We start from the raw sequence: 115343 nt of genomic DNA on the forward strand, positions 1-115343 counted from the left end.
CCATTTTGGGTGTATATACGCTGCTGAGCAGCGTGTTTTTACAAATATAATGATTTGTCTCACATTTTGTCCGCTTTATTTTATTATAAATTCCCGCAGGGTTTCGAGCTGGATTTCCAGTTTAGGGATGGTTGCCTCTTTCTCGGCTGGCTGCCCTTTTAGTGCTGTTGCGTATCACTTTTTATGTGTTTGATGGTAAGCGGCAACACGCAGTAATTATATTAGTACTTCCTGCATATTTTAAATGCTGTCTGCGCTGGGAACTTCAGCCATAGGCCTTTTAACTCACCTGAAAGAAGGCTGGCCAAGATAGTTATAAACATGATGCGTGAGGGATAGGAATAAGCTGCCAACGCAGCATGGATAGCCCGACAGCATAAAGGAAAGGGGCCGAATCACCGCTGCGATGATTTGGCCCCTTTTCTTTATGGTGGCACGCCCTGATGATTTTGAAAATGATTACTTCACTTCGAAAACATTGTTGCCTTGTTTAACGTCGGCCATTAATCCGCTTGGATCGATGGTGATTTTCCTGATTGCACTTTTGGGTTTTGAAATGCTAAACTCATATGCTGGAAATGCCCAAGCCCAGTCGCTGAGAACGGTTCTGGTGATGGCAGGTGTGGGATTTGGTTTTTCGAAACTCATCATACGCAATGGGATGTAGAACGTTTCTCTGCTGCCATCTGTATATTCTACCAGAAGGTCTATAGGCATTGGCATACGGCCGATTCTCTCCAGGGTTACGGATGTTTTATCTGCATTTTCCTTAACGTCTTTGATTCCGTAATCGATCGTATTCAGGGTCTGGGTCCAATCTACCAGATACCAATCCAGATTGGCTCCCGAAACGCGCTCGGCTGTTCTCTTGATATCATTTGGCGACGGATGCTTGAATTTGAAATCCTGGTAATATTTTTTTACCGTTTTGTCCAGATTGTCCTGCCCGATTACATAAATGAGCTGTGACAGGAAAATGCTTCCTTTTACATAAGAAGAAATACTATAGGGACGGTTTTCGTCATAACGGTCTCCATGAGTGGTCTGTGGCTGTTCCTTGCCGGATTCAACCAGCTTGTAATAAGCAGTATAATTCCCTTTGAATGGGTTGTCTTCTTTTTTGTCTTTTAGCTCATTCAGCGCCAAATCTTCTATATAGGTAGTAAATCCTTCGTCCATCCAAGGGTGCTTGGACTCATTGGATGCTAAAATATGCTGAAACCAGGAGTGTCCCAGTTCGTGCGCAGCCGTACCTAGAATTCCATCGGGAGTTCCGTTACCCAGCATAAGCGTACACATGGCATACTCCATACCGCCATCGCCTCCCTGAATAAAGGAATATTGCTTGTAAGGATAACTGCCCACCTTTTTGTTATAATAATCCATTACTTTTACCAATAATGGCTCTACTTTTTGCCAGTTCTCTACTACTGAGGGCGTGTTTTTGAAAAGGAAATGCAGATCAACATTATTAGGTCCTTTTACAATATCGTGCTGGTAATTCTTATCGGCTGCCCAGGCAAAATCATGAACCATTGGTGCAATAAAATGCCAGGTCAGCGTTTTTGCCTTTTTAGGATAAACTGTATTTACACCTGCATCCTGGTAGCCATGGCCTATTTCGTTCGGGTTTTGCAAGTATCCTGAACCTCCAATAGTGTACTCTTTGTCAATAGTGATTTTTACATCAAAATTGCCCCATACACCGTGAAATTCCCTGGCAATATAAGGATCGGCATGCCAGCCTTCAAAATCAAATTCGGCCATTTTGGGGTACCATTGTGCCATTGACAATTCAATGCCTTCTGCATTGTTTCGGCCCGAACGGCGGATCTGCACCGGAACCTGACCATCAAAATCTAAGGTAAAAACTGTTTTTGAATTGGGTAAAATAGCCTTCGCCAAAGTTACTTCGAGAATCGTTCCTGCTTCTTTGGCAACAGCCGAAACACCATCCTGCCTGAAGTTTGAAATTTTCAAATATCCAATTTCATTGGGCTTGAGGTTTTTGATACGGCTTTCTTTTACCTCTTTGCCATCCACTTTCGTTTTTATGGCCATACGGGGATCGGGATCTCTTATTGCCTGGATTCTGGCATCCATTTCGCTTCCTGGCTGAAAAGCATTATTGTACAAATGATAATAGACTTTTTTTAATGTATCCGATGAATTATTAGTGTAAACCAGTTCTTGTTTTCCTTTGTACTGGTAAGTTTTGACATCCATCGTGACATCCATTTTATAATCGGCCTGCTGTTGCCAGTATCCCTGTTTTTGAGCAGATAGATCGCTGCAACTTGCCAGAATGCATACGAATAAAAAGAGTTTGCGCATTGTTTTAAAAATAAAAATGGAAGAGCAGTACAGCTCTTCCATTGGATTAATAAACTTTGAAATTATTTTTTAGACATTTTTTCGGCCAATAATAATGCGTTGTAAGCATTGACCATTTTGCCCGATTTTGAAGATTTATCAGACTTAGCTTTTACATCCTGCTTTTCGCCCAAAGTCACATCTGCTGGCAGTGGCGTACCAGATTCTATCAAGATCTGTTTTACCTGCTTGGCAGATAGTTTTGGGTAGTATGAACGGATCAATACAGCAACCCCAGCTGCATTTGGCGAAGCCATAGATGTCCCTTGCAGGTATTTGTATTTATTATTTGGAATGGTAGCATAGATTTCGTCGCCAGGAGCAAAAACATCTACATTAAAAGTACCATAATTAGAAAACGGCGCGATTACATTTTCTCCGTATTGATTATTCAAAGCACCAACGGTCAATACATTCGAAGCAAATTCTTTGGTATTATCGGCGGCATCATTTGGATAATTTGCATTTTCTGGCAAATCAATATCCTGGCCGTCATTTCCAGCTGCATGAACAAATAATACGTCTTTCTTTTCAGCATATTTTATGGCATCAAAAACCCATTGTTTTTGAGGAGAGTAGCTTTTTCCAAAACTTCCATTAATTACTTTGGCACCATTATCTGCCGCATAACGAATGGCCAGCGCAATATCTTTGTCGTACTCATCGCCATCTGGCACAGCTCTGATAGCCATAATCTCTACATTATCGGCCACTCCGTCACCGCCAATACCGTTTCCTCTTACCTGTGCAATAATTCCGGCTACGTGGGTTCCATGAAGTGCCTCTTCCTTGTCTGGGCCGTACACGATATTATTACCATATTTAGTATTTTTTATATCCTCTGGATTGTCGCCAACGATTTTGCGTCCATCCAATTCCTTGTTTAGATTGTATTTGAGCTGACCATCAACATAATCACTATATTCCTTGATTTCGTCTCTAAACGCCGGCCCGGCATTAGTCAAGATGCGTGACATGATCATTTTGCTTTTGGTCAGATCTGGATCTGAAGTAACAATTGCATTTACCTCTTCAAGGGTATAATTTTCTTTGCCTAAATGTTTCTGAATTGCTTTATCGGTAGCTGTCAGGAAATCGACCTGCTGCTTGTCCTTCATTGCTTTTTCGTACTTTTCATTATAAGCGGCTAAAGCGCTTTTATAAGTTGCCGACCCATCATCCCCTTTTCTTACGATGCGGGTCATTTCGAGGGTTTCATGCAAATCGTCTCCAAGAAAATTCCATCCGTGAATATCGTCGATATATCCATTTTTATCATCATCTTTTCCGTTTCCTGCAATTTCTTTTTTATTGGTCCATATCACCGATTTCAAATCTTCATGGTCAATATCGACCCCTGAATCTACGATTCCAACAATTACCTTGACACTTTTTTTGCCTTTTAAAAGTTCGGCATAAGCTTTATCGACACTCATTCCTGGAATGCTGTCCTTTGCCAGATCCAGATGTGACCATCGCTGCAGTTCAGTTTCGCTTAATTTTCCTTTTTTGCCTGTATAGGCGGCGGCTGTCTGGGCATCTGCCGAAAGGCTTACAGTCAAAGAAGCAAGTACTGCCAGTGGGGTGATGTATATGTATTTCATAAAATATTGATTTTTCAGTTTTAATAATGAACTTCAAAAATAGGAGAACTAAATTAATAAATACGCAATCATTAACGCTATTTTATGACAAAAAACTTTCATAAAACTATCAATTAGCAAAAAATATAGATTATTCTAAGTTATTTCGGTAAAAGCGGCTGCAAAAACTGGTCAATTTTTCATCAAGCAAAATCACCATAAATGATGACTGTAAAAAAACAAATGAATTGTAACATTGCGGGTCTTTAAATAAAATCATATTATTTATGAAAATGAAATTACTTTTATTGCTGCTTTTATTAGCTGGTGCCAATGCTTTTGCACAATTTACAAGCATTCCAGATGCAAACTTCGAAGCGAAATTAATTGAAAAGGGATATGATGATGTGGCCGATGGAAAAGTACTGACTTCCAAAATTAACACATTGACTTCATTAGATGTTTCGGCTCATTTTTTTACTCCTGCTGCCAGTTTAATTACCGACTTAACAGGGATTCAGGATTTTATTGGATTGACCGAATTAAAATGCGAATCAAATAAAATAAGTACTCTGGATGTAAGTAAAAACACAAAACTAATAAATCTGAGCTGCTATGGTAACAGACTAACCAGTTTAGATCTGAGTAAAAACACAGCCTTAACTTCTTTTAATTGCAGCAATAATAAACTCTTGAGTTTGAATATAAAAAATGGAAATAATGCTTCTTTTAATAATTTTAGTTTTAATGACAATATACACCTTACCTGCATTGTTGTTGATGACGCTGATTATGCAAATGCTAATTGGACAGCCAAAAAAGACGCTGCAGCTTTTTATACAGCTGAGCAATGTTCGTCTGTTACAATACTGCCTGCTGCATCATTTGAAGATAAGCTCATTGCACTTGGAATTGATGCTGACGGCAAAAATGGGTATGTATTAAATTCAAGTATTGCTTCATTAACAACATTAGATGTATCAAATAGTTCTCTTACCGATTTGACAGGTTTAGAAGGATTTACATCTTTAAAAACTTTAAATTGTTCTAATAATTTATTACAGAGAATAAATCTTTCTAAAAATACGGATCTGGCTATTTTAGACTGCTCCAATAATGCAAACTTAACTTGTATTCAGGTTGCCAATATTGCAGAAGCAACAAATAACTGGACAACCACTAAAGACGAAATTGCTGCTTTTAATTTAGATTGTACTGCTTACACACTAATTCCAGATCAAAATTTTGAAAAGAGATTAATTGAAGCAGAGCTTGATAATCTTGTAGATGGAAAAGTAATAACTGCCAATATTAATAAAATAAAATATCTGCAGGTTATTGGTAAATCTGTAAAAGATTTAACGGGAATCCAGGATTTTGTCTCCTTAACTAGCCTGAATTGCAGATCAAACCAATTAACCAGTATTGATCTTAGTAAAAATACGAATTTGTCAACACTGATTTGTGATTCTAATCAATTAACAACATTAGATATAAGTAAAAATACTGCTTTGACACAATTAGATTGTTCTCTAAATCAATTAAAGGAATTAAATGTCAGTACAAATACAGCTTTGAAGGAATTAAATTGTTATTCAAATAAACTAGTTACTTTAGATGTAAACCAAAATACAGCGCTGACCACTTTTTATTGCAGTAAAAATCAATTAACTAATCTAAGTTTAAAAAATGGCAAGAATACTTTTCTCAAAAAATTAACCTTCACAGAAAACCCAAATCTTTATTGTATTTCTGTTGATGATGCTGCTTATGCAAATGCTAATTGGAATACTCAAAAAGACGTTAATGCTCTTTATTCATCTTATGATTGTTCGACAATTACACAAATTCCCGATACTCAATTTGAGGATAAACTAATTGCCCTTGGAATTGACACTGATGGCAAAAATGGATTAGTCTTAAATAGCAGTATTGCAGCAGTAACCTCATTGGATGTTTCTAATAGTGCTATTGCTAATTTAACCGGAATACAAGGATTTACTGCTTTAACAACTTTAAACGCAGCAAACAATTCATTAAAATCCATAGACCTTTCAAAAAACAGCAGTCTGACAACCTTAGACTGTTCGAATAATGCAGCGCTAACCTGCATACAAGTAGCCGATATTGCACATGCCACTAACAATTGGGCAACGACTAAAGATGCTGCTGCTAATTTTAATCTGGACTGTAACGAATATACTCTGATACCAGATACCAGCTTCGAAGCCAAATTAATTGCCTTGCAATTTGATGAAGCTGCTGATGGCAAAGTGTTAACTTCAAAAATTAATACTTTAAAATCATTAGATGTTAGCAGAAGTTCTATTACAGATTTAACCGGTATTCAGGATTTTACATCATTAAATACGTTACGTTGCGAGTCAAACAAACTTACCAGTTTGGATGTAAGCAAAAACACAGCACTAAAAACATTAGCATGTAATAATAATGCTTTAACCAGTATAGATGTAAGCAAAAATACAGCTTTGACTTATTTGAATATTTCCAGCAATAAAATAAACACAATCGATATAAGTACTAATATTTCCTTAACTAGTATAGACTTAGACGAAAATAACCTGACAAGTTTAGATGTAAGCAAAAATACAGCTTTAACCTATCTGGACTGTTCATCAAATAAGTTCACCAGTCTGGATGTAAGTAAAAATACAGCTCTGACTAATTTTTGGTGCCGTTCCAATCAATTAACTAAACTAAACTTAAAAAACGGGGCGAATACTCTTTTAACCAGTTTAAACTTTTCTTTCAATAGAGATCTTTCCTGTGTTATTGTTGATGATATTGCGTATGCAAATACTAATTGGAGTAATCAGCAAGAGGTTCATCCTGTATTTTCACCTCACGATTGCTCCATCTCCACTCTAATTCCTAATGGAGCGTTTGAAGATAAATTAATTGCTTTAGGCATTGATACTGATGGTAAAAATGGTGCTGTATTAAATGCAAGTATTGAAACTATAACAACTCTGGATATCTCAAATAGTTCTCTTACGGATTTGACAGGCTTAGAAGGATTTACTGCTTTGACAACTTTAAACGCTTCAAACAATTTATTAAACAGTATAAATCTTTCTAAAACTACAGCTTTCACAACATTAGACTGCTCCAATAATCCAGAATTATCTTGTATTCAGGTAGCCGATGTTGCTCACGCTGAGGCGAATTGGACAGTAAAAAAAGATGCTTTGGCAAACTTTACCTTAGACTGTAATAGGTACACGCTTATACCTGATGCAAATTTTGAAGCTGAATTAATAGAAGAAAAACTTGATGATATTGCTGATGGCAAAGTCCTGACTTCCAAAATTAATAAATTGAAATCATTAACTTTTTATTCTTATGATGATGTTTCTGATTTTACAGGTATAGAAGATTTTGTATCATTAACTAACCTGGATTGTAATGGGCTTGAAATAACTAAATTAGATTTAAGCAAGAATACGGCTTTGACCAATTTGAGATTAGAGGCGTGTAAATTAACTTCCTTAGATGTTAGCAAAAACACGGCTTTAATCTCTTTAAACTGTTATCAAAATCAACTGGCTGCACTGGATGTAAGCCAAAATACTGCTCTGGAATGGTTTGAGTGTTCCAGTAACATACTGACCAGCTTAGATATAACAAAAAACACTGCTTTATTGGGTTTTAAATGCAGGCTAAACCAATTAAAAACATTAGATGTAAGTAAAAATACCAAATTAAATAGGCTGGAATGCCAAAACAATAAAATAGAAAGCTTAGATATCAGCAAAAATGTGGCTTTAACCAGTTTAAATACCAATTCAAACAGATTATCTGCTTTAAATTTAAAAAATGGCAAAAACAGCCAATTAACTGCTTTGGATTTTTCTGACAACCCAGCACTTTCCTGTATTGTTGTTGACGATATTGACTATGCAAATACCAACTGGTCCGATAAAAAAGAAGCGTATTCTTATTTTACGATTTATGACTGTTCGACAATTACCAGAATTCCAGACGGCCTGTTTGAAGATAAACTTATTGCCCTTGGCATTGATACCGATGGTAAAAATGGGCATGTATTAAATTCAAGTATCGAAACACTAACAGCTCTTGATGTTTCTAACAGCTCTATTACAGATGCAAAAGGTTTAGAAGGATTTACAGCTTTACAAACTTTAAACATTTCAAACAATTCATTAACCGGTTTAGATCTTTCCAAAAATAGTGTATTAAAAACTTTGAACTGTTCAAAAAATGCATCCCTGACCTGTATTATGGTTGCCGATGTTGCTGTGGCAAAAAACAATTGGACTACAACCAAAGATGCCACTGCAGATTTCAGTCTGGACTGTAGACCATACACTCTTATTCCGGACACCAACTTCGAAGCTAAATTAATTGCTTTAGAAATTGATGATACTGCCGATGGAAAAGTATTAACTTCCAGTATCAGCAATTTAACTATATTAGACGTTGGTAATAGTTCTATTACAGATTTAACAGGTATTCAGGATTTTGTATCGTTAACCAACTTCAATTGTAATTATAATCAAATAACTGCTCTCGATGTAACCAAAAACACTAAGCTGACAGGTTTGGGCTGTACAAATAATAAACTGACTAGTCTGGATGTATCCAAAAACCCACTATTGGAAATTCTAATTGTCAGTAACAATGAATTAACTCAACTGGATTTAAGTACAGGTTTAAAAGAATTATACTGCACTGACAACCAGATAACTGCTTTAGATGTAAGTAAAAATACCGAGCTGGAGGATTTAGATTGTGCAAACAACAAAATTACCGCCTTAGATGTAAGCAAAAATACAAAGCTGCGTAATTTTGACTGCAGAGATAATAAATTAACAAACTTAAATTTAAAAAATGGAAATAATAGTAAAATCTCTTTTCCTAGTTTTTACAACAATCCAAATCTTTCCTGCATTCTTGTAGATGATGCCGTCTATGCAAATGCGAATTGGAAAAACAGAAAAGATGACACAGCTATTTACACGACATTTGACTGCTCGACTATTACAGGAATACCTGATCCTCTATTTGAAGATAAGCTCATTGCCCTTGGGATTGATACCGATGGTAAAAATGAACTGGTATTAAATTCAAGTATTCAAACAGTAACAACATTAGATGTTTCCAATACTTCTATTAATAATCTGACAGGCATACAAGGATTTACTGCCTTAACAGATTTAAAAGCCGATTCAAATAAATTAATAACTTTAGACGTAAGTAAAAATACTGCTTTGACTGCTTTATCTTGTCGTGAAAACCAATTAGAAAAGTTAGATATAACTAAAAACATTTCTTTAACAGAATTGAATGTATCTTCTAATAAACTAACTGCTTTAGATATCAGCAAAAATATTGCCCTGACAAATTTAATTGCAGATACAAATAAATTAACTGTTTTGGATGTAAGTAAAAATATATCTCTCAGCAAATTATATCTATCATCTAACCAGCTAACAGATCTGGATGTCAGTAAAAATACAGCCCTGACCCTTTTGGATTTCAGCAAAAATCAGGTAACCAGTATAAATCTTACTAAGAATAAAGTCTTGACTCAGTTGTTTTGTGATTCGAATAAATTGCCTTCACTAAACATTACCGAAAATACTGCCCTGACCGAACTGAACTGTTCATCAAACCAGTTGACAAGCCTGAATTTGAAAAACGGAAACAATACCAATTTTAATGCTGCCGTACTGCATCTTGAAAACAACCCGAATCTAAGCTGTATCAAGGTAGATGACAAAACTTATTCAGACACTAACTGGTCTGGTTTAAAAGACGCAACAGCCTTTTATGATCCTGACTGCGGATTAAGTCTGCCATCAGACAATTTCATTATCGAAACAAAAGGAGAATCATGCCTTGGCGAAAATAATGGCGAAATAAACATCACTGCATCTGAAACATTCCTATACACCGCCAGCATTAATGGGGAGAATTATCCTTTTACAGATAATGCCCTCTCTGTTATCGATCTGGCACCTGGAAATTACACCATATCCATTACTATTCCTGGGGAAACATTCGAACAGAGTTTTAATCTGGTTATTGCAAAAGGCACGTCGATTACAGGGAAATCCACTATAAAATCCAAAAAAGTAAATATAGAAATTACTGATGGAACGGCTCCTTACACTGTTTTTGTAGATGGAATCGAGCAGTTTCAAACTAGTGATTCAAGCTTTTCCCTTACAGCAAAAGGAGGAAATCTGCTGGAAGTAAAAACGGCCAAAGCCTGCGAAGGAATCTATGCCGAAGATATTACAGGCTTGGACTTAACCGTTTCGGCCTATCCTAATCCTACCTCGGGAAGTTTTGAAATCGTACTGCCTGTTGCCGACAAGGAAGTGAGCATAGAAATTAACGCTTTTGACGGCCGTGTAATTTCCAATAAAAAATACAGTTTAGAAAATGGCACTGCCCAGTTAACACTGGAAAATGAGCCAAGTGGCGTTTATATCGCCAAAATCCACTCGGCAGGATCTGTAAAGAATGTAAAAATTATAAAAAATTAAAAGATGAAAAATTTTATATATCTGTCAATAATCGGACTTGTAGCCATTTCCTGCGGAGGCGGCAGCGATGATTCTGAAAACGAAGTTAAAAACACAGCGCCTACAGTGCCTGTACTGAAGCTGCCTGCTGATAATAAATTATGCGTAGACAATACTGTCAGTTTTGAATGGAATAAATCTGCCGATACAAATAATGACAATATCACTTACAAGATTGAAATAGCCTCCGACAATCAATTCAGCCAGATTATAAAAACAGCTGAAGGCTCGTCTACTTCGACACAACTGGAATTAGAGAAAAATACAGCTTACTACTGGAGAATCAAGGCAACCGATAACGAAGGTTTGTCCAGTGACTATTCACCGGTTTACAAATTTTATACTGCCGGTGATGCCGAAGTGAACCACCTCCCTTTTCTGCCGGAATTAACCGCACCGGAGATAAACGCTTTATTAAGCACTACAACAGCTACATTGGCTTGGGAAGCCTCTGATACTGATGCCGAAGATATTCTTACTTATGAGGTATATTTTGGAACTGCAAATCCGCCTAACGTAAAAATAAACGAAAACAATACCACAAAATCTGAAGAGGTTACACTGCAGCCTGCAACAGAATACTTCTGGCGAGTGGTTGTAAAAGATAATAAAGGAGGAGAAACCATTGGGCAGATATGGAGATTTAAAACCAATTAATAGTCAGGCTTATCAAACAACTGAACAAAAAACAATCCTCATTTTCATGTGTATGAAAATGGGGATTGTTTATTTATTGCAAATTTAACTCTTGAATAGGCATAATTATCAGCCAAAAATAACAAAAGAACATACTCTTATTTTCATTCTAAATATTATAACTTGATAAATTCCTGCATTAACAGCTTTAAATACAATTTAAAAAATAAAATATCATTCAAATATATTAGTAGAAAAATAATATTAAATTGTATTATTTTGTCATATAAAAACTATCTTGTATTTATGAAAGTAAGCCTGCTCTTTTTAGATATTTATAGCAATTTTGCTTGCGGGACATACTCAGGATTTTTCAAATTGATTTAAAAAAATATCTTTGATGAGTTCGGATTTTATTTTTATCTTTAAGAAATTTCTACTAAATAAATTTTAAATAAAAACTTACTATTAAATAACCCAAATCTTATTATATGAAAAAAACTTTACTATTACTTTTAATACTATTCTTACACCTACAGATCAAGGCGCAATGCTGGAAAACAATGGCTGCTGGATACAGTCATACAGCTGCGGTAAGAACAGACGGTACCTTGTGGACATGGGGAAGCAATGACCAGGGACAATTAGGAAACAGCTCGCCAACAAGTAAAAATGTTCCTACAAAAATGGGGACTGATAACGATTGGGAAACAGTCGCTGCAGGATGGGGGCATACAGTTGCATTAAAAACAGATGGTTCCTTATGGGCATGGGGATATGGCGGATTAGGACAAATAGGGAATGGCTCATATACTATTAATTTTAATGCTCCGCAACAAATAGGAATAGCAAAGAACTGGCAAACAATAGTGGCTGGGCATGGTCACACAATTGCACTAAAGACAGATGGCTCCTTATGGGCTTGGGGAAATAATTTCTCTGGTCAATTAGGTATTGGCAACAGCTTAGACAGAAATACTCCAACACGAGTAGGGACAGCTAATGATTGGCAACTAGTAGCAGCTGGCAAACTTCACACGATTGCCTTGAAAAATGACGGAACATTGTGGACTTGGGGGAATAATACATACGGAACATTAGGAGATGGCACTACAACAAAAAAAACATCTCCAATACAGATAGGAACAGAAAACAATTGGAAAACAATAAGTGCCGGAAGTGATCATACTATTGCTATAAAAAAGGATGGAACTTTATGGGCTTGGGGAGATAATACCTACGGGGCACTAGGAGATGGTACTACAACAAATAAACTTGTTCCAACACAGATAGGATCATCAGCCGACTGGAAAACTATCAACGGAGGAGTTAACTATACGATTGCTATAAAAACAGACGGTACTTTATGGGCTTGGGGTTTAAACTCTGATGGAGAACTTGGGAATGGCACAAAGATCAATAGCCTTATTCCGTTACAAATAGGAACGGAAAATAATTGGCAAATGATTGATGGAGGATCTGTCCATACAGTGGCCATAAAAACAGATGAAAGTTTGTGGGCCTGGGGAAGCAATTCCTTAGGACAACTGGGTGACGAAACATCTATTGATAAAAATGTCCCGACAGTATTAAATTGTACAGGTTCATTGATAGTAAAGACAAGCCAAATTAACATAAGCTGTATAAGTGATGCCAGCGGTTCGGCTTCTATAACATCTGTTTCAGGCGGGACAGCACCCTATTCCTACCTTTGGTCAAATGGAGCTGCAACAGCCTCAATTACTGGATTGAAACCTGGTGATTATTCTTGTACAATTACAGATGCTGCCTTGTTATCAATCACTAAGAGTTTTGTCATTATAGAACCAAGTCCTCTTTTTGCCACAACAACAATTACAAACACCGACTGTAATGGCAACAACGGAATTATTACCATTATGGCGAATGGAGGAACCGAACCCTACCAATATGGAATTTCGAATATGGTTTTTCAACCTTCAAATGTATTTACTAACTTATCGCCAGGAACTTATGAACTATATGTAAAAGACAATAACGGCTGCATCTCTTCAAATTATATAGTTATCACAGCAAATAATACACCTCCGCCAACTGCGACCGCACAGATGCTCAATACTAGCGCAACAGTTAGCAGCTTACAGGCTGTCGGTTCTAATATTCAATGGTATAATGATCTTACAGGAGGGACCGCTTTAGATTTATCGGCTGCACTGATGACAGGTAAATATTATGTTTCGCAAACCATCAACGGCTGCGAAAGTTCAAGAATAGCAGTTGATGTGACAATTATGCCAGTTTCAGCAAATGATCCAATACCAACAAATGGTCTGCTTGCTTATTACCCTTTTACTGGAAATGCTGATGATACAAGCGGAAAAGGAAACAATGGAATTGCCACCGATGTTACTCTAATAGAAGACAGATTCGGAAAAAGCAACAGTGCTTACTTTTTTAATGGTACAAGCAGTAACATTGAATCCAATATTGCTGATTATCCTCTTAAAGGGGGATCGCGAACAATTACAGCCTGGTTCAAATCTTCATCTAAAATTAGCTCTCCAAATTCAGATTTTTGCCTTTTAAATTATGGAAATATAAATGACCCAAATTATTGGTTTAAAATTAGCTTCTATAGCAAAGGCTATTTAGATATACAATTTGATTCTAAAACTTTTTCGTCCCAGGAAAATTATTTTAACGATGAATGGACCTTCGTTGCATTAACTTTTGATGAAACAAATAACACTTACTCCTTATATATAAATGGAGTATATAAAATGGGCGGAACAGCCAGTTTGTATACAAACGGTTTTAATAATTTTTTTAGAATAGGACGAAATAAATTAAATAACTATTTTGAAGGTTCAATTGATGATATTGGTATTTGGAATCGTGTGCTTACACAAGAAGAAATAACAGGCTTGTATACACCTGCACCTGTAAATAATGATCTTTTTACTTTAATTCCAGATCAAAATTTTGAACAAAAATTAATTGATTTGGAAATCGACAACGGCATCATCGATGGAAAAGTCCTGACATCAAAAATAAACACCATAACACAGCTAAACGTTAACAATAGTTCTATTACAGATCTAACAGGAATACAAGACTTTGCACAATTAACGGATCTGTACTGTAATCAAAATCAATTAACAGCATTGAATGTAAGCAAGAACACATTATTAAAAACTTTAGATTGTAATAACAATAAAATAGAGATTTTAGATGTAAGCAAAAATATTGCTTTGGATACTTTGAGCTGTTATTCAAATCGATTAACGGCTTTGGATGTAAAAATAAATAAGTCTTTAAAAAAATTAGACTGCGGTTCAAACCAAATCAGTACCTTGGATGTAAGCACAAATACTGATTTAATATTTTTAGGTTGCAATACCAGTCTGCTAACCACTTTGGATGTAAGTAAAAATACTGCATTGAAGCTCCTGGATTGCCGCGAAAATAAATTAACCAGCTTGAATGTTTCTACTATCGGTACTCTTACAGAGCTGTATTGCCAGTCCAATCAATTAACAAGTTTAGATGTAAGCAAAAATAAAGCTTTGGAATTTTTAAATTGTGCAAAAAATCAGTTAACCACTTTGGATGTAAGTGTAAATACAGCTTTGGTCGGTTTATATTCTAATTCTAATCAATTAACGAATTTAAATCTGAAGAATGGGAACAATACCAACCTTGCCTATCTAAATCTTAAAAACAACCCTAATCTAAGTTGTATTCAGGTTGATGATGCAATTTATTCTAATGCAAACTGGTCTGATAAAAAAGATGAAACAGCAAATTTTAATACAGATTGCCAAGATTCAAATCAATATACTTTAATACCCGATTCAAATTTTGAACAAAAGCTAATTGATTTAGGAATTGACACTGATGGCTTAAACGGAAAAATTACTATAACAGATATAAGTGCAGTTACAACTTTAGACCTCTCAAACAGTAATATCAAAGATTTAACCGGAATTGAAAGTTTTACAGCACTAAACATTTTAGACTGCAGCAACAATCAGCTGGTTAGTCTGGATCTTTCCAAAAACATAAATCTTCAGATTCTATATGTCACTGGTAACCCGCTTGTATACATAAATCTGCAAAATGGAAATAATCAGAACCTTATAGTACAATCATCAACAGGCCGAAAAAAAGCCAGCACAGGTGGAACAACCTTTTTGGGAATTACCACTTTGGGTTGTGTAAAAGTTGACAATGCTGAATATTCTAATGCAAATTGGTCTAAAATCAAAGAAACAACAACTACTTATTCTGAAACTTGTACTTTAGGTCTGGAAGATTCTCAATTCAGTAAAGTTCAAGTATATCCAAACCCTACAAATGGAGAGGTCAATATTCTAAACATTACTTTAGAAAAAGCAGCAGTATATAACGTATTAGGACAATTAGTAAAAACATTTGCTCTAGATTCTGTCAATACAAATAATACAATCAATTTATCAGGTCTTCCAAAAGGGGTTTATTACATATACTTAATTAATCAGGATGCCGCTTCTGTCAAAAAAGTTATAGTAGAGTAATTCTATTTTGTTGAACAAAAAACCACATTTTCTAACTAATGAAAATGTGGTTTTTTGTTTTAAAAAATATCCGAGCAGCTAAAACACTCTTTCAGCCGTACTCCTTTTTCGGTATGTTCAACAGTAATAACTTCGTTATGTGCATCATGTTCCAGAAACAAAAAGTAGTTCTTATCGGCAGCGACGTTCAAGAATTTTGATTTTTCAGGCATGGTCAGCAGAGGTCTCGTGTCGTACCCCATTACATACGGCAAAGGCAAATGTCCTGCTGTAGGAATCAAGTCGGCACAAAAAACAATGGTTTTGTCCTTATATTGAATGTGTGGAATCATCTGCTTTTCGGTATGCCCATCAACATAAAAAATCCCAAATCCCAATTCATTTGAAATACCAAAATCGCCTTCGGGTCTAGCTATAAAATGCAATTGCCCGCTCTCCTGCATTGGTAAAATATTTTCAGCTAAAAAAGACGCTTTCTCTCTGGCGTTTGGTTTTACTGCCCATTCCCAATGATTTTCATTTGTCCAGAATTTGGCATTTTTAAAGGCCGGTTCATAACCCGTTTTGTCTTTGTTCCATTGAATAGTTCCGCCACAATGGTCAAAATGCAGATGCGTCATAAAAATATCGGTAATATCATCGCGATGAAATCCATATTGTGCCAGTGATTTATCCATAGAATGCGTTCCCCAAAGCGAGTAATATCCAAAAAATTTCTCTGACTGTTTATTCCCCATTCCCGTATCAATCAAAATCAATCGGTTTCCGTCTTCAATGAGCAGACATCGGGCGGCAATATCAATTAAGTTGTTTTCATCAGCTGGATTGGTTTTGTTCCAAATGGTTTTGGGCACCACACCAAACATTGCGCCGCCATCAAGTTTAAAATTGCCCGTTTCTATTGAGTATAGTTTCATCAGTACATTATAAAATTAAAAACACTGCAATTTACCAAAATCTTATAGCTTTAATCTCTTTGATATAACAAATTTCTATCTGGATATTAGTTATATAAATGTTATCAGTGATGAAAAAAAGCATTTTATATAGTATCTTTGCAGTTAATTTAGACGAAATAAAGATTAGGAAATAAACAAGCTTACAGAAATTGTGCAGACTACAGAACTCACAATAAGTTATTTAATTCTAAAAAATAAAAAAAACTAAGATGATACAAGTTTCTGATACAGCCAAAAAGAAAATCATCGATTTGATGAAAGATGATGGTTACGATGCCGCAATAGACTACGTGAGAGTAGGTGTAAAAAGCGGCGGTTGCTCTGGTTTGTCATATGATTTGAAATTTGACAAAAACAAAGGCGAAGATGATAAAATATTTGAAGACAACGAAATAAAAATTGCAGTCGAAAAAAAATCGTTCCTTTATTTAGCAGGAACAATTTTAGAATTTTCTGGAGGATTAAATGGCAAGGGATTTGTCTTTAATAATCCAAATGCCAATAGAACCTGCGGTTGTGGAGAGAGTTTCTCACTATAAAAATGAAAAAAATATTTAAACCATTAAGAAATTAAGCTGATTAAGTTTTAGCAAATCTTAAATTTTTTAATGGTTTTAAAAAGTAAAAAAATGTCAAAATACACCGAAGACGATTTAAAAATCGAATTAGAGACCAAAGAATACGAGTACGGATTTTATACTGAATTAGAATCTGAAACTTTTCCTATTGGTTTAAACGAAGATATTGTTCGTGCCATTTCCCAAAAGAAAGGCGAACCGCAATGGATGACCGACTGGCGAATTGAAGCTTTTCGTGCATGGGAAGAAATGATTGAGCCGGAATGGGCAAATGTTAGTTATGTAAAGCCTGATTTCCAAGCCATTTCCTATTATTCTGCTCCAAAGAAAGCAGACCCGAATAAAACTCTTGATGATGTAGATCCGGAACTTTTGGAAATGTACAAAAAGCTGGGAATCTCTATTGATGAGCAGAAAAAAATGAACAATATCGCTATGGATATCGTGGTTGACTCCGTTTCGGTAGCAACTACATTCAAAGCAACATTGGCCGAAAAAGGAATTATCTTTATGAGTATTTCCGAGGCTATCAAAGAACATCCTGAATTAGTTCGTAAATATCTTGGTACAGTTGTTCCGCAAAAAGACAACTTTTATGCGGCCTTGAACTCAGCGGTTTTCTCAGATGGTTCTTTCTGTTATATTCCAAAAGGCGTTCGCTGTCCAATGGAACTATCCACTTATTTTAGAATCAATCAGGCTGGAACCGGACAATTTGAAAGAACTTTATTAGTTGCTGACGAAGGAAGTTATGTTTCTTACTTAGAAGGATGTACAGCGCCAACCCGCGACGAAAATCAATTGCACGCTGCCGTTGTAGAATTAATCGCGTTGGACGATGCCGAAATTAAATATTCAACCGTTCAAAACTGGTATCCTGGAAATAAAGAAGGTAAAGGCGGGGTTTTCAACTTTGTAACCAAAAGAGGATTCTGCGAAAAAAATGCAAAAATCTCTTGGACACAGGTAGAAACCGGATCAGCAATTACCTGGAAATATCCTTCTGTTATCTTAAAGGGAGATAACTCGATTGGAGAATTCTATTCCATTGCCGTTACCAATAATTTCCAACAAGCCGATACTGGAACCAAAATGATTCACTTGGGTAAAAACAGTAAATCAACTATTATTTCCAAAGGTATTTCGGCAGGAAAATCACAAAACAGTTATAGAGGTTTGGTTCAAATTGGAGCAAGAGCAGAAAACGCCAGAAACTTTTCGCAATGTGATTCATTACTGATGGGAAATAATTGCGGGGCACACACTTTCCCTTACATCGAAAGCAAAAATCCAACCGCAAAAGTAGAACACGAAGCCACCACAAGTAAAATTGGTGAAGACCAAGTTTTCTATTGCAACCAACGTGGAATCCCAACCGAAAAAGCGATTGCACTTATCGTAAATGGTTTCAGTAAAGACGTATTGAACAAATTGCCAATGGAGTTTGCTGTGGAAGCACAAAAATTATTGGAAATTTCATTAGAAGGTTCTGTGGGATAATTTTTTATAAATTTGAAAGAACAATATCAAATTCAATTCTTATGGACATCATTTTAAAAAACGTAAAGAAAAAAGATTTTCCCGTATTGAAATCATTGGCAAAATCATTAGGTTTTGAAATTGAGAAAGAAGAAAAGCCATACAATCCGGAATTTGTAAAAGAAATTTTGGAAGCAGAGCAAAGTATTAAAGATGGAAAAGGAGTCAGAATGACAATGGAAGAATTGAAAGAATTATGCAAATAGATTTTTCTGACAAGGCAAAAAAAGATTTAGAGTTTTGGATAAAATCAGGTAACAAAAGAATAATTAATAAAATATATTCTTTAATTGAAAATATTCAGCTACATCCATTTGAAGGATTAGGAAAACCAGAGCAATTAAAGCATCAACTGACAGGAAGATGGTCAAGAAGAATAAATCAGGAACATCGAATAATTTATAGAGTTACTGAAGAAGAAACAATAGAAATTTTAAATATTTTGTCTTTGAAAGGGCATTACGAATAAACAAAAAGAACAATGTTATCAATAAAAAATTTACACGCCTCGATAGGTGACAAAGAAATATTAAAAGGAATAAACCTTGAAGTAAAAGCAGGAGAAGTCCATGCGATAATGGGGCCAAACGGTGCCGGAAAAAGTACCCTTTCGGCTGTTGTTGCCGGAAACGAAAATTATGAAGTAACCGACGGCGAAATTATTTTGGACGGCGAGGATCTTGGTGATCTTGCTCCTGAAGAAAGAGCTCACAAAGGTGTCTTCCTTTCGTTCCAATATCCTGTTGAAATCCCTGGAGTTTCGGTAACCAACTTCATGAGATCGGCAATCAACGAAACCCGTAAAGCAAAAGGTCTGGAAGAAATGCCGGCCAATGAAATGCTGAAAGTTATCCGTGAAAAATCAGAATTGTTGGAAATCGACAGAAAGTTTCTTTCCCGTTCCCTTAACGAAGGTTTCTCTGGTGGTGAGAAAAAAAGAAATGAAATTTTTCAAATGGCAATGCTTGATCCAAAACTAGCTATTCTTGACGAAACTGATTCTGGTCTTGATATCGATGCTTTACGAATTGTTGCCAATGGTGTAAATAAATTGAAAAGCGACAAAAACGCTGTCATTGTAATTACGCACTACCAAAGACTTTTGGATTATATCGTTCCTGATTTTGTTCACGTTCTTCACAACGGAAAAATAGTAAAATCAGGCGGAGCTGAATTGGCACACGAGCTTGAAGAAAAAGGATACGACTGGATTAAAGGGGACAACTAAAATTTGTTTATAGTTTATCGTTTGTTGTTCATAGTTGGACAGTAAACAAAAAACCATAAACCATAAACATTATAAAAATGGAATTAAAAGAAAAATTACTATCGTCTTTTATGGCTTTTGAGGAGCGTGTTGATGTTCATTCCGAACTGCATGATGTACGTACGGCAGCCATAAAAAACTTCGAAAATAAAGGGTTTCCAACCAAAAAAGAAGAAAGCTGGAAATACACTTCGCTAAGCACCATTCTGAAAAATGACTTCAGCGTTTTCCCAAAAACAGAAAGCACCATTCAATACAGCGATGTAAAAAAATACTTTCTGCACGAAATAGATACCTATAAAGTTGTATTTATTGACGGCGTTTTCAGTTCGCATTTGTCTTCAACCACACATGACGGAATTGATGTCTGTCTAATGTCGTCGGCTTTGAACAAGCCAAAATACAAAATGGTTATTGACTCATACTTTAACCAAATTGCCAATAAAGAAGAAACTTTGACTTCCCTGAATACGGCTTTCGCCAATGAAGGAGCTTACATCAATATCCCAAAAAGCAAAGTTGCCGACAAACCTATTGAAATCATGTATTTCTCTACCGGAAGTGAAACTGCTCTTTTGGTTCAGCCGAGAAACTTGGTTATCGTTGGAGAAAATTCACATGTCCAAATCATAGAACGTCATCAAAGCCTGAACGAAAATCCGGTTTTGACCAATTCGGTTACTGAGATTTTTGCACAAAAAAGAGCTATTGTGGATTATTACAAAATCCAAAATGACAATTTGGAGGCGAATTTAATTGACAACACTTACGTTTCTCAAAAACAGGAAAGTCACGTTTCGGTACATACTTTCTCTTTTGGCGGAAACCTAACCAGAAACAATTTGAACTTTTACCATTTTGGCGAAAGATTGACAAGTACTTTAAACGGAATCACAATTATTGGTGACAAACAGCACGTTGACCATTATACGCTGGTTAACCATGCTTCTCCAAACTGTGAAAGCTTTCAGGATTACAAAGGTATTTTCACCGACCGTTCTACAGGAGTTTTCAACGGAAAAGTATATGTAGAAAGAGAAGCACAAAAAACAAACGCTTTCCAAAAAAGCAACAATATTGTTTTGAGCGACAAAGCAACCATTAATGCAAAACCGCAATTGGAAATTTTTGCCGATGATGTAAAATGTTCTCACGGATGTACGGTTGGACAATTGGACGAAACTGCTATGTTCTATATGCAACAGCGTGGGATTCCAAAGAAAGAAGCCAAAGCATTATTGATGTACGCTTTCTCAAATGCTGTCATCGAAAACATCAAAATACCAGAATTGAAACAACGAATCACCAAAATTATCGCTAATAAATTGGGCGTGAAAATTGGATTTGATTTGTAACAATTTATAATGTGCCTAATCCTGCTGTTCATTACAAGCTTTTTGGCACTGTTGCATTTTTCTAAAAACAAAAAAGGAGCTTCCGCTGGTCGCTCTTTTTTGTTTAGAAAAATTGCACCATTACTGCAAAAGGCTTTCCATTTCCATCAGGGGCAAAACACACATCGATTAAAAAAATGAGTATCTTTGAATATTAAATTCAATCGCCGATGGCAACTATCATAACCGACATAAATGATTTAGACCTAAGTAAATCATACACTTACGCCGATTATCTTACTTGGAATTTTCAAGAAAGACTGGAGATTCTGAAAGGTAAAGTTTTCAAGATGAGTCCTGCACCAAGCAGAAAACATCAGGAGATTTCAGCAAAAATATTTCGAAAATTTGATCGTTATTTTGAAAACAAATTATGTAATATTTATTATGCTCCTTTTGATGTTCGTTTAAAAAATTTTAAAAAAAGCACTTCAGACAAAGAAATTACAACTGTTATCCAACCTGACATTTGCGTGATTTGTGATAAAGAAAAATTAGACGACAGAGGATGTATTGGAGCTCCCGATTTAATTATTGAAATCCTTTCTCCTGGAAATTCAAAAAAAGAAATGGACATCAAATTTGATTTATATGAAGAGAACGCTGTTAAAGAATATTGGATAGTAGAGCCTTTTCAAAAATCAATATTAATTTATACACTGCAAAATAACAAATACATTGGACTAAAACCTATCGCTGAAGAAGGATGGGTACATAGTCCACTGTTCCCTGAACTGACTTTCAATGTGGAAGAAATTTTTAGGGATTAAGTTTATTGGAAAATTAATCTTTTATCATGTTTTTTCAGTATAAAAAAACCTTTCAATATTCAATATTCTGAAAAGTTTTTAATTTATACTAACTCTTTATTAGAGCGTAAATAAAAAGAACAAATCCAAGGAACGACAATCCAAATCCTAAATTTAGGCAAATTGAATTGTAAGGATGTCTAATTATTGTTGACCAAGCCATCCCGTTTAAAACAAAACCTATAATACATAAGAATATTGAAATCAGTATTTTATTATTTTGTTTCATACTATTTTATTTTTTCCACACTCCCCACAATCCCCTTCAACAACCCATTAAAATCAAACTTGGCATCACCCGTCAACCCCAATCTCACAATTACCAAATCACGTGACGGAATAATAAATACCTTTTGCCCGTTAAAACCATTACAGGAATACATATCTCTTGGAGCATCTGGATAAAATCCATCGGCGTTGAGCCAAAAGTGCGCTCCGTATTTACCTTTTGAAGTGTTTGTAGGAGTCGAAACATACTTTGCCCAACTGGCATTAAATAACTGTTCTCCGTTCCAATTGCCTTTGTGTAAATACAATAATCCTAATTTGGACCAATCTCGCGTGGTTGCCCAAGCATAAGACGAACCTACATAATTTCCAGCCATATCGGTTTCAACCAACATCGAGTGCATTCCGATTTTATCAATCAATGCCGAGTACCAGAAATCCAGATATTCCTGATGCGTTTTGAACTGCTTCCGCAAAATACCCGAAAGCAAATTAGTAGTTCCCGAAGAATAATTCCAATGGGTATTGGGTGTAAAAATGGCTGGTTTCAGGACTTGCACTTTTGACATATCTTCGGCTTGGAAAAGCATTTGCGTAGCGTCACATATTTTATCATAAGCTTCCTCCCACTCCAAACCGGAATTCATATGCAATAAATCATTGGTTGTAATGTTTTTTCGACTGTCGTTCTGCCATTCGGGTATTGGAGCCGGTTTGTAAATATCAAATCGTCCTTGTTTTTGAAGGATTCCAAACAGCGTACCTGTAATACTTTTGGTCATAGACCAGCCCAAAAGGACACTGTTTTTATTAAACCCAACAGCGTATTTCTCGGCAATGATTTTGTCCTTGTAAATAACCAAAACGGAACGTGTTCTTCTAGCATCTTCGGCATCGGCATCAAAGGCATTGGCGACAGCCTGATTCAATTTGGCATAATCAATATTGGAAAAAACCGTGTCTTTAGGTTCTGCACTTCCATACGGAAAAGGAAGATTATTTTTAGATTCCGCTCTTTTTGGAATTTCGTACGGCTTGATAATATCAAAATTGTCATTGATTAATGTTGCTCCTAATCCAGTTCTATAAATTGCTTTTCGCTTTTTTAAACCAAAAACGGTAGCCGTCGCAAATTTTCCTGATTCATTTATTTTATTGGAAGCCCAACGGATAACGTCAAAATCATTATCACTTTTCTCAATGTTTTCCAGTGACCGATTGGCTATGAAATGACAGCTTGCAACGCTTTTGGCCGAAAATCCTGAAATTAATTCCAGCCTACGGTAAGTTGTAATGCTAAAATAAATCAAAAACAAAAGAACCAAAGAGACGATTATTTTTAAATATTTTTTCATAACTGGAGATATTTATCCTAATTTAATAAAAAAAGGAACACAAAAATAAAGACTGATAAATTCTGTTGGATTTTTCATCAATAACAATATTTTCTTCCAAAAACGATTTCACAATTATTCCTTATTGTTCCTAGAAAACTAAATCAATTGTGTTACTTTTGTATTTAGAAAAAATCTAAATAAAACAATGTTAGATATTCAAAAAATAAGAGCCGACTTTCCTATTCTTTCTGAAAAAGTAAATGGGAAACCACTAGTATATTTCGATAACGGAGCCACTTCGCAAAAACCGCAAGTGGTTATCGATGCGATTGCAAAGTATTATCAGGAAATCAATGCCAATATTCATAGAGGCGTTCATACATTGAGCCAATTGGCGACGGATGCTTATGAAGTTTCACGCGGAAAAGTGCAAAATCATATTAATGCCAAATATGCCCACGAAGTGCTTTTTACTTCGGGAACTACTTTTGGGATCAACTTGGTCGCTAATGGATTTGCTTCGATTCTAAAATCGGGGGATGAAGTGATTGTTTCTTCATTGGAGCACCACAGCAATATTGTACCTTGGCAGATGCTCTGCGAAAAAACCGGAGCGACACTCAAAGTAATTCCGATGGATGAAAACGGCGAATTGATAATGGCCGAATACGATAAATTGCTTTCTGACAAAACCAAAATCGTTACTGTAAATCATATTTCGAATGCATTGGGAATCATCAATCCTATCAAGTATATGATTGACAAAGCACACGAAGTTGGTTCTGCCATTTTGATTGACGGAGCTCAGGCTGTACCGCACTTAAAACCGGATGTTCAGGCTTTGGACTGTGATTTTTATGCTTTTTCAGGACATAAAATGTGTGGCCCAACGGGAACTGGAGTTTTATACGGAAAAGAAGAATGGCTGAATAAACTGCCTCCTTACCAAGGCGGTGGTGAAATGATCAAAGAAGTGACTTTCGAAAAAACAACCTATGCCGATCTGCCACATAAATTTGAAGCTGGTACACCGCATATTGCAGGCGGAATCGTTCTAGGAACTGCGATTGATTATATGAATGAAATTGGTTTTGAAAACATTCAGAAGCAGGAATTGGAATTGCTGGAATATGCTACAAAACGATTATCAGAAATTGAGGGTATTAGAATTTATGGTACTTCAGAAAACAAAACTTCGGTAATCTCGTTTAATATTGACGGTATTCATCCGTATGACATTGGAACTATCATAGACAAACTGGGAATAGCGGTAAGAACAGGCCATCATTGTGCCCAGCCTATTATGAATTTCTTCTGTATTCCTGGAACAATAAGAGCTTCGTTTTCTTTTTATAATACCAAAGAAGAAATTGACGCATTGGTCGAAGCCGTGAAAAAAGCGCAAATGATGCTGTCATAAATTCAGAAAATTATGAAAATCATCACACTCTTGTTTTTGACGATAATCCTTGGAAACAATTGCCAAGGTCAAAAAAATGTAGATTTGGCTTCCGCCAAAGTTGAATACACCGCCAATTCAAGAGGTTTGTATAATAACATTGCTGTAGAAAACAAAACAGTTTCCGTGATGAAAACAAGAGACGGAAAACCTGTTTCAAATTCCCTGACAGATGCACAATGGAATGCTTTGATAAAAGAATTTCAAAAAGTGAATCTGGAGGAAATTCCAAATTTAAAAGCCCCCACACAGAAACGTTTTCATGATGGAGCAGCAATGGCAAATTTAAAAGTAACCTACAAAGGAAAAACCTATGAAAGCCAGACTTTCGATAATGGATTTCCGCCTGAGAAAATAAAGAATTTAGTAAACACTATACTATCCTTTTCAAAAGAATAAGTAATGACAATAAAAGAAGTACAAAACGATATCATAGATGAATTCTCAATGTTTGACGACTGGATGCAGCGTTATGAATACATCATTGAATTAGGGAAAAATCTTCCGTTAATCAAGGAGGAATTAAAAACAGACGAAAATCTGATTAAAGGATGTCAATCCAAAGTTTGGCTTCAAGGTGAGCAAAAAGAGGACAAAATTGTCTTTACTGCTGACAGCGATGCTATTTTAACCAAAGGAATAATCGCTATTTTAATCAGAGCTTTTTCAAACCAAAAAGCAATTGACATATTAAACGCCGATACCGATTTTATTGACGAGATCGGTTTGAAAGAGCATCTTTCGCCAACACGCGCCAATGGATTGGTTTCGATGATAAAAAATATTAAAATGTATGCTTTGGCATTTGATGCTAAAAAAGAATAATTTTAACATATAAGTCATATAAGTTAATTTAATAAAATATGATTATAACCAGAAGTTCTCTAAAAAATTTAGTGTATCAGGTAAATGGAGCAGCGATTGAAGTTCATAAAAATTTAGGAGCAGGTCTTTTGGAAAACATTTATCATCAATGCCTCAAAAAAGAATTGGAATTAAGAAGAATAAGTTTTTCGTCTGAACTTCAAATTCCGCTAATTTATAAAGGGCATGAATTAGAATCGAAACTCCGATGTGATTTAGTTATAGAAAATACTCTCGTAGTAGAATTAAAATCGGTAACGGAAATAAATCCTATTTTTGAAGCACAATTACTTACTTATATGAACTTGTTAAAAGCTCCGATGGGTTTATTAATTAATTTTAATGTAAAAAACATTTACTATGAAGGTCAAAAAACTTTGGTAAATGAATATTATAGAATGCTAGAAGATTAGAAAAACCTTATATGACTTATATGGTTTAAACAAAAACAAAAAATTATGGAACAAGAAATAAACACCGAAGACTTAGGAGAATCAATCGTAAAAAAATTAAAAACTATTTACGATCCTGAAATTCCAGTAGATATTTACGAATTGGGATTGATATATGACGTTATGGTCAATACTGATTATGAAGTAAAAATATTAATGACGCTTACTTCCCCAAACTGTCCTGTCGCGGAGAGTTTACCAAGAGAAGTTGAGGAAAAAATAAAATCAATCGAGCATATAAAAGATGCCGAAGTGGAAATCACTTTTGATCCGCCTTGGAGCAAAGATCTGATGAGCGAAGAAGCAAAATTAGAATTGGGAATGCTTTAATCAGTTAATGGGTTTGTTGTTTATAGTTTATGGTTCGAAAACAACAAACTATAAACAACAAACCATAAACTTTTTATAATGGAAGAAATAATCAATAAAGTAGCAAACAGTGTTCTGGAAGTTTTTGATCTTGAAGACTATTATCCGGCAGGAAATCGTGTGCAGATAGATATTTCACAATGGCTTATTGATGGTTTTTTGTTAAAGGAAAAAGATTTCAGGGAACAGCTTAATAATCAGGATTGGTCGCAATACCAAGATCAATATGTAGCCGTTTCATGCAGTACTGATGCCATTCTTCCCAAGTGGGCAATAATTTTGCTCACGATGCATTTGGCACCTTATGCCAAGAAAATCATCAAAGGTTCTGTGGAAGATTTAGACGCAGCAATGTACGCAGAGCTGCTTCCAAAAATAGATTACAGCGTTTATAAAGATAAACCAGTTATCATAAAAGGCTGTTCGAGAAAACCAGTTCCCATGCAGGCTTATGTTTTGGCATCACAATATCTCCAGCCTTATGCCAGAAGCATCATGTATGGCGAGGCATGTTCGGCTGTTCCATTATACAAAGCTCCAAAAAAATAAATATCATTTATTGATTACCGTTTTCAATGCATTATCTATTTTGCTATATTTATTTGTATTAAAGCTAATACTCTTACGATGAAAAAAAATATTCTGCTGATTCTGCTGTCTTTCACGGTAATACTTCATGCACAGACTTCAGAAAAAGAAGTTATAAAAAAAACTGAAGAAGCTGCTAAAACTATTGATGATACAATCAAAAAAGGATGGGTATCAAACGGCAAAATTACATTTCTATTGAACCAGGCCAGCTTCAACAACTGGATAGCTGGCGGTGAAAACAGCTTTTCTGGAAACCTTGGTGTCGATTATAAAATTGATTACAAAAAAGGTTCCTTTTCATGGGAAAATAGAATATTGGCTTCTTACGGATTGCTTCAAACACAGAACTCCAGTTTTGAAAAGAAAACTGATGATCAGCTCGAAATCAATTCAATAGTTGCCAAAAAAACAGAAGGTTATTGGTATTATTCCTTTCTAGTCAATTTTAGAACGCAGTTTACAAAAGGGTATCTTTACACTAAAGATGAAAACGGTGCAGAAATAAGAGAAGAAAACACCAACTTCATGTCTCCAGGCTATCTGCTTTTTGGTCCAGGTATTTATTGGAAAAAAACCGAAAATCTCAAAGTCAATTTTGCTCCATTAACTTCAAAATTCACTTTTGTAGACAGTTTTTACACCTCTGTTCCAGGCTATATTGATGGAACTTATTTTGGTGTCGATGCCAATAAAAGTGTGTTGTATCAATTGGGTTTTAATGCCACTGCGTATTATAAATTCCAAATTATGGAAAATGTAACAGCCGAAAATCTATTGAATTTATATTCTAATTATTTGAAGGATCCCCAAAATATCGACATTAATTACAACCTGATGATTATAATGAAAATCAACAAAATCCTGTCGGCAAATTTAAATTTCCAAGCCATTTATGATGATGATGCTTTTTCGGGATTTCAAACCAAAGAAGTATTTGGTGTTGGGCTGAATTATAATTTTTAGAACAAAATAAAAGACCTTTTAGCAAATCACTAAAAGGTCTTTGTGTTTATTCGGGTTCTTCTTCTTTCTCGACAGCATCTTTATAATCGGGGTATAAAAACTTATTGTATGGAAAACGGGTAATGTGTATTTTCCGGACTGCTTCGTAAATACATTTCCTGAACTCTTCAAAATTTTCTTTTTGGGAAGCCGAAATAAATAAGGCATTTTGTCCTCCTAAACGATGCATCCAAGTCTGCTTCCATTCATCTAATGTAAAATGTCTTGGGGTTTTCTCGGTCATTAAATCATCTTCGTCAATGGTCAAATGCTTGTAGGCGTCGATTTTATTGAAAACCATAATAACTGGTTTGTCATGAGCTTTAATATCCTGCAAAATCTGATTTACCGATGCAATATGATCTTCAAACTCGGGATGCGAAATGTCTACAACATGCAATAAAAGATCAGCCTCGCGGACTTCATCCAAAGTACTTTTGAATGAATCTACCAATTGAGTAGGCAATTTTCGGATAAACCCAACCGTATCCGATAATAAAAATGGCAGGTTTTTAATAACTACTTTTCGGACAGTTGTATCTAATGTTGCAAAAAGCTTATTTTCTACAAAAACATCACTCTTTCCAATAGCATTCATCAAAGTCGATTTTCCAACATTGGTATATCCAACTAAAGCCACACGAACCATTGCACCGCGATTGCTGCGCTGCACTCCCATCTGCTTATCAATGGTTTTAATTTTTTCTTTCAATAATGATATACGATCACGTACAATACGTCTATCGGTTTCAATCTCCGTTTCACCGGGTCCGCGCATACCAATACCCCCTTTTTGACGTTCCAAGTGCGTCCACATTCCAGAAAGCCTTGGAAGCAAATATTGGCATTGTGCTAGTTCCACCTGTGTTCTTGCATATGAGGTTTCGGCTCTTTGAGCAAAAATATCAAGGATCAGATTGGTTCTGTCTAATATTTTACAATCTATAATTTTGGAAATATTCTTTTGCTGTGAAGGCGATAATTCGTCATCAAAAATCAAAGTCGATATGCTGTTCTCTTTTACAAAAAGACAAATTTCCTCCAATTTTCCTGTTCCTACAAAAGTCTTTGGATTGGGTCGCTCCATTTTTTGCGAAAAGCGCTTAATCACTTCTCCTCCAGCGGTAAACGTCAAAAACTCTAATTCATCAAGATATTCATTGAGTTTTTCTTCACTTTGATTTTGAGTAACAATACCAACAATGGCTGTCTTTTCAAAATTTATTATTTCTTTTTCTAACATATATCTAAATAAGAATGCAAATTTAATGATTTGATGGCTATAATCCTTTTATAGTATTATAAAATACTGAGGAAAACAGTCAGCAGATTTTTTAATTCAAAAAAAATGCCTTTCGTTTCGGAAAGGCATTTTTATAAAATATTTTTTAATTCTATTTTTTAGATAGTTTTGATAGCAATCTCAAGAACTCGATATACAGCCAGACTAGCGTTATCATCAATCCCATTGCGCCGTACCATTCCATGTATTTTGGCATTCTTTGCTGTACTCCTTTCTCTATCATATCAAAATCCAAAAATAGGTTCATAGCCGCAATTACAATCACAAATACACTGATACCGATACTCATCATAGAATTTCCATAATGTACTGGAGTAAAACTTGTAAATAAAGAAAACAGCCAAGAAACTAAATAATAGGTAGCAATTGCTAATGTAGCAGCGATTACAATAGACTTGAATTGCTCCGTTACCTTGACGATTTTATATTTATACAATCCGAGGCATACGGCAAAAGTAACAAAAGTTGCTCCCACAGCCTGAGTGACTATTCCAGGATACATCGCTTCGAAAATAACAGATATTCCGCCAATAAAAAGCCCTTCAAAAAGAGCATAGCCAGGAGCCAAATAAGGTGAATATTCCGGCTTGAATGATGCTATCAGAACCAAAATCAATCCTACAACCGCACCTCCGATTATTGGAACTATGGGATTCAATATTTCATTAGAAGTTGTCCACCAGATTACAGTTGCTGAAGCAATTAATAACAAAAATAGAATTAAACTTCTATTGATTGTTCCAGACAGAGTCATGTCTTGATTGTCGTTTACAGTAATCGCATTAAACGAATCATTATTTCTAGAAACAGCCGTTGAAAATGTTTTGTTATTTAAAAAGGGGTTATTCGAATTCATAATTTTCTAGTTTAAATTTTATCAAATATAATTTATAATCCTGATATGATGATTTAATTATTTATTAATTTTTTTCTGCTATTTATTAGCAAGCCACGACCTTGGATTGGCATATGTAGTATTTTGTGTTATTGCAAATTTTAATATTGTTTTGCCCTCACCGTTAGTTTTGATTCGGCCTAGGCTCTGTTTTATACTCACTTTGTCGCCTTTGCTTACATTTACCGAAGTCAGGTTTTGATATATTGTAAAAAAGTCTCCATGCTGCAGCATTACCAATTTATTCACTGGCGAAATAATAATAACACTCCAAACGACTCCGTCAAAAACTGCCCTCGCATTGGAACCTGAATCGGTAGTAAATTCCAGACCGCTATTATGAACTTGCAATTCTTTGTAAACCGGATGTGCCTGATCGCCAAAACCCATAGAAATATATCCTCTCTCAACTGGCCAAGGCAATTTTCCCTTATTAGCCTTAAAACTGTCCGAATCTACTTTCCCATCAGATGTTAAAGTTATTTTTGTACTCGAAACTGCCACTGGTGCAGCCGCAGGATCTGCTTTTGCGATAGCTTTTTCAACCTCTTTTGGAACTGGAATTGGTTTAGGTGCTGGCTTAGAATTAGCCTTTGCTTTTGCTGCGGCTAATGCATTTGCTTTTTCAATTTCTCTTTTCTTTTCAAGCGCCTTGGCTCTCGCCAATGCATTTGCTTTGGCTATGGCATCGGCTTTGGCTTTTTCTCTTGCAGCCTTTTCGAGCGCCGCTTTTCTATTGGCTTCGGCTATTGCTGCTCGAATTAATTTATCGATCTTTTTATCGATCAATCTAGACTCTTGCTGTCTTTTCTTGATCTCCGCAATAATTTTGGTTTTATCTTTCTTTAACGAAGCTACAAGCTTTTCCTGTTCTTGTTTTTCTTTTTCTAATGACTGTCTTTCTTTATCATTCTCGGCGATAAGCTTTTCTTTATCGCTTTTTTGAACATCCAATTTTGCATTAAAAATATATAATGTATTCGTTTTAGATTTTATTTCCTCTCCCTGCATTCTCCTATAATTCGCATACTGTTTCATATACTGCGCTCTTTTATAAGCCTGCAGAAAACTCTCTGAAGATAGCAGAAACATCGCACGGCTTTCCTCTGAACGGCTTTTGTAAGATTGGATAATCATCTTGGCATAATCAGCCTTTAGTAATTCCAGCTCTTTTTCTAATTTATTTATCTGAGCTTGATTTTTAGAAATTGAATTTCCAAGGAGTGTTTTTTGTTTTTCGGTGGTGGCAATTAATTCTTCTTTAAGCTTGATTTTATTGCTTTGCAAAACAATAGCTTTGGCTGCTGTTTTTTCTTTCTTTTTTACCGTTTGAAGTTTTGTTTCGTTTTCTTTAATTTCTTGCTGGATTTTAATTTTACGCTCTTCTAATTTTTTTTGTTGATTGTCTTGGCCCCAAACCAAAGCTGTTGTCACTAGAAAAATAAAACTTAGAAAATATTTTAACATCGCAAATTATATATTATGCAAACTTAATGAATGATTTTTATTAAAAAGCTGCACCGTTTCATTTTTGAAAAATAAAAAGTGCAGCATATAATTCTTTTGGAGTTGCCTACATTCTATATAACCAGTATGCAGGATTATTATAAGTAGTGTTTTGTGAAATAGTAAACTTCAAGACCGTTTTGCCTTCTCCATTTGTTCTGATTTTCCCTATGTTCTGCTTGATAGATACTTTATCTCCCTTGGAAACAAAAACAGAACTTAGATTTTGATAAACAGTAAAATAATCTCCATGCTGGATCATTACTGCCTTGTTTACAGGAGACAATACAATAACACTTGTAACTTCGCCTCCAAAAACGGCTCTCGCATTTGCGCCTTGTTCTGTGGTAATCTCTACACCGCTGTTGTGAACTACAAGACTAGGATAAACTGGATGTGGCTGGCTGCCATAACCCAACGATACAAAACCTTTTTCAACCGGCCAAGGCAGCTGTCCTTTGCTGGCTCTAAAATTATCTGCTAATATTTTGCCTTCAGCTGTCAATACAATTCTAGACGAAGTGTAGCCAGCTCCTCCGGGATTTTCACTTGCCGCTTTTCTATTCGCCTCGGCAATGGCTTCACGAATTAAGCGGTCTATCTGACGGTCAATGGCTTTAGATTCACTTTGTTTCCTTTTGATCTCGGCGGTGATTTTTTTCTTGTCTTTTTTGATCGAATTTACCAATTTCAATTGTTCTCTTTTTTCTTTTTCCAGAGACAATTTCTCTTTGGTATTTTCGGCTAATAATTTCTTTTTGGCGATTTTTTGAATATTCAGTTTTTCATTAAACTCTAAAAGCTGATTTGATTTCGATTTAATTTCTTCGCCTTGCATTTTTCTAAATCCAGTATATTGTTTCATATACTGTGCTCTTTTATAGGCTTGCAAAAAATTTTCTGATGAAAGTAAAAACATTGCTCGGCTTTGTTCGCTTCTGCTCTTATAGGATTTAACAATCATTTTAGCATAATCTTCTTTCAATACAACCAGCTCCCTGTTTAATTTATTCATTTTTAACTGATTGATATACATGTCATTATTGAGTATTTTGGTCTGCTTCTCAGTCGTATAAATCAGTTTTTCTTTGAGCCTGATTTTATTGTTTTGCAAAATGATCACATTTACAGCAGATTTTTCTTTACTCTTGACTGTTCGTAACATCTTTTCATTATCCAGAATTTCTTGTTGAATTTCGGCTTTACGTTTTTCTAATCTTTCTTGTTGCGACTCTTGGCCCCAGATTATTGAGGTCGTGCATAAAAAAAATAGTCCTAAGAGAAATTTTTGCATTTTACAATTATATTGGTTCAAATTTACTTAATTAAAATTCTTTTATAGTCATTTGGCACACTATAAGGAAAATTAAGTTCTTCGTTTATCGTTATATTGTTATATTCTAAATTAATTTCGGTTTTACCTTTCTCCTGTTCTGCAGTAATGGCAATTTCTTTTGGCAACGGAGATTCATTATATTTTTTATAATCCGAATACAAAACTTCTATTTTTCTATTTTCTGATGATTGTGAAATCTCCTGCTTATTCAGCAAAAATGAATCCTTATCAAAAAAGAAAAACTTTTGTGTACTGCTTTTTGAAAGATCTTCCAATCTATACGACTGATCAACTAATGAATCTTGATATTTCCCTTTTGATAAATCATCTATGGGCTGTCCAATCAGCATATTTTGAACTTTGTTAAAATTCAAATCAGTTCCAAGCCATTTGCTTAATGTACTAAAGTCTCCTTCAAAATAAGTGCCGTTTAATTTCTCATAATAGCTTACTGATGCTGGTGTTATCAACGCTTTGGCCATAGTAATTCCCAGAAAACGAATGCTTACCAAAATCTGTTCGTCTTTTTTAATCTTAATCTCAGCAGTTAAATTCTGAGACTGTTTAGCATCATTATATTTTACATTGGATTTTATGTATAATGTAGTAAAATCACTTTTTATTGCATAATGATTTTTTAAGATCCATTCAGCGGATATGCTTTTCGAATCTTCTTTTTTACTTGCTTCCACAACTTTTCCCTTCGCTTTACAAGACACTAATAAAAGTGAACTGCCACCACAAATCATACAAACAAAAAGTAGTCTTATTATAAATCGATTCATTATTTTTTCTCCTTTAATAATTGATTGGCTTTGTTAAAATATAATTCTTTCTTGGCAGCATTGCCTAATCCGCTATAGGCTTCACCAAGCTGTATGTTGAAATTGATTTCCAAATCTTTATTTTCAACTACATAATCAAGTCCCATTTCAAGAATCTCTTTGGCTTTGGCAAACAATTGCAATTGATTGTATGCCAGTCCAGCATAAAAATAAAACTGCGGTTCTGCAGGATAAGTCTCTATCATCGCCGTTGCTTTTTTGCCAACAGGCTCAAATTGCTTGAGTTCGATATTGGCTTGAAGCCAAAGTAAAATAGTTTCTACATCCAATTCAAGGCTGTTTTTCTCCGACATTTCATAATATTTGACAGCTTTGTCCCATTGCTTTTTATTGTAATAAAATTTGCCTACTTCCTTGGCAACATTTACTTGTTTGTCATTTTTAAAATAATCAATAGCCTTGTCTAAATCTGGTAAAAACTGAGGATTTGCAGTAGCAAAAATCAAAAATTCGTTAAAAATCCTATGCTTTATTCTGGAATCAATCTTAGCGCTTGATAAAACCATATTCATAGATTTTACAGCACTCGCACCATCATTTTTCTCGATATAATTTTTGAATAAACTTACCTGTGCCCAAACCGATTCGGGTATTTCTTTTTCTAATTTTTTGGCAACTTCTTGGGCTTTATCTTCTTCACTATTGTTATAATATAAAAAAATCAACGCTATATAGCTGGATTCATCTTTTGGATTTTTTTCAATACGTTCTTTTAAATTGCCAGCTTCAGTATTTTGAAATTTGCCTTCCGATAAGATTTCCATTTTATACATTTCTCTTCTTTCGGTTTTCCCTACCTTCTCATTCAGTTCATTGATTCCTGCCAATGCCTTTTCATACTGCTTAGTTACCATATATAACGAAACCAGATCCTCCTTGTATTCTGCATCAAAAGGGATTATTTTATTGACAACTGCTATCGCCTGGTTAAAATCTTTAGTTTCATAACATACATCATACATTCCTACCCAAAACCATTTATTGCTGGGATCAATCTGGGTAGCATGTTCATATGAAGCATAAGCATTTTTATAATCTTTAGAAGCCAGATAATTTTTCCCCATTTCGAAATAAATGGTTGCATCATTTGGTTTCAGTTTTAGGCATTGCTCCAGTGCAACCAATGATTTATCGTAATTTTCAATACTTTTTTGAAAAATGGATTCATAGAAAAAATCCTGGAATTTATCCGATTCGACTTTAATTTCTTCTGGTTCTGTTTGTGCCAATACCGTTATTGTATTGCAAAGCAAAATAGAAAAAGCGAATATATAAGGCCATTTTTTTTTCATCGGAAAGAAATGTTTAAAAACAAAATCCTGTTTGTTTTTTACACAAATGCAAAATAAATTAAAAAAACAACAAAGCAGCATAATAAAAACTTAAATAATGCTGCCTGCTGTTTTTTTATATTTAGTAAAATTATTCCAATACCGAATAATCTCCAATGCTTATGCTGGTAAATTTTCCGTCAAAACTAGCATGATTGCCAATCATTGCATTATCCAGATCTGCATTTTTTATATGCACATGGGTTTGCACTAAACTGTTTTGTATTGTACTGTTTTGTACATGGCATGCATTTCCTAATGATACATTTGGTCCTACAGTTGAGTTTATTAAAATTACATTTTCTCCAATATAGCATGGCGGAATTATTGTGGAATTTTCCAGCTTAACATTTTGGCTAACCAGATTAATTCCGTCACTGTGCAGGAATCCAAGCATTCTGGAGTTAGTCTCAACGGTAACATCCTTATTGCCGCAATCCATCCATTCGTCCACTTTTCCGGGAACAAATTTCATCCCTTTTGCCATCATCTGCTTAATACCATCATTAATCTGATATTCGCCTCCATGAATAATATTGTTATCAATCACTAATTGCAGTTCATTTTTCAATACCTCAATATCCTTAAAGTAATAGATTCCAATTACGGCCAAATCCGATACAAATTCTTTTGGTTTTTCGACCAGCTCTACAATTTCATTACTATCATTTAAATTGATAACTCCAAAAGCTTCCGGCTGATCTACTTGTTTAACCCAGATAACACTATCGGCAGTCGTATCCAGATCGAAATCGGCACGTATTAATGTATCAGCATAAGCAATAACGGCAGGTCCGCTTAATGAGTCTTTGGCACACATAATTGCATGACCCGTACCAAGTGCCTGATTTTGGTAATAAATAGTTCCCTTTGCTCCTAATTTATTTGCAATCGCTATCAATTCGTTCTCTACTTGCTTGCCAAAACTTTCATGAATTATAAAGGCTACTTCCTCAATTTCCTGGTTCAGGACTGCTGCTATATCTTCTACTAGCCTATGTACAATTGGCTTTCCTGCTACAGGAATCAATGGTTTTGGAATTGTTAATGTATGTGGGCGAAGCCGTGATCCACGTCCTGCCATTGGAACTATTATTTTCATATTTTTTTATTAAAAGATTGAATAATTAAATAATTGAAAAATTAGAAAAATCTTTCAATTATTTAATCGTTAAATTATTAAATTATTTCACTCCCGTACTCCCAAAACCGCCTTCACCTCTGGAAGTCTCGGACAATTCTTGAACTTCTATCCACTCTGCGCGTTCGTGTTTTGCTATAATAAGCTGTGCAATACGCTCTCCATTCTGAATAATAAAAGGATCATTTGATAAATTTACTAAAATTACTCCTATTTCTCCTCTATAATCGGCATCGATAGTTCCAGGTGCATTGAGAACGGTGATTCCGTTTTTAGCCGCCAGTCCGCTTCTTGGTCTCACCTGAGCTTCATAACCTATTGGCAATTCTATAAAAAGACCTGTTTTTACAATGGCTCTTTCTAAGGGCTGCAAAGTTATTGATTCGGTTAAGTTGGCGCGCAAATCCATTCCTGCCGAAGCGATGGTTTCGTAATTTGGCAGTGCATGCTGTGATTTGTTGATGATGTTGATTGTCATATTTTTAAAATAAAATGATTTGTATTACAGAATCCCTGGCTCTGATGGTCGAATTGCTCTCGCTATTACCTTTTTCATTTTCTCTAAAAAGGAAAGATACGGTGAACAGCAGGAAACAGCTTCTAATTTTTAACTGGTCTTTTTAAAATCCGCAAAAGTGTCTCTTTTTCATTATAATAAATAAAACCCATAAACATTGCCAAAAGCAAAATTCCTATATAATAGTTTTGATTGAATCCATAGAATGAAATGATTGAGAAACCAATTGAAAGGAACAGATAACCTCCTATTTTTTTCTTGTCGTAAGGAATTGGGTAATATTTATTTCCAAAATAATAAGAAATGAACATCATGCTCCCGTAGGCCGCAAGTGTTGCAATTGCTGAACCATAATAGCTGTATTTTGGTATCAATGCATAGTTGAGAACCAATGTTACTACAGCACCAGCTATCGAAATATAGGCACCCACATATGTCTTATCGATGAGTTTATACCAAACCGAAAGATTGGTGTAAATTCCAAGGAAAAAATTAGCCAATATAATCAGAGGAACTACTTTCATCGCCTCCCAATAAGAAGGGTTTGGAATCATAACTTGCTTTAAAAGATCGGCAAAGACAATTACAAACAATAAAATAAAAGAGCCAAAAATCACGAAGTATTTAGTAATTGTGGCATAGGTCTGCTGCGCATTTTCATTGGAAGCGTGGCTAAAAAAGAAAGGCTCAATCCCCAACGTATAAGCCGTGCGATACAAAACCATAAATAGTCCTAACTTGTAGCAGGCAGAATATACTCCGACTTGCTCTGCAGCGATATTAGCCGGCAATAATTTACCCAAAAGAATTTTATCAAACTGCTCGTTAATGGCAAAAGCAATTCCTGCAACCATTATGGGCAATCCATAACGCATCATCCGTTTCCAAAGGTCATAATCAAATTTCCATTTTATAGTAAAATAATCTGGAAAAAGCACCACAAAGGTTAGGAAGCTGGCTATAATATTGGCAAGAAAAATGTAGCCTATCTGAAAATTTTCGATATAAATGGAACTCAAGAAACTATCTGGCTGTGATACAAATACACTTGGCAAATACATAAGGAAAAACAAATTGAGGCAAAGATTTACTAAAACATTGCCTATCTTGATAGCTGCATAAAATATCGGCTTTTGATTAGCTCTTAATTTAGAAAATGGTACTATTACCAAGGCATCCAGCGCTAAAATCCAAATTGAATAAGTAATATATTGGGTATCAACACCAGACCAATGTGCTAAATAATTTCGAAATAATAACGCAATAAAAATGAAAATAATGGTAGACCAGAAAATTGAAATAATAGTAGTTTCGGCCACGCTTTCTTTGTTTTTTTCGGAATTATAAAACCTAAAGAAAGCGGTCTCCATTCCGTATGCCAATATAACGTTAAAAAAAATCATCCAAGCAAATATAATGGACACCTTTCCATACTCAGCCTGAGGCAATAATCCCGTATAAAGCGGCACTAACAAGAAGCTGAACATTCTTGGTATTACAGTAGCAAGTCCATAAATGGCCGTTTGTTTAAAAAGCTTTTTATATAATCCCAAAATGAATTCTCTGTTAATTATTATAAAAACAAAAATAACCATTCTTTGGTTATTTTTTGTGTTTTACTAAATGAATAAAGCTGAAAATGATAAAACAGCTGTTCTTAAGTCAATCCCTCTTCGTTTAACATTTTTACAAAATGAAAACCTCTTGGCTCAAATCCTTGATTGTAATAAAAACGATGGGCAGTAAAATTACCTGTGAAAGCATCCAAAACAATAGCATTACAGCCTTCGGCTTTGGCTTTAATATCAATATAATCGGTCATCATCTTTCCTATTCCTTTGGATCTGTAATCAGAATGAACAATAAAATTATCAATTTCTATATACTTCCCCGTCCAAAGTTTGACTGCTGTCCAAAAACCAGATAGTCCCACACAAACTTCACCATCAAAAACGGCCACCTGCTTATAATTATGAGGAACCATCTTCTGCAAATAGGATTCGTATTTTTCTAATGTAAGATTGGGATACAAGTGCTGCATCACGCTGATATGTGCCAGCATGCTAGGAACAGTTGTAAGTTCGATAATTTTCAATTAACCAGTTTTAAAAATGATGGTAAAAATAGTCAAAAAGTAACGATTCCGAAAACAAAGAAATTTTACTGAAAAATCACTAAAAGTGGGTATTGCAGAAACCAAAATAAAGACAGTAATTTGTCTTATAAAATCAGCAAAGATATTTAAATCTAGCGGGTTGCAAAAAAATTCAGGGGTTGATAAAGCTAATTGTCCCCTTAAAAAAACAAAGCACAGGGAAAGCTAAAAACCCTTTAAAAAAAGCTTAGGGACTATAAAGCTATTTGTTCCCATATAAAAAAAACAAAGCATAGGGAAAGCTAATACACCCTTTAAAAAAAGCTTAGGGACTATAAAGCTATTTGTTCCCATGTAAAAAAAACAAAGCACAGGGAAAGCTAATATCCCTTTAAAAAAAAGCTTAGGGACTTATAAAGCTATTTGTTCCCATATAAAAAAAACAAAGCACAGGGGAAAAGCTAATTACCTCTTAATAAAAGAGCTTAGGGGCTTATAAAGCTATTTGTTCCCATATAAAAAAAACAAAGCCAGAGGAAAAGCTAAAATAACCTCTTAAAAAAAGCACGGGGAAAGCTAAAGTTATCATTTATAACAGAGCAAGGGATTATAAAGCTATTGTTCCCATAAAAAACAAAGCATAAAAAAAGAGCCATTCAGGCTCTTTTTTCTTTTTTATATATTTCAGAAATTATCCTTTCAAAGCCTCGGCTCCACCAACAATCTCTAAGATTTCGTTTGTAATAGCTGCCTGACGCGCTTTATTGTAAGTCAACTTCAATTGATCTCTCAATTCGGTAGCATTATCAGTTGCTTTATGCATTGCTGTCATACGTGCTCCATGTTCAGATGCGAATGAATCACGAACAGCTTTGTATAATTGTGTTTTTAATGCCTTTGGTATCAATGTCATCACAATTTCTTCCTTAGCAGGTTCAAAAATATAATCCCCACCAGATACAGCTTTATCAGATTGAATAGGCGCCAGTGGCAAAAACTGCTCAACTTGAACTATTTGAGTTGCAGCATTTTTAAATTGATTATATACTAATTCAATTTTATCATAATCTCCCGAAAGAAATTTTTCTGTTATCGCTTTTGCAATAACTGCAACATTATCAAAAGTCAAATGATCAAAAATTGAGCTTTGATTATCAATTACCGTTGATGTTTTGGATAAAATATCGTTTCCTTTTTTACCAATAGCAAAAATATCTACTTGCTTACCAGCATAATATTCTGAACGGTTTTTCGCTTCTTTAATTACATTCGTATTAAAAGCACCACATAAACCTCTGTTAGAAGTTATAGCAACAATTAAAACTTTTTTTACTTCACGCTGTGTTGTAAATTCACCTCCAACATCACCATCAAGTGAAGCAGAAAGATTCTGTAATAATTCCGTTAATTTTTCGGCATAAGGGCGCATTGCGGTGATTGCATCTTGTGCTTTCTTTAGCTTTGCTGCAGAAACCATTTTCATTGCCGACGTAATCTGCATCGTAGATGAAATGGAAGTAATTCTATTACGGATTTCCTTTAAATTTGCCATTATTATTATAGTTGTTGGTTGTTAGTTGCTGGTTGATAGCTCTTTTTAGATATTACTAAAAACAATCAACCAGCAACCATCAACAAAAATTAGTTATATTTTGCTGAAATTTCTTTTGCAACAGTTTCAATTACATCTGTAATTTCATCTGTTAATTTTCCTGCTTTCAAAGCATCAAGAGTGGCTCTGTGCTTGTTGTTCAAGAATTCCAAGAAATCTTTCTCAAATTCTTTTACTTTATTCACAGGAACATTTCTCAATAAGTTTTTAGATCCAGCATAGATAATTGCAACTTGGTCTTCAACTGTAAAAGGATCATTCAAACCTTGTTTCAAGATTTCAACGTTTCTTTTTCCTTTTTCAATTACGTTCAAAGTAACTGCATCAAGATCAGAACCAAATTTAGCAAACGCTTCCAATTCACGGAATTGCGCTTGGTCTAATTTTAAAGTACCTGATACTTTTTTCATTGATTTAATCTGAGCATTACCTCCAACACGAGATACAGAAATACCAACGTTAATCGCTGGACGAACTCCAGAGTTAAACAAATCTCCATCCAAGAAAATCTGTCCGTCTGTAATTGAAATTACGTTAGTTGGGATATATGCAGATACGTCACCCGCTTGAGTTTCGATAATTGGCAATGCAGTTAATGATCCTCCTCCTTTAACAATTCCTTTTAAAGAATCTGGCAAATCATTCATGTTTTTAGCAATACTGTCATCAGCAATTACTTTACAAGCACGCTCTAATAAACGGGAGTGTAAGTAGAAAACGTCTCCAGGATAAGCTTCACGTCCTGGTGGTCTTCTTAACAAAAGAGATACCTCACGGTAAGCAACAGCCTGTTTAGATAAATCATCATAAACAATCAAAGCTGGACGGCCAGAATCTCTGAAATATTCTCCAATTGCTGCACCTGCGAAAGGAGCATAAACTTGCATTGGAGCAGGATCAGAAGCATTTGCTGCTACGATCACTGTATAAGCCATTGCTCCTTTTTCTTCTAATGTTTTTGCAATTCCTGCAACAGTAGAAGCTTTTTGACCAATTGCTACGTATATACAAAATACAGGCTTGCCTGCATCGTAAAATTCTTTTTGATTTAAGATGGTATCAATACAAACAGTAGATTTACCTGTCTGACGGTCACCAATAACAAGCTCACGCTGTCCACGGCCAACCGGGATCATAGCATCAACTGCTTTTACACCTGTTTGCAATGGTTCTGTTACCGGCTGACGGAAGATAACTCCAGGAGCTTTTCTTTCCAAAGGCATTTCGAATAATTCCCCGCCAATTGGTCCCTTGCCATCAATTGGCTGACCAAGAGTGTTTACTACACGACCTACCATTCCTTCTCCTGTTTTAAGAGAAGCAATACGTTGTGTTCTTTTTGCAGTTGATCCCTCTTTTATACCTGTTGAAGGTCCTAAAAGTACCACCCCAACATTATCATCTTCAAGATTCAAAACGATTGCTTCTAAACCGTTTTCGAATTCAACTAACTCTCCATATTGAACATTTGAAAGCCCATAAATAAGAGCAATACCATCTCCAACTTGAAGCACTGTACCCACTTCTTCTAGTGTAGCACCAGACTCAAAACCTTCTACTTGCTTTCTTAATATCGCTGAAATTTCAGCTGGTTTGATTTCCGCCATCTTAATTTATAATTTAGACACTTTATGTGTAATAAAACTAATTACTTAACTCTCTCTTTAAAATTTGTAATCTGTTGGCAACAGAAGCATTATACTGCTGATCGCCTATTCTTAATATAAATCCGCCCAAAATAGAAGGATCTACAATATTTTCAATTGTGATTTTCTTGTTAGAAAGTGTTGCTATTTTAGCTAAAACTTTAGCTTCAAGAACTGTGTCCATTGCAATGGCCGTAGTAACCTTTGCAACTTCAACATTATTCTGAATATCAAATAATTTACTATACTCTGAAGCAATAACGTCCAGGATTTCGAATCTTTTGTTTTCGAATAACAAATGAAGCAAACCTTTGGTTACATTATCAGCAGTAGCAAAAACTTCTAAAAGTGCTCTCTCTTTCACTTCCACTTTAATGGTTGGGTTTTGAATAAAAGTATTCAATTCCTCATTCCCTTTAATTGTAGAAGCAATAGATTTCATATCATTATTCACGACCTCAGATACTCCTTTTGAATTGGATAAATCTAAAATTGCTGTTGCATAACGAATTGCTGCTCTAGTACTTGCCATGATTAGTTCAATTTTACATCACCTAACAATTTCTCAACCAATTTAGTCTGAGCTTCTTTATTAGATAGTTCCTCTTTTAATAATTTTTCAGCAATGCTAAGGGATAGTGTAGAAACGTGTAATTTCAATTCAGCCATAGCTGCATTTTTCTCGCTTTCAATTGCAGCTTTAGCCTGCTCGATCATTTTCTGGCCTTGAGCCTGAGCTTCAGTTTTTGCATCATCAACCATTTTTTCTTTCATTTCACGAGCTTCTTTAAGCATGTTGTCACGCTCTAATCTAGCTTCTTGCAAAATACGCTGGTTGTCTGCTTGTAAATTCTGCATTTCTTTTCTAGCATTTTCTGCAGAAAGCAATGCGTTTTTAATTCCTTCTTCTCTATCGTTTACTGAATCAAGAATTGGTTTCCAAGCAAATTTTTTCAATAAAAGAATTAATCCAACAAATATTAATACTTGCCAGATAAATAAACCAAACGAGAAATCATTTATTAACTTATCCATTTTATATCTACTATTTAATTTTAATGTTTTAATTTAAAACAATAGTTGCAACCAACCGTTGCAACTATTGTCTTTAAGTTTAATTAAGCAGCGAATAACGCAGCGAAACCAATACCTTCAATAAGTGCAGCTGCAATAAGCATAGCTGTTTGGATTTTTCCAGAAGCTTCTGGCTGACGAGCGATAGCGTCCATTGCTGAACCACCGATTCTACCAATACCTAAACCTGCTCCGATTACAATTAATCCTGCTCCTACAATAGTTGGAATTTGCATAATATATATATTAAAAATTAAACATTCTTTTTAAAAGGCATTAGGCAAAAGCCATTAGCCATAAGTAAAAAACTATTGCCTTTTGGCAAATGGCTAATTACTAATTAATGGTGAGCTTCTTCGTGATGATGCTCTTCGTTACCTGCTCCAAAATAAAGCGCTGATAACATTGTAAAAATATATGCTTGTAAAAATGCTACTAATATCTCTAGAATAGAAAGTGCAAATGCCAATCCAAATGATAAAGAGCTTCCAATCCAGCTTTTGAAAATAAACATCAATCCAATAATACTCATCAATACTACGTGTCCTGCCAAAATGTTAGCATACAAACGAATCATTAATGAAAATGGTTTGATAATTGTTCCAAGCAATTCGATTGGTGCAAGAATAAATTTCATTGGAGTTGGTACACCTGGCATCCAGAAAATGTGTCCCCAATAATTTTTATTAGCTGTAAAAGTAGTAATCAAATAAGTTAATAAGGCTAATGAAGCTGTAATAGCAATATTACCTGTTACATTGAATCCTAGTGGAGTCAATCCTAAAATATTCAAGAAGAAAATAAAGAAAAATATAGTCAGTAAATAACTCATGTATTTTTTATAGTGCTTTTCACCAATGTTTGGAATAGCAATTTCGTCTCTAACATAAATTACTAAAGGCTCAAAGAAACGTCCGGCTCCAGAGGCAATTCCACCATTTTTAGCATACGATTTTGCCAAACCAGTAAACAATAAAAACATCAATAATGCTACAAATAGAATTCCAATTACACTTTTCGTAATTGATAAATCTAAAGGTCTTACATTTGTTGGATGACCATGCTCTTCGGTTAAAGTACCTTTAGCATCTGTCTTATAAATTTTTTCGTGGTGTAATTTGTAGAAATTTCCGTTATGCTCTGCTACATCTTCTGCTGGTCCGTGGTGAAATTCAGATGATGAAAACACTTGTAAGCCATTGTCCCAAAGAATAATTGGCAATGAAAAACCATAATGTTCTCCTGTTTCTTTATTTGCACTTATATTAAAATCGTGTGCGTCTAAAAGGTGGTGATTAATAAACTCTTTGATTTCAGATTTTACATCCGCTGGTTCTTCGTGAGCTGATTTTGCTCCTTCATGAGACTCAACATTTTGAACATGTGCAACAGCTGGTTCAGGGTTTGCAAAACTAATAAAAGGAAGACATATAACGAAAGTCGCTATAATAAATCTAAGTGCTTTGTTGGAAATCACCATATCTCTTAAATATCTTATTTTTTAACGATTCTAAAATTTGGCGCAAAGGTACATTTTTTATTAATACTCAAAAGCATAAAAAAGTATTTTTTTAAGAATTTGATCAACTTGGGATATCGATTATTGCTTTTCGTTCACTAACCGTATGGTAAAAAGTGTCTCAATTGTTAAAAAGACAATAAAGAGTATAAAAAAATTTATTCTTTCTGAGGGGTCACTGTCATTTGGCAATTGCAATAAGGGTCTTAAAATCAGATAACAAAAAACCATTTTTATGCTGGTCGCCACCAAAAAAGACATTCCAACATTATCAAAACTTTTTTCTTTTACTGTTAACAAAATTTTTAAAATAATGGCTGAAAAGAGGAAAAAAAACAAATAAAGCGTTTCTAGTGAATAATGAAAATGTTCTTGATTGATCTTAAAGGCATAAAAAACTGTTTTGTGAATCAGGAGCAAAAGGACTGCAATACTCAGCAAAGTTAAATAGGGTGACAACTTTTTAAAGCTCATTCTGTTTTATTGATTTTTATTGATTTCGTTTACCTGCCTTATTACGTTATAAAGTGCCAAAAAAACACCAGCCAATACCATTACTTTTACATAATATACTTTTGGGCTCGGGTGGTTTTGGTCCAGCCAGTCTCCTAAATAGGAAAATAAAAAAATTATTACCCCCATTTGTATGGGAATATTAATCAGCGCCAACCATTTATTGTAGTTGTTCTTTTTATTGGGATCATTATTCGGCACCTGACGCGGGTTTAGTTTTTGACAGCATTACACAGGTTGCATTAAAGACAGCACCTGGTTCTACTGATAGTTTGCCTATCTCCACTTCTCCAATTATTACAGCTGATTCCCTTATATTCAAAAGATCTTCTACCTTAATTTTACCTTCAAATTTACCCTCTATATCAAGAGTATTGCAAATGATATCTCCTTTGACACTTCCAGATGGCCCAATTACTAATTTTCCGCTGGATGTAAAGTTGCCTATGAGTTCACCATCCAATCTGAAATCAGCTGGTGAAATGATATCGCCATGTATGGTGGTACCTTCGACAATCCTATTAGTCTTACCTAAAAGTTCTGTATATGATTTTGGCTTTTTATCAAACATAATTATTGTTTTTTTAATGCAAGATATTCTTCGAAATTTTTCTTGATCTGAACTATTTTATAATTTTCACCAGAAATGATAATACCTGGCTGGCTGATTTTATATTTTGCATTTTCTGCAAAAAGAGCTGCAACAAATTGGGCATACGATTCTGAACGTATACCATTTATTGAAACAAAACTTTCTTTTTCTGAATAAGGATCACAGCTGTATTTCAGTTTTTCTACATTTTCATTTGCAAAAAATAGAGCCACTCTGCTTTCAATAGCAGCTTCTGCTTTAGTGTCATATCTGTCAATTTTAAAAACAACTTTCCAATTTCTGGAATCTGTACTGCTGAATTTCATCTGTTCCAAAAGCGGAATTTCGGTTTTAAGAATTTCGGCCGCTTCTTTTCCTTCTTTGGTATTAGAATAATTATCTGCGACATATTCTATTGCTTTTTTATAAGCTGTTAATCCGTAGAGCTTACCGATAGTGTTTGCTTTTAATAATTCAAATTTTGGAACAATAGCTTCACCAGTAAAATTGCTGATTAACCCATCTACCTGCTGCAGCACGTATGCAAAAGATTCTTGCTTGAATAATCGGTATAAATTATCATATTCTCCTTCTGGAGTGCCAGTCACAGCTCCATTCCCATCATTTGTATTTGTTATAATCTTCGCATATCGAGAATTAGGGTATTGGTCTATGATTTCTTGTTTTAATGCTTCAGCTTTTACAGGATTTGTAATTTCGTAAATTTTGAATAAATTATATTTTGCCGGAAGGATTAATTTTTCCTCAGGCTGATAAGATAATAATTGTTCTAATCTATTGGATGCCAGATTATATTCCTTGAATTTTTCTTTATAAATAACTCCCAGTTCATAATACACTGCATTTCTTTCTTTGATGATACTGTCAATTGCCTGTTTCGATTGTGGCAATTGTTTCAAGTAGTACCCAGTTGTATATTTTTCATTTACTTCTGCAGGTGCTGCCGGCTTGTCAACCGCCTTTTCTGCTGCAGCAGCTATTGTACCTGTCGCATTTGCTCCACCGGCTGTTCCTGATGAAAATCTCCAATAGGTATTCTGAGCCCTGTTACCCCATATTTTTCTAAACTCCAATCTGCCATAAGCCACCGTGTTGGGGTTGTAGAAATAAAATGTATTGCCAATTGGAGGTGCATTTATATTTGGAGTATCAGTTGGAGGACTAAGCGACTGCATACTTTGATTTGAAACAGCTGCATCGGGACTGCTCGTTCCTCCATTTATTAAAATATTGCTTTCTATCTTTTTTTGTTTCTCTTCCAGCAATTTTTTTAGCTCATCGCTATTTTTTAATTTTTGAATATGATTTTCATAATATACTATCTGCTGGGGTCCGCTTAAATTTGCAACATAAATAATACTGTCATTGCGCTTGGCGATTGTCTCATTGATAATAGCTTCATCCAGATTTTTTCTGATTTTTGAAATCTGAAGATATTCTCTGGTTTTAGGATCTAATAATTCTAAGGATTTATCATAATTCTTAGCTGCGCTGAGATACTCAGTATGCTTAAAATACAAATTTCCAATATTTCTATAATTTGAGGCGTTCAAATAAGCGTCTGCCGATTTTTTCTCTAAAGATGCATTATAAAAATCTAGTGCCTTGTCCTTTTCATTGTGATGGTCATAAAAAATTCCGATGCTATGATAAATCACATCCAGATAAGGCCTGTTTTCTCTGTCTTCCATAATCTTTTTGGATTTTTTGACAAACAGGTCGTAATCCTCATCCTTGTAATCTGATAATTGCGCTTTTTTTGCGTAGGCCTGGATTACGAATTTTCTCTCTGCCTTTCTATTCATATCGATAACCGTCTGATAGAAATAAATAGCGCTGTCTTTTAGACCCGCTTCTTCATACAGCTGACCTAGCAAAAAAGAATAACGTTCTCTCTCCTCATGAATTCTTGTAAATTGATTAGCTAGTTTCAGCTTTGCTACGGCACTGTCTTTTTCTTCTAAATTTAAAAAAGCACTGGCCAGGATTGCATTTGCATTTGCGAATTCCTGCTTGTTTAGCTTCTGTTTTTTAATCTCTTTTTTAATATACTCATTGTCTTTAATGAGTTTTGAAATATTTTTTATGGCGACCGCTTCATTTCCTAAACGGACATTAGTTTTTTCGCGCCAAATCTTTGCATCATAAATATTGCTGCTGTTGGGATATTTATATAGAATGTAATTGAAAGCATCCAGCGCAGGAATAAATCTTTGATCGTAATATCTCGATTTTCCAAGCAATAAATAGGCCTCATCAATCTGGAAATTTTTTTCATGCCCGCCAATATTCATAGAGTGTTTTTGAATAGCTTTGGTAGCTTTGGCCTCGGCCAGTTCAAAGTTGGCGTTTTTGGATTTTCCCTCTGCTGGCACATCATCTGTAATCTGCATTTTCTCGACTGGCAGCCGTTTCCAGAAATTTTCGGCAGTGTTGTCATTTATTTCTTTAAGACCTTTGTCCAGAGCAATCTGACCATTGTACAATATATTTAGTTTTGTACTGAGAGCATGAGAATTTCTAGCCAAAAAAGTATCTTTCTTGGTAGAACAGGCTATCAAGAAAGATATAAAAGTTAAGGCTAAAATGTATTTTGATGTATTGCTAGTCAAGGGAAAACGTTTAAGTCATTAAACTTTCTAAAAAATATTTTAGTATAATGACTTGTAAAAATACGTTTCTTTTTGAAATATATAAATTTAAACCGCAAAAAACAGTTCTAATTCCTGGAGAGTTTCTTTGGATGTAAGCATATCTTTGACCAATTCTCCTTTATTCAAAGCTACAATCCTGTCACAAACTTCGACAGTGTGCTGCAGATCATGGCTCGAAACCAGAATAGTTATATTTGGATTATCTGCTAATTCTTTGATGATTTTTTTCAATCGGTTTACAGTCGTTGGATCCAAATTTGCAAAAGGCTCATCCAGAATAATCACTTCTGGATTTCCTATCAGAGTGGCAATGATTCCAACCTTTTTTTGATTTCCTTTGGACAAATCACGCAGGTATTTTTTATTCTTAAGAATTTCACCATTAAAAAATTCTTCGTGCTGCTTTAATAGTGCATCAACATCTGCTTTGTTCTGTCCTCTCAAATCTCCGATAAAATAGAAATATTCCTCTGGAGTTAAATACCCAATCAGAAAACTCTCATCAAGAAAAGAAGCTGTAAAAGGTTTCCAGTCTTCGCTGGTATTCACCTGGATTCCGTTGTTCAAAATACTTCCTGATGATGGCTGAATCAGGTCCAATAACAGACTGAAAAAAGTGGTTTTTCCTGCTCCGTTATTGCCTACTAGCCCAAGGCTCTGCCCTTTTGGAATTTCTAATGACTCTATGTTTAAAACTGTAGTCTGGTTATATTTTTTGGTAAGGTTATTAACTTGTATCATTTTTTATAAGTTTAACTGTTCATTTGATTAAAAGAATAGATTTTAAGCCTTTTGTTTATAGGCTTCAATGGTTTTGTATTTCTCTTTTTTATAAATTTTTTCAATCATTGTAAAAACGGTATTTCTAAATAAAAAGCCCAATACACCAGCCAGTGCTACTAAAGCCAAGCCAAATTTAGGGCTCATTAAATAAGACCCTAGCCAGTATAAAAGTACCGGTAAAAATAATTTTGGCAACGAAAGCAGCATCGTATTTACATTAAATGATTTTTTGTCGCCAAAAGCTCCTTTTGACATTGACAGATCAATAGGAGTTTTGGTGAAAGCGCCACCCAGCAATACCAAATGTGAATTCACTCCAATATTATAAATGGCTCCCGCTACAATAGTCAAGTATATTTTCCAGCCAAAATACAAGTAGAATGAAGCCAGAATTGTCGAAATGACGGTTGCAATAACAACCAGCCACCATTTTGAATTCAGATAACCGCGATAGGGGATATTCTGCGTCATCATCAATTGATAATATGAACTGTCCCAGCTTGGTACAAACTGCCCAAAGGTGAATAAAAATCCTCCCGAAACAAATATTCCTGCAAAAATATGCATCACTTCGGGCTGCGTAGGATTATTAAAAAATATCAGTCCATAAAACAAAAATAATATACTTGCTCCTACTGTAGTTTTGGAACGCTTATTTCTTTTAATTAATTTAATGTCGTTTTTAAGGAATGTACCTAAAGTTCCAAATTGATTTAACCAAGTCAGGTTTTCGGTTTTTGCAATATCATTTTTGACAGATAAACCAGTATCCAGATACAAATCTCCTTTCAGATAATTAAAAGTCCAATAATACAATCCCGTCAAAACTAAGACTGGCACTATAAAAAGCCATTTGGTCTGGAACAAAGCATCAAAAAAAGGAAGTGTATAATTCGTAATATCAAATAGTTTATAATATTGGGAACCTGCCAGAACAACAATAACAGCAAGAAAAATTCCCAGCAGATTATCTTTATTATTTAATAAAATGTTTAAAAAATTATTGCAGTAAACCAACGAGAACAACGCAGTTCCCCAAAGAATAACGCTTATTGGATCATAGCCTTCATATAGCAAAACAGCACAAAAAGGAACAAAGAAAAATGCATGCGTTACATTAAAAAATGACAAAGCTGTTTTTCCCAAAGAAAAATGTACAATAGTTGGTCTCTTGAAAGTCATTGTTAACAGCGGCCGGATGTTCATTACTGGAATCGCTTGAAGCATAAGGCGCACAATCAAATCAATTACAAAATAATAGATCAAGAACTTGTTTACTGTCATTAATGGATCTAGTTTCATTTCCTTAAGAATATAAAACGCCCCGACTCCCATTGCCAGAAAAACCAATGTAAAATACAGGACAATAAATCCAATTAAAATTTTCATGGCCAAACTCGAAGCGAAAGAAGCCGATCTGGTAAAAGACTTCCATTCAAGATAAATAAATTTTGCAATCATGGTTTATTATTTTGGTTTGATAAATAAGTCTTTTATAGTAGGAAAATGTTACTCTTTTTTTCAACTATATTCAGGATATAATTTTGACAAATCTGCAGCAGCTCTCTTAGGAACAATCATCAGCTGAATAAAAACAAGCAGTCCCACCAAAACAAAAGCAATTTCACTAACTAATAAAGTCCATTGAGAAGGTTCCAAATTATTTTGAAAAAAATTAAAAAAATTAAAAATCGCTGAGGGTAATAAAAAAAGTAAAATACTGTCTCTGTTGAGCATAATATCTTCAAAAAACCATTTTAACCTTGTCTTCTTTACTTTCCTTTTAAAATCATTTCGCCTTTTTAAAGTATAAATTAAACCAATCAATGAAAAAGAAAATACAATTGCTGGAAAAAAATCTGGACTAGCAATCAGCAGATTTATAGTATGTATTCCATAAACCAGAGCGATAGTCAATATAATTTTGGGCAAGCCAAAAAATTCCCTATAATAACTCCAGATGAGCCGGCTGTATTTTTTGTTCAAAAATTTTTGTCTTTCTTCGACTACATCCATAAACCCAAAAACACCAAATTTCTGGAATTCTTTACTCAGGATTTCTTCAAAACTGCGATTAGGGTTTTGTTCCCATTCCTGTTCAATAGCATTTGCCAGATGATCCACTAATTCCGATTGCAAATCATACCATTCTACATAATGCTGGCGGGTGAAAGTAAATAATTGATCTATTTGCTGGGCTGATAATTTCATAACTTAAATTATGTAAGTTGGTATTGCTTTTTTGTTACCGAAACAACTTTATCTGTTAAATGTTTACCAGTAATTATAAGCAATAGTCCTATTACCCATAAAAAACCAAAAGGAAGCAGATACAAATGATTTTCTTGAAGGTTTTCTTTGAAATTGTTGGCAAACATCAAAGCGAATTGAGCAATAATTATAGAACTGTTATTCATTACTATAGCCATATCAACCGATAAAAAACGTTTCCCTTTTATTTTTCGGGAGCGATACCATTTAAACAATAAAATTGCAGAAGCTCCAAGCAAAATCCCAAATAAAACATTGATGTACAATGAAATATCGTCAAAATAAAATGAAATTCGATAGATCAAAACAGTTAACAAAAAACTCATCATGATTTTAGGAAATTTTAAATATTCGGCAACCATCTGCCATTGCTGTTTTTTATATTTTCTCCTTAAAATAGATGAACGCTCTTCTTGTAAAACCTCAAAATAGTTTCTGCCAAAACGCTGTTCCGCTTTGTATTTTACCTGATGAAAAGTAAGTTCTTCGTCTTCCAGCCAAATTTCTTCCATAATAGAAATAAAATGATCTGTCAGTTCCACTTGGAGTTCATACCATTTTATGCCAAATGACTGAATGTAATTTGAAACATATTCTATTTGCTCTGCTGTTAATTTCATTTTCATAAAAATTAGAATTCAAGTTTTGGATTCACCAAACTCTGCATGTTTCGAATAAAATCTTCGAGTTCCGAAAGCCTGTTTACGGTTTCCTTTTCGCCTGATTCAGTGAGTTTATAATATTTACGCAATCTATTATCCACCTTTTCAATTTCAACATCGAGCAATCCTTCTGACTCCAGCTTATGCAAAGCCGGATACAAAGCACCTTCGGTAATATTGAGTTCGCCTTGAGTAATTGCTTTTACTTTCTGGGTAATTTCATAACCGTACATCTTACCGTTCTCTTCGAGCAGTTTCATAATTATGGTATTCAGGCTGCCCTTATATAATTGTGAATTTTTCATTTCCATTTTCAGTTTTGTAATACAAATATACATAAGAAACTTATACATAACTAAACTATGTATATAAATTTCAAAATGAATCATTTTTAGAAAACGTTATCGTTTACTATCTTTGCAAAAAAACAATCTCATGCCAAATTTTCTAAAATTAATTGTAAAAGAAGTAAAACGCGAAACCAAAGATGCTGTTTCGATACTTTTTAATGTACCCGAAGAATTAAAATCTAACTATACTTTCATAGCCGGTCAATACATTAATTTACGATTGACATTAGACAATACCGAAATCCGCCGTGCCTACTCTATTTGCTCGGCTCCAGAAAGCGGTGAATTGCGAATTGCTGTTAAAGCAGTAAAAGATGGTCTTTTTTCACAATTTGCAAATACAAAATTAAAAGCCGGCGATGTTCTTGAAGTAGGAAAACCTGAAGGAAAATTTACTTTTGAACCCGAAAGTGACCGCCAGAAAAGCTATATCGCTTTTGCAGCAGGAAGCGGAATTACTCCTATTTTATCCATCATAAAATCTGTTTTGAAAAGTGAGCCGAAAAGTTCCTTTACATTAGTATATGGAAACAAATCTCCCGAAGAAACTATTTTTCATCAGGAACTGCATGATCTGCAGCTGCAGTATGTTGGCCGTCTGTTTGTGGATTATGTGTACAGCAGAGTTAATGCCGAAAATGCATTGTTTGGACGAATTGATAAAGCAGCTGTAAATTATACATTGAATACAAAGCATGCTACAATGGAATTTGACAAATTTTATTTGTGCGGCCCAGAAGACATGATCAATACAGTTTCGGGTATTCTGAAAGAAAAAAACGTAAAAGAATCGGCTATAAAATTTGAGCTTTTCACTTCTTCTTCTCAAGAACAGACTATCACTCAATCCTTGAGCGGTCATTCTAAAATTACAGTTTTGGTTGATGATGAAGAAACAAGTTTTGAAATGTCTCAGAAGCAGAGCATTCTTGATGCTGCCCTAAAACAGGGAATAGACGCTCCTTATTCCTGCCAAGGCGGTATCTGTAGCAGCTGTCTCGCCCGAGTAACAGAAGGCGCTGCCGAAATGAAGAAAAACTCAATTCTTACTGAAAAAGAAATTGCTGAAGGTTTAATCCTCACTTGTCAGGCACATCCGACTACGGCTACGATAAAAGTAGATTATGATGATGTATAATTAAAAAAACAATCATTAAAATTCCAAATATCAATGATTGAAATTGATTTTTGAAATTGAAATTGTCATTGACTATGAAATCAACGCGAGAACTTTTTAAAGGCAAAGAATATCTTTTGGACGAACCCGAAGTGGCAAAACTATTGGAGTATTGTGAAGAACTGCAGGATGAAATCGTTGAATTCAAATTTGCAAAAAGCAATAACAAAGAACTGACAATGCTCGATATGCTCAAAGAAGTTATCAAAGGATGTAACGCTGTCGAAAAAGAACAAATGGAACATGAACGTTTTGGTTATGACGCACCCGATTATCATGAGGTTATTACAGGTTTAAAAAGATATATTTTAAATCGCTGTCGGGATGAGAAAATTTATCTGTAATAAAATCCCAAATTAAAAATCCCAAATTCCAATTTAAATCAGTTGGAATTTGGGATTTCTTTATTGATATTTTCTAATTTTATTCTAAAATTTTCTCCTGAACGCTATTAACAACCCTCTCTACAGGGATTGTCCTCATAGCATCTTCATAACCTTCAATAATTTTATTCCCGTAAACGGAAGTCGGTAGTTTCGGAAACAAATTTCTGTCCGAAACCAAAGCATTTTCCAGAGGCTGATTGAAAGGCGAAAAACCGGCATACGGATGTGTTGCACCCCAAAGCGTAATCACCTTCACTCCCAGCATAGCCGCAATGTGTGCATTTCCGGAATCCATAGAAAGCATTACATCAAGATTGCTGATGAGCTGTAACTCTTGAGAAAACTTAATTTTTCCAGCCATGTTGATAACATTCTCTTTGCCGGAACTCAGCTGGTTTAAAATCTCGATTTCTTTTTTTCCTCCGCCAAAAAGCAGGATTTTTTGAGCCTTATTTTCTGCTAACTGATTGATGACTTCCTGCATTAAATCTTGAGGATATACTTTGGAATGGTATTGTGCAAAAGGAGCGATTCCGATCAGTTTTTGATTATTTTCTCCAATTATTCCGATCACTTCTTGGTCCAAAATTGCTTTTTTAGGAAACACCGGATTCGATAAATCTACAGGAAATCCAAGTTCTTCAAAGACTTTGGCGTGTCTTTCAAACATCGTTGTGAGTGGTTTGAAAATTTTGTTTTCGACACGGGTAAGGGCTTTTTTCTCTTCACGGCCTTTGTCAACTGAAGCTGTTTTTTTTCCGCTCAAGGCAAAAAGCGTCCGAACTACTTTGGAACGCAGAACATTATGCAGATCGGCAAAAGCATCAATTTCCAAAGCTTTCAAATCTTGGAATAAACGTAATAATCCTTTGAATCCTTTATGCCTTTGTTTATCATCAAAAGCAAAAAAAGAAAGATTTGGAATTCCGTCAAAAAAAGGTTTGAAAAAAGGCCTCGAAATTACCGTAATTTTTATTCCCGGATACTGATTTGCAAAAGCGCGCAAAACAGGAACAGTCATCGCAGCATCACCCATTGCTGAGAGTCTCATGATGGCTATATGTTGAATATTTTTTGACAAATTAATCATGTTTATTTTAGATTTTATAGCCCAGATTGAAATGGAAATCCCGGAGCAAAAAAAGTAAAGTTTCCTGTTCTAAAAAAGCGACCAGCGGAAGCTCTTTTTAGAACAATGGAAACTATACTTTTTTTGTGAGGAATTGTAATGGAAATCTGGAATTAGCTCCTAAAACTATTTCTTATTTTGATACAAAACAGGGTTCAATTCGTCGTCATTGTACATTTTCATCTGTTTGTACACTTTCATGAATTTATCACCGTTTTCGATATCGGTCAATAATTCTTCAATTGCAGTTGACAAGTCGCTTCTTTGTTCCAAAAGGATATTCAGTTTCGCCTGGCATTTATCTCTATGATCTTGTGAAGCTTCGGCACGAGTGGCTTCTTCATTCATGTGATAAATTTTTAGCGCCAAAATTGACAAACGGTCAAAAGCCCAAGCAGGACTTTCGGAGTTGATTTTTGCATCATTCTTAACCACAACGTGGCTGTATTTTTGAAGAAAATAGCTGTCAATATATTCTACCATATCGGTACGTTCCTGATTGGAAGCATCAATTTTTCTCTTTAATATCAAAGCGGCTACCGGATCAATATTTGGATCACGAATAATGTCTTCATAGTGCCATTGAACGGTGTCAATCCAATTTTTTAGGTACAATAAATGCTCGAATTTATCTTTTGGAAAAGGATTGTTTATAGGCTGATCTACATTATCAAATACATGATAATCTTTTATACTTTGCTCAAATACTGAATAAGCTAATTTTGAAAACATATCTTTATGATTTTAGAAAGACAAAGATACTTTTTATACTTTTGATACTATAAAAAAACGACACAAATTAAATTCCTAACAGCAAATACATGGAAATTCATTATTTATCGGAGAAAAATAGTGTGCTGAATCATTTTTTAAGCCAAATCCGTAATGTCGATATTCAAAAAGACAGTATGCGGTTCCGCAGAAACATTGAGCGTATCGGCGAAATTATGGCTTACGAAATGAGTCGGTCTTTTCAATACAAAGATGTCGAAACTACGACCCCGCTAGGCATTAAAAAAACTGCAGAAATTGCAGATCAATTGGTTGTATGTTCTATCCTGAGAGCTGGATTGGCTTTACACCAAGGTTTTTTAAACTATTTTGACAATGCTGAAAATGGATTTATTTCGGCCTACAGGCATCATCCCAATAATGATGCTTTTTTTGAAATTCATTTAGATTATCAGGCAATTGCCGACTTTAACGGAAAAAATATTTTGCTGGTAGATCCAATGCTTGCAACCGGACAATCTATCGCTGCCGTTTTTAATAAACTAATCGAACGGGGAACTCCCAAAGAAATCCATATTGCTGTAATTATTGCTGCTCCGGAAGGTGTTGCTTATCTAAAACAAAACTTACCAGATGCATGTCATCTTTGGATCGCTTCACTCGATGAAAAACTTAATGATAAAAGCTATATTATTCCCGGACTGGGTGATGCCGGCGATCTTGCTTATGGAACTAAATTATAACTGGGAGAAAAATGCAAATAAACTGCATGCCAAAAGTACAAATAACACAATTTCTTCTTTCAGTTTAGGCTGCGATATTTCGATATGAGATGTTGACAGAATCGCCAATGGTGCGAAAGTAAAAACCAGTGTTTCATTGCTTTTATTGGCAGATAAAACAAAAACTAAAATTCCGATAAAGAATGATGCGATTACTTTTTTATAAGATGAAAGCAGTACCAAAGGTCTGCTTGATAAGGTAGAAAATGTCGAAATTATAAAAAACAATGCCACAGTGATATATATAGAAAAAGAGGCATTTTGATAATTATTGGTAAAATAATCAAGACTTAAATCTATTCGGCTGCTTTCCTGCAAAAATTTAATACTATGAATGTCAAAAATTAATGAGCAGGCAATAAACAAAATCGATACGGCAAAAAGAGCAATAAATGGAATAACCCAATTTCTATAATCTCTGGAAACATGAAATATAACCGATATAAATACCAAAAGGATATATAAAATACTCCAAAACTGAAATAAAGCCGCAATAAAAATCCACAATGAAGCATCAAAAAGCTTCTCTTTTGATTCCTTCAGCGTCTGCAGAGAAACAAGTCTCCGGATAGCTAAGAGAACAAAAAAATTGGACAGAATTAAATTGGGATTATTGAATAAATCAGGAAAAAAAATCAGGTATAAAAAAGCAAAAAAAGCCGTGTAAGTACTGTCCCTGCTCAGTCCGTTCTTTTTGGATATAAAACTGGCAAGAAAAACGGTTGCAAATAAAATCAGAAATAAACCGGTTTTTTGAAGAATAAGAATAACAGAATTAGTCCAAGTTACATCTTGGATTTGATATAGAAAAAAGAAAACCAGCATTAAAATAACAACCAAAGAAAAATTAAATGGTGTAGATTTTTTAAAAACACTTGTTATCATAAGGATATTTTATACTTTTGTGACTGTAAATATAATACTTGTTTAAAAAGGAATCAGGCAAGATTAAAAAAGATTCTAACGAATTCTCTTTTTTGACATTCAAAATTCCAAAAAATAAAATAATAAAAAATTAAAGAGATACATTATGACATCATTTTTTGAAGGGATACAATACTTATTTGTAAACATTCTATTCGCTCCTTTAGACTTTTTGCGTTCATTAGAACTTAAAACTTGGTTTGGTGCCAATACTATCAACTGGATCTTTATGATTATCTGTGCAGTTGCTATCGTTTATTGGACTAAACAATTAAAATTACACAAAGAAAGCGGAGAAGATTTTCAGGATACAACAGCTCATTCTTTTTTGGGCGAGGAATAAATATCCATCCAAATAAAATTTAAAACACGAATTGAACTTTATTATTTTGTTCAATTCGTGTTTTTTTTGTCTTTAGATTAAATCGAATCCAATATCTTTTCTAAAATACTTTTTATCAAAATCCAGCTGCTCAACATTTTTATATGATTTACTCAGAGCTTCCTGAAAGTTATTTCCATATGAAGTAATCGCCATTACTCGACCTCCATTTGTCACCACATTTCCATTGTCCAATTTTGTTCCGGCATGAAAAACGATAGAATCTGTAACTTTTTCAAGACCGGTAATTACTTTTCCTTTTTCAAAATCTTCAGGATAACCGCCAGAAACCATCATAACCGTAGTGGCACTTCTTTCGTCGATCTCAAGATTAAACTCGTTCAGTTTTTCATTGGCCACAGCCAAAAACAATTCTACTAAATCTGATTTCAATCTTGGAACAACCACTTCTGTTTCTGGATCACCCATTCTCACGTTGTACTCAATAACAATCGGTTCGTTATTAACATTAATCAGTCCAATGAATACAAATCCTTTATATGCAATTCCATCTTTCTGGAAACCTTCGATAGTTGGTTTTACAATACGGGTTTCAATTTTTTCCATCAACACTGCATCCACATAAGGAACCGGAGAAACCGCACCCATTCCGCCTGTATTCAATCCTGTATCGCCTTCGCCAATTCGTTTGTAATCTTTGGCAGTTGGCAGAATTTTATAGCTTTTTCCGTCTGTCAAAACAAAACAGCTCAATTCAATTCCGTCAAGAAATTCTTCGATTACTACTTTGGCACTTGCTGCGCCAAATTTTTGACCAACAAGCATATTCCTTAATTCTGACTGCGCTTCCGCTAAATCCTGAATGATTAAAACACCTTTTCCTGCTGCTAAACCATCAGCTTTCAATACATAAGGAGGCTGTAATGTTTCTAGAAATTTACATCCTTTTTCGACAGTTTCTGCGGTGAAGCTATCATAGGCCGCCGTTGGAATTTTATGTTTCATCAAAAATTCTTTAGCAAACTCTTTACTTCCTTCTAATGTTGCGCCAATTTTTGAAGGTCCTATTACCGGAATATTTTTTAAATCCTGATCGTTTAGGAAAAAATCATAAATCCCTTTTACCAACGGATCTTCCGGCCCAACAACTACCATTTCTATATTTTCTTTGATAACCAATGCTTTTATAGCTTCGAAATCAGTGGCGCTGATATCAACATTTTTTGCAATCTGAGCAGTACCTGCATTTCCCGGTGCTACAAAAAGGGTGTCACAAAGCGGACTTTGAATCATTTTCCACGCAAAAGCATGTTCTCTTCCTCCTGATCCTAATAATAAAATATTCATGGTGATGTTATTTAGTTGCATTTCTGCCTTTTGACAGACGGTGCAAAAATAGTTTGTTTTGCCGTGAAATAATAATTTTTTTAATTACTTTTGAGTATATAATTTGGTTTTATTAAAGTACCTTAACTTTATCTTTAAAGTATGCAATCTGTTTTAAAACAACCTTTTACGAATGTTCAATTGGAACTTTTAAAGGTCTTCTCTCATGAACTGCCAGAAAGTGATTTAATCGCTCTTAAGAAGACTATTGCTTTATTTTTTGCAGAACGTCTTATTATTCAAGCTGATAAAACTTGGGATGAACAAAACTGGAATGATGAATTATTAGATAAAACTTTGCATACCAAGATGCGAAAATCAAAATAAGTTCTCTTGAAAAAAATAGTTTTAGATACAAATATTTTGCTGGTTTCAATATCTACTAAATCAAAACTGCATTGGATTTTTAAAAATTTGCTGGAAGGAAATTACATTTTATGTTTGACAACTGATATTTTAACCGAATATGCTGAAATAATTGAGTTGCAAATGGGGAGTTTAGCAAGTGAAAGCGCATTAGGAGTTTTAGAAAATTTACCAAATGTTGAATTTATTACCAATTACTACAAATTCAATTTATTAAAAGATCCTGACGATAATAAATTCGTTGATTGTGCTATTTCATCAAATGCTGATTTTATTGTAACTCATGATTCTGATTTTAATATCTTGAAAAAAATTGAATTCCCAAAAGTGACAATAATAAACACTTCAGAATTACAATCCTTTATAATTCAATAAGATATATCTTAAAACTTCTACTCAGGAATAAAATTATTCAACAAAAATACATGTTCAAACTATTTGACTTAACACTAAAAATAAATGGTTTCCCGATGAAGGAAGCCAAAGCCGAACTGCAGAAAATCATTGCCATTCCAGAAAAAAATTTCGAAGATTTTATTGAACAGAAAAAAAAAGAAATTGTCAATTTTCATTTAAAGAATAATGCTTTTTACAAAGAATTAGCACAAACTGATTCTTTTACAAATTGGTATGATTTACCCATTTTGAACAAAACAAACCTGCAGAAACCTTTAGCAGAAAGACTTTCTTTCGGTTACAATGAAAAATCAGTCTATCTCAACAAAACATCCGGTTCCAGCGGACATCCTTTTGTGTTTGCCAAAGATAAATTTTGCCATGCATTGACTTGGGCTTCCAATATTTATCGTTTTGGCTGGTACGGAATTGATTTCAATTCGTCTTATCAGGCTCGTTTTTATGGCATTCCATTGGATTTTATTGGAAACAAAAAAGAAAGGTTCAAGGATTTTTTGAGTCATCGGTATCGGTTTTCGATATTCAATTTATCAGACGAAGTTTTGGAAGGTTTTCTGAAAGATTTTAAAACCAAGAAATTCGATTATATCAACGGCTATACCTCATCGATTGTTTTGTTTGCCAAATTTCTGCAGAAAAAAAATATCGTTTTAAAGGAAATCTGCCCGACTTTGAAAGTATGCATGGTTACCTCCGAAATGCTTTTTGATGAAGATAAACTACTGTTGGAAAAACAATTTGGAATTCCCATTGTCAATGAATACGGCGCTTCGGAATTGGATTTAATTGCTTTTCAAAATCCTAAAGGCGAATGGCAGGTCAATTCGGAAACACTGTTTGTAGAAATTTTGGACAACAATAACCAGCCTGTTCCTAACGGAACTCCGGGACGGATTGTTATTACTTCACTCTTCAATAAAGCGCATCCTTTCATTCGATATGACCTTGGTGATATTGGAATTTTGGATGAAAAAAGCTCTCCAAAGAAACCAATCCTCAAACAATTAATCGGCAGAACCAATGATGTTGCCATTTTGCCCAGCGGAAAAAAATCCCCCGGTTTGACTTTTTATTATGTAACCAAAAGCATTATTGAAGACGACGGAAATGTCAAGGAATTTGTCATCAAACAAATGAAGATAAACACTTTTGAAGTGGATTATGTAAGCGATTCTGAACTAAATGAAGAACAGGTTGACAAAATAAATCAAGCTGTTTCGCTTTATCTGGAACCCAATTTACTTTTTACTTTTAATAGAAAAAAAACTCTTGAAAGAAGCAATCGTGGAAAATTGAAGCAGTTCACTTCATTTTTATAATGTAAATAAATTCATATATTTATTTTTTATTTAAAATTGGAGGTCACAAACTGCGACCTTAAAGAAACTAAAAAAGATAATTTATGGAAAACGAAATACTGCTTTCAGAAGAATTGATTTCTAACAAAATTTACTTTATCCGCAATCAAAAAGTGATGATAGAGAGAGATTTAGCTTTACTTTATGGGATTGAAACAAAAGTTTTAAAACAAGCAGTAAAAAGAAATATATCCAGATTTTCTGAAGATTTTATGTTTGAACTTAATAAATCAGAGTTTGAAAATTGGAGGTCACAATTTGTGACCTCCAATTCTGATAAGATGGGTTTACGATATGCTCCTATGGTATTCACTGAACATGGAATTCTTATGTTATCAAGTGTTCTCAATAGCGACAAAGCCATTCACCCGAGGCAAAGCCGAACGGAGCGAAGCTAAACCAATATTCAAATTATGAGGATATTTACCAAAGTAAGACAGATGCTTCTGAATACTACCGAAATGAAATTGGATATTGTACAAATTCAGAAAAAACTGGAAAACCATGATAAGAATATCGAATTGGTTTTCTCCTATCTCGATGAACTGGCTGAGAAAAAAGAAAATGAACAGCCGAGAACAAAAATTGGATACAAGAAATAATCCTAAATTTTCTTTACGTAAAACGGTTTTATTATCAATTGAGTGAATAAAAAACCTATCATAATTAACAGTGAACTTATATAACTAAAACCATGAAACTTTCTGTAAACTGCAAAATTATGTTTCAATAAATCAATCTTCGAAGCCGAAAGCGAATTGTCTCTAATGCGATAAAAAGCTAGACTTTCAGGAACTGGTTTCGCATTTTTTATTTTCTTCAAAATGGTAAGCCAAACCATCCAATCCTGACGTTTTCGGGTAGCTGAAATGGTTATTTTGCCAAAATAATTTACATCATAAATTCCTGTAAGATTCCCAACATAATTACAAAAAAACAATTGTAGATAGGACAGATTTCTTGGCGCTTCTACCCTTTTGTTAAGTGTATTTCCGTCTTCATCCATGCAGTCATAAAAAGAGAATGTAAAAGGTGCTTTGTTTTCTTTCAAAAACTGAAGCTGTTTTTCCAGTTTTAATGGTTTCCAAAGATCGTCTGCGTCCAGGAAAGAAATATAATTTCCTGTTGCCTTTGACAAAGCCATCTCTCTGGCAATTCCTGCACCAGAATTTTTATCCAGGTGAAAAAAACGGATTCTTTCATCTTTAGCCGCAAATTGTTCAATAATCGATACGGTTTTGTCATTGGAACAATCATCCACAATAATCATTTCCCAGTCTTGATAGGTTTGATTTAGCACTGACTGAATAGTTTCGGCAATAAATTTCTCCGAGTTAAACGATGGTGTTATTATTGATACTAAAGAAATTTCCATTTTAATATGCTTTTTTGTCACCTTTTATAGTGTTGTAAACAGTGTTGAAAATGATTTTCATATCCAGCAGCAGTGACCATTTTTCGATATAAAAAATATCATATCTTACTCTATTTATAATATCTTTATCTGATTCAACTTCCCCCCTAAAACCTTTGGTCTGAGCCAGACCTGTAATACCTGGTTTTATAAAATGGCGTACCATAAACTTATCAATACGTTCCGCATACATATTGGTATGGCTTACCATATGCGGCCTTGGCCCCACAACTGACATGTCTCCAAATAAAACATTAAAAAACTGTGGCAGTTCATCAATACTTGTTTTGCGAATAAATTTACCAACTTTGGTAATTCTTGAATCGTTTTTGGAAACCTGTTCAATATCGGCCAATTCGTTGATTTTCATTGAACGAAACTTGAAACAATTGAATTCATTATTATTCAGTCCGTTTCTTTTTTGGATAAAAAACAAAGGTCCTTTGGAATCTAATCTAATGATAATTGCTAAAATCGGTGTCAGCCAGGATAATAAGCCAATTATGATTATTAATGAAAAAACAATATCAAAAACGCGCTTGATTACTTTATGCAGGGAATCATCTAAAGAAATTCTTCGTTGTGAAATTACCGGTATATAATCATAATATTCAAATACTTCATTTAGAGACAATAACTGCTTCTGATCGGGTATAAACTTGAGTGTCTTCAAATTATTATCGGCAAAGAAAATAAAATCCTCAATTTGTTTACTGGACAAGTCTTCCATGGAGCAGTACATTTCATCAATTTTATTACTCAAAATAAAAGAAAAAATATCTTTACAATCTGTATCCAGACTATTCAATTCAAACACCCTGACCAGTTTATATCCATAATCTGGGTTTTCTTCAAAAAAATGTTTCAGGGGTTTTACACTTTTATCCTTTCCTATAAGAACTACCATTCTAAAATTTCCTCCAAACAAGATTCTGTACTTTCTTAGGAAGAAATAAATAAACAATTTAAAACCAAGTATCAATGATATTGATGCTGATGTAAAAAGCAATATCGTTTTTAAACTGTATTTTTCCGGGTAGAAATAAGCGATTGCAAGACAGCTCACCGCAAAGGCAACTGCTTGTTTTAAAGTACAATTCAAAATAGCAATCACTTTGGTATAGCGATAGACTTCATAAAAGCCTAAATTAGCCGCAATGGTAAACCAGGCTAAACTGATAAAGAAAGCATAAAAATCCTGAAAAGCAGGCATACCCGAAAAAAACACCATAAAAAAATTGATAATAATCAAATCTATTAGGTGTGAAAAAGGTCTTATGTAACCCGAGTATCTTCCTGTTTTAGTTTTCATATGTGTAAAAGTTATTTTCTAGCAGTCACACATGGTATCGCTTTTTGTTCATTAGTTTTTGCTTAAGCAACGTCTTTGTTAATAGCGATTTGACTAATTGATGTACTTGGAAAAATCTTTGTGCTCTTCCTTGGATAATTCTTCCTGAGATAATGATTTGAAATAATCATAAGTGATTTTCATCCCTTCGGCACGATTTACTTTGGCCTCCCATCCCAGTAATTCCTTGGCTTTTGTAGTATCTGGCTGACGCTGCAAAGGATCATTTATTGGCAACGGATGGTAAACCACTTTTTGAGAAGTTCCTGTTAATTTGATAATTTCCTCAGCAAAATCCTTAATCGTGATTTCATCTGGATTTCCAATATTTACAGGATAAACATAATCTGAGTGCAATAATCTAAAAATTCCTTCTACCTGATCATCTACATAGCAGAAAGAACGCGTTTGCATTCCGTCTCCAAAAATGGTCAAATCTTCTCCACGGATTGCCTGCCCAATAAAAGCTGGAATCACCCGCCCATCATTAAGCCGCATTCTTGGTCCGTAGGTATTAAAGATTCTGACAATTCGGGTTTCAACACCGTGAAAAGTATGATATGCCATTGTGATTGATTCCTGAAAACGCTTGGCTTCATCATATACGCCTCTTGGTCCAATCGTGTTTACGTTTCCATAATATTCCTCTGTCTGCGGATGCACCAAAGGATCTCCATATACCTCGGATGTTGATGCGATAAGAATTCTTGCTTTTTTTACTCTTGCCAGACCTAAAAGATTATGAGTTCCTAACGAACCAACTTTTAAAGTCTGAATAGGAATTTTGAGATAATCAATAGGACTTGCCGGCGATGCAAAATGCAGAATATAGTCTAATTCTCCTGGAACATGAACAAACTTGGTAATATCATGATGGTAAAATTCAAAATGTTCCAGCTTGAACAAATGCTCTATGTTTTTTAAATCACCAGTTATCAGATTATCCATTCCTATTACATGATAACCTTCCTTGATAAAACGATCACATAAATGAGACCCTAAAAATCCTGCTGCTCCGGTGATGAGTATTCTTTTCATAAAAATATTTTATAGACCCCAAATATAGTAAGAATGGGGTTTATTATTGAATATTTTATGATAAACAATCTAAATTCAAGTCTTAATGTCCCTTATATTTTTCATCGATAAATGCTTTGATTTCATTTTCAAATCTTTCTTTAGAAAACTGCAAAGCGTGCTTCCTTATTTCTTTGGGATCAAATAATTGTTTTTCAAAATGAATTATGGCCTCTTTTAAGCTGTCGGCAGTTTGTTCTTTATAAAAAATACCTGTTTTGTGGTCAACAACAGTTTCTAGCACGCCTCCTTTTCCATAAGCAATTACAGGGGTACCGCAAGCTTGTGCTTCTACAGGTACAATCCCGAAATCTTCTTCGGCTGCAAACACAAAAGCTTTTGCTTTTTGCATCTGCTTTTTTAATTCTAGCGGATTAACATGACCTATTAACGAAATGTTGCTTTTGGCTGCTTTTTTTATGGTTTCTAATTCAGGGCCAGAACCAGCAACTGTCAATTGCAGATGGGGCAATTCATTAAAAGCCTCGACAATCAAAAGCATTTTTTTATACGAAACCATTCTGGAAGCTGTAAAATAATATTCTTTTTTATTTTCTTCCAAAGTAAAAAATTCAACATCTACAGGTGGATAAATTACAGTTGAATCCCGATTGTATATTTTTTTGATCTTTTTTGCAATATGTTTTGAGTTTGCAATAAAATGAGTAACGTTCTCTGAGTTTGTAGCATCCCATTTCCTGATCTTATTCAAGACAAATTTTGCGTAAATTCCTTTTAAGCCTTTATCTAATCCTGAGTCATTTAAATATTGCTCTCGTAAATCCCATGCATATCTCATGGGGGAATGGCAGTAACAAATGTGCAATTGATTTTGTGATGTCCGGATTCCTTTGGCAATCGATGAAGAAGAGCTCAATATCAAATCATATTCACTAAGGTCAAATTTTTCTATGGCATACGGAAAAAGCTGTAAAAACTTTCGATGATTGGACTTGGCTGTTGGCAGATTTTGAATGAAGCTGGTCTTTGCTTTTTTGCCATTCAAAATAAAATTCCTGTCTTTTTCATTCAAAAAATCAATTAATGCAAAATGATCAAAATCATCCCATATCTGATTAAGCGAATGGATTACCTTTTCAGCTCCCCCGTTTACATAATACCAATCGCTGATAAGTGCTTTTTTCATCTCTTTTATTGAATCAATTTTCTAGTAAGGTAATAAAAATAATATGCATATTTTCCAAAAATACGGTTTAAATAATACAATGATTTTGGTAAATAATGATTAAATAAATCAAGTTTTTGTAATTCTTTTTTAAGCTCGTTCAGCTCCTTTTTTGATACTCCAACATTCATTTCGAAAACATGAAACGATTGTCGGATCATTAATTCTTTTCTTAATTCTTCGGCTAATTCAATATTATAAATCTTCCCCACATCATTGCCTATATCTAAAACTCCTTTCCACATTGCTGCTCTTGCTTTAGCAGAATATGCTCCCGGAATATGCAAATTGCCATCTTTTGCCGATTCTCCAAATAAAGGAGGATTTCCTGCCCGGCCACCTACTGATGGATCAGCTAAATAGCCAATTCCGTTAGTACAATAAGCATGTGCTCCTAAATAAATTTGATAGTACAATGTCCCGTCATATTTATTGGTCGCAAATTTTACTGCCCAATTTTTATTAACCACAAGTCCGCCGACAAAACCGCATATTCTGAAAATGAATTTTGAGGATAGATTTGTGTTTACTATAGTCTCTTTTGGAAACATTCTGGAAACGCCTATTGGCTCATTTATATCATCTTTAAACCTGATAAAAGGTCTGGAAACCATTGCAATATCTGGATTTTTTTTGCAAAATGAATCAATTTCAGTTAATCCATTTTTCAGAAATAAATCGTCGTTACCAATAAGCACAACCCATTTATAAAGTGCTAATTCGATTAGTTTTCGAATATTTGCATCGTAACCTAAATTAACTTCGTTTTCGATATAAGTCAACTTAATTTGTTTAGATGCAAATTCATGTGATTTGGATTCGGTCACCATTCTTATTTGCAATCTTTCCTTTGAATCATCTTCACAAACAATAACTTCATCTGGAAGCTTTTCCATCATCAACACTGAATCCAAAAGAGCAGCAAACTCCTTTGGTCTCCCATAAGCTGGGATTGCAATACTATATCCTTCTGCTACACCATTTTTCAATTTTATTCTAATTTTTTAATGATTTTAGCAGGATTACCTCCAATAATCGTGTTCTCAGGAAAGCTTTTAGTCACCACTGAATTGGCTCCTACAATTGTATTCCTGCCAATTGTTACATTAGGCAAAACCACTACATTCTCACCAATCCATACATTTTCGCTTATATAAACAGGCCCTTTCGAAATTAACTTCCTTTCTCTTGGTATTTTTTTGTCTATATAATTGGTGTCTCCATGGAAATGATCTGTAATAAATACATTACTGGCAATTAATACATTATCTTCAATTGTTATTGAATTACTGCAACCAATATGACAATTGTAATTGATACTAACATTATTTCCTATTTTAATATTTGGATTATATTCATTTCCCTGATGTTTTTTAAAAGCTTCTAATCTTAAACTTTCAAAACAGAAAAAATTGTCTCCAATAGAAATATTTGATGCTCCGTGCAGATAAATTGGTGCTTCTATATAAAAATTAGAACCACATTTTGCAAAATTTCTTTTAACTGAAAATGAATAAACTCTGTTTTTAAAAAATTTAAAATATTTAAAAATCGGATACGAGAAAAAGAAAGAAAAAAAGAAAGCGAATTTATCAACTATTTTCAGAATAATATTTCTCATCTTTATTATTATAACCTTGTTTTGATATAAAAAGTTTTTTTATATCATAAAAATATTTTCAAAACTAAATCTTTTTAATTTAAATACTAAATCTTTACGCTGGTTTTCAAGTTTAAATAATTATTTTTGATAAAAATAGTCAAAATGAAAAAACTCTGTTTATTGATTTGTATCGCTTTATTAACATTTTCATGTCAAGCGCCACAAAATAAAGAAGAAATCAAAAGTGATAAAGGCAGATATCAAATGTCTGTATTGCAAAGAGCTGATGGAGAAGTTTGTATTTTTGTATTGGATACAGATACCGGAAGCGTAACCATGCGAGGGGACAAATCAGGGGCATGGACACCACAAGGAAGTCCAGCAGATGCTATTGATAAGTCTCTTTAAACAAAACTTGGCTCCAAATATGGAGCCTTTATTTTTACTATTTTGATTAAAAATGTATTTTTAAGCGTAGGAATAAATTTTATAAATTTTTTATTTCCCGTAATTCTTATACCCTACTACATTCATATATTTGGAATTGCAAATTATGGAATAATTGCTATTGCTGTGTCGTTAATTAATTACATATCCGTTATTAACGATTATTCTTGGAATATTTTGGGTCCTGTTTATCTAGGAAAATTAGGAATAGATACAAAAGCAATCAGTAACTATATATCAACCGTAATTAATACAAAACTTTTATTATCAGTTTTATCCTTTTTTATTCTTTTTGGTTTTGTTCATCTATATCCCGAGATAAGTAATAAACCATTATTAATGGCTTCATTATTTGTAATGTTATTTTCCAGAACACAAAATACACATTGGATATTTATTGGCTTAAATAATGTTTTTACTTATTTTATAATAAATACTATTTTTAAAGTAAGCTCTTTCATAGCAATTTTATTGTTTGTAAAAGATAAAAATTCTTTTCAAATTTTATTTTTTATTTTAGGCCTTTTTGACAGTTTAATATTCATATCATCCTATACTTATCTTTTTTTAAGGAAAAAATTTAAATATAATTTTTCCTCGTTTGATGCAATACGTACAGAGCTAAAATTTGGTTTCAAAATGTTTTTGACTAATCTAACTATTTGTTCCATTTTAAATTCTGGTACCTTAATCTTAGGTCTGTTTTGCAATTCTAAAATTATAGGAATATATAGCGTATCCGAAAAAGTAATTATGCTGGGTAAACATTGTGTTGGAGTTTTATTTCAAGGCGTCTTTCCTAAAATCTGCAAACTCGGAGTTTCAAACTTGACAGAGTTAAATAGAAATTTAAGGTTAATATTTAAATCTTATTTAGTGCTTTTTTCTATAGGAACAGTAATTTTAATTGCATTTGCTCCTCAAATAATTGGTGTTTTAAGTAGCAGTAATATCCTTGAATCAAGTAAATATCTTATGATGTTTGCCCCAATTCCTTTAATTGCTTCATTAAATCAATCTGCTTATATGGCTTTGGTAATACACGAAAAGAAAAATATCTACTTTTCAGGATACTTTTTAGCATTAATAATAAACATTATATTGTCATTTGTTTTATCCTTTTTATTTGAAGTCAAAGGGATGATAGTAACGCTTTTAATAACAGAATTATTTATTACACTTTACTTAAACTATTACGTGTACAAGGATAAAAACTTAAATTTCTTTCACAAATGATAAAAGTTGGTTTTCTGGTTTCTTACGACTTTAAATATTTATATAAATCAATCCCATTAGTATATAATGAGGCTGATAAAATAGTTCTTGCCGTTGATAAAAACAGAGAAACTTGGAGTGGTAATACCTTTGTTATTGATGATTCATTCTTTGATTGGATTAAAGAATTTGATACAAGAAATAAAATTACAATTTACGAAGATAGTTTTTACATAGCCGAAAATACTCCAGCTGAAAATGATACTCGCGAGCGCAATTTACTGGCAAAGGCAATGGGTGAAGGGGGCTGGCATATACAAATTGACAGTGATGAGTACTTTAATAACTTTAAAAGTTTTACTGATTTTTTAAAAAAAAATAATCATTATTTATCCAATCCTGAAGTTAATCCTGTAGAAATACATGTTCAGTGGATTACTTTATTTCGAAAAGTTGAAGATGGTTTTTTATATATTAAGGATGCCTTAGATGCAATTGAAATTGCTACCAACTATCCTAAGTACAAATACATGAGGTCAACAAGGCACATCAATAAAATAATAACAAAATTCATTTTATTACATCAATCCTGGGCACGGGATGAAGATGAAATATATACCAAAATAACAAACTGGTCTCATAGAGACGACTCTGATAATATTGCCTTTTTTGAATTCTGGAAAAAAATAAATTTAACTAATTATAAAGAAATTAAAAATTTTCATGAAAGTGATCCAGCAAAATGGAAATCATTAGGATTTGTTTCTGAGAAAGATCTTGATTCTTTAGAAATAAAAATTTCGGCTATACAGTTATTCAAGCTAAAGATCAAGAAGCACGTTATTCATTTTATTCGCGAAAAATTATCAGCATCTATCCAGGATAAAATAAAACTTTACTACAAAAAACTGTCCAAATGAATCAAATTTCTATAAATAATAAAATTACTTTAGCCGTATTATTCTTTTTTGCATTTGGTTTTCTTTTATATACATCAGAAGCCATACAATCTATACTAATGGGTATTACAGGTTTAATTATGCTTTTTTATTATAAGTCATGGAAAGATTTACTTACGCATTATACTCTTCCTTTTTTAATTTGTTTTGTTTGTTTATTAAGTATTAATTTATTTTACTTTCATCCTAAGAGTATCCAGATCATCACCAATAGTTTATTGATATTTATAATTCCACTATTTAGTTTTTACTTATACCAATCTCCTTGGTTTTTAAATAAAAAAACAATAATAATGGGAACTTATTGCATTTCCATTTTATTATTAACCCTGTATGTGATTGGTTTTTATATACTTGATTATCCAAATCATCATTTTAATTGGTATTTTGCCAGGTTTAATCTTGAAAACAATATGCATATTCATGGTACTTATTTGAGTCTGTGGATTGGTGTTGCCTTTTTGATGGCCGTTAATTATTTTCTGACTAAAGAACATAGAAAAACAGTAAAATATAGTTTATTAACTGCTTTGTTAATATACTTATTAGGATTGTTAATTGTAAATTCGCGAACAACTATAAGTTCAATTTTGTTTTTAACCTGCTTTCGGTTTTATTTTCATTATTACAAAAAAAATAAAACCCTATTTATTGTTAGTATCCTTATTTTGGTAGCTGCCAGTCTTTTTATATCTCAGCGCTACCAAGATGATTTAAATTATTTTTATCAAAATAATATAACTAATTCCACTCGTTATACATTATGTTATTGTTCTATCGAAACAGCAGCAGATTCTAACTTTTTAGGAACAGATAATGGTTTAATCCAATCTAAACTAAATACTTGTTATACTAAATATGGTTTTACTAATTTTTCTAAAGAGAATCTCAATTCACACAATCAATATTTGGATTTTTTATTAAAAGGTGGTTTTTTATTATTCGTATCTTTTATTTGGATGATTTATAATAAACTAAGATATACTTCAAAAACTGAAAATTATCTTTATTTTACTATTACACTTTTGTTTGTATTTGCTTTTTGTACAGAAAACATACTCGTCCGGCAATATGGAATATATGTTTATTTGTTTTGTGATATCCTATTATTAGGATCTATCTTGCCTAATAAAAGTCATTGTACAGATAAAATAAAAGAATGCTAACGTTGGTATCAGCAATATGCAGCCATCACTAAAACAAACAAATAGATAAGTAATTATTCCGAAAAAGTAAACTGAATTATTCTTCTTAGTATTAAGAAAAATATAAACCGGTGCAAAAAAAGAAATGCAAAACAATAGTAATCCCACAATTCCAAATTGTTTAAAAACAGATAAATAAACAATTTCTTCAATAACTTTATAAGCGGTATTTCCAATAAGAGTTATTTCACGGAATTGACGAATCTGTATTATCCTTCCTCCTAAATTGGAATCAAATATAAAACCTTCTAAAGAACCATACTGGAAATAACGAGTCATCAATATTGATCCTAAAAAAAACAATATAATTCCGCCTATAACATAAGCTTTAGCTAATTTTAGAAAACGATTTCTATATAATACTAAAAAATAAAAGATTAAACCTATCCAAACTGTTCGGGATAATGTTAATAAAAGAGCAGTAATAACAATTAAAATTTTAATTTTTGATTGGCAGTTTTTATAAAATACAGGAAATAGCATCAATATACAAACTCCAAAAATATTACCGTTATTATAAGTCGAAATAAGTTTACTGACAGAACCCCGCTGATTAAATTTTGATCGTGATAACTCCCCCAAATCAGCTGCATTTACCGTTATGTACGGAATTTCCAGAAATTCACCTTTGGTTTGTTTATAAATAAATAAAAATATCCCATAAACAGCAACAACAAATACACCATTTGTAATTAATCTTTCAATATAATTGCCATCAATTTTTGCTAAAAAAGAACTTAAAAAAACAAAAAATAACAAAGGAAGGAAAACAAAACTAACATAAAATGATATCAGATTTCCAATTGTTCCATCATATCCAAGAATAGCTAAATGAATAGTGAAATAACAGACAAATGGCAAAGTTGCCACGTAGCACATATAATGCTTAGAATTAATCCTAAATTGATATTTATCTAGGATTACAAGTGTCACCAATATAAATAATAAACCTAAATACAGATATCCCCAAGTAAGAGGTATGCCAGCAATTTTGAAGCCTCCTTTAGGAATGATTACTAATAAAACAACAGCAATTCCAAATAGAATTTTTCTTAACCTTTCATTATTCAATTTAAATAGTAAAAAATTTTTCATCTTAAAATAAGAAATTGAATAATTATTTAAAAACTCACAGTCACTAGTTGTGTTATCTAAGTAATGATTGCTGTTTTTTATAAAAAGATTTTACCAACACAACAAAAATAAAGAAACAAATAAATAAAAATGGCAATAAAAATTTAGTTTTGCCTTTCACTGAATTATCATTTTCGATATTAGTCACAATGGAACTCTCTTTTACAATTTTATCAGAGGTTGCTAATTCTAACTTGAGATCTGCATTTTCTCTTAGTAAGCCATCTTTCGTTTTAATAAGATCATTCAGCTGTGTATTTTCATTATAATATACTAATTTGTCATTCTTTTGATTACCAGCATATTCTGAACTAGAAAACTTATTCAATATCCCGTCAATTTGGGCAACTACCTCATCGTTCTCTTTAATTCTTTGCCGGATATTATTTATTCTGATTTTTTGGACTTCAGAATAATATTTACTGGTATTAATATAATTCAATAATGCAGCAGCCGTGCTTTGATCTCTTAATAAGCCATCTGTCGAAAAGCTGATAATATAAAACGGATAATTCTTTACCGTTGTAGTTTCGTTAATAATAGATTTTAAATCGCCATTGGCAGTCATTAATTTTAATACTTCTAAATTTTGCTCATTATTATTAACAAATTTAAAGACGTCAACTATAGGTTCAATTGAAATTTTTGAAATTTTTGGAACATTCGATATTCCAATAGCTTTAAAAAATTCAGTGTCGTTTGTCTGAATCTTCGACTGAATCAAGTCTATTTTAGAATACAAATAATCAACACTTCCAAAATTTGGCTCTACAATTATTTTATTATCATATTGTTTTTGTGTTTTGTCCAAAAACAGCCCCACGCCAAATCCAGCTATAAACAACAGTAAAAAAACTACCCAATTTCGAACAAAAAACTGAATGCCTCTAAAAATAGACCTGTTTATCCCATCAAAAAAATTACTGATTTTTTTTGAAATCTGTACTAAATCTATTTCTTGATCATCATTACTTTGTGGTACTTGTGTACTCATTTCTTAATCTATTTTATATTAAATATTTGTTCCAAAATCTTAATTGTAATTAAATAAGTTGGTTTCACGCCCGTTGTTCCCAATCCTCCAGAAGCCAAAGTACTTCCTGTTTCCAGCGGATTATCCGATGCATAGTAAGCATATCTGACTTTGATATCATGTGGAACGCTTTTTCTGATTTTGGAAGCCGCCTGAATGGCTTTCTGATAATAAGAACCCTCCATTTCAAGTCCTATAACTCTCCAAGTTGATTCATAAAAGAACTTTAATAAATCTTTGTTCTGCAATGAGGTTCCAAGGACAGTAACCATTGGTCCTGCATAAACTGCTATATCATTACCTTCAAACATTTCCGGAGTCAGTTCGTTTTCGAAGAAATAATTATCAGCTGTCCCTTCATTGATATGTGCATTCGGAATCATAATGTCTCCTTTCCCACCTTCCAGAATTCCTGCTTTACCCATAATAGAAACCGATTTTACATTAAGCAGTGTATCTTTTTTATAAGGCCTTAGTAATTCATCTACCGTTTCATAAGCCTGCTCTCCAAAAGCATAATCCATAACAATAAGTACCGGTTTTTTATCTCCTAAATCTGCTTTTGGAAAAGCTGTTTTGGACCAGTCTATTTTGGCGGTATCAAAAATCTGGACATCTATATTAGTTCCCGAAGCATCCGGCAGGAAAATCATTCCTTGTTTCAGTGCCAAAGCTTCTACCTGACTACGGACTTCATTGGCACCCGACTTGCTCAGCTCTTCATAAATAAAGAAATCCGATTTGTCTTTGAATTTCGTTTTTAAATGTGGCGTTGCAAAAATAGAATTCATCACCGAGTGCATATTGGCACTGATTACGTGAATTGGCCTGTCTAATAATTCATTAGCTTTCAGCACTTCTTTTATGTTGTTTGCCCAAATCTCGCCGTGAATGTGGTGTCCCAGACGCTCTCTCAAAACCGGGCTGAAAGTAATCGTTCTTTTCTGGTTATCATTAACTTCTTCAATTGCTAATTTTCCAAGCCAATAAATCACATGCAGGAAACGGTCGGGAGCGGTATCGGTACCAAAATCATCATAGATATTCAAAACTTCCTCAAATGTTCTTCCCAGAATATTAGCTGCATGAGAAATCGCTTTTTCTTTTTCCACCAGAGTAAGTTTTTTGGTCTGGGAAACCGCTGCTTCCAGCTTAATCCAATCACGGGAAACTTCACCAATTTCATCCTGTAAAACCCTGTTTTTAATTTTATGCGATTCAATAAAAATGAATGTTAGATGCGTCAGAATATCATAAATGTCAGATCGGCCTCTGGTGATTTCGACATTCATCTGCTCTTCATCAATACGATAACAGTTACGGCGCCTTTTTGGCGGCACTATCGCTTGAAAATGCGATTTGGAATACCCTTCATCTGAAGTAAGATTAATAAAACGGCACTCCTCAATTCCTATTGGAAGACGTTCTATAACATATAAAAGACCGTTCAATTCTACTTTCTCTTCAGCAATATTCCCATATATTTCGGGTCTTAAAGCTAACAAAGCTTCTCTCAAAGTGTCTCCAGAAACTCCCATCGGTTTATAAAAACCTCTATTAAAAAGATGACGCATCGTAATGTACATTTTTTCAATTGCCGCCGATGATTCATGCGCTCTGGATCTGGATATATTTTTAGTGTCTTTCATGCTGTTTTATTTTAATACTTTCAAATGTAAGGATTTTGTTCTCTTCATTAATATTATAGAATTGTAACTATTTAAAATCCTTTGCAAATCATACTGTACGTTTAACTTTTATTCAAAAACGTCTGGTTTTTTCCGTTATAAAGGAAAAATAGTGCTTTATTTTCAGTACGTTGAAAAAGTGTTTGATTTTATAACGGTAATTCATCCGCTATTTTCCTGTCATTGCTTAACCTCGGAATCTTATTTTGCCCGCCCAATTTCCCTATTGATTTCATATAGTCTTGAAAACCGTTTTTGGCAACTTTGGTAATAACTAATTTTTTCAAAACATGACCAACGATCAAATCGTCGTAATAAATATTCTGTTTACGCATGGCATTGTCCAGCGCTTCCGCAAAAGAGTTAAAATCCTCCGGTTCATTCTCAAATTCGATAAACCATTCATGATACGGCAGGCCTTCAGCAGGAGTGATTTGAGGCGCAACGGTAAATTCATTGACTCTCACGCTGGTTCCTTCCATTGCTTCCTGCAGAGCATGTTCCACTTCTTTCCCAATAACATGTTCTCCAAAAGCCGAAATATAATGCTTGATTCTTCCCGAAACAATAACGCGGTATGGTTTCAAAGAGGTAAACTGAACCGTGTCACCTATGTTGTATCCCCAAAGTCCTGCATTGGTTGAAATAATCAAAACATAATTTACACCCAGTTCCACTTCGCCAATCGTATATCGTTTTGGGTTTTCCAAATAAAATTCATCTGCTTTTATAAACTCATAAAAAATTCCTGAATGCATCAGCAGTAACATTCCCTTTTCCTTTTGAGAATCCTGATAAGCAAAAAAACCTTCCGAAGCGGGAAACAGCTCAATACTGTCAACTTTTCTTCCTATAAGATTTTCAAATTTGGCTCTATACGGTTCATAATTAACGCCGCCATAAATAAACAGATTGAAATTCTTGAAAATCTCTCCAACTGGTTTTCCTGCTCTTTGCTGCAGTTTTTCAAAATACATCTGCACCCAGGATGGAATCCCCGAAATCACAGACATATCCTCATTGATAGTTTCTCCGACAATCGCATTAACTTTGGTTTCCCAATCTTCAATACAATTGGTTTCCCAAGAAGGCAGACGGTTTTTCTGGAGGTATTTTGGAACAAAATGCGCCACAATTCCAGACAGTCTTCCTAGTTTTATTCCGTTTTTTTCATCCAGAATGGGGCTTCCCTGCAGGAAAATCATTTTTCCGTTTACAAAACTGGCATTTCCTGTTTCGTGAATATAATTTAAAATGGCATTTCTGGCAGCCTGAATATGAAACGGCATCGATTCCTTGGTCAGCGGAATGTATTTGGCACCCGAAGTTGTCCCCGAAGTCTTGGCAAAATACAGCGGTTTTCCTTTCCAAAGAATATTTTCTTCCCCCTTAACAACTCTGTCCACATACGGTTTCAAGGCTTCATAATCCCGAATAGGAACTTGTTTTGCAAAATCTTCGTATGTTTTTATTTCATCAAAATGATGGTCTTTCCCAAATTCAGTCAGCTTTGCTTCTTCTATTAAATTTTGAAAAACAGCTTTCTGGGTTTCAACAGGTGAATTGGCCCAGGCCTGCGTTTTCTTATGTATTCTTTGGGCAAATATTTTTGCCGCAATTGATTTTAGTGACATTATGTTGGGGTTTATTTTAAAATTGTGCTGTTCTTTATAATTAGGAACATACGGATTATTTTTTAGTTTTTTGACTCTTTCCGTTTGGTGAAACTGTTGAGATATTCTCTTCTTCCTTCACTCTTTTTCTCAATTCTATTTCGTTTTTTGATGGAGATAAATCTACTGGTTCCACTGTTTCTTCAGTGCTTGAAAGTATAGAATCTTTATTGAATTTGGCATATTCTAATTCGCCCGTCAACACCTTTTGAATGGACTTGATATACAATTCGTTTTTCTTTAAAGCTTTCGAAAGAGAATCCGATTTTAGGGCTAAAACGGTGGCGTTTTTTTTTAGTTCCGATGAAGAATAGCCAGGAATAAATTCCCGTAGTGGAGTAAAAGCAATCAATATCGTTGTGGCTGAAATCAAAAAAATGGCGCCCAGTGTAAGCGTGACAAATACGCTCATTATATTTAATTTAAAAGAAAAAATTTCCTCAAAAGTATTTTCATTCAAAATTATCAATCGATTTTTGATTAATAATCTATCCCAAAATTTTTTTCTCTTTAATCGATTTTTAGGCATGATGTGCATTTATGTCACAAATATAATAATTAAAAGTGTTGTCAACACTTGCCTCTTATAAGTAGTTGTACTACAAACACTGTAATTTTATAAAATATTTAACGCTATCTCAAACAAAAAACAGTTTAAAAGTAATGCTCATAAATTTATTCTATATACCTTTGTCCATTATATAATTACAAATTTGCTACGGCGTTAAATATTGAATCATGGGAAGATTTGGACTTACAGAAATCCTTGTTATATTGGCAGTTGTTTTATTACTTTTTGGAGGTAAAAAAATTCCAGAATTAATGAAAGGCTTAGGAAGCGGTATTAAAGAATTTAAAAACGCAGCCAAAGACGATCAGCCAGCTGATAAAAAAGAAGAAACTAAAGAATAAATTTTCTTAGAAATTCTTTCTAATATAAAAATTCCAAACTCTATATATTCATATGGAGTTTGGAATTTTTATATTTTAAAAAAGGTCTTTTCAACATTGGAAAAAACCTTTTTTGGGCAAACAAAATTAACTAGCTTTTATACGTTACTCCCATATCCTCAATAGAAAAGTGATCGGTCAGCAAATGCAATAAATGATCTCTCAGTTCAATATATTCGGGAGTTTTTACGATTTCGATTTTATTTCGCGGTCTTGGCAGATTTACAGTTACGATTTCACGGATGGTAGAAGCCGGACCATTATGCAGAACCACAATCCGGTCAGACAAAAACAAGGCTTCCTCAATATCGTGCGTAATCATCACGATTGTTTTTTCTCTGTTGTTCAGGTTCCATAATTTCAAAACCTCCAGCTGCATAGCGCCTTTGGTCAAAGCATCCAGTGCGCCAAAAGGTTCATCCATAAGCAATACTCCCGGATTGATTGCAAAAGCTCTGGCAATGGCCACCCTTTGTTTCATCCCGCCCGAAAGCTGTCCCGGTAATTTATCTTTGTGCTGAAACAAATTCACCATTTTCAGGTTTTTGATCACGATTTCATGTTTCTCTTCAATAGAACAGTTCATAACCGAATCCACTGCCTGAAAAATATTGTTTTCCACTGTCAGCCAAGGCAGAAGCGAATAGTTCTGAAAAACAATTCCACGGTCCGGACCAGGTCCTTTTACATTTTTATCATCCAGTACGACCGAACCTCCTGTTGGAGTCAGCATCCCTCCTATCGCATTCATAATGGTCGATTTTCCGCAGCCCGAATGCCCGATGATTGATATGATTTCACCTTTTTTGATAGAAAGGTTGATGTCTCTTACTGCAATATATTTTCCTTTTGGTGTTGGAAAAGAAATTTCCAAATCTTTTATTTCTAAATAGCTCATGTCGATATATTTTAAATGTTAATAGTTTCTGAGATTCTATCCCGATAACTATCGGGACTACGCTTTTTTTGGAGCAGAACATTTGTCTTTTATCTGAGAGTTTCCTCCCGCTATCCGTTTCAATCTTGTTTGCCGAACCCCGGCAAACAAGGATTTCCACTTCTATCGGGGCTAAAGAACAACATTCTGCTTTTTTAGAAGTTTTTGAGATGCTGAGTTTCTAAGCCAATTCCAATATCATTAAGTTAGTTTTTTTAAGACCTCATCGAGATCTAATGTTTATAGAAATAATATTCGATTTCGATAATGACCCCAGCGGGGTCATCTGTTTGTCTGTATCGTACAACCCCGCTGGGGTTGCTGTTTTGTGTACATTTGATTTCTATAAACATTGAAATCCTCTGGATTTCATTTAACTTAATAATACTGCGCTACAATAAATAGTAGAACTTAGCGGCTTAGTATCTTAGCAGCTTTTTCACCCTTTATACGATACCTTATTCTCAATCATTGTAAAAAATCCGTCAAAAATAATTCCCACAAATCCGATGATGATGATGGCTGAAATCACTTTTTCCAAGCTCAATGCATTCCAGCTGTCCCATACAAAAAATCCAATTCCTGCACCACCTGATAACATTTCGCCGGCAACAATCACCAGCCACGCCACACTGATACTCAATCGCAATCCTGTGATAATATGAGGCAAGGTATATGGAAAAACCACTTTGGATAAATACCTCCATTTTGAGAAACCAAAAGCTTTGGCTACATTTTTATGATCCTGCGGAATCGTTCCCACTCCAAAAGCCGTGTTAATCAGCGTAGACCACAGCGAAGTGATAAACACGATGAATATAGTTGCCAATCCCGTGTCTTTGAAAACCACCAAACCTATTGGGAACCAAGCCAAAGGCGAAACCGGTTTCAAGAACTGAACAATCGGATAAAATATTTTTTTGAAAAATGAGCTGGCTCCAATCAGAATTCCGAAAGGAATTGCAAATAAAGAACCCAACAAAAATCCGGTCAAAACGGTTTTTATCGAAACAAACAGCTGCAGTCCAATCCCTTTATCGTTCGGACCGTAATCGTAAAATGGGTCGCTTAGCATTTCGTACAATACTTTTAACGTTGCTAACGGACTTGGAAGAGCTTCTTTTGTATAAATACTTAATGCAGCCCAAAATCCACAGAAAACAGCCAGTCCAATACAGGCAAATGCAATTGATTTTGCTTTTTCAATTATATAACGTGAGGCTTTTTTGAGGCTTTTTTTCTTAATTACTTTACCAAAAGTTTTTAGAAGAGGATTGCTTCCTGCTATCGCTTCTGTTTCTATTGCTGCTGTAGTTGAATTTGACATAATTATTTTTTTTAAGTTACTAAGTTGCTAAAAATCTGAGTTTCTAAGCTTTTACGAACGCGTGAGGGATAGGAGCAAGCTACCGAAGTAGCGCGGATAGCCCGACCCCGCGGAAAAAAGGGGCTGAATATTTATTTCTAAAAGTAAGCCCCTTTTTCCGCGGGGTCACGCCCTAATTATTATTTTTTAAGATACTGAGTTTCTAAGGTTTTTAAAAGACTTAGAATCTTAGCTTCTTTTTCTAATGTTTCACCACTTTTAAATATGCTGATGGATTTGCTGGATTGAAAACGGTTTTGTCCATGGTTAGAGAAAACGGTTTCATGTCGTCTGCAGGGATTTTAATTTTCATGCTCTTGGCCACTTCTTCGTATAAATCCTGAAGAATTAATTTATCGGCGATTGCTTGATAATTTGGTTCTTCTTTCAGATATCCAAATCGTACAAATTGTGCCATTGCCCAGATTCCGTAGGATTTGCGAGGGTAATTTACTGTTCCCCCTTTGTAAAAAAGCATATAGTCTTTGTCATAAACTTCGGTCCCTTGATTACAGCCTAAATTGTAATCTCCCATTAATCTTGCTTCGATAACATCGGCTGGAGCGTTTACATAAGGTGCTTTCCCAATGATAGCTGCGGCTTTCTTGCGGTTGGCAGGATTATCAAGCCAGATACAGGCTTCCATGATGGCTTTCATTACTTTCTTCAAATCTTCGCGTCGTGAATTACTAAAGTCTTTGTTTACAACCAGTGCTTTTTCCGGGTGGTCTTTCCAGATATCCTGAGAAGCGATTTGTGTAAAACCAATTCCCTGTTTTACGGCAACACCGCCCCAAGGTTCGCCTACGCAATATCCGTCCATGTTGCCCACTTTCATGTTGGCTACCATTTGCGGAGGCGGAATAGTGATGATTTTTACCGCTTTTTGGTTTAAACCTGCCAATGACATCCAGTTTCTTAACCACAAATCATGAGTTCCTCCTGGGAAAGTCATCGCAAAAGTCACTTCCTTTTCGGCTTTTAGTTTAGCAGCCACGACAGGCGTCACTTTGTTCATTTGTTTGAATGAAACCTTTCCGCAAAAATCATTCGACAAAGTGATCGCTTGCCCATTTACATTAAGCATCATGGCTATTTTCATTTCAGAACCGGCTTTTCCTCCTACTCCGGTGTACACTGAGAAAGGCATTGTGTAAAGACAGTGTGCACCGTCTAATTCGCCTGTCAGGATTTTGTCACGGACATTGGCCCAGGATGTTTCTTTGGTAACAACCACCTCAACACCGTATTTTTTGAATAAACCTAATTCTTTGGCCATTACAATTGGCGAACAGTCGGTTAAAGGAATAAAACCTAATTTTACAGGTTCACCCGCTGGCGGATTTGGTTTTGCCGTGAAAGAAGAAAACAAAACCGCACACATTATCAACATCAATGGGGCAAAAAGAGTTCCTATATGTTTTTTAGTCTGTATCATTTTTTTAGTTTTTTAATTGTTAATTCAATTACTTTTTATTTAAAAAATTTGGTTTAATATTTACCATTACATACGCCCATTGCGGAGTAAGGTTAGCATTGGCAACTGCTTTAACTTGTGCCGAAGCCATTGATTTTGTAGCCTGCATTACAGAATATCCAGCTTCGATATTGATCATTTTGGTCATGTTGTAAGACATTTTCAAGTCAAGCTCTGTTCCTAAATAGCTGGTTTGTGTTCCTCCTGCTCCGTTAGATAAAGTGTTTCCTGCTTCAAAACAGTGAACGTCAGCAAAAAGAGTCAGGTTGTCTTTCAGGTTATATTTCGCTTTCAAAAAGTAGTTTAACAGACCTTGTGAGCCAAAACCGCTTGAAGCGTAGAAGTAATCCATATATCCCCAGAATTTGTGAGGTGTTCCGTAAAGCGGATCAAATTGATTGTTCTCTGAAGTCGCTGTAACGGCTTTTGTCCCATCATTACCTGATAAATAATCAATACCAGGGCCTACAAACAGTTTTCTTCCTACTTGCAGAGTCGAAGTGATAGAAGCCAGATTACTGTTCAGACTGCGTCCGTTTTTGTCATGACCAAATTGGTGGTATACACTTCCTTCAAATTTTAATTTTCTAGTCGCATTCACATTATAGTAGAAACCAGTCGTGTTACGTGTCCAGATTCCCTGCTCATTTACTTTGGTTGTAACCGGCGGAGTTCCTTCAGTTACATTTGTATATTTATTGAAATTATCACTTAAGAATAAAAAGGAAATGTCTCCAAAGAAAAACTTTCTAGCCAGATAAACATATTCAAGTGATTTGTAATTCGTTCCTAAACCGTTTGTACCAGCTGTATAGCCTGATGTTGCAGCCGGAACACCATTGTAAATTGTTCCTGCTAATAATTCTTTGTTTTGGTTAAATGCTGCTCCAAAATCGGCAGTCCATCCTTTGTTGAAATATTTCAGGACAACCGCATCGTGGTAACGTGCCTGCTGTAACCAGTCAAGACCTCCAATAACCTTTTGATCATCGTATGAAATTTCCTGACGTCCTATTTTTAAAGAAAGATTTTGAATGCTGCTTATCGTGTCATTCAGCATAATTTCCCCCCAAGCTTCGTGTAATTGTACACCGTTATTCTCAGCAGTTGTTACTCTGTTTATTGTTGAAGCATCCTGTCCCCAAACGCGAACATCCTGAATCGCTGCAAAAAATTTGAATCTGTATCCTGTGAATCCAACATTTAATCTTGTTCTTTGTGAAGTGAAAGCTGCAGTCTCTGCATCTTTTGCCTGCAATGTACTGTATCCGTCTCTGAACTCTGTTCTTGGTCTGAATTGTCCTGTAGCAGTCAGCTGTGCATTTGCTACTGATGAACCAAACAATGTTATTGTTAGTCCTAATAAAATTGATTTTGAATTCCTGCTTTCCTTTAATGCTTTTATTTTTTGTATTCCTGTTGTAATCTTTTGCATGACAAATAGGTTTTGATTAGTATGAAGCAAATTTACATACGTATTTATACTTACGTATTTGTTTTTTACAGCTTAAAACCTCTTTTTTACACAGTAAAAAATATTCTGATGGCAAAAAATTTACTGCGTTTTCGCAAATTATTTTTATAAAGTACCCTATTTACTGGGTTTATTATACTTCTATTTTGTCTAAACCTTTTACTTATAAATTACCTATCAGAAAAAAATAAAAAACGATATTTATTTTCCATAAAAAAAAGCCCAAAAAGGGCTTTTAAATCTAACACACATAATCTAAAACTACTTAGACATACTTATGTTCCATAATTTCCGATTGCATTTTGCTTATTTTCTGTAATCCAATTTTCTTTCCGACTGTTTTTATCAATTCCTCTCTCTTCAAACTCGAAATTACACGAGTTACTTGCTCTTCGGTAGTTCCGGCAAAATCGGCAATTTCTTTTCGGGACAAATCAATATTAATCAAGTCGTTGGTTTGGCCAAATTTTCGATGAATATACAATAAGGTGTCAATCACGCGTTCTCTCACGTTCATGTGGGCAATCTTGCGGATATTGTTCTCGCTCTTGTTCAATTCCTCGGCATAAAAAAGCATCATATCATATGTGAACTCAGGAACATGCTTAAGAATATCCATCATTACCTCATTATTAAAATTACACAAAACAGTGTCTTCCAAGGCATAAGCGCCTATCAAATAGCGATTGCTTGTACCAAATCCCCTGAAACCAACGGTGTCACCATCAGTAGTAAAACGAACAATTTGTTCCCTTCCGTTGATTCCTGTTTTCACGGTTTTCACTTTGCCTTTTTGCACGAAATAAAGCCCTTGAATTGGCGCTCCCTCAATAATAAACTGCTGTGCTTTCTTGCAGGTAAAACTGTGCTTTTTCTCTATATAACTTTGCATGTTGGGCAAATGAATATGCTTTCTGATAAAACAATTATCATTACTACAACTATTGCAAATGGCTTGATTCTCTTTCATCTGTAGCTATCTATTGTTTTTTACTTAATACCACAAAAACCAATCGTTCCATTCAATGAATAAATATCGGCTAAATCTCAAAATCAGTAAATATTTTACTGTAACTGTCTTTATTTTAAGTAAATGTATAAGTTTTTCGCAATAAATAATAATTAGCAGTTCCGATCAAGCCTTCCTTTCACTTCAAAAAAAGAGGCTTTTGTTGTGTATTTTTTATAAATGAAGGCTGAAAAATTGACATCCCTAATTTCTCCCTCTACTTAGAACAGCTGCTTTTGGATATTCGCAATTTTTTGCTATTAAGTAAAAATACGTAGTTATGTTTAGTTTGTAGTTTTTTATATACAAAAATAATAATCCTATTTGATAAATTGTGTATAAAAAATAATTAAGATTTTTCTTGTTTTCGTTGTTTATTAAACTTTTGCTTAGTACATTCACGCCGAAATTTTAACCAAAAAACTACAATTAAAAATGAAAAAAATTTTACTACCTTTTGTTGCCCTAATTTCTTTTATGAGTGCAATCGCTCAAATTAAAGATAAAGGGACTATTGAAATTACACCAAAAATTGGATATTCATCGTTTGGAGAAAACAATGAGGGAGAAAGTACTGACTCAACTACTGGAGTGTCATTTGGCGCATCGGCTGACTATTATTTCAATGATAGATGGAGTTTACGTTCGGGATTAGCTTTTGACAAAATGGGAGCTGAATACGATTATATAGGAGGTGTATGGAAAGATAAATTAAACCAATAAATGCCAACTGGCACTTTGGCAGTACCCGAAAATGGAATTTAAATTTTGGATTCAGCCCTTCATTTTTATTAAATGCAGAAGTTGATGCTGCAGGAACTACTATGGAAATACCTCAGAGCGATATCGAATCATTTCAATTAGGGCTGTCTTTTGGAATTGGGTACAAAATTGAAGTTACTGAGAGATTTGGTATTTTACTTGACTATCAAGCTTTCGCAGGCTTAACTAATATCAATAAGGCCAGTAGTGCAAACATCACTAATTCTGGTGGCAGTTTTAATGTTGGAGGAGTTATCCAGCTTTAAAAAAAACGGGGGGCAAATAATTTGGGCTCCGTTTTTTTTATTTATGGGCTTTGCCATCATCCTTTATACCAATGATTGAAACTGATGCTATACTTCAGCTTTTCATTGCTGATTACAATCAGCAAAAATCAGGTCTTTATAAAATAAATAATTATGAATAAAAATTCTACTTTAGTAAAAAAGTAATTGTTGAATGATTCACAATACCTATTCTCCAGGTCTCCACAAATTAGTTACCCTAGAAGTTCAGCAAAAAGAAAAATTAATTTCCAGCGGGAATTTTATAGCTTTTTCTGAAGAATTAATTTTAAAATACAATTTAGAAAAAGTAGGCATCAGTCAGCATGATTTTGACAACAATAGTTTTACCATTGCCATCTGTTTAAAAGAATCACATATCTGCATTCATACCTGGCCCGAATTTAAACAATTGACTTTGGATGTTTATTTGTGTAACTACCTTCAGGATAATACCGATAAGGTAAAAGAGATTACTGCTGCCTATATCAAGTATTTTGATGCCAAAGTTTTAAAAGATTTCGAAATTAACCGATAGCATATGACGGTACCTTGTTATAACTGCAACACGACTACAGCTCTGGATGTTACTTTTGAAGTAACAAATTTTGCCTGTCCCAACTGTACTTCTGTTTACAAAAACACTGAAGCAGGACTCAAATTTTATAATAAACGTAAGCCATATTCTTTTGACGAAAAATTAGGATTAGGTCAAACAGCTGTTTTTGACGAAAAAGAATATAAAATTATTGGAATCCTGATTAAGCAAAATAAAGGATTCGAATGGGCTGAATATATTCTGGAAGGAAAACAAGGCAATTATTTATACCTGTCTGAAGCAGCAGGACATTGGATTATTTTGACCGAAATAGAGTTTAAAACCAAAGTAGGAAACCATCCATTGACTGTAGAACACGAAAGCATCACCTATGACAGATACGATTATTACTATCCAACACTAATTGCTGCTCAGGGATTTTTTGATTTTGATGTTTTTGACAAGATTGAATTAATTGAATATATCAATCCACCATTAATGCTTTCTTTTGAAAAATGCGGTCATGAACAAACCGCTTTCTTAGGAAAACACATTTCGAAAAGCGAAATTAAAAAAGCATTTGGCGTGTCTAATTTACCGTCAAAAAGAGGCATCGGACAAGTACAGCCATTTATATTCAATATTAAAAATTTAGCCTTAACATTCTGTTTTGTCGCTTTATTAATTCTGATTACCAATTGGATTTTGAATAAAGACCGTGTCGAACAAAATGTGCTGAATACCGAAATTCCTTTTGACCAATTTACCACCAAAGATTATGTAACGCCATCCTTCACTTTGAAGGGAAGCGCTGCACCGCTATCCATAAGGGTTCATTCCAATGTTGATAATTCTTGGGCCAATGTACAAGTAGCGTTGATAAACGAAATGACGGGCGAAGAAATCTATGCAAATAAAGACATTGAATACTACCACGGTTATACGGACGGAGAAAACTGGACAGAAGGAAATACAACCGAAGAGTTCAATATATGTGGTGTTGCCGAAGGCAAATACCATCTTTCAGTCACACCGATGAAAGCAACTGAAGATTCCCTCAACCAATCCATTCAAATTCAGGCAACTTGGTCAAGTCCGTCCAACAGAAATGTATGGCTGGTTTGTATATTTATGATCGTGTTTGTTATCGGGATGTATTATCTCGACAAAAATTTTGAAGAACGAAGATGGAATGAATAACAACTAATTGTATGGAAAAAATTATACCTTTTATTAAAGCCAATTATCTCTTGCTCCTGGTGGGATTGTTTTTCTACGGTCTTTTTGTTTATTATAACGAAACCGGAAGCAGGATTTGCGACTGCGAATCGACAGAAAATTACAAACCTACCTCCGCCGGAAGAAGCATTAATCATTTTTACCACAAATAATTAAAACCAAAACACTATGGATATTTTAACAATGAAACCCGTTTTAGCTTCAATTGTATTTTCGCTTTTAGGAATTGTCATTCTATTGATAGCTTATTTTATCCTCGAAAAATTAACCCCCGAAAATACATGGAATCAAATTTCAAAAAATAATAACGTGGCTTTGGCAATTGTTTTGGCATCCTTTATCATTGGTATTTCAATGATTATTAGCGCAGCGATTCATGGGTAAAAAGCTATTAAAATTTGAATATTTACTGCTTTTTGCCGTATTTACCATTGCCACCTGCGGACTGGTTTACGAACTGGTGGCCGGAACTTTGGCAAGTTACTTATTAGGCGATTCGGTAAAACAATTCTCTTTCATCATTGGAGTCTATCTTTTTTCGATGGGGATTGGCTCGTATTTCTCAAAATTTTTGACCAAGAATCTGCTCAACACTTTTGTTGAAATTGAAATTTTGGTTGGATTGATTGGAGGATTAAGCTCCGTAATTTTATTTTTGCTTTTCGAAAGCATTTATTCGTTTCAGTTTATACTTTACTTTCTGGTTTTCGTAACCGGATGTCTGGTGGGATTAGAAATTCCGCTGTTGATGAATATCCTGAAAGACAAAGTCGAATTTAGGGATTTGGTTTCCAATGTTTTTACCTTTGATTATATAGGAGCATTGTTAGCATCCATTTTATTTCCATTGATTTTAGTGCCAAAACTTGGCATTATGGGTACTTCCCTGTTTTTCGGAATGATTAATGTTTCCATTGCCATCGCATTGTGTTTTATGCTCAAAAAGGAATTGAAAAAAATATACTTTTTAAGAAGCAAAGCAATACTGTCGTTTTTATTTTTACTGGTCGTTTTTATTTTCTCGGACAAAATTTTATCCTTTTCAGAAGGAAAATTGTATGGTGAAAACATCATTTATACCAACACAACCCCTTATCAAAGAATCGTTTTGACACACAATAAAAACGATTACCGGCTGTACCTCAACAACAATCTACAGTTTAGCTCCGCGGATGAATACCGCTATCACGAAGCCTTGGTACATCCTGCCCTATCGATGGCAAAAAATGTGACTAATGTTTTGGTTCTTGGTGGTGGAGATGGACTGGCAGTCAGAGAAATATTGAAATATAAGGACGTTAAAAAAATTACCCTCGTAGATTTGGATGAAGGAATGACCAAAATGTTCAAAACCAATACCATATTAACCGGATTTAATAAAAATTCGCTCAACAATCCTAAAGTCACCGTTTACAACAAAGACGCCTACATTTGGGCCAAAAACTGCACCGAAAAATTTGATGTGGTGATTATCGATTTTCCCGATCCGTCCAATTATAGTTTGGGAAAATTATATTCGCTTAACTTTTATGCCACCGTCCAAAAACTATTAAATCCAGATGCGGTTGCAGTGATTCAGACCACTTCCCCGTATTTTGCTCCTAAATCATTTTGGTGTATCAATAAAACGGTGATGCAGGTTTTTCCGCAGGCAGATGCTTATCACGCCTATGTTCCTTCGTTTGGCGAATGGGGTTATACCATTGCCATTAACGGCTTTGGAACCACTTTCAATACAGTAAACCGAAAATTGAATAACCTCCGTTTTTACAATTATCAATTTGATAAATTCAATTATTTTTCTCAGGATATGATTTCAAAAGACATAGAAATCAATCGATTAGACAACCAAATTTTAGTACGCTATTTCGATGAAGAATGGGGAAAATTACAATAATTCACGAAGGAATTTCTTCAAAATAATTGCAACTTCCTTGCTGGTTGTTCCTTTTTTGGATGCCTGCAAAGAAAAAGTGGTTACTTTATTAATTCGGTTATCCGGAACCAACCATATTTTGGGTCATCGGCTTCGGGTCCAAAATTTTCCTAAACCAACACAGGAAATTTCAATTCCTTATTTAATTGTAGGTGGCGGAATTTCAGGTTTAAGTGCCTCCAGACAATTGACCAAAAGAGGAATTACTGATTTTCTGATGGTTGAATTAGAAGATCATTTGGGCGGAAATTCATCCAATGGAGAAAATAAATACTCCAAATATCCATTAGGTGCCCATTATCTGCCTTTGCCTAATTTAGAAGATAAAGCCTTATTGGAATTTTTGGAAGAAGAAAAAATCATATTGGGTTATGACTCCAAGGGTTTCCCAAAATTTGATGAAACACAGCTCACTTTTGCTCCTGATGAACGTTTGTTTATTAAAAATAACTGGCAGGATGGAATTGTTCCAAAGGCAGGAAATACAATTCAGGAAGATACGGAATTAGTCCGATTTTTTAAATTAATGGATGATTTTAGAATAAAAAAAGACGAACAGGGGAAATATTGGTTTATGATTCCGCTCGCTGAATCCTCCCAAAATAACGAAGTAAAAGAACTGGATTCCATTACGATGAAAGAATGGTTTGATCGGAATCATTTTACATCCCAACCTCTTTTTAATTATATTGATTATTGTTGCAAAGATGATTTTGGTTTGGGAATTAACTATGTTTCTGCTTATGCCGGCATTCATTATTTTGCAGGAAGAAAACAAAATGCTTCCGAAAACAAACAAGACACGGTATTAACATGGCCAGAAGGAAATTCGCGGTTAGCCCATCATTTGCATAAATATGTAAAAGGAAAATCGCTTAAAAATCATCTGGTTTACCAAATAGAAAGCAATAACAATAAAGCTGTCGCAAAAGTTTTTGACAATAAAACCAAAACCTCAATCGCCATAACAGCCGATAAAATTTTGCTGGCAACGCCTCAGTTTGTAAACCAATATTTGTTGGAAAACAGAAAAGAATTGGCTACCAATTTTCATTATACTCCTTGGCTTTTGGCTACTTTGGTAGTATCGGATTTAACAGATAATGGCAGTTTTCCGCTGTGTTGGGACAATGTAATTTATGGATCGAAAGGTTTGGGATATGTATATGATCAACAACAATCTTTACAACAAATACAAGACAAAAAAGTAATTACATACTACTATAGTTTTTCCTCTGCCGATTTAAAAAAAACACGCAGGGAATTATATAAAAAACCAAAAGAATATTGGAAACAGATGGTTTTTGATGATTTAAAAATAGCTCATCCCACCATAGAACTGGCCACTGAAAGTATTGAAATTCATATTTTGGGACACGGAATGATAAGTCCTGTTCCGAATTTTATTTATGGCAAAGCCAAAAAAGAAGCCTCTCAGCCCATTGCAGACAAAATCTATTTTGCTCATAGTGATTTATCAGGAATCTCTATTTTTGAAGAAGCTTTTCATCAGGGAATTAACGCAGTAAACACAATGATTGATGGAACAGCCTTGGATTCATAAACCAAAAACAGACAGTTTGTTTATACTGCTACCTTCTTTTGTGGTGGTTGCCATTGTGTTTTTATTCCAAAACCAACTCCGCCAAATCGAGGACGAATATTCGTTTTATACCTGGCTTTTTCTGATTGTTTTTATTGATGTGGCTCATGTTTATGCCACTTTATTTAAAACTTATTTTGTGGCTGAGGAATTTCAAAAAAGGAAAAAGTTATTGATTGGATTGCCAATTTTGTGTTTTCTAATTGGAATGTTTTTGTTTTCTTTTGGAAGCAGTGTTTTTTGGTCGGTATTGGCTTATATCGCCGTCTTCCACTTCATTCGACAGCAATATGGTTTTATGCGCTTATATGCCCGAAATGAATCCAAAAAATGGGCTTGGATTGATAACTTGATTATTTACACTGCCACAATTTATCCCATGCTGTTTTGGTTTTTATCAGCACCCAGAAAATTTAACTGGTTTATTGAAAATGAATTTTTGCATTTCCAAAATCCTTTTTTAATTACTGTTTTAAGCTGGATTTATGGTTTTGTAATCCTTTTTTATGTTATTAGGACAATCTATTTATGGGTAAAAACCAACTATTTCAATATTCCAAAAAACGCCATAATCGTAGGAACTATTTTGTCCTGGTATTTTGGAATCGTTTATTTCAATAATGATTTAATTTTTACTTTACTCAATGTAGTTTCCCACGGAATACCTTATATGGCATTGATTTATCTGAAAGAAATCGATAAAAAAACAGTCGCAGAATTGAATTGGCTACATTATTTCAAACATTTCAAAGGGCTCTTATTCTTCATCGCAATCTTGATTTTTATTGCTTTTTCTGAAGAATATCTTTGGGAAATTTTAGTTTGGAATGAACAATTTTCAGGTACAGGAAAAGATTTTTCAAACTGGTATTTTTTAGTGGTACCGCTATTGACGGTACCACAATTTACTCATTACCTTCTGGATGGATTTATTTGGAAAAGCAAGAAATGAATCAAAATATCACAGGATATAATCCAAATAATTATCCTGATTGATAATTTCAAAAGTCGCTTCGGGATAGGATTTTGCAAATTCCGTTGGGATTTTTGATTTTGCTTTTCCGTATTTATATTCAAAAGCTGATAAGTGTTCGTCTTTTTCCTCTATCCTGTCTATTTCCTGTTTGGTATGGGTACGCCAAAAGTAATCATGAACAAAATTTTCGGTATAACCCATTTTTTTAATTCGCTCCGAATTCAGGTAATTTTCCCAAAGTTTGCCAACATCTTCTCTAGTATTCAGCGAATTAAACGAATTGATTATGGCATTACGGATACCGTTATCAACAAAATACCATTTTTTCATCTTAGTGATCTCATTATCCCTATTCCGGCTAAACCCTGATACGCTATAGATTATAAATACCTTGCTAAATAAATCCAAATACTTTTCAACGGTGTTTTTACTAATTTGCAAATCACGCCCCACACTTTCCAGCGACAATTCACTACCAGTTCTAAAAGCAATAATCTGGAGTAACGCAATAATTTTGTCTCTTTTTTTAATGCCTTCAAAAGCAAAAACATCTCGCAACAATTGGGTATTCACCAACTCCTTTAAATAACTTATTTTATCTTCGCGATTCGTAATATGGCTCAATTCGGGATAACTTCCCAATATTAATCGGTCTTCTAGGTTATTGCGGGTTTCGAGAAAATCTTCTGTCTTAGAAAATTCAAGTTGCGCGATTGGATATAAATTGATGGTTTTCATACGGCCAACCAACGGTTCGCCTAACTGATTGTTTATTTCAAATGCCGAAGAACCCGTTACCAAAACTTTTAAATCTTCAATGGTATCCACCATCAGTTTTAGCTTTTTGCCAATGGCAGGTATTTCCTGCGCTTCATCAATTATCAAAAATTTAGTGTCTCCAAGCAATCTTTTAAAATTGGCTGTACTCTGAATTTCTAATAAATTATGTGATTCAATATCGTCTCCGTTTAAAAAAAGTACTTTTTCAGTTACTTTTTCCATAAGTTTTTTAATCAGTTCGGTCTTGCCCACTCGTCTGGCTCCTAACAAAACGACTACCTTGTTGGGTTGTAATTTTTGCAAAACTAAATCAAGTGCCAATCTATTTATTTCCATAAAACTAGATTTTATTTGACACAAAGATATATAAAATTATTGATTTCCGTCAATTAACTGACGGAAATCAATTAAATACCGTCAGTTAATTGACTAAATTTAATTAAATACCGTCAATTTGGTAATTTTTAAAAACCATACTCAGCTGAATCCTCTTCCTATCCTCATCCACCTCGGTCACTTTTACCTCAACGTGTTGGTGTAATTTCACCACTTCGTTTAAATTTTGTTTATAAAACAACGATGGATTTAACTAAAAACTGAATCCAAATAAAGTCCCCTCTTCATTTTTATCATTCAAATTTAAAATGATTTCATTTTCTTGAAAATAAGTAATACTATCATTCTCATCAACAGGCAAATCAGATTTAATTACGGATAAAACATATTGAATATTATACTTTTCTGCGAGCTTATTTATTAATTCTAGCAATCTTAACTTAATACCATTATCTTGAGTTGAAAGTACATCATCGTGATAAATGAATCTAAAAAATGATTGATTATTATAACTTGTCAATATCGCTAAATCAAAAGCAACACACAATATTTTTTTATAAGTTGTTCCTTCGTCTTTTGCAGTGTTTTTATTAGCTTTATCTAGCACTTTAGGTGGCGGAAACTCAATATTATTATTTGCATTTAAATGCCAAGAAATATTTGCACTTTCATCCATTATAAATTTATAATATGAATGAAATTTTTTTCTTATATCATCATATTTTTCATTTTGTTCTGTATGTCTAGATAAAAAATTCAGTTTATCTATCGTACTTTCAATTTCATCTTTTTTATCTTCAATCTCATCTTCTTTAGTAAAAATTAAATCAATATAATTAATTTTAGAATTAACTTCGTTAAGTTCTTCTTCTTTTTTTGCTAAAGCTTTTTGATATGTTTTAAATTTTTTGAAAGTATCTGTGTCTTGCAAAACCGATAAAAGGTTTTCTTTTTTCGAATTTAAATCAATCAAATTTAAATTTATTGCTTTTAATTCTTTTTCTTTACTTGATACTATCTTTTTAATTAATTTGTTTCTTTCGACGGTTATTTTAGAATTAAAATCTAGTAATTCTTGATAATCTTTTTTGATTTGATTTCCAAAATAGATTCCTGTTTCTTCAAAAACTTTCTCAACTTTATTTAATTCAAAAGCAAAGTTGTTTTGTATTGATTTCTTTAATTTATCAATTTCATAATTTAAATTATATGATAATGAATTATACTCACTTATCGAATTTTCAATATCTGATATACCATTTTCAATTAGTTTTTTATCTTGTTCATAAAAATTAAAAGCATCTATTTTCTTTTCAATTTCTATATTATTTTCTTCTATTGATCTTTTTTCAGCAATTAATGAATCTCTATCTTTTTTATCAATTTTATATTCTCTCTTAAGGGTTCCTATAAATCCTTTTAATTCTTCAATTTCATCATCGTTTTCATATTTTTTCAGCAACAAATCACCATCAAAACCTAATAAATCAAATATAAAAGGTTTCCAGTATTTATGCTTACCGTTTGAAAATTTTGATAATTGAAAAACATCTTTATAATCATCTGGAGGTGTTCTTAAATTATAACTTAAAGCTTTTCTATAATCATAATTCTTATCGAAAAAAAAATCTAAATTCAAAAATTCAGCTAAAACTTCTTTTGCTTTATCTATTGAAATATTTTCAAAATCAAATTTTAAAGGAGCAATAAAACCTTCACTCCTTTTCTCTGAAAGACTAAATGCAATTTTTGTGTTATTCTCAATTCCTCTTCTTACAGTTAAAAATCTTCCATCATTAAGTCCTATTTCTAAATAAAAAATGTATTCATTAAAAATAGATTTATTGTTACTATCCAACAATTTTAAAAGAAAATCTTTCTTGTCAATTTTTTTTAATAACAAAAAATCTATTAATTCTGCCACTTTTGTTTTGCCTAAATCGTGAGAATTTTTTTTATCTTTTAACTCCGTTTGAACATCGGCATATATAACATTTACACCATTCAAATTGAATGAAATGTTCTTGAAATTTTCCTTGTTACTATATAATTTACTTAACTTCATTGAAAGTAAAGGTGTCTGTTAGTTCTTGATATTTAATTTTATTTAATAAAAACAAAAAATTTAAAGCATAAGGATAATTTTCTTTTGCTTTATCCCCCAATTCATTAATTACCTTTCCAAGCAATTTATCATATTCAATAGTAGAATGTGCTTTTAATAATTTTAATATATAAGCGCTAATATTTATAACCGAATAATCTGGGTTTGTATGTCTATTTGGTTTTATCATTTTAATCCTATTTCACAATTCATATACATATAATGAAGAAGAGTAGAAATATGTCTTTTTCCACCTTTTAAATCCTTACTTCCATCAGCTATTTTTTGATAAATAAAAATCAAGACCTCTTCAAAAACATTAAAATTATCTCTTCTCAAAGTAATTAGACCACTTAATTCTGATGCTATATCAAAATAATAGTCTCTGAATTCTGAATTTTTATCGTCTTCCAAAAAACTTTGAATGTTTGTAAAATCTAATAGTGACTTAGATAGAATTTCATTTTCAAAATAATCTTTGCCTAATGAATTTTTTTTATTTTTTTCTTCTATTTCAATTTTATCAAAATCATATTTAACTTGGTCAACTTTAGTTTTAATATCTTCAGCAATTGTCCGTAATTGTTTTTTAAACTCTAAGATAATGTCCTTTATTTCTTCTTCTGAAAAATCAAATGGAATATGATGTTTATCTAACTCAAAAAGTTTTACAATGTCCTTATTTTGATTTAAATATCTGTTATTAATGGTTTCTTTTCCTAAAATTTCAACATTTTCTAGACCAGAATTTTTTTTAATTTTAGCTAAAAGTCTTTCGCCTTTAACTCCCGTATATTTTCTATTTGTAAAAATTAAATAATTATCAATTTCATTTATTTCTTTTAGCTTTTTTATTTTAGGTATTTCAAGATTTATAAGGTTATCAAATTCTTTATCTGAACAAGATGCTTGCGAATTACTAGTAAATTTAGCTTGAATTATAAACTTACCTTTCCAAGATTCAATATCAGAAGGAAAAGCAGTTGCTGTTCCAGTAAATTTCCCATCTCTTCCACCATCTTTACCTTCTGAAAATTCAATAACGCCAATACCCAATATCCTTTGACAAATTGTATTTGTTAAATCTTCAAATTTTTTATCATCAAGCACTTCTAATCTATAATCCATCAAAATAATAAGTTTTAACAAACTTACAAATAATTATAGTACCATCGTCAACTGAATACGTTTCCTATCCTCATCCACCTCGGTCACTTTTACCTCAACATGCTGGTGTAATTTAACCACTTCATTCACATCGCTCACAAAACCGGCTTTTAGTTGCGAAATATGAACCAATCCGCTTTCTTTGATTCCTAAATCGACAAAACAGCCAAAATTGGTAATGTTGTTGACAATTCCTGGCAGAATCATTCCGGTTTTCAAATCTTTTATTGATTTTACATTCGGGTCGAATTCAAAAATTTTGGCCGATTTTCTTGGGTCTAATCCTGGTTTTTCAAGCTCTTTGATGATGTCTTTTAAGGTCAATAAACCAATTTCCGGTGTGATGTAATTTTCTGCTTTAATCAAAGCGGTTTTTTCTTTATTGGCAATCAAATCATTTACTGAAAGTTTCAAATCCTTCGCCATTTTTTCAACAATAGAATACGCTTCGGGATGCACGGCCGAATTATCTAATGGATTTTTGGCGTTCGAAATCCGAATAAAAGCCACTCCCTGCTGATACGCTTTATCGCCCAAACGAGGCACTTTTTTCAGTTGTTTTCTATCGGTAAACGGGCCATTTTCGGAACGGTAGTTTACAATGTTTTCGGCAAGCTTCTCTCCTATTCCGCTCACATAACCCAACAAATGTTTACTCGCCGTATTAATATTGATTCCTACCGAGTTCACACAGCGAATCACTGTATTATCCAATTCTTCTTTAAGTTTGGTTTGATCCACATCGTGCTGGTACTGTCCTACTCCAATGGCTTTTGGGTCAATTTTTACCAATTCGGCCAATGGATCCGAAAGTCTTCGACCGATAGAAACCGAGCCACGAACCGTTACATCATAATTTGGAAATTCTTCTCTCGCAATCTTCGAAGCCGAATAAACCGAAGCTCCCGCTTCAGAAACGATGAAAACCTGAACCGGTTTGTCGAAAGCTATTTTCTTGATAAAGAATTCTGTTTCTCTCGAAGCCGTCCCATTTCCGATAGAAATGGCATCTATATTATAAGCATTAACCATCGATTTTATCTTTTTCATCGCCATAGCCGTTTCATTCTGCGGAGCATGCGGGTAAATGGTTTCGTTGTATAACAAATCCCCTTTTTCGTCCAGACAAACTACCTTACAGCCCGAACGGAATCCTGGATCAATCGCCAAAATTCGTTTTTCGCCCAACGGCGGTGCTAACAGCAACTGCCCTAAATTATTGGCAAATACCTGAATCGAATTGGCATCAGCCTTGGCTTTGGCTTCCTGCAAGGTTTCATTAGAAATCGCCGGATTCAGTAAGCGTTTGTAACTGTCCTCAATCGCCAGTTGAATATGTGGCGTGGTACTGTTTTCTCCTTTAATAACTAATTCATCAATTATGTCATAGGCATCGTCAAGCTCCACATCGACTTTGAATTTGATAAAACCTTCGTTTTCGGCTCTCAAAATGGCCAACAAACGATGCGACGGCGCTTTGGTCAGCGGTTCTGACCAATCAAAATACTGATTGAATTTTTGTGCGCCTTCCTCCTCTTTTTTAGCCTTAACTACTTTGGTCGTGATTGTTGATTTACGTTCAAACAATCTTCTCAACTGCTTTCTAACGTAGATATTCTCATTAATCCATTCAGCAATGATGTCTCTTGCGCCCTGCAATGCAGATTCTTCGTTAATTACATTTTCGTTCAAATATTGAGTAGCCAGAAAATCAACATCGTCCTTTCCTTGGTTCATAATGATCTTGGCCAAAGGTTCCAAACCATTTTCTCTAGCAACATCAGCTTTGGTTCTTTTTTTCTTTTTGTAAGGCAGATAAAAATCTTCCAATTCCTGTAAATCGAAACTCTGCTGGATTTTTTTCTCCAATTCAGGCGTCAATGCATTTTGCTCTTCGATGCTTTTTAAAATTGCTTCTTTTCGCTTTACAATAACTTCGTAATCCTTTTGCAATTTGGCAATCTGCTCAATTACCGTTTCGTCCAGATTTCCTGTTTTGTCTTTTCGGTAACGGGAAATAAAAGGAATCGTACAGTCTTCCTGCAATAATTGAACGGTGTTTTGAATGTTTATGGGTGCTGTTTGGACAGACTTGGCGATGAATTGTATGTTGGTCATTTTATTATTTTTTGGACAGCTAATATAATATCTTTGAAACTTTATTTTAATCAAATGACTATTTTATTCTGCTATTTTTTGATTTTGAATGCAATGGCTTTCGTTCAAATGGCTTATGACAAACATTTGGCAAAAGCCCAAAAACAAAGAATCCCGGAGCGGAATCTTTTGGGTTTTGTTCTTTTCGGAGGCACTATTGGTTCTGGATTAGGAATGCTTACTTTCAGGCACAAAACAGCCAAAAAAAGCTATCTTTTAAAATTTTGGCTGATTGTAATTGTACAGATTTTAATAGGCTGGTTTTATTTAATCAAGTGAAAAGATAATTGAATAAAAAAAGCCCAGTTTTATTAACTGAGCTCTAAATTATATGTTTCATTGCACCCGATTTTTGAAACTCATCCTTAACTATAAAACCCTTGGATAATTACTTCTTAAGTTTCAACACGACAGATGCTTTTGTAAAATCCGCAGAAGCATTCAACACATTTCTATATTCCTGATAAGAATCTTTGGGATAATTTATAGATTGATAAATCTCAAAAACCTCAACAATTAATTGATTTCCTTCAACTCTTACAAAGGATTTGAAATAGCAATTTTTGGTTTCATCTCCACTCATTTTTTTATCAATTTCTAAATCTTTGTAACTTTCAACCTCATATCCATCAGGAATCTTGAAAATTATTTTATGCTTGTAAGTTTTTGTATAATTTAAGTCTACATCCCATAATCTCTCCGCCTCTTGATATAAATTTGATTGTTTTCCTATCAATTTCCCGAGGTTTACCAAAACCAGATTTCCTGCATTTTCAGTTAGAGATTCCTTAGCTTCAGCCTTAACTTTTACAATATAGGGAGTATTGGTATAATTATATTTGAAGTCTTGATTTTCAAAAGTATAGTTGGCTATTTTTAGATCCAATTCATCTCCAAATATTCTTTTTTTTATAAAATCAACAAGATCTTTTTCTTCTTTATTTTCTTTAATATATTTAATCCAATTTCTATACAATTGCCCCTCATACCCTGTATTTGAATAAATCTTTTCGATAACAGCCGTGTCTAAATCACCCGATAACGAAACGGTGCTTTGTGTCTCATTTACAGTAAAGTCAGCAGGAGCAATTGGAAAAGTTAATACATAATGCTCTTTATTAGCTGGATTATAAGTTCTGCCATTTGAACCTTGAACTTCATACATTGGATAACCATAACACAAATATTTCTCATAAGGAGAGAGGAATTTTTGAGTTTCAGGAATATAGTACATAAATTCATGATTTAGCGGAACAACAAATTTATCATCATTAATATCACCGTCAAAACGAGACATTCCAACAACAATTTTATAAGGAATTTTCAATTCCTTAAGTGTAAATCCATATAAATCAAAAACGTCGCCAGCACTTAATTTTTGTTTTCCATTATTTAAATTCGTGACTTTTTGAGCTGTTTCACCCTTACCTACAAAATCAAAATTGCTTTTGATATATTCATCTATTTTGATCAATTTTTCATCTGTTGAAGCTGTTGCAGGGATATTTAAATTTTGAATAAATTCTCTAGCCTGGTTTTTCTTAAAATATTGAAAAGAAGGTTTAGATAAATATTGTGGTAAAAAATAGCTCCATTTATAAATATCCATATTTGAAGTCGAAACCATATAGATTAACTTCACTAAATTCTTTAAATTTCGTGCACTGGGTTCTTCTTTATATGGAGGTATATTAACCGCTGTTAATATGCTTTTGTTATTTACAAAGCTTCCTTTAAATTCTGACGAAGCAAAAGTCTCAAATTTCACACCTTCTTGTGTGTGTGTAAATTCAGCAAACAGCACAGGTATTTCTTTTTGGAAAACTTCTACTCCATAAGACATTGGATTTTCTTTTATAATAAAATAATATTCTAGGATATCTCCTGCTTCTACACCTTCAAAAACAATAGATTTTACATTATTCTCTTCTGTAGTAATAATTTTATCCTGTGGCAATACTTTTATTTCTCCGCTTGGTTTTATAACCCTTGCGTGAAAATCCCTAACATCTCGAACATATCCATTGTCTTGAGCCTTAATTTTATTATATTTATTTATTTCTTCAGCTTTATTGATTTTTATTGCAAAATGATTCATTCCAAAAGTTGCATATGCATAACCTCCTACACGCGTATGTATCCAACGTTTGTCTAACAAAACAACTGCTGGCTGATTTTGGTATTCTTTAGGAATTTCTTTGAAGTTGGGTTTTTCATCCCAGGTGTAACTTTTTATTTCTTGGGAATAACTTTGAAATGTTGCTAATAAAAAGGCAATAAGAATAATTTTTTTCATTATTTAGAAAGAATTATAGATTGGTTGTATTGTTTGATTAGAGCTTTTATGAAAGAATTCCAAAGTGCAAAATCTTTGGTTTCTAATAGTAATTTTTTGGATTCTATTTTTTGTATCACCTTAATGGTATTTTTTATGACTTTGTATTGAATGTCAAAGCTTCCCAAATCGTTTTCTGTTTTTGCATTTTCGGGTAAAAATTCCACTTTATACTCTGCAGGCAAATCGTATTGATATTCAATTTCATAAATATATGCGTAGTTGTTTTCAATTGAGTATTTCCTGTTTTCAATATCAATCAGGTTTTCTTTTAAAGGAAAAAACAATACAGGTTTTAACAACAATTTACCGTTGACATCTTTAATACCATTTTCAAGTTTTAATTTAAAATTTGCTTTTGAAGGCAACTCTTGATAATCATTCTTTTGCAGTTCCTGAATTTCTAACTGAACTTTTTGGTTGTTTTCCGTAAGAATGTTTTTCCAGATTTCATTTGTTTTTAAATTAAATTCCGAAAGATTATTCAATAATTCACTCTTTGGTAAACCCGAAACCATGACCGTAGCCTCTCCCTCAATATGATTGTTTTGGATATTTAATTTAATCAAAGTTGTGGTTTTGTTTTTCTCAGATTCTACTACAGGAACCTTTTCCAATTTAAATTCTTTTTCAGATTTTCCTATTAAAGCTTCTTTTCCTTGAATAAAATTCGAAGGAAACAAAAAAGGGCAAAACTTATCGGTAGCATCCAAAAAATAACTTTTATTATCAATTACCACATTAGTAATCATGTGATTATCCACAAGTGGTGTTGGTACTTCCTCATAAGTATATGGTTTATGACGTGTTCCAATCCAGGTAAGACTGGAATTCAGCTGAGCATATTGTAGCATTTGATTGAGAATATTAGCCATATCCTTGCAGTCTCCATATAATTTTTGAAATATATCCGAAGCTTCTCTCGGAACAAACCCGCCCATTCCATCCTCAAAAGCCACATAATGCATGTTTTGCTGTACCCATTGATAAATTGCTTTAGCCTTTTCAAAATCAGTCGTTTTACCTTTTATAAGCTCCTCGGTTTTATTTTTTAATGCTGTTTGGTCAGTTTTGTTAATGTCTTTTGTGAGCGAATAATACCATTGGTATAATTTTTCCGGTGTTCCCAGTAATTCCTCTTTTTTTCCTGCTATTTCATAACTCTTAATGTAATAAATAATATGAGGCATAAAATAAAGAGAATTTGGCATACTCTCTTCTCGCGTAAATTCAGGAATATCTTTGGCTTCCCAAGTATAAATGTCCCAATCCCCTTCTCTAGTTTTAGTAAAAACTATTTTGTCCTGATAATTTCCAAATAATTTATAACCAATTTCAGTAGTAGTTTTACATCTAATTTGGAATTTTGCTGTTTCTGTTTTTATAGGATTCTGAAATCTAAAAAAATCTAAAAAACGAGGCTGTTTAAGTTTGCTTTTATATGAGAATTCAATTGTTGAATTATCTTCCACTTTAGGCATTACAAAATATTTATATTTATTGTCACTTTTGTAAATTTTATCATATTCGGCATCAAAAGTGCCAATCGAAGAAGAATTCAGATCAACTCTTGAATCTGTTTTGATAATATGTGTTGATCCTTTGATGTTTGAAATTTCACTAAAACTGTCAAACGGAATTTGAATAGAGTACTCCGCTGTATTTTTACTTTTTGAAATAGCCCTGCTTTCGTTTACAAAAGTTTCAATTTCTAAAGTTTTTCCTGAATTAATAACAACAGTTTCATTACTATAAATTACTTTTGATTTTTCTTGGGAGTGCATTTGAAAGGAGAACAAAAGCAAAACAACATATTTTTTCATTCAATTTAATTTGGGATTAAATTAAAAAAAATTCCCAATTTAATTCGTTTCTTACAAACTATTTTAAAAAAAATATTTACTATAATTGCCATACATATGTCAATAAAAAAAGCCCAGTTTTTTGACCGAGCTTTGTAATATTATTGGTGCGAAGCACCGAGATTTTTTTTCATTAAACAACCTAATCCTGAACGATGAAATCCTTGGAATCTTCCTCCTTCTTATATTCCGGCTGAATATTGATGTGATTGATATGGAATTTTTCGAACAAAACATGTTCAACTTTATCCAGAAGTTCATTGAACTCAGACATTTTTATGTCTTCGGAACAATCAAGATGCGCTTCGAGATGTAATTCCTCTTCGTTGAGATACCAAAGATGAATATGATGTAATTTTCGAACTCCGGATATCTTATGCACTTCTATAATTATATCATTAATATCCAGATGATTTGGCGTAAAAAGCATCAGCATTTGAGTGGAATTTTTGAGCAGATCAAAACCCACAATAATTAAGTAAATGGCAATTGCTAAAGTCAATAGACTGTCGACCCAAAACCATTGAAAAAATTTCATCAGCAGACCACCGGCCAGAACCGCAACCGAAGCCAGCATATCGGTAAACAAATGCAGATAAGCCGATTTCATGTTCAGGTTTTTGTCAGCATCATTTTTTAATAATAATACAGACAAACCATTCATAACAATTCCTAAAATTGAAAGCCAGATCACCAATCCAGATTCTATATGCTGCGGATTAAAAAAACGCTCTACTGCACCATAAACCAAAAACAAAGCCACAATTATCAATGTCATAGCATTAACAAAAGCGGCAATCAGTTCAGCTCGTTTATATCCAAACGTCTGATCGTTGGAAGCTTTTTTTCGGGATAATTTATGGGCTGCATAACTGAATACCAAAGAAAGTACATCGGAAAAATTATGCAGGGCATCTGACAGTAAAGCCAGACTTCCTGAAAGAATTCCTCCTATAATTTGTGCCAATGTGATCACCATATTTAGCACAATCGAAAACAGCAGATTTTTTCCTTGTACTGGGGAGTGGTGGTGACCGTGATTATGATGGTGATGATCCGACATTTTGAGTTATTTAATGTCGTTAATAATGGAAATAATTTGGGATTTTAATTTAGGTAAATCTTCATTTAACGTTCTCCAAACTTCTTCGTGTTCTATTCTGAAATATTCGTGGACTAATATATTTCGCATTCCTCTTGCTTCTTTCCAAGGAACATTTGGGTACATTGCAATTATTTTTTCTTCTACATTTCGAATTGCTTCTCCAATTATTTCAATATTCCTAACAATTGCATCTTGTTTTATCCAATCTTCAAGATATTGAGCATAAGATAAATCTTTTATAATGAATTCTATTTTTTCAATAGATTCTACTACATGTTCTAATCTAAAAATGTTTTTATCAGGATTCATAAATCATTTTTAAATCATTATAAATGTATGGCTTAAGCTTTGGATGCACAGCATTTTCTGATACTAAATCAATTTTTTTATGAAGTTTTGAATAAAGTTCTTCAATTATGTTGTACTTGGTAAATAAAGAAATAGGCTTATTAAAATTGTATAAAATATCTATATCGCTCGTTGGGGTTTCTTCGTTTCGAGCCACAGAACCAAACAACCCAATACGTTTTGGATTGTATGGTTTTAAAATATCAATAATAATTTCTATTTCTTTTTGTGACAGCATTTTACAAAGCTACAAAATATATTAACAGCTTATTTTATCAACTCTGGTTTGATGTCTTCCTCCTTCAAATTCGGTTTCCAAGAAAGTTTCAACAATTTCTACAGCCTGCTGAATAGAAGTATATCTTGCAGGAATACTAACAATATTAGCATTATTATGAAGACGGGTCAAATAGGCAATTTCTTTAGTCCAGCACAAACCTGCACGAACTCCGGCATGTTTATTAACAGTCATTGCAATTCCATTACCGCTTCCGCAAATAACAATGCCAAAATCTGCTTTTCCTTCTTCGACATCACTTGCAACTGGGTGGCCAAAATCAGGATAATCCACAGAAGCCTCAGTATCGGTTCCGTAGTTTGTAACTTGGTGCCCTTTTGACTCTAAATATTGAACAATTGCTTTTTTGTAATCCGGTCCGGCGTGGTCATTTCCTATTGAAATTTTCATTTTTTTTGTATTAGTTTTTGAAATGCAAATTTAACCATTCTATTTAAGATAGCATACAAAAATCCTTTTCACTTTCTATTACTAACATATTAATAAATACGAAAAAAGGCAAACTTTATAATTTTATATAACCCGCTGATTATAAGAAATTTTTAAGGTTATTAACATCTTTCATTATTTACAACTACCTGTAAACCAGTAAAGAGAATGTAATTATAATGTTAATTTTTTATCATGTTAATACCAAAACGTAACTACTTGATATTCAGTTAACCTTAAATTAACACAAAATGTTTATAACTTTGAAAAGAATTTTAGAAGTTTTTTTAGTTTTTTTCAAAAAATTATGTAATCCAAAACCTATTTTTAAAAACCTAATAAAGTTTGAGGAATTTTTGGAAAAGTTATCAATACTAAATTTTAGTTTTTGAACAAGAAAATAAAGAACACTTATTTACAATTTATCGCAATTTTGAAATGTTAACAGCTGTTAACTATTTTTAAAAATATCTTAAAAGACAGTAATTTACATATAAATAACACTGTTGATAACTCAAGATAAAAACCTAAAACTTGATTTCAATGCATTTTTTTAAAAATTTATAGCAACAATTAACAAGCTATAATAACCATAAATTTTTTTAAAATTTTTAAAATTCTTTTTTGTTGTATTTAATATATGTTGACAACTTTGAAATTTGAAAACAAAGAAAAAATTTTAAAATATTCTGTTTCTTCAAAAGTTGTTTCTTTTTTCTGCTCTCGCAAAGACGCAGAGGCGCAAAGTTAAGATCGGATTCCTTTGCGTCTTAGCGTCTCTGCGAGAATTATATTTGGCCAAACTTTAATAAGAAATCCTTAACTTAATGTCACGCCCAAAAAAATATTGAATTGTGAAGTTTTTTAAACAATGGAAAGTTTTGGATTCAAATTGTCTAGAATTTCCTGAACCTGTTCAAAATCGTTTGGATGTACCTTGAGCTGAATGCCTCCGTAGGCAAAGCTTCTTAAAGGATCGATGGAGATAATTTGTTCGTTTTCGAAAAAATGAGGAATTTCTTCCTGTTCCAAGATATGTTTAAGTACCACAATTTCATACGGATAAGTAAAAACAGCAATTGTTTTAAAGCCTTTCATTTAGAATTTTTTATAAATGTAATGAAGTTATTATTAGTTTAAAACTCTTTTGGAATACAGAATAGTGAATACAATTTCGTAATTTTAGGCATTTAAGAAAAGATACATGGGTAAAAGATTAAGAAAACCGATTAAGAAAGACAAAGATTTCTCGGATAAAATAATAAAAATATTATCGAATAGTGCCAATAAATCCTTTAACTATAAGCAGATTGCGTCAAAATTAGAATTGGACGACACTCAAAGCCGTAATCAGATTATAAAAGATCTAAAGATTTTGGCAGGTTCCAAAAAAATTATAGAAACAGAACCTGGAAAATATTTGATAAAAGCCACTAGCAAAGAATATTACGAAGGAACAATTGATATGACAGGCCGTAAAAGTGCCTATTTTATTTGCCCTGAATTTGAGGAAGATGTTTTTATTCCAGCCAATAATTTGAATCACGCTTTGGATAAAGATACCGTAAAAGTGTATGTTTACAATAAAAGAAGCGGAAGAAGAGCTGAGGGTGAAGTGGTTGAAATAGTTGAAAGATACAAAACTGACTTCGTTGGAGTGATTGATATTCAGAAGAATTTCTCTTTTGTGTCAACTGCCAATCCAAAAATGTATACGGATATTTTTATTCCAAAAGATAAAATTGGGGAGGCGGAGCAAGGTGATGTGGTTTTGGTCCATATCGAAGATTGGCCTGCCAGAGCGGATAGTCCGTTTGGAAAAGTGGTAAAAGTTCTAGGAAAACCAGGAGAACATGATACCGAAATTCACGCGATTCTTGCTGAATATGGTTTGCCAGCTGATTTTCCAATCGAAGTAGAAACCTTTGCACAGAAAATTGATACTTCGATTTCAGAAAGTGAAATTGCAAAACGTCGTGATATGCGCGATACGCTGACTTTTACGATTGATCCAAAAGATGCCAAGGATTTTGATGATGCATTGTCTTTCAAAAAGTTAGTAAACGGTAACTACGAAATTGGTATTCACATTGCCGATGTTTCTCATTATCTGGAAGAAGGAACCATACTTGACGATGAAGCTTATCAAAGAGCTACTTCTGTATATTTGGTGGATAGGGTAGTACCAATGTTACCCGAAGTGCTTTCGAATTTTGCCTGTTCTTTGCGTCCTCAGGAAGAGAAATATACGTTCTCAGCTATTTTTGAAATCACCGAAAAATGCAAGGTTGTAGACCAATGGTTTTGAAGAACTGTAATTTATTCGGATCAGCGTTTTGCTTATGAAGAAGCACAATACATCATAGAGACGAAAGACAATACTATTCCGGTAGAAATTTCGATTACCGGAAGTTCTTATGTAGTTTCGGATGAAATTGTTGAAGCCACACTGAAAATGGATCAATTAGCCAAGATTTTCAGAAGAAACCGAATGAATGAAGGCGCTATTTCTTTTGATAAAGTCGAAGTGAAATTCAACTTGGATCAGGAAGGAGAACCGGAAGGAGTTTACTTTAAAATAGCTAAAGATGCCAATCATCTGATTGAAGAATTTATGCTTTTGGCTAATAGAAAAGTGGCGGAATACATTGGAAAACAAAAGAAAACATTCGTTTACAGAATCCACGATGAACCAAATGAAGACAAATTGATTGCGATGCAGAATGTCATTGCAAAATTTGGCTATAAAATTGATTTCAGAAATAAAGGCGACATTTCAAAATCACTGAATGCGTTGATGGAAGAGGTGAACGGCAAAAAAGAACAGAATTTAATTGATACGCTTGCCATACGATCGATGAGCAAAGCCAAATATTCTACGGATAATATTGGACATTACGGATTGGCATTTGATTATTACAGCCATTTTACATCGCCAATCCGCCGTTATCCGGACGTTATGGTTCACCGTTTACTGCAGTATTATCTGGATGGAGGAAAATCGGCAGATGCGGAGGAATTTGAAACTAAATGTCTGCATTCTTCGAATATGGAAGCTCTAGCAACCAATGCAGAAAGAGATTCCATCAAGTACATGCAGGTGAAATACATGCAGAACCATAATGATCAGGAGTTTCTAGGAGTAATTTCGGGTGTTACTGAATGGGGAATTTATGTAGAAATCGTTGAAAATAAATGTGAAGGAATGATTAGAACCCGCGATATTAAAGAGGATTATTACACTTTTGACGAGAAACAATATGCTTTGGTAGGCGCTAATTCCAATCGATTATTGCAATTGGGTGATGAGATTTATGTTACTGTTAAAAATGCCGATTTAGTTAAAAAACAATTGGATTTCAATTTTATTAAAAGAAACGAATAAGTTTTTTTTAAAAATAGGTTGCTAAGTTTCAGAGCTACTAAGTTCCTAAGATTAAAAACTTAGCAACTTAGAGTCTTTATTAATAATTAATTTTTAAAACATGAAAAGGATAATTTTAATAGGTTTTGTGTTCTTGGCACAATTCAGTTTTGGACAGACTAGTTTTAATAATTTTAAGAATGAGGATTTAGATAAATCAAAATTCTCTGATAAGCAAAGTGTAACTTTATTAAGTAACTCTACCTTTGAACCTAGTACTACTATAGAACTTAAGGATTTTGATGATGTAAAAGTGTTTGATAAACTGAGTGTTACTTTGGTTGCTTCTACCGAAAATAAGGCAGTAATTACCGGATCAAGCCAAAGTAAAGTTGAAGTTGTTAATAAAAACGGGCTTTTGAAAATAAGAATGCCATTGACCAAAATAATGTCTGGTGATGAAGCTAAAGTGACATTGTATTTCAAAAGAATTCAGAGTATTGATGCCAATGAAGGAAGCACTGTAACCTGTGCTGATATTTTCAAGCAGACTTCAATTACCTTGGGAACACAGGAAGGAGCAAAGATTACTGCAGTATTAGATGTCGAAAAAGCGACTATTAAAGCATATTCTGGTGGAATTATAAAAATTATAGGTAATGCAGTCACTCAGTCGGTTTTGATTAATTCTGGGGGAGTTTTAGAAGCTGGAGATTTAGAAACTTCACAAACCACAGTGAGTTTGTCAGCAGGAGGAAGCGCAGATGTAAGAGCAAGTTCTCTTGTTGATGCAAAAATAAAAGCCGGTGGGACTATATTTATTTATGGCAAGCCAAAAGAAATAAAACAGGAAACTTTTATGGGAGGAACAATAGTTCAGAAATAGTAAATTTGTAACCAATTTTTAAAGTCATTTTTTAATGATAAACGATATTTTAACTGGAGTTCCATGGGGAGTTCTTTTGAGTTTTATGATTGGCCCCGTTTTTTTTATTCTGATTGAAACCAGTATAATTAAAGGATTCAGAGCCGCTTTAGTTTTTGATTTAGGTGTTGTTTTAGGTGATGTTTTTTTTATAACAATTGCTTATTTAGGAAGTTACAGACTGATCCAAAGTCTAAATGATAACTCTTCACTGTTTATTTTTGGCGGTTTTATTATGATGGCTTATGGTTTTATTTCGTTTTTGGGAATAAAAAAAGAAAAAAGAGTTAATACAAAAACCATCGATAACGAGATTATAAAAAAGAATTATATAGGACTTTTTCTGAAAGGGTTTTTTCTAAATATTATCAATATTGGTGTTCTTGGTTTCTGGCTGGCAGTAATTATTTCGGTAGGACCAAAATTAGAAATGGAAACCTCAAGAATGCTTACCTTTTTTATCTCCGTTATCCTTACATATCTTGGTATTGATTGTATTAAAATATCATTAGCCAAACAGTTAAAACATAAAATGACTCCAAGTAATATCTACAAAATTAAAAGAGGAATTAGTGTGGTTCTAATGATTTTCGGCTTTGCATTAATTTTTCAAGGCTGGTTTCCAGAGGAAAAACAAATGGTTAAAAATGCTTTTGAGAAGATAGAGAAGTAGTTTTAAAAGAAATTATAAAGAAGGAACTCTTTAGGTTCCTTTTTTTTTCACAATATTGTCATTCCGTAGGAATCTCTCTTTGTCTGAGATTCCTACGGAATGACAAAGATGATCGATTAGGTTTTTTAAATAAGTTTAGAAAGTTCAATTTCTTTAAAATTATCCATAAAAAAACTTCTAAATTGCTTTAAAGATTCTTGTGTATCGTATGAATTCGAACCAAAACTTTACTTAATTTTTCTAAAAAATTAGACATAAAAAAACTTTTAAATCACTTTAGAGGTTCTTGAGGCATCGTTCGGATTCGAACCTAAACTTTACTTAATTTTTTCTAAAAATTAGACATAAAAAAACGGCTAAAATTACTTTAGAGGTTCTTGAGGCATCGTCCGGATTCGAACCAAAACTTTACTTAATTTTTCTAAAAAATTAGACATAAAAAAAACCTCTAAATTTCTTTAGAGGTTCTTGAGGCATCGTCCGGATTCGAACCGGAGTAGGAGCTTTTGCAGAGCCCAGCCTAGCCGCTCGGCCACGACGCCATTCATTAACGGATGGCAAAAGTAACTTAAAATTTTAAAGTTTAAAAGTATAAAGTAAACTTTTTTATTTTTTTATAAGTTTTAATACAATTTAAAATTACGTTCTTCTTCCATTTCAATTGTAACCGCTTCAACGTCACCACCAATAGGAGGATTTATTTTTGAAACAGCTACTTTAATTCTTGAAACAGTTTCTAGTTCAGACATGGCTCTATCGATGATTCTTTTGGCTACATGCTCCAGTAAATTCGATCGGATAGCCATTTCTTCTACCACAATCTTGTTTAAATGTACATAATCTACAGTATCTTTTAAGTTATCGGATTCGGAGGATTGTTTCAAATTGGTGCTTATTTCTAAGTCAACACTATAATCTGAACCTATTTTTCCTTCTTCTATCAAACAGCCGTGGTATGAGAAAGTGCGTATATTTTTTAGTTTTATGATGCCCATTTTATTTATTTTTTTCTTGAAAAAGGCAATAAATAGTCATTAATTATTGCTTCTACATATACAATTTTCTTTTCTTCATCAACTCTAAAATAAACTTTATAAGGAAATTTTTGAAGATGAATTTTTCTTAAGTTATCAGAATCAATCTGATAATAAGGATTGATTTTTAAAGTTTCTATTGCATTTCTAACTTCAATATAAAATTTATCACCTAATTCATTTGATAAATTTTTATAATAAATTGCAATTTCATTTAAATCTTGTTCTGCCCAAAAAAGCATTTCAATGGTAAATTTATCCATTGAAATTCCATTTTTTATCCAGTTCTTTCTTTACTTCTTCCCAACTTCTATAATCCTCCGGCTTTGCATTTTTCATACGTTCCAAAACCATTTCCTGTTGCCAGAGCGGAACTTCATCCTTTACATTTTCATCAATGGAAACATCAGGAATATGCTTGAAAAAACTAACAAAAGTTTCATAAAAATCGTCTGGAATTGTTACTGTTAATTGTCTCATAGCTTTCAGTGTTTATGCAAAAATACTAATAAATTTAATTCAAAGTCTATATTGTTATTACCCATTATCTGTCCTCAATTTTTTATCTTTGCTAAAATTTTTAAAAATGGCATCAGAAGAGAAATCACTTCATTTTATTGAACAAATTATAGAAGACAGTTTAGCAAACGGTTTTCCCCAAGATAAATTACGTTTTCGTTTTCCACCAGAACCTAATGGTTATCTGCACATTGGCCATGCCAAATCTATATGTTTAAATTTTGGTTTAGGATTAAAATACAATGCGCCTGTTAATTTACGTTTTGATGATACTAATCCAGCCAAAGAAGAGCAGGAGTATGTGGATTCAATCAAAGAAGATGTAAAATGGTTAGGTTTTAATTGGTCGGAAGAGGTGTATTCCTCAGATTACTTTCAGCAGTTATATGAATGGGCAGTTGCCATGATTAAAAAAGGTAAAGCTTATGTTGACAGCCAGTCTTCTGAAGATATGGCAATCCAGAAAGGAACCCCGACTCAAGCTGGAGTTGACGGACCTTACAGAAACCGTTCTATTGAGGAAAATCTGGCTCTTTTTGAAGGAATGAAAAATGGTGATTTTCCGGAAGGAAGCCATGTTTTGAGAGCCAAAATTGATATGGCTTCTACAAATATGCTGATGCGTGATCCGTTGATGTACAGAATATTACACCGCCATCATCACCGTACAGGAAATGATTGGAATATTTATCCAATGTATGATTATGCACATGGTGAAAGTGATTATGTGGAGCAGATTTCACATTCAATCTGTACTTTGGAATTTGTAATGCACCGTGAATTATACGACTGGTTTTTGGATCAGATTTATGATGAAAATCGGGTGCGTCCGCATCAATATGAGTTTGCCCGCTTGAATCTGAATTATACTGTAATGAGCAAGCGAAAGCTTCTGCAATTGGTACAGGAAAACATTGTGAGCGGATGGGACGATCCCAGAATGCCTACTATTTCTGGACTTAGAAGACGCGGTTATACAGCAAGTGCTATTCGTAAATTTTGTGAAGTTATAGGTGTTGCCAAGCGTGAAAACATTATTGATGTATCGCTTTTGGACTTTTGTCTGCGTGAAGATTTAAACAAAACAGCTCCAAGAGTAATGGCAGTTTTAGATCCTGTAAAAGTGGTTATTACCAATTATCCGGAAGGAAAAGAGGAGTTGCTTGATGCCGAAAATAATCAGGAAGATGAATCGGCTGGTTATAGAAAAGTGCCTTTTTCCCGTGAATTATACATTGAAAGAGATGATTTTCTGGAAGTGGCTCCGGCTAAGTTTTTCCGTTTAAGTATTGGTAATGAAGTACGTCTTAAAAATGGTTATATCATTAAAGGTGAAAGTGTTACGAAAGATGCTAATGGTGTAATTACCGAAATTCAGGTTACTTATGACACGGATTCTTTGAGCGGAAGCGGAAGCGAAGCCAGCAAGCGTAAAGTTGCCGGAACTCTGCATTGGGTTTCGATTGCTCATGCTGTAGAAGCTGAAGTTCGTCTCTATGACCGCTTGTTTATTGACGAAGCACCAGACAGTCACAAAGAGAAAAGTTTTTTGGATTTTATGAACACTTCTTCTTTGGAAATTGTAAAAGGTTATGTAGAACCTAGTTTAGCTTCAGCTAAAATTGGTGATCATTTCCAATTTCAGCGTTTGGGTTATTTTGTTGTTGATAAAGATGCAACTAATTCAAAATTAGTTTTTAACAAGACTGTTGGTCTTAAAGATGCTTGGGAAGAAAAAGGTAAAAAGGACGAAAACAGCATTAATAATTCGCTGAAAGAAATCAATAAATATTTTAAAGTTGCCACAAGAGAAGAACGTATTGCAATCAGAAAAGCAATAGGGGAGACGCTGTCAGGAATTTCTAATTACAGTTTATTGCAAAACTCTTTCAGAAAGAACATTAACAATAATAAAAGTTCTTTATTGTTTGCTAATTTTATTCTGAAGTATGCCAATTTGAAACCTTCGGATTATGACAAAGAGGATTTATCTAAATTGTATTTGATGTCTCTTCGAAGTGAATCTAGTTTTGTTCGTTCCAGAGCAATTTTAAATTTATCCAATTTAGATTATGAATCAGATTTTGTAAATTCTTTTAGAGAGGAAGTTTTGAAACTGCAATCCAATCCTTCAAAAAGTACAACAGAACGTGAAACTGAATTTATTGAAAAATTTCTGTCGAAATAAAAAAATATAAATTTTATCTATTAAGAGCGCTTTTATGAAGCGCTTTTTTTATTATATAGTATTATGATTGTTTTAAAAATTTTAATAATTTTTACTTATTAAAATTGACTTTCATAAATTGATTTTAAGGGATTTTAAAATTTTGTTTATACCAATTTATGTTTTTTTGTTTTTCGTTTATTAAAAGCTTTTATTTTAATTTTAGCTAAAAATTGTAGATTTTCTGTTTTTTTGGTTCTTTTTTATAATTATAATAAACTATGTTTTTATTTAATTTAATAAATTTTACTAATTATTTATTAAATCTATTTTAAAAATAATTTTAATTTATTTTATTTATTAAAATTAACATTCATAAATCGTTTTTAAAGTGTTTATTTATATTTAATATATCAACACTTAGTTTATTTTTTTTAGTTGATATAAGGGCTTAATTTTAGTTTTTCACCCAATATTTAGCAGTTTAACGGCTTGTTAACACATGTTTGTTCATAAAGTCGTAAATTTAGTATATAGTAACTTTTAAATTTTATAAGCATGTCAAATAATACTGGAAATACAATAGTAGCTGTTTTGGTTGGTGTAACAATTGGTGCCGGACTTGGAATTTTGTTTGCGCCGGATAAAGGTTCCAAAACAAGAGAAAAAATCAAAGATGGTTTTGATGATGTGAAAAACAATCTTACAGATAAATTACATGAAGTTTCTGAAAAGTTAATGGGTAATGGTGTTTTGAAAAAAGAAGACATCGACCGCAATTATGATAACATAGTTGCCAGCCTTAGCGAAAAGACTGAAGACGTAGTTTCTTATTTGGAAAACAAATTAGCGGAACTTAAAGAAAAAAATGCTAAATTTCAGTCATAAAACTTAGTCTATGGCATTTGATAAAATAAAAGAAAATTCGGAAGAGATTCATAATCAGGCTCAGGCTTATTTAGAAAAATCTGTTTCCTATTATAAATT

The 115343-nt window shown here is 33.6% G+C and carries 111 protein-coding genes, 1 tRNA gene and 2 pseudogenes (1 of these 114 running past the window's edge); 48 read left to right on the plus strand and 66 right to left on the minus strand.

The features are described from left to right. Nucleotides 1–193: hypothetical protein (locus tag ABEG11_RS12940; protein WP_348824589.1), on the plus strand; the 193-nt coding region annotated here is incomplete at its 5' end. A gap of 266 nt (nucleotides 194–459) precedes the next feature. Here the strand turns inward: ABEG11_RS12940 and ABEG11_RS12945 are convergent. Beyond that, nucleotides 460–2334: a M1 family metallopeptidase gene (locus tag ABEG11_RS12945; protein ID WP_348824590.1), complete on the minus strand. Its 1875-nt coding sequence runs from the start codon at nucleotides 2332–2334 to the stop codon at nucleotides 460–462. A 62-nt stretch (nucleotides 2335–2396) separates the two neighbouring features. Further along, the gene (locus tag ABEG11_RS12950; protein WP_348824591.1) at nucleotides 2397–3977 is read right to left on the minus strand and encodes a S8 family peptidase; all 1581 of its coding nucleotides are present in this window, start codon (nucleotides 3975–3977) and stop codon (nucleotides 2397–2399) included. Nucleotides 3978–4243: 266 nt separating this feature from the next. Here ABEG11_RS12950 and ABEG11_RS12955 point away from each other — a divergent pair, with 266 nt between their 5' ends. The 3 genes from ABEG11_RS12955 (at nucleotide 4244) to ABEG11_RS12965 (ending at nucleotide 15702) form a co-directional block, all read left to right on the plus strand. Next, nucleotides 4244–10492 (plus strand): T9SS type A sorting domain-containing protein, encoded by a 6249-nt coding sequence (locus tag ABEG11_RS12955; RefSeq protein WP_348824592.1) that lies wholly within the window; start codon nucleotides 4244–4246, stop codon nucleotides 10490–10492. Between the two features lie 3 nt (nucleotides 10493–10495). Beyond that, a complete protein-coding gene (locus tag ABEG11_RS12960) occupies nucleotides 10496–11188 on the plus strand; it encodes a glycoside hydrolase family 78 protein (protein WP_348824593.1) in 693 nt (230 codons plus the stop codon). Between the two features lie 470 nt (nucleotides 11189–11658). Then, nucleotides 11659–15702, plus strand: a complete 4044-nt coding sequence (locus ABEG11_RS12965; RefSeq protein WP_348824594.1) for an RCC1 domain-containing protein — start codon at nucleotides 11659–11661, stop codon at nucleotides 15700–15702. A gap of 59 nt (nucleotides 15703–15761) precedes the next feature. Here the strand turns inward: ABEG11_RS12965 and ABEG11_RS12970 are convergent, their stop codons facing one another. Next, nucleotides 15762–16619, minus strand: coding sequence for an MBL fold metallo-hydrolase (locus ABEG11_RS12970; protein WP_348824595.1), 858 nt, complete (start codon nucleotides 16617–16619; stop codon nucleotides 15762–15764). A 251-nt stretch (nucleotides 16620–16870) separates the two neighbouring features. Here ABEG11_RS12970 and ABEG11_RS12975 point away from each other — a divergent pair, with 251 nt between their 5' ends. The 7 genes from ABEG11_RS12975 to ABEG11_RS13005 all read left to right on the plus strand — a co-directional run bounded on the left by ABEG11_RS12975 (nucleotide 16871) and on the right by ABEG11_RS13005 (nucleotide 22209). After that, on the plus strand, nucleotides 16871–17200 hold the full coding sequence (locus tag ABEG11_RS12975; protein ID WP_115813073.1) for a HesB/IscA family protein: 330 nt from the start codon (nucleotides 16871–16873) through the stop codon (nucleotides 17198–17200). Nucleotides 17201–17290: 90 nt separating this feature from the next. Further along, nucleotides 17291–18739, plus strand: a complete 1449-nt coding sequence (gene sufB, locus ABEG11_RS12980; RefSeq protein ID WP_348824596.1) for a Fe-S cluster assembly protein SufB — start codon at nucleotides 17291–17293, stop codon at nucleotides 18737–18739. Nucleotides 18740–18780: 41 nt separating this feature from the next. After that, entirely contained in the window at nucleotides 18781–18984 is a 204-nt protein-coding gene (locus tag ABEG11_RS12985; protein WP_348824597.1) for a DUF2683 family protein, read from the plus strand. Continuing rightward, nucleotides 18975–19247, plus strand: a complete 273-nt coding sequence (locus ABEG11_RS12990; protein ID WP_348824598.1) for a Txe/YoeB family addiction module toxin — start codon at nucleotides 18975–18977, stop codon at nucleotides 19245–19247. Before ABEG11_RS12985 ends, ABEG11_RS12990 begins: the two co-directional genes overlap by 10 nt. A gap of 12 nt (nucleotides 19248–19259) precedes the next feature. Beyond that, a complete protein-coding gene (gene sufC / locus ABEG11_RS12995; RefSeq protein WP_348824599.1) occupies nucleotides 19260–20006 on the plus strand; it encodes a Fe-S cluster assembly ATPase SufC in 747 nt (248 codons plus the stop codon). 77 nt (nucleotides 20007–20083) lie between these two features. Next, nucleotides 20084–21400 carry a Fe-S cluster assembly protein SufD gene (gene sufD / locus ABEG11_RS13000; RefSeq protein ID WP_348824600.1) on the plus strand — a complete coding sequence of 439 codons (1317 nt, stop codon included), beginning with the start codon at nucleotides 20084–20086 and terminating at the stop codon, nucleotides 21398–21400. Between the two features lie 209 nt (nucleotides 21401–21609). Then, on the plus strand, nucleotides 21610–22209 hold the full coding sequence (locus ABEG11_RS13005) for a Uma2 family endonuclease (RefSeq protein ID WP_348824601.1): 600 nt from the start codon (nucleotides 21610–21612) through the stop codon (nucleotides 22207–22209). 269 nt (nucleotides 22210–22478) lie between these two features. On the opposite strand, the gene ABEG11_RS13010 is transcribed toward ABEG11_RS13005, so the two are convergent. Continuing rightward, a complete protein-coding gene (locus ABEG11_RS13010; RefSeq protein ID WP_348824602.1) occupies nucleotides 22479–23831 on the minus strand; it encodes a serine hydrolase domain-containing protein in 1353 nt (450 codons plus the stop codon). 187 nt (nucleotides 23832–24018) lie between these two features. Here ABEG11_RS13010 and ABEG11_RS13015 point away from each other — a divergent pair, with 187 nt between their 5' ends. The 7 genes from ABEG11_RS13015 to ABEG11_RS13045 all read left to right on the plus strand — a co-directional run bounded on the left by ABEG11_RS13015 (nucleotide 24019) and on the right by ABEG11_RS13045 (nucleotide 28511). Beyond that, nucleotides 24019–25233, plus strand: a complete 1215-nt coding sequence (locus tag ABEG11_RS13015) for an aminotransferase class V-fold PLP-dependent enzyme (RefSeq protein ID WP_348824603.1) — start codon at nucleotides 24019–24021, stop codon at nucleotides 25231–25233. Nucleotides 25234–25245: 12 nt separating this feature from the next. Continuing rightward, complete coding sequence (locus ABEG11_RS13020; protein WP_348824604.1) at nucleotides 25246–25671, plus strand: hypothetical protein; 426 nt, start codon at nucleotides 25246–25248, stop codon at nucleotides 25669–25671. 3 nt (nucleotides 25672–25674) lie between these two features. Continuing rightward, the gene (locus tag ABEG11_RS13025) at nucleotides 25675–26097 is read left to right on the plus strand and encodes a SufE family protein (protein ID WP_348824605.1); all 423 of its coding nucleotides are present in this window, start codon (nucleotides 25675–25677) and stop codon (nucleotides 26095–26097) included. Between the two features lie 38 nt (nucleotides 26098–26135). After that, nucleotides 26136–26549 carry a GxxExxY protein gene (locus tag ABEG11_RS13030; RefSeq protein WP_348824606.1) on the plus strand — a complete coding sequence of 138 codons (414 nt, stop codon included), beginning with the start codon at nucleotides 26136–26138 and terminating at the stop codon, nucleotides 26547–26549. Between the two features lie 45 nt (nucleotides 26550–26594). Beyond that, a complete protein-coding gene (locus ABEG11_RS13035) occupies nucleotides 26595–26918 on the plus strand; it encodes an SUF system Fe-S cluster assembly protein (protein ID WP_281636880.1) in 324 nt (107 codons plus the stop codon). A gap of 78 nt (nucleotides 26919–26996) precedes the next feature. Then, nucleotides 26997–27506 carry a DUF2480 family protein gene (locus tag ABEG11_RS13040; protein WP_348824607.1) on the plus strand — a complete coding sequence of 170 codons (510 nt, stop codon included), beginning with the start codon at nucleotides 26997–26999 and terminating at the stop codon, nucleotides 27504–27506. Between the two features lie 78 nt (nucleotides 27507–27584). Further along, a complete protein-coding gene (locus ABEG11_RS13045) occupies nucleotides 27585–28511 on the plus strand; it encodes a DUF3078 domain-containing protein (RefSeq protein WP_348824608.1) in 927 nt (308 codons plus the stop codon). Nucleotides 28512–28557: 46 nt separating this feature from the next. On the opposite strand, the gene hflX is transcribed toward ABEG11_RS13045, so the two are convergent. From hflX to ABEG11_RS13170, 25 genes are all read right to left on the minus strand, one after another. Continuing rightward, entirely contained in the window at nucleotides 28558–29793 is a 1236-nt protein-coding gene (hflX, locus tag ABEG11_RS13050) for a GTPase HflX (protein ID WP_348824609.1), read from the minus strand. 151 nt (nucleotides 29794–29944) lie between these two features. After that, nucleotides 29945–30709, minus strand: coding sequence for a Bax inhibitor-1/YccA family protein (locus ABEG11_RS13055; protein ID WP_348824610.1), 765 nt, complete (start codon nucleotides 30707–30709; stop codon nucleotides 29945–29947). Nucleotides 30710–30787: 78 nt separating this feature from the next. Further along, nucleotides 30788–32215, minus strand: coding sequence for a murein hydrolase activator EnvC family protein (locus ABEG11_RS13060; protein ID WP_348824611.1), 1428 nt, complete (start codon nucleotides 32213–32215; stop codon nucleotides 30788–30790). A gap of 106 nt (nucleotides 32216–32321) precedes the next feature. Then, nucleotides 32322–33548 carry a murein hydrolase activator EnvC family protein gene (locus ABEG11_RS13065; protein ID WP_348824612.1) on the minus strand — a complete coding sequence of 409 codons (1227 nt, stop codon included), beginning with the start codon at nucleotides 33546–33548 and terminating at the stop codon, nucleotides 32322–32324. Nucleotides 33549–33571: 23 nt separating this feature from the next. Beyond that, entirely contained in the window at nucleotides 33572–34375 is an 804-nt protein-coding gene (lolB1, locus tag ABEG11_RS13070; RefSeq protein WP_348824613.1) for a lipoprotein insertase outer membrane protein LolB1, read from the minus strand. After that, complete coding sequence (locus tag ABEG11_RS13075; protein WP_348824614.1) at nucleotides 34375–35727, minus strand: tetratricopeptide repeat protein; 1353 nt, start codon at nucleotides 35725–35727, stop codon at nucleotides 34375–34377. Before ABEG11_RS13075 ends, lolB1 begins: the two co-directional genes overlap by 1 nt. Nucleotides 35728–35857: 130 nt before the next feature. Beyond that, nucleotides 35858–36868: a sugar phosphate nucleotidyltransferase gene (locus tag ABEG11_RS13080; protein WP_348824615.1), complete on the minus strand. Its 1011-nt coding sequence runs from the start codon at nucleotides 36866–36868 to the stop codon at nucleotides 35858–35860. A gap of 82 nt (nucleotides 36869–36950) precedes the next feature. Then, nucleotides 36951–37385 carry a dUTP diphosphatase gene (gene dut / locus ABEG11_RS13085; RefSeq protein ID WP_348824616.1) on the minus strand — a complete coding sequence of 145 codons (435 nt, stop codon included), beginning with the start codon at nucleotides 37383–37385 and terminating at the stop codon, nucleotides 36951–36953. 122 nt (nucleotides 37386–37507) lie between these two features. Next, the gene (locus ABEG11_RS13090; protein WP_348824701.1) at nucleotides 37508–38977 is read right to left on the minus strand and encodes a lipopolysaccharide biosynthesis protein; all 1470 of its coding nucleotides are present in this window, start codon (nucleotides 38975–38977) and stop codon (nucleotides 37508–37510) included. Nucleotides 38978–39081: 104 nt separating this feature from the next. Continuing rightward, a complete protein-coding gene (locus tag ABEG11_RS13095) occupies nucleotides 39082–39486 on the minus strand; it encodes a GNAT family N-acetyltransferase (RefSeq protein ID WP_348824702.1) in 405 nt (134 codons plus the stop codon). A gap of 724 nt (nucleotides 39487–40210) precedes the next feature. Further along, nucleotides 40211–41071, minus strand: coding sequence for an ATP synthase F1 subunit gamma (atpG, locus tag ABEG11_RS13100; protein ID WP_348824617.1), 861 nt, complete (start codon nucleotides 41069–41071; stop codon nucleotides 40211–40213). Between the two features lie 89 nt (nucleotides 41072–41160). Further along, complete coding sequence (gene atpA / locus ABEG11_RS13105; protein ID WP_348824618.1) at nucleotides 41161–42738, minus strand: F0F1 ATP synthase subunit alpha; 1578 nt, start codon at nucleotides 42736–42738, stop codon at nucleotides 41161–41163. 37 nt (nucleotides 42739–42775) lie between these two features. Further along, on the minus strand, nucleotides 42776–43309 hold the full coding sequence (atpH, locus tag ABEG11_RS13110; RefSeq protein ID WP_348824619.1) for an ATP synthase F1 subunit delta: 534 nt from the start codon (nucleotides 43307–43309) through the stop codon (nucleotides 42776–42778). 2 nt (nucleotides 43310–43311) lie between these two features. Then, complete coding sequence (locus tag ABEG11_RS13115; RefSeq protein WP_348824620.1) at nucleotides 43312–43812, minus strand: F0F1 ATP synthase subunit B; 501 nt, start codon at nucleotides 43810–43812, stop codon at nucleotides 43312–43314. An 83-nt stretch (nucleotides 43813–43895) separates the two neighbouring features. Next, complete coding sequence (gene atpE / locus ABEG11_RS13120) at nucleotides 43896–44087, minus strand: ATP synthase F0 subunit C (RefSeq protein ID WP_077374818.1); 192 nt, start codon at nucleotides 44085–44087, stop codon at nucleotides 43896–43898. Nucleotides 44088–44191: 104 nt separating this feature from the next. Next, nucleotides 44192–45331 carry a F0F1 ATP synthase subunit A gene (gene atpB / locus ABEG11_RS13125; protein ID WP_348824621.1) on the minus strand — a complete coding sequence of 380 codons (1140 nt, stop codon included), beginning with the start codon at nucleotides 45329–45331 and terminating at the stop codon, nucleotides 44192–44194. 120 nt (nucleotides 45332–45451) lie between these two features. Next, the gene (locus tag ABEG11_RS13130; protein ID WP_348824622.1) at nucleotides 45452–45844 is read right to left on the minus strand and encodes a DUF6168 family protein; all 393 of its coding nucleotides are present in this window, start codon (nucleotides 45842–45844) and stop codon (nucleotides 45452–45454) included. Nucleotides 45845–45850: 6 nt separating this feature from the next. Beyond that, nucleotides 45851–46084, minus strand: a complete 234-nt coding sequence (locus ABEG11_RS13135; RefSeq protein ID WP_348824623.1) for an AtpZ/AtpI family protein — start codon at nucleotides 46082–46084, stop codon at nucleotides 45851–45853. Further along, on the minus strand, nucleotides 46074–46454 hold the full coding sequence (locus ABEG11_RS13140; protein WP_348824624.1) for a bactofilin family protein: 381 nt from the start codon (nucleotides 46452–46454) through the stop codon (nucleotides 46074–46076). Before ABEG11_RS13140 ends, ABEG11_RS13135 begins: the two co-directional genes overlap by 11 nt. Before the next feature lie 2 nt (nucleotides 46455–46456). Next, entirely contained in the window at nucleotides 46457–49108 is a 2652-nt protein-coding gene (porW, locus tag ABEG11_RS13145; protein ID WP_348824625.1) for a type IX secretion system periplasmic lipoprotein PorW/SprE, read from the minus strand. 87 nt (nucleotides 49109–49195) lie between these two features. Beyond that, the gene (locus ABEG11_RS13150; RefSeq protein WP_348824626.1) at nucleotides 49196–49891 is read right to left on the minus strand and encodes an ABC transporter ATP-binding protein; all 696 of its coding nucleotides are present in this window, start codon (nucleotides 49889–49891) and stop codon (nucleotides 49196–49198) included. Nucleotides 49892–49933: 42 nt separating this feature from the next. Beyond that, on the minus strand, nucleotides 49934–51394 hold the full coding sequence (locus ABEG11_RS13155) for a DUF5687 family protein (protein WP_348824627.1): 1461 nt from the start codon (nucleotides 51392–51394) through the stop codon (nucleotides 49934–49936). 60 nt (nucleotides 51395–51454) lie between these two features. Then, nucleotides 51455–52144, minus strand: a complete 690-nt coding sequence (locus tag ABEG11_RS13160) for a hypothetical protein (RefSeq protein ID WP_348824628.1) — start codon at nucleotides 52142–52144, stop codon at nucleotides 51455–51457. 8 nt (nucleotides 52145–52152) lie between these two features. Continuing rightward, the gene (locus tag ABEG11_RS13165) at nucleotides 52153–52824 is read right to left on the minus strand and encodes a hypothetical protein (protein ID WP_348824629.1); all 672 of its coding nucleotides are present in this window, start codon (nucleotides 52822–52824) and stop codon (nucleotides 52153–52155) included. A gap of 11 nt (nucleotides 52825–52835) precedes the next feature. After that, nucleotides 52836–53171, minus strand: a complete 336-nt coding sequence (locus ABEG11_RS13170) for a PadR family transcriptional regulator (protein WP_194642516.1) — start codon at nucleotides 53169–53171, stop codon at nucleotides 52836–52838. Nucleotides 53172–53301: 130 nt separating this feature from the next. On the opposite strand from ABEG11_RS13170, the gene ABEG11_RS13175 reads away from it, so the two are divergent. Further along, the gene (locus ABEG11_RS13175) at nucleotides 53302–54354 is read left to right on the plus strand and encodes a 2Fe-2S iron-sulfur cluster-binding protein (RefSeq protein ID WP_348824630.1); all 1053 of its coding nucleotides are present in this window, start codon (nucleotides 53302–53304) and stop codon (nucleotides 54352–54354) included. Between the two features lie 74 nt (nucleotides 54355–54428). Continuing rightward, nucleotides 54429–54737 (plus strand): hypothetical protein, encoded by a 309-nt coding sequence (locus ABEG11_RS13180; protein ID WP_348824631.1) that lies wholly within the window; start codon nucleotides 54429–54431, stop codon nucleotides 54735–54737. Nucleotides 54738–54816: 79 nt separating this feature from the next. Here ABEG11_RS13180 and ABEG11_RS13185 read toward each other — a convergent pair whose 3' ends face one another. Next, nucleotides 54817–55830: a glycosyltransferase family 9 protein gene (locus ABEG11_RS13185; RefSeq protein ID WP_348824632.1), complete on the minus strand. Its 1014-nt coding sequence runs from the start codon at nucleotides 55828–55830 to the stop codon at nucleotides 54817–54819. A 204-nt stretch (nucleotides 55831–56034) separates the two neighbouring features. Then, a complete protein-coding gene (locus tag ABEG11_RS13190) occupies nucleotides 56035–56640 on the minus strand; it encodes a DUF4254 domain-containing protein (RefSeq protein ID WP_348824633.1) in 606 nt (201 codons plus the stop codon). A gap of 89 nt (nucleotides 56641–56729) precedes the next feature. Here ABEG11_RS13190 and upp point away from each other — a divergent pair, with 89 nt between their 5' ends. Continuing rightward, nucleotides 56730–57383 (plus strand): uracil phosphoribosyltransferase, encoded by a 654-nt coding sequence (upp, locus tag ABEG11_RS13195; RefSeq protein ID WP_348824634.1) that lies wholly within the window; start codon nucleotides 56730–56732, stop codon nucleotides 57381–57383. Here upp and ABEG11_RS13200 read toward each other — a convergent pair. Continuing rightward, nucleotides 57378–58307 (minus strand): DUF6427 family protein, encoded by a 930-nt coding sequence (locus ABEG11_RS13200; protein WP_348824635.1) that lies wholly within the window; start codon nucleotides 58305–58307, stop codon nucleotides 57378–57380. The genes upp and ABEG11_RS13200 overlap by 6 nt on opposite strands. A 145-nt stretch (nucleotides 58308–58452) precedes the next feature. Here ABEG11_RS13200 and ABEG11_RS13205 point away from each other — a divergent pair, with 145 nt between their 5' ends. Beyond that, nucleotides 58453–58689, plus strand: coding sequence for a DUF6341 family protein (locus ABEG11_RS13205; RefSeq protein ID WP_348824636.1), 237 nt, complete (start codon nucleotides 58453–58455; stop codon nucleotides 58687–58689). Between the two features lie 72 nt (nucleotides 58690–58761). Here ABEG11_RS13205 and purD read toward each other — a convergent pair whose 3' ends face one another. Then, entirely contained in the window at nucleotides 58762–60036 is a 1275-nt protein-coding gene (purD, locus tag ABEG11_RS13210; protein ID WP_348824637.1) for a phosphoribosylamine--glycine ligase, read from the minus strand. A gap of 141 nt (nucleotides 60037–60177) precedes the next feature. Between purD and ABEG11_RS13215 the strand changes: the two genes are divergently transcribed. The 5 genes from ABEG11_RS13215 to ABEG11_RS13235 all read left to right on the plus strand — a co-directional run bounded on the left by ABEG11_RS13215 (nucleotide 60178) and on the right by ABEG11_RS13235 (nucleotide 62818). Continuing rightward, nucleotides 60178–60402, plus strand: a complete 225-nt coding sequence (locus ABEG11_RS13215; RefSeq protein ID WP_348824638.1) for a DUF8507 family protein — start codon at nucleotides 60178–60180, stop codon at nucleotides 60400–60402. Nucleotides 60403–60408: 6 nt separating this feature from the next. Then, nucleotides 60409–60816 carry a putative toxin-antitoxin system toxin component, PIN family gene (locus tag ABEG11_RS13220; RefSeq protein ID WP_348824639.1) on the plus strand — a complete coding sequence of 136 codons (408 nt, stop codon included), beginning with the start codon at nucleotides 60409–60411 and terminating at the stop codon, nucleotides 60814–60816. Nucleotides 60817–60866: 50 nt separating this feature from the next. Then, complete coding sequence (locus ABEG11_RS13225; RefSeq protein ID WP_348824640.1) at nucleotides 60867–62177, plus strand: phenylacetate--CoA ligase family protein; 1311 nt, start codon at nucleotides 60867–60869, stop codon at nucleotides 62175–62177. An 83-nt stretch (nucleotides 62178–62260) separates the two neighbouring features. After that, a complete protein-coding gene (locus tag ABEG11_RS13230; RefSeq protein ID WP_348824641.1) occupies nucleotides 62261–62614 on the plus strand; it encodes an ORF6N domain-containing protein in 354 nt (117 codons plus the stop codon). A gap of 15 nt (nucleotides 62615–62629) precedes the next feature. Continuing rightward, nucleotides 62630–62818, plus strand: coding sequence for a hypothetical protein (locus ABEG11_RS13235; protein ID WP_348824642.1), 189 nt, complete (start codon nucleotides 62630–62632; stop codon nucleotides 62816–62818). Between the two features lie 2 nt (nucleotides 62819–62820). On the opposite strand, the gene ABEG11_RS13240 is transcribed toward ABEG11_RS13235, so the two are convergent. The 6 genes from ABEG11_RS13240 to ABEG11_RS13265 all read right to left on the minus strand — a co-directional run bounded on the left by ABEG11_RS13240 (nucleotide 62821) and on the right by ABEG11_RS13265 (nucleotide 68865). Beyond that, entirely contained in the window at nucleotides 62821–63591 is a 771-nt protein-coding gene (locus ABEG11_RS13240) for a glycosyltransferase family 2 protein (protein ID WP_348824643.1), read from the minus strand. 1 nt (nucleotide 63592) lies between these two features. Then, nucleotides 63593–64942, minus strand: a complete 1350-nt coding sequence (locus ABEG11_RS13245) for an exopolysaccharide biosynthesis polyprenyl glycosylphosphotransferase (RefSeq protein ID WP_348824644.1) — start codon at nucleotides 64940–64942, stop codon at nucleotides 63593–63595. Nucleotides 64943–65035: 93 nt separating this feature from the next. Further along, on the minus strand, nucleotides 65036–66019 hold the full coding sequence (locus ABEG11_RS13250; RefSeq protein WP_348824645.1) for a UDP-glucuronic acid decarboxylase family protein: 984 nt from the start codon (nucleotides 66017–66019) through the stop codon (nucleotides 65036–65038). A gap of 82 nt (nucleotides 66020–66101) precedes the next feature. Continuing rightward, nucleotides 66102–67205 (minus strand): glycosyltransferase, encoded by a 1104-nt coding sequence (locus tag ABEG11_RS13255; RefSeq protein ID WP_348824646.1) that lies wholly within the window; start codon nucleotides 67203–67205, stop codon nucleotides 66102–66104. A gap of 5 nt (nucleotides 67206–67210) precedes the next feature. Beyond that, nucleotides 67211–68233 carry a glycosyltransferase family 2 protein gene (locus ABEG11_RS13260; RefSeq protein ID WP_348824647.1) on the minus strand — a complete coding sequence of 341 codons (1023 nt, stop codon included), beginning with the start codon at nucleotides 68231–68233 and terminating at the stop codon, nucleotides 67211–67213. 2 nt (nucleotides 68234–68235) lie between these two features. After that, nucleotides 68236–68865: an acyltransferase gene (locus ABEG11_RS13265; protein ID WP_348824648.1), complete on the minus strand. Its 630-nt coding sequence runs from the start codon at nucleotides 68863–68865 to the stop codon at nucleotides 68236–68238. A 144-nt stretch (nucleotides 68866–69009) separates the two neighbouring features. Between ABEG11_RS13265 and ABEG11_RS13270 the strand changes: the two genes are divergently transcribed. Genes ABEG11_RS13270 through ABEG11_RS13285 form a run of 4 tightly spaced genes read left to right on the plus strand, consistent with a single transcriptional unit; the run spans nucleotide 69010 to nucleotide 72634 of the window. Then, on the plus strand, nucleotides 69010–69255 hold the full coding sequence (locus ABEG11_RS13270; RefSeq protein WP_348824649.1) for a hypothetical protein: 246 nt from the start codon (nucleotides 69010–69012) through the stop codon (nucleotides 69253–69255). Between the two features lie 42 nt (nucleotides 69256–69297). Continuing rightward, nucleotides 69298–70530 (plus strand): oligosaccharide flippase family protein, encoded by a 1233-nt coding sequence (locus ABEG11_RS13275; RefSeq protein ID WP_348824650.1) that lies wholly within the window; start codon nucleotides 69298–69300, stop codon nucleotides 70528–70530. Further along, the gene (locus ABEG11_RS13280) at nucleotides 70527–71429 is read left to right on the plus strand and encodes a hypothetical protein (protein ID WP_348824651.1); all 903 of its coding nucleotides are present in this window, start codon (nucleotides 70527–70529) and stop codon (nucleotides 71427–71429) included. The genes ABEG11_RS13275 and ABEG11_RS13280 overlap by 4 nt, the downstream gene beginning before the upstream one ends. Further along, the gene (locus ABEG11_RS13285; RefSeq protein WP_348824652.1) at nucleotides 71426–72634 is read left to right on the plus strand and encodes an O-antigen ligase family protein; all 1209 of its coding nucleotides are present in this window, start codon (nucleotides 71426–71428) and stop codon (nucleotides 72632–72634) included. The genes ABEG11_RS13280 and ABEG11_RS13285 overlap by 4 nt, the downstream gene beginning before the upstream one ends. Here ABEG11_RS13285 and ABEG11_RS13290 read toward each other — a convergent pair. The 5 genes from ABEG11_RS13290 to ABEG11_RS13310 all read right to left on the minus strand — a co-directional run bounded on the left by ABEG11_RS13290 (nucleotide 72578) and on the right by ABEG11_RS13310 (nucleotide 78613). Beyond that, nucleotides 72578–73768 carry an O-antigen ligase family protein gene (locus ABEG11_RS13290; protein ID WP_348824653.1) on the minus strand — a complete coding sequence of 397 codons (1191 nt, stop codon included), beginning with the start codon at nucleotides 73766–73768 and terminating at the stop codon, nucleotides 72578–72580. The genes ABEG11_RS13285 and ABEG11_RS13290 overlap by 57 nt on opposite strands. Nucleotides 73769–73820: 52 nt before the next feature. Further along, nucleotides 73821–74801 (minus strand): hypothetical protein, encoded by a 981-nt coding sequence (locus ABEG11_RS13295; protein WP_348824654.1) that lies wholly within the window; start codon nucleotides 74799–74801, stop codon nucleotides 73821–73823. A gap of 8 nt (nucleotides 74802–74809) precedes the next feature. Continuing rightward, complete coding sequence (locus ABEG11_RS13300; RefSeq protein WP_348824655.1) at nucleotides 74810–76489, minus strand: DUF6909 family protein; 1680 nt, start codon at nucleotides 76487–76489, stop codon at nucleotides 74810–74812. Nucleotides 76490–76677: 188 nt separating this feature from the next. Continuing rightward, nucleotides 76678–78162: a GH3 auxin-responsive promoter family protein gene (locus ABEG11_RS13305; protein WP_348824656.1), complete on the minus strand. Its 1485-nt coding sequence runs from the start codon at nucleotides 78160–78162 to the stop codon at nucleotides 76678–76680. A 55-nt stretch (nucleotides 78163–78217) separates the two neighbouring features. Continuing rightward, nucleotides 78218–78613 carry a peptidase gene (locus tag ABEG11_RS13310; RefSeq protein WP_348824657.1) on the minus strand — a complete coding sequence of 132 codons (396 nt, stop codon included), beginning with the start codon at nucleotides 78611–78613 and terminating at the stop codon, nucleotides 78218–78220. A 326-nt stretch (nucleotides 78614–78939) separates the two neighbouring features. Between ABEG11_RS13310 and tatA the strand changes: the two genes are divergently transcribed. Continuing rightward, nucleotides 78940–79113: a twin-arginine translocase TatA/TatE family subunit gene (gene tatA, locus ABEG11_RS13315; protein WP_315200408.1), complete on the plus strand. Its 174-nt coding sequence runs from the start codon at nucleotides 78940–78942 to the stop codon at nucleotides 79111–79113. Between the two features lie 130 nt (nucleotides 79114–79243). Here tatA and ABEG11_RS13320 read toward each other — a convergent pair whose 3' ends face one another. The 5 genes from ABEG11_RS13320 to ABEG11_RS13340 form a co-directional block, all read right to left on the minus strand. Next, on the minus strand, nucleotides 79244–80050 hold the full coding sequence (locus ABEG11_RS13320) for an ABC transporter ATP-binding protein (RefSeq protein ID WP_348824658.1): 807 nt from the start codon (nucleotides 80048–80050) through the stop codon (nucleotides 79244–79246). 478 nt (nucleotides 80051–80528) lie between these two features. Further along, nucleotides 80529–81416 carry a nitrate ABC transporter permease gene (gene ntrB / locus ABEG11_RS13325; RefSeq protein WP_348824659.1) on the minus strand — a complete coding sequence of 296 codons (888 nt, stop codon included), beginning with the start codon at nucleotides 81414–81416 and terminating at the stop codon, nucleotides 80529–80531. Nucleotides 81417–81657: 241 nt separating this feature from the next. Further along, complete coding sequence (locus ABEG11_RS13330; protein WP_348824660.1) at nucleotides 81658–82893, minus strand: CmpA/NrtA family ABC transporter substrate-binding protein; 1236 nt, start codon at nucleotides 82891–82893, stop codon at nucleotides 81658–81660. 28 nt (nucleotides 82894–82921) lie between these two features. Then, complete coding sequence (locus ABEG11_RS13335; RefSeq protein WP_348824661.1) at nucleotides 82922–84367, minus strand: alginate export family protein; 1446 nt, start codon at nucleotides 84365–84367, stop codon at nucleotides 82922–82924. Between the two features lie 304 nt (nucleotides 84368–84671). Beyond that, entirely contained in the window at nucleotides 84672–85376 is a 705-nt protein-coding gene (locus tag ABEG11_RS13340; RefSeq protein WP_348824662.1) for a Crp/Fnr family transcriptional regulator, read from the minus strand. 516 nt (nucleotides 85377–85892) lie between these two features. Here ABEG11_RS13340 and ABEG11_RS13345 point away from each other — a divergent pair. The 9 genes from ABEG11_RS13345 (at nucleotide 85893) to ABEG11_RS13385 (ending at nucleotide 92729) form a co-directional block, all read left to right on the plus strand. Then, nucleotides 85893–86138, plus strand: a complete 246-nt coding sequence (locus tag ABEG11_RS13345) for a porin family protein (RefSeq protein ID WP_348824663.1) — start codon at nucleotides 85893–85895, stop codon at nucleotides 86136–86138. Further along, entirely contained in the window at nucleotides 86135–86443 is a 309-nt protein-coding gene (locus ABEG11_RS13350) for an outer membrane beta-barrel protein (protein ID WP_348824703.1), read from the plus strand. The genes ABEG11_RS13345 and ABEG11_RS13350 overlap by 4 nt, the downstream gene beginning before the upstream one ends. A 193-nt stretch (nucleotides 86444–86636) precedes the next feature. Next, nucleotides 86637–86999, plus strand: coding sequence for an S-adenosylmethionine decarboxylase family protein (locus ABEG11_RS13355; RefSeq protein ID WP_348824664.1), 363 nt, complete (start codon nucleotides 86637–86639; stop codon nucleotides 86997–86999). A gap of 3 nt (nucleotides 87000–87002) precedes the next feature. Beyond that, nucleotides 87003–88199: a DUF4178 domain-containing protein gene (locus ABEG11_RS13360; RefSeq protein WP_348824665.1), complete on the plus strand. Its 1197-nt coding sequence runs from the start codon at nucleotides 87003–87005 to the stop codon at nucleotides 88197–88199. 11 nt (nucleotides 88200–88210) lie between these two features. Continuing rightward, a complete protein-coding gene (locus ABEG11_RS13365) occupies nucleotides 88211–88390 on the plus strand; it encodes a hypothetical protein (RefSeq protein ID WP_348824666.1) in 180 nt (59 codons plus the stop codon). 16 nt (nucleotides 88391–88406) lie between these two features. Then, entirely contained in the window at nucleotides 88407–88622 is a 216-nt protein-coding gene (locus ABEG11_RS13370; protein ID WP_348824667.1) for a DUF350 domain-containing protein, read from the plus strand. Continuing rightward, entirely contained in the window at nucleotides 88615–90135 is a 1521-nt protein-coding gene (locus ABEG11_RS13375; protein ID WP_348824668.1) for a polyamine aminopropyltransferase, read from the plus strand. Before ABEG11_RS13370 ends, ABEG11_RS13375 begins: the two co-directional genes overlap by 8 nt. Further along, the gene (locus ABEG11_RS13380) at nucleotides 90110–91738 is read left to right on the plus strand and encodes an NAD(P)/FAD-dependent oxidoreductase (protein WP_348824669.1); all 1629 of its coding nucleotides are present in this window, start codon (nucleotides 90110–90112) and stop codon (nucleotides 91736–91738) included. Before ABEG11_RS13375 ends, ABEG11_RS13380 begins: the two co-directional genes overlap by 26 nt. Beyond that, complete coding sequence (locus ABEG11_RS13385; RefSeq protein ID WP_348824670.1) at nucleotides 91716–92729, plus strand: hypothetical protein; 1014 nt, start codon at nucleotides 91716–91718, stop codon at nucleotides 92727–92729. The genes ABEG11_RS13380 and ABEG11_RS13385 overlap by 23 nt, the downstream gene beginning before the upstream one ends. 9 nt (nucleotides 92730–92738) lie before the next feature. Here the strand turns inward: ABEG11_RS13385 and ABEG11_RS13390 are convergent, their stop codons facing one another. The 6 genes and pseudogenes from ABEG11_RS13390 to ABEG11_RS13410 form a co-directional block, all read right to left on the minus strand. Further along, nucleotides 92739–93869, minus strand: a complete 1131-nt coding sequence (locus tag ABEG11_RS13390) for an ATP-binding protein (protein WP_348824671.1) — start codon at nucleotides 93867–93869, stop codon at nucleotides 92739–92741. 103 nt (nucleotides 93870–93972) lie between these two features. Next, nucleotides 93973–94092 (minus strand): annotated as a pseudogene (locus ABEG11_RS19105) (S1 RNA-binding domain-containing protein); the annotation flags it as partial. 30 nt (nucleotides 94093–94122) lie between these two features. Beyond that, entirely contained in the window at nucleotides 94123–95934 is a 1812-nt protein-coding gene (locus tag ABEG11_RS13395) for a DUF2326 domain-containing protein (RefSeq protein WP_348824672.1), read from the minus strand. Then, nucleotides 95921–96163 carry an ABC-three component system middle component 8 gene (locus tag ABEG11_RS13400; protein ID WP_348824673.1) on the minus strand — a complete coding sequence of 81 codons (243 nt, stop codon included), beginning with the start codon at nucleotides 96161–96163 and terminating at the stop codon, nucleotides 95921–95923. Before ABEG11_RS13400 ends, ABEG11_RS13395 begins: the two co-directional genes overlap by 14 nt. After that, nucleotides 96160–97101, minus strand: coding sequence for an ABC-three component system protein (locus tag ABEG11_RS13405; protein WP_348824704.1), 942 nt, complete (start codon nucleotides 97099–97101; stop codon nucleotides 96160–96162). The genes ABEG11_RS13400 and ABEG11_RS13405 overlap by 4 nt, the downstream gene beginning before the upstream one ends. A 33-nt stretch (nucleotides 97102–97134) precedes the next feature. Then, nucleotides 97135–99258 (minus strand): Tex family protein, encoded by a 2124-nt coding sequence (locus tag ABEG11_RS13410; protein WP_348824674.1) that lies wholly within the window; start codon nucleotides 99256–99258, stop codon nucleotides 97135–97137. Nucleotides 99259–99312: 54 nt separating this feature from the next. On the opposite strand from ABEG11_RS13410, the gene ABEG11_RS13415 reads away from it, so the two are divergent. Then, nucleotides 99313–99576, plus strand: a complete 264-nt coding sequence (locus tag ABEG11_RS13415; RefSeq protein WP_348824675.1) for a DUF1294 domain-containing protein — start codon at nucleotides 99313–99315, stop codon at nucleotides 99574–99576. Between the two features lie 109 nt (nucleotides 99577–99685). On the opposite strand, the gene ABEG11_RS13420 is transcribed toward ABEG11_RS13415, so the two are convergent. The 7 genes from ABEG11_RS13420 to ABEG11_RS13450 all read right to left on the minus strand — a co-directional run bounded on the left by ABEG11_RS13420 (nucleotide 99686) and on the right by ABEG11_RS13450 (nucleotide 106772). Further along, the gene (locus ABEG11_RS13420) at nucleotides 99686–101593 is read right to left on the minus strand and encodes a DUF3858 domain-containing protein (RefSeq protein ID WP_348824676.1); all 1908 of its coding nucleotides are present in this window, start codon (nucleotides 101591–101593) and stop codon (nucleotides 99686–99688) included. Continuing rightward, nucleotides 101593–103455 (minus strand): DUF3858 domain-containing protein, encoded by a 1863-nt coding sequence (locus ABEG11_RS13425; protein ID WP_348824677.1) that lies wholly within the window; start codon nucleotides 103453–103455, stop codon nucleotides 101593–101595. The genes ABEG11_RS13420 and ABEG11_RS13425 overlap by 1 nt, the downstream gene beginning before the upstream one ends. 181 nt (nucleotides 103456–103636) lie before the next feature. After that, on the minus strand, nucleotides 103637–104557 hold the full coding sequence (locus ABEG11_RS13430; protein ID WP_348824678.1) for a cation diffusion facilitator family transporter: 921 nt from the start codon (nucleotides 104555–104557) through the stop codon (nucleotides 103637–103639). A 6-nt stretch (nucleotides 104558–104563) separates the two neighbouring features. Then, nucleotides 104564–104908, minus strand: coding sequence for a HepT-like ribonuclease domain-containing protein (locus tag ABEG11_RS13435; protein WP_348824679.1), 345 nt, complete (start codon nucleotides 104906–104908; stop codon nucleotides 104564–104566). Then, entirely contained in the window at nucleotides 104898–105185 is a 288-nt protein-coding gene (locus ABEG11_RS13440) for a nucleotidyltransferase family protein (protein ID WP_348824680.1), read from the minus strand. Before ABEG11_RS13440 ends, ABEG11_RS13435 begins: the two co-directional genes overlap by 11 nt. A 21-nt stretch (nucleotides 105186–105206) precedes the next feature. Beyond that, on the minus strand, nucleotides 105207–105635 hold the full coding sequence (gene rpiB, locus ABEG11_RS13445) for a ribose 5-phosphate isomerase B (protein WP_194642476.1): 429 nt from the start codon (nucleotides 105633–105635) through the stop codon (nucleotides 105207–105209). Between the two features lie 903 nt (nucleotides 105636–106538). After that, the gene (locus ABEG11_RS13450) at nucleotides 106539–106772 is read right to left on the minus strand and encodes a DUF2007 domain-containing protein (RefSeq protein WP_348824681.1); all 234 of its coding nucleotides are present in this window, start codon (nucleotides 106770–106772) and stop codon (nucleotides 106539–106541) included. A 106-nt stretch (nucleotides 106773–106878) separates the two neighbouring features. Between ABEG11_RS13450 and rnr the strand changes: the two are divergent. From rnr to ABEG11_RS13465, 3 genes and pseudogenes are all read left to right on the plus strand, one after another. After that, nucleotides 106879–109059, plus strand: a pseudogene (rnr, locus tag ABEG11_RS13455) (ribonuclease R). Nucleotides 109060–109159: 100 nt separating this feature from the next. Then, complete coding sequence (locus ABEG11_RS13460) at nucleotides 109160–109924, plus strand: head GIN domain-containing protein (protein ID WP_348824682.1); 765 nt, start codon at nucleotides 109160–109162, stop codon at nucleotides 109922–109924. 34 nt (nucleotides 109925–109958) lie between these two features. Next, nucleotides 109959–110636: a LysE family translocator gene (locus ABEG11_RS13465; RefSeq protein ID WP_348824683.1), complete on the plus strand. Its 678-nt coding sequence runs from the start codon at nucleotides 109959–109961 to the stop codon at nucleotides 110634–110636. 471 nt (nucleotides 110637–111107) lie between these two features. Here ABEG11_RS13465 and ABEG11_RS13470 read toward each other — a convergent pair. The 4 genes from ABEG11_RS13470 to ABEG11_RS13485 all read right to left on the minus strand — a co-directional run bounded on the left by ABEG11_RS13470 (nucleotide 111108) and on the right by ABEG11_RS13485 (nucleotide 112150). Further along, nucleotides 111108–111178 (minus strand) — tRNA-Cys (locus tag ABEG11_RS13470). Between the two features lie 81 nt (nucleotides 111179–111259). Next, complete coding sequence (folB, locus tag ABEG11_RS13475) at nucleotides 111260–111631, minus strand: dihydroneopterin aldolase (protein WP_348824684.1); 372 nt, start codon at nucleotides 111629–111631, stop codon at nucleotides 111260–111262. A gap of 5 nt (nucleotides 111632–111636) precedes the next feature. Continuing rightward, nucleotides 111637–111933: a type II toxin-antitoxin system RelE/ParE family toxin gene (locus tag ABEG11_RS13480; protein ID WP_348824685.1), complete on the minus strand. Its 297-nt coding sequence runs from the start codon at nucleotides 111931–111933 to the stop codon at nucleotides 111637–111639. Further along, entirely contained in the window at nucleotides 111926–112150 is a 225-nt protein-coding gene (locus ABEG11_RS13485; RefSeq protein WP_348824686.1) for a hypothetical protein, read from the minus strand. The genes ABEG11_RS13480 and ABEG11_RS13485 overlap by 8 nt, the downstream gene beginning before the upstream one ends. A gap of 106 nt (nucleotides 112151–112256) precedes the next feature. Between ABEG11_RS13485 and ABEG11_RS13490 the strand changes: the two genes are divergently transcribed. The 3 genes from ABEG11_RS13490 to ABEG11_RS13500 all read left to right on the plus strand — a co-directional run. Further along, nucleotides 112257–114377 carry a glutamine--tRNA ligase/YqeY domain fusion protein gene (locus tag ABEG11_RS13490; protein WP_348824687.1) on the plus strand — a complete coding sequence of 707 codons (2121 nt, stop codon included), beginning with the start codon at nucleotides 112257–112259 and terminating at the stop codon, nucleotides 114375–114377. A gap of 537 nt (nucleotides 114378–114914) precedes the next feature. Next, complete coding sequence (locus tag ABEG11_RS13495; RefSeq protein WP_348824688.1) at nucleotides 114915–115244, plus strand: YtxH domain-containing protein; 330 nt, start codon at nucleotides 114915–114917, stop codon at nucleotides 115242–115244. A 10-nt stretch (nucleotides 115245–115254) separates the two neighbouring features. Then, nucleotides 115255–115343 carry the beginning of a competence protein gene (locus ABEG11_RS13500; protein ID WP_348824689.1) on the plus strand. 262 nt of this gene lie beyond the right edge of the window, so the window shows 89 of its 351 coding nt (coding positions 1–89); its start codon is at nucleotides 115255–115257; its stop codon lies beyond the right edge, outside the window.

Origin of the sequence: Flavobacterium aestuarii (assembly GCF_040049115.1) — a bacterium.
GTDB classification, from domain to species: domain Bacteria; phylum Bacteroidota; class Bacteroidia; order Flavobacteriales; family Flavobacteriaceae; genus Flavobacterium; species Flavobacterium aestuarii.

Bases quoted from the DNA above. Each gene is read 5' to 3' on its own strand.
- ABEG11_RS12945 (WP_348824590.1), bottom strand. From the start codon at position 2,334: ATGCGCAAACTCTTTTTATTCGTATGCATTCTGGCAAGTTGCAGCGAT.
- ABEG11_RS12950 (WP_348824591.1), bottom strand. From the start codon at position 3,977: ATGAAATACATATACATCACCCCACTGGCAGTACTTGCTTCTTTGACT.
- ABEG11_RS12955 (WP_348824592.1), top strand. From the start codon at position 4,244: ATGAAAATGAAATTACTTTTATTGCTGCTTTTATTAGCTGGTGCCAAT.
- ABEG11_RS12960 (WP_348824593.1), top strand. From the start codon at position 10,496: ATGAAAAATTTTATATATCTGTCAATAATCGGACTTGTAGCCATTTCC.
- ABEG11_RS12965 (WP_348824594.1), top strand. From the start codon at position 11,659: ATGAAAAAAACTTTACTATTACTTTTAATACTATTCTTACACCTACAG.
- ABEG11_RS12970 (WP_348824595.1), bottom strand. From the start codon at position 16,619: ATGAAACTATACTCAATAGAAACGGGCAATTTTAAACTTGATGGCGGC.
- ABEG11_RS12975 (WP_115813073.1), top strand. From the start codon at position 16,871: ATGATACAAGTTTCTGATACAGCCAAAAAGAAAATCATCGATTTGATG.
- sufB (WP_348824596.1), top strand. From the start codon at position 17,291: ATGTCAAAATACACCGAAGACGATTTAAAAATCGAATTAGAGACCAAA.
- ABEG11_RS12985 (WP_348824597.1), top strand. From the start codon at position 18,781: ATGGACATCATTTTAAAAAACGTAAAGAAAAAAGATTTTCCCGTATTG.
- ABEG11_RS12990 (WP_348824598.1), top strand. From the start codon at position 18,975: ATGCAAATAGATTTTTCTGACAAGGCAAAAAAAGATTTAGAGTTTTGG.
- sufC (WP_348824599.1), top strand. From the start codon at position 19,260: ATGTTATCAATAAAAAATTTACACGCCTCGATAGGTGACAAAGAAATA.
- sufD (WP_348824600.1), top strand. From the start codon at position 20,084: ATGGAATTAAAAGAAAAATTACTATCGTCTTTTATGGCTTTTGAGGAG.
- ABEG11_RS13005 (WP_348824601.1), top strand. From the start codon at position 21,610: ATGGCAACTATCATAACCGACATAAATGATTTAGACCTAAGTAAATCA.
- ABEG11_RS13010 (WP_348824602.1), bottom strand. From the start codon at position 23,831: ATGAAAAAATATTTAAAAATAATCGTCTCTTTGGTTCTTTTGTTTTTG.
- ABEG11_RS13015 (WP_348824603.1), top strand. From the start codon at position 24,019: ATGTTAGATATTCAAAAAATAAGAGCCGACTTTCCTATTCTTTCTGAA.
- ABEG11_RS13020 (WP_348824604.1), top strand. From the start codon at position 25,246: ATGAAAATCATCACACTCTTGTTTTTGACGATAATCCTTGGAAACAAT.
- ABEG11_RS13025 (WP_348824605.1), top strand. From the start codon at position 25,675: ATGACAATAAAAGAAGTACAAAACGATATCATAGATGAATTCTCAATG.
- ABEG11_RS13030 (WP_348824606.1), top strand. From the start codon at position 26,136: ATGATTATAACCAGAAGTTCTCTAAAAAATTTAGTGTATCAGGTAAAT.
- ABEG11_RS13035 (WP_281636880.1), top strand. From the start codon at position 26,595: ATGGAACAAGAAATAAACACCGAAGACTTAGGAGAATCAATCGTAAAA.
- ABEG11_RS13040 (WP_348824607.1), top strand. From the start codon at position 26,997: ATGGAAGAAATAATCAATAAAGTAGCAAACAGTGTTCTGGAAGTTTTT.
- ABEG11_RS13045 (WP_348824608.1), top strand. From the start codon at position 27,585: ATGAAAAAAAATATTCTGCTGATTCTGCTGTCTTTCACGGTAATACTT.
- hflX (WP_348824609.1), bottom strand. From the start codon at position 29,793: ATGTTAGAAAAAGAAATAATAAATTTTGAAAAGACAGCCATTGTTGGT.
- ABEG11_RS13055 (WP_348824610.1), bottom strand. From the start codon at position 30,709: ATGAATTCGAATAACCCCTTTTTAAATAACAAAACATTTTCAACGGCT.
- ABEG11_RS13060 (WP_348824611.1), bottom strand. From the start codon at position 32,215: ATGTTAAAATATTTTCTAAGTTTTATTTTTCTAGTGACAACAGCTTTG.
- ABEG11_RS13065 (WP_348824612.1), bottom strand. From the start codon at position 33,548: ATGCAAAAATTTCTCTTAGGACTATTTTTTTTATGCACGACCTCAATA.
- lolB1 (WP_348824613.1), bottom strand. From the start codon at position 34,375: ATGAATCGATTTATAATAAGACTACTTTTTGTTTGTATGATTTGTGGT.
- ABEG11_RS13075 (WP_348824614.1), bottom strand. From the start codon at position 35,727: ATGAAAAAAAAATGGCCTTATATATTCGCTTTTTCTATTTTGCTTTGC.
- ABEG11_RS13080 (WP_348824615.1), bottom strand. From the start codon at position 36,868: ATGAAAATAATAGTTCCAATGGCAGGACGTGGATCACGGCTTCGCCCA.
- dut (WP_348824616.1), bottom strand. From the start codon at position 37,385: ATGACAATCAACATCATCAACAAATCACAGCATGCACTGCCAAATTAC.
- ABEG11_RS13095 (WP_348824702.1), bottom strand. From the start codon at position 39,486: ATGCTGGCACATATCAGCGTGATGCAGCACTTGTATCCCAATCTTACA.
- atpG (WP_348824617.1), bottom strand. From the start codon at position 41,071: ATGGCAAATTTAAAGGAAATCCGTAATAGAATTACTTCCATTTCATCT.
- atpA (WP_348824618.1), bottom strand. From the start codon at position 42,738: ATGGCGGAAATCAAACCAGCTGAAATTTCAGCGATATTAAGAAAGCAA.
- atpH (WP_348824619.1), bottom strand. From the start codon at position 43,309: ATGGCAAGTACTAGAGCAGCAATTCGTTATGCAACAGCAATTTTAGAT.
- ABEG11_RS13115 (WP_348824620.1), bottom strand. From the start codon at position 43,812: ATGGATAAGTTAATAAATGATTTCTCGTTTGGTTTATTTATCTGGCAA.
- atpE (WP_077374818.1), bottom strand. From the start codon at position 44,087: ATGCAAATTCCAACTATTGTAGGAGCAGGATTAATTGTAATCGGAGCA.
- atpB (WP_348824621.1), bottom strand. From the start codon at position 45,331: ATGGTGATTTCCAACAAAGCACTTAGATTTATTATAGCGACTTTCGTT.
- ABEG11_RS13130 (WP_348824622.1), bottom strand. From the start codon at position 45,844: ATGAGCTTTAAAAAGTTGTCACCCTATTTAACTTTGCTGAGTATTGCA.
- ABEG11_RS13140 (WP_348824624.1), bottom strand. From the start codon at position 46,454: ATGTTTGATAAAAAGCCAAAATCATATACAGAACTTTTAGGTAAGACT.
- ABEG11_RS13150 (WP_348824626.1), bottom strand. From the start codon at position 49,891: ATGATACAAGTTAATAACCTTACCAAAAAATATAACCAGACTACAGTT.
- ABEG11_RS13155 (WP_348824627.1), bottom strand. From the start codon at position 51,394: ATGATTGCAAAATTTATTTATCTTGAATGGAAGTCTTTTACCAGATCG.
- ABEG11_RS13160 (WP_348824628.1), bottom strand. From the start codon at position 52,144: ATGAAATTATCAGCCCAGCAAATAGATCAATTATTTACTTTCACCCGC.
- ABEG11_RS13165 (WP_348824629.1), bottom strand. From the start codon at position 52,824: ATGAAATTAACAGCAGAGCAAATAGAATATGTTTCAAATTACATTCAG.
- ABEG11_RS13170 (WP_194642516.1), bottom strand. From the start codon at position 53,171: ATGAAAAATTCACAATTATATAAGGGCAGCCTGAATACCATAATTATG.
- ABEG11_RS13175 (WP_348824630.1), top strand. From the start codon at position 53,302: ATGCCAAATTTTCTAAAATTAATTGTAAAAGAAGTAAAACGCGAAACC.
- ABEG11_RS13180 (WP_348824631.1), top strand. From the start codon at position 54,429: ATGAAATCAACGCGAGAACTTTTTAAAGGCAAAGAATATCTTTTGGAC.
- ABEG11_RS13185 (WP_348824632.1), bottom strand. From the start codon at position 55,830: ATGAGACTCTCAGCAATGGGTGATGCTGCGATGACTGTTCCTGTTTTG.
- ABEG11_RS13190 (WP_348824633.1), bottom strand. From the start codon at position 56,640: ATGTTTTCAAAATTAGCTTATTCAGTATTTGAGCAAAGTATAAAAGAT.
- upp (WP_348824634.1), top strand. From the start codon at position 56,730: ATGGAAATTCATTATTTATCGGAGAAAAATAGTGTGCTGAATCATTTT.
- ABEG11_RS13200 (WP_348824635.1), bottom strand. From the start codon at position 58,307: ATGATAACAAGTGTTTTTAAAAAATCTACACCATTTAATTTTTCTTTG.
- ABEG11_RS13205 (WP_348824636.1), top strand. From the start codon at position 58,453: ATGACATCATTTTTTGAAGGGATACAATACTTATTTGTAAACATTCTA.
- purD (WP_348824637.1), bottom strand. From the start codon at position 60,036: ATGAATATTTTATTATTAGGATCAGGAGGAAGAGAACATGCTTTTGCG.
- ABEG11_RS13215 (WP_348824638.1), top strand. From the start codon at position 60,178: ATGCAATCTGTTTTAAAACAACCTTTTACGAATGTTCAATTGGAACTT.
- ABEG11_RS13225 (WP_348824640.1), top strand. From the start codon at position 60,867: ATGTTCAAACTATTTGACTTAACACTAAAAATAAATGGTTTCCCGATG.
- ABEG11_RS13230 (WP_348824641.1), top strand. From the start codon at position 62,261: ATGGAAAACGAAATACTGCTTTCAGAAGAATTGATTTCTAACAAAATT.
- ABEG11_RS13235 (WP_348824642.1), top strand. From the start codon at position 62,630: ATGAGGATATTTACCAAAGTAAGACAGATGCTTCTGAATACTACCGAA.
- ABEG11_RS13240 (WP_348824643.1), bottom strand. From the start codon at position 63,591: ATGGAAATTTCTTTAGTATCAATAATAACACCATCGTTTAACTCGGAG.
- ABEG11_RS13245 (WP_348824644.1), bottom strand. From the start codon at position 64,942: ATGAAAACTAAAACAGGAAGATACTCGGGTTACATAAGACCTTTTTCA.
- ABEG11_RS13250 (WP_348824645.1), bottom strand. From the start codon at position 66,019: ATGAAAAGAATACTCATCACCGGAGCAGCAGGATTTTTAGGGTCTCAT.
- ABEG11_RS13255 (WP_348824646.1), bottom strand. From the start codon at position 67,205: ATGAAAAAAGCACTTATCAGCGATTGGTATTATGTAAACGGGGGAGCT.
- ABEG11_RS13265 (WP_348824648.1), bottom strand. From the start codon at position 68,865: ATGAGAAATATTATTCTGAAAATAGTTGATAAATTCGCTTTCTTTTTT.
- ABEG11_RS13270 (WP_348824649.1), top strand. From the start codon at position 69,010: ATGAAAAAACTCTGTTTATTGATTTGTATCGCTTTATTAACATTTTCA.
- ABEG11_RS13280 (WP_348824651.1), top strand. From the start codon at position 70,527: ATGATAAAAGTTGGTTTTCTGGTTTCTTACGACTTTAAATATTTATAT.
- ABEG11_RS13285 (WP_348824652.1), top strand. From the start codon at position 71,426: ATGAATCAAATTTCTATAAATAATAAAATTACTTTAGCCGTATTATTC.
- ABEG11_RS13290 (WP_348824653.1), bottom strand. From the start codon at position 73,768: ATGAAAAATTTTTTACTATTTAAATTGAATAATGAAAGGTTAAGAAAA.
- ABEG11_RS13295 (WP_348824654.1), bottom strand. From the start codon at position 74,801: ATGAGTACACAAGTACCACAAAGTAATGATGATCAAGAAATAGATTTA.
- ABEG11_RS13300 (WP_348824655.1), bottom strand. From the start codon at position 76,489: ATGAAAGACACTAAAAATATATCCAGATCCAGAGCGCATGAATCATCG.
- ABEG11_RS13305 (WP_348824656.1), bottom strand. From the start codon at position 78,162: ATGTCACTAAAATCAATTGCGGCAAAAATATTTGCCCAAAGAATACAT.
- ABEG11_RS13310 (WP_348824657.1), bottom strand. From the start codon at position 78,613: ATGAGCGTATTTGTCACGCTTACACTGGGCGCCATTTTTTTGATTTCA.
- tatA (WP_315200408.1), top strand. From the start codon at position 78,940: ATGGGAAGATTTGGACTTACAGAAATCCTTGTTATATTGGCAGTTGTT.
- ABEG11_RS13320 (WP_348824658.1), bottom strand. From the start codon at position 80,050: ATGAGCTATTTAGAAATAAAAGATTTGGAAATTTCTTTTCCAACACCA.
- ntrB (WP_348824659.1), bottom strand. From the start codon at position 81,416: ATGTCAAATTCAACTACAGCAGCAATAGAAACAGAAGCGATAGCAGGA.
- ABEG11_RS13330 (WP_348824660.1), bottom strand. From the start codon at position 82,893: ATGATACAGACTAAAAAACATATAGGAACTCTTTTTGCCCCATTGATG.
- ABEG11_RS13335 (WP_348824661.1), bottom strand. From the start codon at position 84,367: ATGCAAAAGATTACAACAGGAATACAAAAAATAAAAGCATTAAAGGAA.
- ABEG11_RS13340 (WP_348824662.1), bottom strand. From the start codon at position 85,376: ATGAAAGAGAATCAAGCCATTTGCAATAGTTGTAGTAATGATAATTGT.
- ABEG11_RS13345 (WP_348824663.1), top strand. From the start codon at position 85,893: ATGAGTGCAATCGCTCAAATTAAAGATAAAGGGACTATTGAAATTACA.
- ABEG11_RS13355 (WP_348824664.1), top strand. From the start codon at position 86,637: ATGATTCACAATACCTATTCTCCAGGTCTCCACAAATTAGTTACCCTA.
- ABEG11_RS13360 (WP_348824665.1), top strand. From the start codon at position 87,003: ATGACGGTACCTTGTTATAACTGCAACACGACTACAGCTCTGGATGTT.
- ABEG11_RS13365 (WP_348824666.1), top strand. From the start codon at position 88,211: ATGGAAAAAATTATACCTTTTATTAAAGCCAATTATCTCTTGCTCCTG.
- ABEG11_RS13370 (WP_348824667.1), top strand. From the start codon at position 88,407: ATGGATATTTTAACAATGAAACCCGTTTTAGCTTCAATTGTATTTTCG.
- ABEG11_RS13375 (WP_348824668.1), top strand. From the start codon at position 88,615: ATGGGTAAAAAGCTATTAAAATTTGAATATTTACTGCTTTTTGCCGTA.
- ABEG11_RS13380 (WP_348824669.1), top strand. From the start codon at position 90,110: ATGAAGAATGGGGAAAATTACAATAATTCACGAAGGAATTTCTTCAAA.
- ABEG11_RS13385 (WP_348824670.1), top strand. From the start codon at position 91,716: ATGGAACAGCCTTGGATTCATAAACCAAAAACAGACAGTTTGTTTATA.
- ABEG11_RS13390 (WP_348824671.1), bottom strand. From the start codon at position 93,869: ATGGAAATAAATAGATTGGCACTTGATTTAGTTTTGCAAAAATTACAA.
- ABEG11_RS13395 (WP_348824672.1), bottom strand. From the start codon at position 95,934: ATGAAGTTAAGTAAATTATATAGTAACAAGGAAAATTTCAAGAACATT.
- ABEG11_RS13400 (WP_348824673.1), bottom strand. From the start codon at position 96,163: ATGATAAAACCAAATAGACATACAAACCCAGATTATTCGGTTATAAAT.
- ABEG11_RS13405 (WP_348824704.1), bottom strand. From the start codon at position 97,101: ATGGATTATAGATTAGAAGTGCTTGATGATAAAAAATTTGAAGATTTA.
- ABEG11_RS13410 (WP_348824674.1), bottom strand. From the start codon at position 99,258: ATGACCAACATACAATTCATCGCCAAGTCTGTCCAAACAGCACCCATA.
- ABEG11_RS13415 (WP_348824675.1), top strand. From the start codon at position 99,313: ATGACTATTTTATTCTGCTATTTTTTGATTTTGAATGCAATGGCTTTC.
- ABEG11_RS13420 (WP_348824676.1), bottom strand. From the start codon at position 101,593: ATGAAAAAAATTATTCTTATTGCCTTTTTATTAGCAACATTTCAAAGT.
- ABEG11_RS13425 (WP_348824677.1), bottom strand. From the start codon at position 103,455: ATGAAAAAATATGTTGTTTTGCTTTTGTTCTCCTTTCAAATGCACTCC.
- ABEG11_RS13430 (WP_348824678.1), bottom strand. From the start codon at position 104,557: ATGTCGGATCATCACCATCATAATCACGGTCACCACCACTCCCCAGTA.
- ABEG11_RS13435 (WP_348824679.1), bottom strand. From the start codon at position 104,908: ATGAATCCTGATAAAAACATTTTTAGATTAGAACATGTAGTAGAATCT.
- ABEG11_RS13440 (WP_348824680.1), bottom strand. From the start codon at position 105,185: ATGCTGTCACAAAAAGAAATAGAAATTATTATTGATATTTTAAAACCA.
- rpiB (WP_194642476.1), bottom strand. From the start codon at position 105,635: ATGAAAATTTCAATAGGAAATGACCACGCCGGACCGGATTACAAAAAA.
- ABEG11_RS13450 (WP_348824681.1), bottom strand. From the start codon at position 106,772: ATGAAAGGCTTTAAAACAATTGCTGTTTTTACTTATCCGTATGAAATT.
- ABEG11_RS13460 (WP_348824682.1), top strand. From the start codon at position 109,160: ATGAAAAGGATAATTTTAATAGGTTTTGTGTTCTTGGCACAATTCAGT.
- ABEG11_RS13465 (WP_348824683.1), top strand. From the start codon at position 109,959: ATGATAAACGATATTTTAACTGGAGTTCCATGGGGAGTTCTTTTGAGT.
- folB (WP_348824684.1), bottom strand. From the start codon at position 111,631: ATGGGCATCATAAAACTAAAAAATATACGCACTTTCTCATACCACGGC.
- ABEG11_RS13480 (WP_348824685.1), bottom strand. From the start codon at position 111,933: ATGGATAAATTTACCATTGAAATGCTTTTTTGGGCAGAACAAGATTTA.
- ABEG11_RS13485 (WP_348824686.1), bottom strand. From the start codon at position 112,150: ATGAGACAATTAACAGTAACAATTCCAGACGATTTTTATGAAACTTTT.
- ABEG11_RS13490 (WP_348824687.1), top strand. From the start codon at position 112,257: ATGGCATCAGAAGAGAAATCACTTCATTTTATTGAACAAATTATAGAA.
- ABEG11_RS13495 (WP_348824688.1), top strand. From the start codon at position 114,915: ATGTCAAATAATACTGGAAATACAATAGTAGCTGTTTTGGTTGGTGTA.